We start from the raw sequence: 115343 nt of genomic DNA on the forward strand, positions 1-115343 counted from the left end.
ATTTGCAGCAATCAACTGCGCGGCCATTCCAGAGAATCTGCTGGAAAGCGAGCTGTTCGGCTTTGAAAAAGGCTCATTCACCGGCGCCAACCAAACCAAGAAAGGTAAAATTGAGAGCGCCAACGGCGGGACCCTGTTCCTCGATGAGATTGGAGACATGCCGATGGCTTTACAGGCAAAGCTTCTTCGGTTCCTTCAAGAGCGTGTGGTAGACCGAGTGGGGTCAGTTACCCCGATCCCCGTCGATGTGCGGGTTGTTTGCGCGACTCATCGCGATGTAAGACAGTTGATTGAAAGCGGAGACTTCCGGGAAGACCTTTATTACCGGATAAGTGAGATTACGCTGGATGTTCCGGCTGTGCGAGAGCGCGATGGCGACGCCCTGGTTATTGCACAATCGCTCCTTAAATCTCTGGGCAAACAAATGGATCGGTCCAATCTGGCATTTACGGAAGATGCCATAAACGCCATTAACAGTTATCCGTGGCCCGGTAACGTGCGAGAGATGATCAACAAGGTCAAACGGGCAACTATTATGGCTGATGGCAAACGGGTCACGGCAGAGGATCTTGAACTCCATCCAGGCGACTCATCCACAACGAGCCATATCAATCTGCGGCAGGTACGGGAACAGGCAGAACGACAGGCGATTTGCCAGGCCCTGCAAACCACCGGCTTCAATATGGCTCAGGCTGCAAGGTTGCTGGGAGTTACCCGGCCTACCCTCTACAACCTGACCGACAAATACAAAATAGACACATCGGCCGAAATCTCTGAAGTATGATTTATCAGGCCCTGATTTCTGATGCAGGCCTGATTCAAGGAGTAGAAAAATGAAAACAAGGAACCAGACATTGCGAGTTCTACCACGCCTGTTGTTGTTCAGCGCCCTGCTTGGCCCTCTGCCGCTTCTCGTCGGCTGCAATAATCAGCCAGACAGCTCGGAAGCCATGTCACACATTTCCCGGGCGGACACATACGCCGAACAGGGCCAATACCGCTCCGCGCTGGTAGAAGTCAAAAACGCCATCCAGGCGGATCCAAACAATGTGTCTCATATTGTTCGGCTTGCCGAGATTTATCAGTCCATAGGGGCCTATGAACAGGCATCTGACTTACTGGAACCCTGGTTGAGCGACCATTCTGGCAATGTCGCCCTGCCACTAGCCAAAGCCTATGTGGAACAAGGCAAGCAACTCTCGGCTCTAGAGACACTTGAAAAGTTTTCAGCGGATTCATCGGAAGGCCGATTGCAGGCAGCGCTGATTCGGGCTGAAGCTTTAAGGTTGGCTGGAGAAAAAGCTGAGGCCTTGGCCCTATTTCGGAACCTGACGGATAGCAACGGCACAAATCTCAGGGCAATCGTTGGGCTAGCCAGAAGCCATCTTGACCTGAACCAAACTTTCCAGGCCATTCAGGCCCTCGACGAGTGGACAACTCGAAACGGACAAGAGCCAGAAGTGCTCTATTGGAAGGGCGTCGCGCAATACCGTGAAAACCAGCTCGAGGCAGCTTCTGCCACGCTGACTGATGCTGTTGGGGTCCTGCCGACTTCCGATGTGTTCCTTCCGATTCGTCGGGATACACTCTCCTCCCTTTCCCGAGTACTCACCGAACAAGGCAGAATCACCGAGGCCCAGGTTTACAACCGGATACTCGCAGAAAACCTCAACACCGGAACCAAGGAACAGGGCGAGGCAGCCATCGCAGCCATCAAAGATGGCAACATTGACGAAGCCAAAACCATCCTGCGGGATATGCTCAAGCTGGATCCGGATAACGAGCAAGTTGCGTTGATGCTTGGAGCACTATCTGCAGGCACCGGCGAACTGGACGAAGGCACCCGCCTATTAATGGAAAACCTCGACCCGGAAACCACACCCACCCAGTTCATCCGCGCCGCTACTATGGCGCAAATCGACGCAGGTGATCGAGAGGAGGCTCTCAAGACTCTAGATCGGGCAATAAAGGCTCGCCCCAACGACAACGAACTGCTGGCGATGCACGGAATCCTCGCCCTCAGCCTGCCTGAGTACCAGGACGCCGGCGTCGCAAGCCTGAGCAAGGCAATCAGCAACGAACCGAACCGCGTTCGCCTCAGGCTTGCCCTGGCTCAGTATCATATTCGCAATGATCAGCCCGAGCAGGCTCTGGGCCAGTTGAGAATGGCCTTCACCTCCGATCCATCTGAGTGGAACACCACGGGCACCTACCTGAACCTGCTTATCCAGCAAGGCGAAGCCGAAGAGGCAATGGAAATCCGGGACTCCTTGTTAAACGGATATGGCGAGGAGCCTTCCGCCGTTCTGCTGGCAAGTATGGCAGACGCCCAGCTTGGCAATACTGAAGCTGCCAAGAAGCGCCTGCAAACCCTGGTTCAGGAAAGCCCCGAACTACAAGCTCCAAAAGTTGCGCTTGCCATGCTCTATCAGCAAACGGGCGAGCCCGAACAGGCCGTTGAGATGTTTATCGATGCGGCCAGGATAACCCCCGATGCGATTCAACCACTTCAGCAAGCTGGGCGGATTTTTGCTCAGAACCACACTGTGAACGAGGTTGAGCAATGGTTGAATAAAGTCGGTCAGGACCATCCCGAGCTCAGAATGAACACATCAACCCTGGCAGCTCTCATCAAGATTCGCCAAGGTGAACTCGCGGAGGCGCGAGGCGTGCTAGATGAGTGGCAAGCTACGGGATCTGAAGCAGTAAGACGCGCCACCGGGCAATTATTGGGTGCCGAGGCGCAGAAAGCTGCAAATTCAGGTGACTACGCAGCAGCTCGCGCCAAAGCCGGGGAGGCCATTGCACTTCAACCCGAAAACCTGAGTTATGCGCTCCTCCCAGTGGGCATATATCAGAAGGAAGGTAAACTGGATGAAGCACTTAAAGCACTCGATGCAGTCGAAGACACATTCGGTAGTGATACGGCGGTTGTACTCTCTCGGGCGGCGTTACTGAGGCAGAAAGAGGGTGATGGAGCGGCCTATCAGTACCTCCTGGCACAATGGAGAAGTACACAGGATATTGGACTGATGCCCTCCCTACTCGGGCTGGCCAAAACTGCAGAGCCGGAGGCGCAGGGTGAACTCACGGACAGCTGGCTCAGCGTTGCGCCGAACAGCAGTGCCGCGCACATGGCAAGAGCCGATTGGCTGATGGCCAATCAACAGGAGATTGTTGCGGCCAATCATTATGAACAGGTTATTACCCGCCAACCCAACAACATTGCGGCCCTGAACAACCTGGCTTGGCTATTGCGCGAAGATAACCCTGAGCGAGCAATGGAGCTGGCCGGTCGCGCTCGGGATCTAGCTCCCGACAATGCCGCTGTACTGGATACGTATGGCTGGATCCTGCATCTCTCCGGTAAGCATGCGGAAGCGAAAGAAGTCATTGAAAGAGCGCTTGCGCTCGCTCCGGATAACAGTGAAATTCGCGCTCACCTGGAGACTGTAAACCAGGCGATGTAAAGAAGATCGACAAAACCCTCAGATCGCGGCAAACAAAAGGCCGGAGAATACCGTTTCTCCGGCCTTTCTTGTATAGATGTCGGCCTTTTTTACACCCTTCAATTTGCGGATCCAATTTTTCCCCTGTTTTCAACACCATAGATTAATGGCACGTTTCTCGCTTAAGAAAACAGTGAGGATCGGGGTAGTACCCGGTCGGAAGCCAAACCATTCGTGAGGATGGGACGGAAAGCCAAGGATCTCTAGAACAATAAGAGACAGCCTGGTTGCAAAGCACACTACAGGGACTTAGAGCTAAACAACCGGAGAATACCCATGAAACTCAAAATAATTGCTGCTGCAGTTGCTTTGTCCGCCTGGACGGTTTCCGCGCAAGCTACCTATGTCGAAACAAATGAGGCAAATGGAGAGGATTCTCTCCAGACGATTCTGGACAATCTGACCGTTGGCGGCAACTCCTCCATCGACGTAAACACAGATCAGGCAGTACCCGACGAAGTCTGGAATTCAACGGACTCTGGTCTCACACCTACTCGTTTCATTGCGGAGATCGCAGGAAACGCCGGCGTGAATACGTTCGGCATCTACGATGTTAACAACACCAGTAACTTCGTTACGCTCTTTACTGGCGGAAACACCGCAGGCGATTTGACTGCGTTTGAAATTCAGGCCGACGGTAGCGTTTTCGTAAACCTCTTCACAGATACTGGCGTCGATTTCTCCTCAAATAACTTCGGTTTCTTCCTGGGCACCCCAGGCGGTGCTTTTTATTCTGAAGCCGCCAAAAATGGTGGTGAAGACCAGATGGTGGCGTATCAAGGCGGGAATGGTGATTTCCTTAACATTCCGGTGGCTGGTACGAAAGAATGGACCAGCGGTGGCTGGATCGTAGCCTTTGAAGATACCCTTTACAGCCAGAGCGACAAAGATTTCAACGACCTCGTTGTGTTGGTTGAATCTGCCACGCCTGTACCGGAGCCGGGCACCCTCGCCCTTCTCGGCCTTGGCCTTGCCGGCCTTGGTGCAGCCCGTCGTCGTCAGAAAGCCTGATTTTCGGCGGAGTCGTAGAGAAAGCCAGCCTCGGCTGGCTTTTTTTATGTGTTCAGGTTTGTATTTTCCAAAAACCAAAGACACTATAGGCTTCCTGGATCAAAGAAGTCAGGCGGATCAGAATGTTAAGGAAGACATTAGACAATCTCCCCCTCGCCTTGCCGTACCTGCTGGTGACAGGCGTCGCAATCGCAATCTTCTTTCCTACGTGGTTCCGGCTTGCGGCAATCTGGCTGGAATTTGAACAGGTCATTGCTCACGGCCTGGCAACCGCCATTATCTTAGTCGGCCTATTGTTACTCCATCCGCCAAAATCATCGAACTCGTCCCGTACAATCAACCGCCCCTACACTCTACTCGGTGGCTTGTTCCTGATAAGCGTGACTCTCGTCTGGGGGCTGCTGGAACTGGTACGCATCGACACCCTAACATTTCTTATGCTGCCCGCTGGTGTTGTTGCCGTTTCCTGGGCATTGCTGGGTTTGCACAGGACTACTAGCTTTATCCCTTACGTGATGGTTCTGGCGCTGTCGCTTCCCTTATGGGCAGACATTGTCCCCGCCCTTGTCGCTCTGGCCAGCATCGTTGTTGGTGAATGGGTTCGCTGGTTTGGTATGACCGCTCTTATCGAAGGCAACAGCATCACCCTTCCCTATGGGCGACTGCTGATCGCAGACGGCTGTTCCGGTATCCGGTATTTTGCCATTTCGATCCTTCTTGCGATGATGACGTCCATTCTGAACGATTATCGCTGGAAGGGATGGGTGATTACTGTTTCCATCGCCATTCTTGTCGCCCTGATGGCCAACTGGATTCGCATCACGATACTGGTGATTGTTGCGTATGAGACCAATATGGAAAGCGAACTGCTTACGGACCACGAAACAATGGGCTGGATCGTTTTCGCTGCCTTTGTTTTCCCGGCACTTTACTTTTCCCCTGTCCGCAAACGTAGCACCAACGGGAATACCTCGATAAACAAACCCCGCATCCAAAAAAAGGGGCTGATGGCCTCCGCTTTCGCTTTCATACTTGGCCCAGTCGCGCTTACCTTTGCAAACTATACGACCAACCAAAAGCCGGAATGGACCCTTCTTCTTCCTGAATTCAGTCAGGTCCAAACCGAGGCGTTGCCCCTTTCAATGACGCTGCCCGACACACTGGAACAAATGAAATGGCGGGCCGGCAATACCTGGATTTCTTTGTCACAGAGCCAGAAAACGAGCTCCAGTGAAAAGCTGGTTCCCTATCTACCACCAATGTTCGACAAATCAGTTTGGCACGTTGAGGAACAAGTGGCACCTGGCATCGCGCTCTACCGAAACATCCTCACCAGAGACCTGGTAATGATGGCTCAGTGGTATCAGGTAGGCACCCAAAGAAGCTGGACCTACCGGAACGCAAAGCTCCTGCAAATTCCGGCCACGCTCAAAGGTGAAACACGGTTCGCGCTGATAGCCATACAAATCCCATGTAAGCAAAGTACGTGCGAAGACACCCTTGCCAAGATCCAATCAGCCGTTTCGGACGTTGCTCAACAACTATCACCAGCCAGTTAACTAGCCGGTGTTTTCCCAGCCTTTCCGGGAGAATATGTCGAAAACTTTTACACCCGGCAGAACCCAAAGAAAAAAAGTTCATGATTTCATAAGGTTAAAATCTGGCACCATAAATGCTTATAGTAAATCAGGCTGCATTAACGCATTCGTTTACGATGGGAAGCACCATTATGATGTTCAAACGGTTAGCCATTCTTGCCGCGACACTCCTCGCTACGCTCTTCGCTACATGCATTCACGCAGGGGTTATCTTTCAGGATAATTTCGATGCAGAGGGTACATCAGGGTTGTCTGCGCTGAATTACAATACATTTGATAACTGGACAGTTGAAGACGGCACTGTCGACCTGATCGCCGATCCTAACCAATGGGGTATTGATTGCGTCGGGGGCACTGGAAAATGCGTAGACCTTGACGGCTCAACCGGAAACGCCGGAACACTCAAAAGCATTGCCTTTACCCTCGATCCAGGCACCTACACCCTCAGCTTCGATATCTCCGGGAACCAGCGTGGCAGTTCAGACGATACCATGCTGGTTACCCTCGGTGGCTTCTTGAACGAATCGTTCACACTGGCAGCCACCGCACCGTGGCAGACGATCGTCCGCGATATTACTGTCTCCACCCAAACCACCGATTCCATAATTTTCAACCATAACGGCGGTGATAATATCGGCATCATCCTGGATAACGTTTCGCTGGTGCCGGAACCCGGAACTCTGGCACTGCTGGGCTTGGGTCTGTTGGGGCTTGGAGGCGCGCGGCGCCGTATGAAAAGCTGATAGCCAATGTCTTGAAAAAGCCAGCAACTGCTGGCTTTTTTTATGGTTCATTTTGGCTTGCCATCCCTTGATATCTGATTATTCTGAGAGTAATGAAGTAGATAACAGCTGCCCCGGACAATATGGAATTCTCGGACTAATCCGCGGAATTTAAAATAAGAAAGGACTCAGACAATGAACAATGATTGTGGGTTCCAAGCTCTGGAGGAACGCGAGTGGGCTCTTTTTTCAGAAAGAGGTGATTTTTTTACCCGCTATTTTGGCTTGCCTGTTTCCCTGCGCATTACCAATCTGTACTTGAGGCTTGGGCTAACCGAAAACCATGCGTCCTTCTCGATGCTGACAACCGGACTGATTGGCGCAGCACTCATGATCCTCGGCCCCTGGGGAATTCTGCTGGGCTCTTGCTTCCTGGTACTCCACCACCTTCTTGATTATGTAGATGGTCAACTTGCAAGACATTATGGCCGAGCTAGCGTAAAAGGGGCAGTACTGGACCGCTGGAACCACTTTATTGTTGAAACGGCTACCTTCCCTTGCCTGGCACTCGGCCTCTATCTGGACAATGGCCAGATGTGGTCCTGGATTGCTGTCTGGATTCTCTATATCTGGAACCGTTTACGGGTACTGTTGGCCCAGCTTCCGGCCAATATCCTTTCGGAAGAGCTATCACGATACCCTGCTCTTGAGCGGGAGATGATGCGCTCAAACCTTTTTAGCATTAAGACGCAGCCGCTAAACTCCCTCCCCGACACCCCAAGAAAGCCCGAAACAACCCGACCTGCGTCATTCAAAACGAGAGTCAGATCGTTTCTTTGCAGTATTAGAGTAGCCAGTACCTCCTACAATGGTTTCACTATACTGCTCGGGCTCGGTGCTCTCATTGACATCGTTGCATCGCAGCTGTTCTTTCACGAAGGAATGATACATTTTGCCGTTCTTTTCCTGGCGGCGTATTCGGTTTTCAATATCGTCGATTACTCCTGGTCTTATATCCGATCAGACAGAGTGGCTTCAGAGCTTACTTCCCGTCTGGGGAATCCTGCAGAGTGAGAGCAAATCCCAAGCCTGAAACCTATGTCTCTTAGCCTTCAAGTTATCAAGAGCTCCGGCTTACTGCTCGGATTGCAGCTCATTCATCGTGGACTTGGTATCGTCAGCACCCTGATACTTGCCAGGCTGCTCACGCCAGATCATTTTGGCGTTGTCGCGTTGGTAACCATTGCCCTCCAGTTTTTCGAACTGCTCGTAGAGACCGGCAATCAGCAATACATCGTCCAAAAATCCGTGCTAGAAGACGAAGACCTCAACACTGCCTGGACCCTCGATATCCTCTCGAAAACCATCATCGCGCTGATTGTCATTGTCGCCTCCCCGTTAGTGGCAGAGTGGTTTCAGGAGCCGGACCTAACGATCGCGCTCGCTGTTGCTTCACTGGCCCTACCGATCCGCGCTCTTAAGACCCCTGGCATGTTCCGGCTGGCACGGCAGATAAACTACAAGCCATTGTTTCAACTTAGTCTCTGGCAAAAAGGAGTTTCATTCGTAACGGTGGTCACTATTGCCGTAATCGAGCCCAGTTACTGGGCAATCATCATTGGCAACCTAGTGGCAGCGGTTGTTTTTACCGTTGGCTCCTATCGGGTTGAGCCATATAGACCGCGCTGGTCCCTATTGAGGCTCCGCGAGCAATGGCAGTTTTCTCAATGGTTGCTTCTGAGAGGCATTGTTGGTTTTACCCGGTCACAGGTCGATAATCTGCTTGTCTCCAAGGCATTCGGAACCTCCCAGTTAGGAGGCTACAACCTGGTTAGAGAGATCAGCTTGCTACCCGCCTTATCCGCCATCATCCCGATGAGCGAACCCCTGCTGGCGGCTATAGCCAACGCTAAAAACGAGCCAATGCAGCTTGCCTTTAGAGTCCGACTCAGCCTTGCATTAATGATCTCTGCACTCGCACCGCTGACCGTGTTCATTATGAGTTATCCCGACCTTATCGTTCGTGTTTTGCTAGGCCCTGACTGGGGCAGATTCGCCCCGCTACTGGAGCCGTTTGGACTTTTCTTCTTTACATTCTGTCTATTTGCACTGATCAGCGATGCCATCATTGCTCAGGGGCGCGTAAAGTTGCTTTTCTGGTTTGATGTTGTATCCACTCTGGCGATCGTGGTGATTCTCTGGAGATGGGCAACCCACAGTCTGGACGCCATGGCATGGTGGCGAGGCTGGCTTGCGATCGCAACCACGGGAGTCCTTCTTCTCATTCTGCAAAAGCAGGTTCGTTTTGGCTTGGGTCGACTTACAGTGCTATCCATACCCGCGCTCATTGGCTCTGGAGCTGGCATGATCTCCGCAATGGCAATGCCCGTTTCGGAAGCACATTTCCTTATCCGCTTTTTTGTACTGGGATCCACTCACGTACTCATTTCGGCGGCGGTTACTGTTGCATTAGCCTCTCTGTTGCTCAAGAAAACCGAGGAATGGGGCCTGATCACCTCGGTTTATTACCGCATGTCAAAGCGAATAAAATCAGAAAATTAAGGTCGGGTTCTGATTAAAATTCTCGCCTCAAAATGTTACTTTATGTTACCAAAAGAACGCGCTATTCTTTGATGGTGATTGAAGTTTTCCCAAACGGACGTGGGTAGTAGACGTCAAATGGAACCTATCAGAATTAAATTAATGGATCGTGCAGGCCTCGCTCGGAGTAATGAGCCAGTCGGCCTCGGCATTCCGCTCCCTCCGGGAGCATTGGCAGACACCTCAGAACTCGCTCTATCCCGGCATGGAGAGTCTTCTTCTATTCCTTTTCAGGCGAAACCGCTTGCGTCCTGGCCAGACGGCTCCATTCGTTGGGTTCACATAAGTTTTCTCGCCACTCTTCAAGCCGGCACTGAAACATCGCTATTCCTGGAGAAAGCGATACCCGACGCCTCGGGCGTGAGTATGGCCATTGAACACATGAATGGCTCACTGATAGTCAATACTCCGGAGGCAAGTTACGAACTGCACGCAAAGAGCCTGGCGTGGGATAGCATCAACACAAACAATGCCGCATCCCACACAAAGGTCACTCTCCAGGATGAGGATAATTGCCGCTGCGAATTCATCTCCTCAGAAAACTGGCAAGTTATCGAGCACGGCCCTGTACGCACCACCGTGAAGCAAACCGGCTTATGGAAGAAAAGCGACGGCTCTGAACTTATAAGAGTAACCTGTGAACTTTCTATATACAGCGCCAATGGCCTGATGGAAGTTTCGGTTACACCGCATAACCCAAGAAGAGCCAGCCATCCAGGCGGTTTGTGGGATCTGGGGGACAAAGGCTCCGTTTTCTTTCGCGGGCTTAACGTAGAAACAACTTTCCCTGAAAGCGGCCTCATTACCATGGCCTCCGGAGAGACTGAAAACTCGAAGACCGTGACTTCAGATCAGTCCGCCGGTATTTACCAGGATTCCAGTGGTGGTGCCAACTGGGATAGCCCCAATCACATTGACCGATTCGGGAAAGTGACAACCCGTTTTCGCGGATACCGCCTCTCAAAAGAGGGACAAAACATATCCGAGGGCCTAAGAGCCAGCCCCCACCTGACCTGGGAAGCCAATGGAATATGCTTTCAAACAGCAATACCCAGATTCTGGCAGAACTTTCCGACAAGCCTGTGGGGAGAACAACAGAAGGTTATAGCCGGTCTATTCCCCGAAGATTCGGGCCAGCTTTATGAGCTACAGGGCGGAGAAAGAAAGCGACTGACATTATTCGTTAGTCACTCAAACCAAAGTCACGATCTGAGCTGGGTTTATGCGCCGCTCACTCCAGTGATCGATGCGTCTGTTTATGAGATGGCAAACGCGTTTCCCTGGTTCCGGGCCAATCAGCCAGCAGGCCCACTTGATGAGCTTATAAGTCTCGGTTTGGACGGGCCAAACAACTTCTTCGAAAAGCGCGAACATATTGATGAGTACGGTTGGCGAAATTTTGGCGATATTTTTGCCGACCATGAAACCCTCTATCAGCCCGAGGGAGAGCCCCCACTGATCTCCCACTACAACAATCAGTATGACGCGATTTATGGGTTCGCCCGTCAGTTCGCCCTGACAGGAGATCCGCGCTGGTTTGAATTGATGGACGACCTTGCCCGCCACGTGGTGGATATCGACATTTACCACACCGATGTGGATCGGGCGGAGTATAATAACGGACTGTTCTGGCATACCGATCATTATCTGCCAGCGTACACGGCCACTCACCGGACCTTCACCCGGCATAACGATACCAGCTCAACTCCAGGGCAAACGGGAGGTGGGCCTGCAGCAGAGCATTGTTATACGACGGGCCTTCTTTACCATTACCTGTTAACCGGCGCACCAGCCTCCAAAACAGCGGTACTCGATCTGGCAAAGTGGATGGTCAACCTCCACGAAGCTCCAGATGGGATGCTTGCACAACTACTCGCCTTGAAAAAGCAGGAACTGCCCAAACTCAAGGCGCTGATCAAAGGTGAGCAGCCCAGCCCTCACCGCTACCCTTTTACCAGAGGCACTGGCAACTATCTGACTGCCCTGCTGGATGCCGCAGTTCTCGAACCAGAGGGCAAGTGGCTGAATAAGGCCGAGCAGGTCATCCGAGATACGATACATCCGGAGGATGACATCGAGCAGAGGAACCTGTTAGACGTTGAATTGAACTGGTCTTATCTCGTGCTTTTGTCCTCGATTGCTCGATATCTCTGGATAAAACGCCAATTGTCAAAAAACGATGATGCCTATCACCACGCATTGGTGTCGTTTCTGCACTACTCCAATTGGATGCGAACGAATGAGCGCCCTTTTTTGCAAGATTCGCAAAAACTGGAGTTTGCCAATGACACTTGGATCGCACAGGATGTTCGCAAAGCCGCACTCATGTTCCATGCTGCTGAACTAACCCAAGGCCCAGAAGCAGAGAATTATCTAGCTAGAGGGGGAGACTGGCTAGAGCATTCTTGCGACTTACTTGCTCAAAGTTCAGAAAAGCACTTTTCACGCATACTCATAATACTTAATCAAAACTACGGTCCACAAAATATCCAAGCTGCAATGCACTGTGGCACTCGGCAAAACCAGGAAACCAAACAAACCAAGAAGCAACCGATACTCACTTGGCCACAATTAGCGCTCCGAATTCTTCAACGCTTTGGTTTGGGTCTTGCCCAGTTCAGACCAGCCCGTGAAAGAGCCTGGCTGGCTGCAAGGATGAACCGCCAATGAATACTAGAGCCCTGACAAAACGCACAATCAAAAATATCGTGCTCTTACTGATACTCCCCGTCTTCTTCCTGTATTGGATCACCAGTCGCGGCGGACAAAGCGATGGGGTTTTCCAGTCCTACTCTCAAGTCCTGAGCTTGCTGCCAGGAAAGACAGGCGTTTATATCCGAGCTGCTTTCTACCGTTTAGCTACCACAGGCACCTCTGACGAGATTTCAATCGGTTTCCTAACTATCTTATCCCACAGGGACACAACAATTTCCCGGGGAGTCTACGTTGGTCCACAAAGTAACATAGGCAAATGTTCAATTGGTGAGAATACACTCTTAGGCAGTGGCGTACACATACTCAGCGGAAACCAACAACACGATTTCAGTCGGGTAGATTGCACGATCCAGGAACAACCAGGAATTTTTAAGAAGATAAAAATAGGTCAAGATTGTTGGTTAGGTAATAGCTCAGTGATACTTGTGGACGTTGCGGATCGTTCAGTAATTGCCGCCGGCAGCATATGCGTCAAAACAATTGATGCGCCAGGAAGTATCTTCGCAGGTAATCCAGCAAAATTGATACGTAACCGATTATTAGCGGAGCAAGATCATGAAAAGCCACTTACCTGAAAAGATTTACTTGGCCAGCCCAGTTTGGGTTCAGAATTTTCTGGTAAGCATCTATGGGTACCTAGAACACGGGCGGCGATATGGCGGTGCTCATAAAAAGCTTCTTGATGAGCTTTACGAAAATGAATTTAAAACACAGGAAGAAATTAAGAAGATAGCAGACGCGAAGCTGGAATACATCATTAATGTATCTGTCAATCATGTACCCTACTATCAGAAATTAGGATTAAAAAAACCCAACTTACAGAGCTTTCCAGTCTTGGATAGGCAAACAGTTGCCGACAACACTGAAAGTTTTGTGAACCAAAGATATCCTAAAAGTTCTTTACTTCCTTTGTTTACGGGTGGAAGCTCAGGAAATCCATTAAAAGTCTATATAACAAAGGGGATCCGCCAAAAGAGTTACGCATTTTGGTCCAAATTCTATAAGAGGATGGACTTTGAAATTGGGGACCGAAAAGCCTCTTTTGTTGGCAGAAAACTACAAGACCCCGATAACGACACGCCTCCTTTTTGGCGCTATAACTTCAAAGATCGCCAACTCATATTCTCCTCCTATCATATGAGCGATAAAAACTTACCACTCTACCTTGAAAAGTTGAATGAATTTAAACCCAAAGTTATTGAAGGTTATCCGCTATCTATATATCGACTCGCCGAATTTATTATTCAAAACTCAATAAATATAGATTTCAAACCGACCGGAATCAGCACTAGCTCCGAGAACTTCACCAACTCTCAGCGTAAAGTTATTGAGCAAGCTTTTGATAGTAAAGTATACGATCAGTATGGTTCAGCAGAGTCTGTAGTATTTGCTGCAGAATGCGAATTTGGAACCATGCATATAGAGCCCGAGTATGGAGTTGTAGAGGTTCTCACTAAGGAAGGAACCGTTAAGCCAGAAGGTAGCGGAGAGCTCCTTGTGACAACCCTTTTAAATGATGCCATGCCTTTAATTCGATACCGAATCGGAGATCTCGGAGAGGTAGGCTACGCTCCATGTCAATGCGGTCGAGAAACTCCAGTTTTAAAACAGCTTGATGGCAAGGTCGGTGCCGTCATCGTTAGCGAGAATAAGTCCGTTCCGACTGCAGCAATTGCCATAGCATTTGAATATCTCGAAGGGGTAAAACACGCTCAAATCATTCAGAACGAGCCAGATCAAGTGATAGTGAAACTGGTAAAGAAGTCAGATTTCGTAAAAGAATCTGAGGATTTCATGATCTGGGAGCTTAGGAAAATGCTAGGAAATAAACTCAAAATATCTGTTGAATACGTTGATGAGATCCCGCCTTCGCCCAATGGCAAGTATAAAATGGTGGTTCAGAATTATTCCAAGCATTAATGTTGGGCCATATCTTCCTCACATCATAAGCACCTTTTCTATGCTGCCAAAATTGACAATGATAATTCCTTGCTTCAACGAAGAAGAGCACCTTTCAAAGTGCCTTAACTCGATAGCAGACCAGGACTATCCCCAGGATTTAATCGAACTGCTAATCGTAGACAACGGATCAACTGACAACTCACTTAACATAGCGCAAAATTCCTCCGCAAAAATTCATGTAAAACCGAATATTAACGTCGGTGCAGTTAGGAACTATGGAGCTAGAAACGCCGAAGGTGAAATATTAGTGTTTCTTGATGCAGACTGCTCTCTTGATACTACATGGATTTCGCGAGCGGTAGAACTTGTTAGCGAACAACCAAATACTGTCTTTGGAGGTGGGTGCCTGCTCCCACCAAATGCTCAGTGGGTTGAAACCTGTTGGCTCTTAGAAAATGAAGAAGGAAACGTTCTTCCTAGAGAGCTCCTAGGCTGTTCAATAGTATTGCCGAAGGCTATTTTTGAATTTTCAGGCGGCTTTGATGAATCTTTACCCTCTGGCGAGGACAGTGAATTTTCATCCAAATTAAAAGAACTTTCTTTCCAAGTTACATTAACACGGGATTTAAACGTTGTTCATTGGGGAAATGCAAAGTCACTATCAGATTTTTTTAAAAGGCAGACTTGGCACGGAATGGGCTATAAAAAACGAATGGCAGAATCCACCAAGGATCCGGTATTTTTAATAATTTTACTCTTCCTATTATTAGCAACTGTCACTTTGTTGTCGTTGCCTTTCAACAGAGTATTTTCATACGGCGCCATTTCGGGCTGTTTTTTTCTACCTGCAATATTGACAGCAAAAAGATACTTAAGAGCCAAGCGTAAACCAGACTCACTGCCCGAGATTTTCAAGTGCTATATATTAGATACGCTTTACGTAATAGGTCGGGCGAAGGGGCTTATTTTCTCCGAAGCGAAAAGACAGTAACCTTCGCCCACCTTCAAATCAAATCTCCAGTGAAACCTAAACTCTCAACTAAGACAAATAAAACTTTTCTTTATTCAACCTTTATGGCGCCAGGAGCTTTTGGAGGAGAACCAACATCAACCGCCAGATCATCAGGCACAGAGGTCATTATTTTGAGATCATCAATAGAGAACCAATCTTCGTACCGCTGTTCATTCGGATATGCTTGAAAATAATCGTTTCCTCCAATCGCAAAATAATTCCAGCCGACCATTTTATTTTCTGAATTACTCATTATCCAAGGAATATCATCTCTGTGGTGTATTTGGGTACCGTTTATCCATTGCGTAAGCACACCATCTGTGGCATCCGGCTTAGAGTTCATCTTTATGAAGAACGCTACCTTAGTCCATGAGTCCCCAGGACCAAATACTTGATCGTGGTCTACTATTCCAGGATAATCTTTTAAATAGCCTCCATTGACACGATCGAGGAGAAGCGGATCAGTACCTTCAGCCCCCATCCCCAGAGTCATAGAGCTAAAATTCAATGACCCGCCAAATTTATATTCATTATTAAATTTGTAATTTTCTCCATGAGGACCTCCGTAAAATGCTAAGATGTTTCTAACGCCATAATTATCACGTTTCCAGTCCCACAAAAAAAGAGGTCCTATTGATCCGGCGGCGCCGTTGAAAGGATTCCCTTCTCCATCATAACTGCCGATTCGGAAAATTTTTGAGGTCCAGGAACCAGCTTCACCATCCTTTCGTCCGTACCAACTATTTGAAAATCGAACCCAGAACTCCACGTATAATTGCTCGTACTCCCTATCCAGATATTTTATAAGTTGAGCATCCGATGCCCAATTATTCCACCCCCTGTCGTAGGATTCACGCCAAAAAACAGCTGACTTCCCAATTTCGCCTCGTGCTTTTTCGGAATTGGCCGCCAAAATCTCGAGTGAAGCGTGATTATCGGGAAAACCAGTTTCTGGAGACCACATAGTTCCTTGGTAAATGGCGTCCCAGGTTCCGGGAAGAATTGCTCCTTCAGATACTTTTTGGGTCTGGGAAGTAGTATGCATTGTGCTTGTCCAGTCGGACATACCATCAAAGCTTTCCTCAAAAACCACCTCTGCAGCCGCAACCGACGAAAGCACAGAAAGCGCGGCAGCTCCTAGGAATAACTTTGTTTCATTGAAAGCATTCATGACCATAGCTCCACTAACGTTGAACCGGTGTACCTTATTAACTTGCAGTGATTCGTTTAGTGCGTTAGTTACCAAAACATTGTAATAATTCGTAAAAAAAAAATTAGTTATGTAGCGCCTATCTAATACTAGGCCATGTGCACGCTACTAAAACATTTGAAATTTTGGCTCTCTCCATTGGACCTCAGGCACATCTTAACCCTGAATCGTACTTGATTGCATTACAGGTGAACTTTCATTTGTTAATCCACCCTCCAATACATATGACCCAGCCCCCGTATCAGGTCCCCCAAGAGTTAGAAAATTCGGCTCCAATGACCCTGACCCCGTATTAGGTCCACCCAGAGTTGGAAAAATCCGGCTCCTTGACCCTGACCCCGTATTAGGTCCACCCAGAGTTGGAAAAATCCGGCTCCAATTGTTCCTGTTTTCTTCGTGAAACCGCATGTTTTCTGGCGTAGTCAGAGGGCGTGCACCACTCCAATGCGGAATGGGGTCGGACTTGGTTATAGAACGCTCGCCACGCTTCGATTTTCTCCCTGGCGTCGGCCAGTGACAAGAACCAGTTTTCGTTCAGACATTCCTGCCGGAGTCGTCCATTGAACGATTCTACCGTTGCGTTGTCGGTAGGTTTTCCAGGCCGCGAGAAGTCGATTTCGATGTTCCGCTCATAGGCCCAGCGATCCATGACCTTGCCGGCGAACTCCGAACCGTTGTCGGTCTTAAGCACCTCCGGGTTGCCTCGGAAGCGGGCAATCGCCGTCAAGGCTTCCTGAACATCATGGCCCTTCAGGCTCTGTCCAACCACGATGCCGAGGCACTCCCTGGTGAACAGATCAATGATGGTCAGCAAGCGCAGTCGCCGACCATCAAACAGCGCATCTGAGACAAAGTCCATGCCCCAGATGTGATTGGGATGGGTGGCTCGTTGAAGTGGCTGACGGTTCTTGGCCGCCTTGTTGCGTTTAGGACGCTTTAGACGAAGTGACAATCCCTGGTCCCGATACAGCCGGTAAACCCGTTTGTGATTGTCACGCCAGCCCTCTCGTTGCAGTTGGACATGCACGCGTCGGTAACCGTAGTGAAGCCGTGTGAGAGTGATCTCACGGATCCTCATCGATAATGCCGACGAATCTCTTGCCACCGATTGGTATCGACAAGACGCCCGGGAAAACTGCAAGACCGCACACGCCTGGCGCTCGCTGACCCTGTATCGCTTTTGCAGGTCAGCCACCAGTTGGCGTTTACGAGGCGGTCTCAGAGCTTTTTTGCCACCACATCCTGAAGCATGGTCTTGTCCAGACTCAGGTCGGCCACCAGCTTCTTGAGGCGCTGATTCTCCTCTTCCAGCTGTTTCAGACGTTTCAGCTCGGATGGCCCCAGACCACCGTACTTCTTGCGCCAGGTGTAGAAAGTGGCATCGGAGATGCCCATCTTGCGACAGACCTCCGGGACCGGTGTCCCCAATTCGGCTTGCTTCAGGGCGAAGGCAATCTGCTCTTCGGTGTAACGGGACCGCTTCATGGCATGATCTCCTGCTCAGGGCTCTATCATGCCGGATTTTCCAGTTTTAAATGGACCTAAATTCTGGGGTAGGGTCAAATTTGATCTTCGATGTAGCGGGAATGACATGATCTCCTTTTTTGGGTTCTCCAGGGCCGGATTTTCGAGGCGTATATGAATGTAGTTTCTACGGGGGCCCAACCGAGTTCGAGATGCGGTACTTCTCAAAAATTCTATGCATCGATCATCGAGGCTTACCGAATAATGTGATGTTGTGTGGCACCGAATCATATACTATAACCAATGGCGTTATTTTCGGCGATTTCAGACTGTCTCACTTGCAACTAGTTAGACAACGACAAAACATTAAATAAATTTACGGCCCTATTACAAGTAGAGAACATGCCAACTATCAAGCACGCTATTTTTTATTCCGCGATTAACAAATACTTAATGAGCATAATTGGACTCGCAACTACAATCATGATTGCGAGACTGCTGACACCAAGTGAAATTGGTGTTTACGCTATAGCCAGCGCTGTTGTGATGCTGCTATCCGAAATAAGAATTCTGGGCGCTGGAGTTTATATAATAAGGGAACCTAATTTAAAAAAATCCCAAATTCGTTCTGCACTTGGCCTAACAATTTTAATATCATGGACACTGGGCGCAATACTTTTCGCTACATCTCCTTACATTTCTGAGTTTTACGAAATTGACGCAATCAAGCTTATTTTTTGGATACTTTCGTTCGGATTTATACTCGCGCCTTTTGTAAGTATACCTGCGGCACTTCTCTCAAAAAACTATAATTTTGATAAACTTTTTTACATAAGATTGATAAGCTCATTGTCGATATTCACTTCAACTTTTATTTTTATCAAGCTCGAACTTAGCTTTTACGGTCTTGCTCTCGCCAATACTATATCCATGATAGCTCAGGTAATTGCGACATATTATTTTGTTCGAAAAGAAATGGTATGGAAGCCAAGATTTAAAGACCTAAAGCCCATAGTAAGCGTTGGAATTTATAGCTCTGCAGCAAACATTCTAGAAAGAACCCAAAAGACTTTGCCCGACATAGTTATAGGAAAAACTAACAGCACAACAAACGTTGCAATTTTCTCAAGAGGCTTAGGTTTCATTGATTTTTTATCTGAACTGATAATTAGCGGAGTTAAGCCTGTCGCACTGCCCTTTTTATCAAATGTTTTGCGAGATGGCGGTGACGTTACGCAAGCGTACATCAAGGCAACGAAGCTACTGGGTGCATTTACGTGGCCCGTTCTCGCCGTCGCAAGTGTCGCGAGTTTGCCTACCATTAGACTCTTCTTTGGTGACCAATGGGATAGCGCGGCTCCAATTGCATCTGTGCTGGCATTCTGGTCAATAATTCGATCTATTCACGGTTTTGCACAACCTTTACTGCTTACCTTAAAGCTAGAAGTCAGTTTGATCATAAAGGAAATTATTGCATTTTTTACTTATGCGGCTCTGATTATTTATTCGTCCCAATTTGGATTAATGGCTATTGCCTGGGCACTGCTGATTGCCGCATTCATAGATTTTTGTGTCACCACTCTAATCATAAAAACAAAAACAAACTTAGGAATACTCACGATGCTCAAGGAATTCCTTCCTAACTTTCTTCTGGTTGCGATTTGCTGGAGCGTTGCTTATTCCTTAGAAGCCGCCTTCAATATCAATGAAATGCATTATGTATCAGGGCTATTAATTTACGCAGCCGTTTTGCCAATCCTATGGATATTCTGCTTACGATTACTCAAACACCCGCTTTTCGATGAATTGTTGAAATTAATAAAGCTAAATAAGCTCACTCAATAGTCTTATGTTGCGTACTAAAAAGGTTGGAAACTGAATTGTCAGAATATAAATCTAATCAAGGCAATTGATATCGATGGAAGACTCAAGGCACCGAAAATAATTTGATTTTCAAATCATTGCTGTGTATCATTTTGTTAATTTTTCTTCTTTATAGACATAATTTAAAAATTCCTACAATAAAATGTCGGCGAGGTGAAACGGTGAATCTTTACTACTGCAAGATGCCAGAAGGCAATATCGGGGATGACATAAACGAATATATTTGGCCGCACTACATTAAAGATCTCGACGATGATACTGATGACTTGCTTGTTGGCATTGGGAGCCTCCTCAATCATCATCTACCTAAGGCAAAGAAATATACTGTAATTTCTTCTGGAGTCGGGTATGGAAAGTTACCAAAGATCACTGATTCTTGGAAATTTCTTGCAGTAAGAGGCGAATACTCGAAGGAAGCATTTGAATTATCCGATGAAGTGGTTTTACTTGACGGTGCTTACCTACTCAAAGATTGTTATGAAAGACCGAATGTTAAAATTACCCATAAATTTGGATACATACCACATGTTGCGAGTCTTAATTACGGCGACTGGGAGAAAGTCTGTAAACTCGCGGGTATTCACTTTGTTGATCCGAGATTATCTTTAGGCGAATTTCTGGAATCGCTCTGTAGTTGTAAGAAGGTTTTGACTGAAGCTATGCATGGAGCAATTATCGCGGACTGTTATGGAGTTCCATGGAAACCTGTGAAAGCTTATCACCATATTAATACTAAGAAGTGGGACGATTGGTTGAGCGCATTTGGAAAAACGGCAAGGTTTAGTAATGTAACTCCAGTTTGGTATGATTTGGAAATCCCCCGAAACCGAAGAATAAAAAATACCATAAAGAAAGTTATTTTTTCGATTTATCCAAAGTTTAACCTAACGCCGCCAATTTATCCGCCAAGCGAAGATTTCGTTTATCAAGATGTTGCTGGGGAGTTAAGGCGCCTCACAGAGGGCGAATTTTTTCTGAATGATGAATCTCAAATAGACGAAAAGATACTTCTATTGAAGAAGAAAATTAACGATCACTTTGGGTAGAATCAAAATGAAACGGTGATCAATCCAAAGCGAAGGGAAAACGTACTAGCTTAGAATTTTTATTAATTTGGATAACGAAAGTAACTATTGATGTTAAGGAGCTGCCTAGGGATAAAGTACGCGCTCAGTACTTCTCGACAATGCCCTGGTACGATCCTGTGTAACTTCCAGACTGAATCAGAGCCAGACGAATTGTACTTTGTCAATTTTCTAATTTTGTTCCATTCTAGTGCTATCAATAACCTTCGTAGCACCGTAAACTACTCTTATCTTGAGAGAATCTATGACAATTGATAGCGCAAGGACTGAAAAAAATGCGGTGCAACCCTACGAAACCATGAATGATCACCTTCGCCAACTTGCAGCTGTTCTGGAAGTTTCCGTCGTCCAGATAGACCAGAATAATCCGGACAATGTATTCAGCGATGCAAAACAGCTGCTCAACCGAAACTCGCAGTGTTGTGTTGTCTTACCTACGACGAATCAATCAAACAAACTAAAGAGCTTCAATAATCTGTATAGGTGCACATCGCTACTTAGACGTATTAGGAGACGACTCTGTATCGAGGATCCGTCTCTAAAAGTCGTTCTTATTGGGATTTACCCATCTCTGGACTACCCCGCCTGTGTTTATGAAATGAATACGTCTGCAGAACGCTACGTTTCATCTAATATACTTCCTAACACCGGTTCTGCTTTAACCCGTGTAATCAAAGAGTTTATCACCAAGATCCTCGGGGCCAACCCGGCTGCTGGGGGGCTGGGGCTTCTTCTCTATAAGGAGTAACAATGCTATTAATCAGGCAGCTCCTTAAAACAGTTAGCTTTCTCGAAAAGCCTATCTGGCATTACTCAATTGCCTGCATAAGTACGTCCCGTCCAGTATATTTAGTTTTCGATGGCTCTGAACACCCGACATACGTCCTCCGCAAACTCAGTACCGACCGGGAACTCCATTCCCACCAAATCCATGAATATTTGTATAGGTTAGTCGGCGATCTCGTCCCGAGACCCATGGGTACACTCGAATACGCAGGTGAGAAGTATGATGTTCAGGAGGGCGTGAAAGGTTTACCTTGGTTCCAGATTAAGTCGAAATTTTTTACAGAAGACGCGCGCGCTGGACTGGAGCGGAAATTGTGGCAAACACTCAAAGATTTTCAATCTGCTCTACGCTCTGATAGCAATAAAATTACGTCTTTTCTCCCCCATGAAGAACTCCGCCAAGTGTATGAACAATACAAAAAGCTGGAGCAAAGCCTCGAACCTGGGCTTGAGAAGCTTGTTGGACTTGCAATGAATGAGCTCGCAAAGATGCCTGATTGTCCCGCGATCCCACAGCACGGCGACTTTTGTTTGAATAATGTGATTATCGACACGCAGAACATTACAGTCATCGACTTCGAGGACTTCGAAATAACCAAGATGCCGATGTATGATCATTTCACTCTTGCGCTCTCACTACCCTCTTCCTCACCATCACCAGACCGAGCTGTTAAAATTGCAACCTTAGAGGAAATAGTGAACGAAGCGAAACATCTAGGCATTCCTAAGGAAGCAATTCAATGGCATTTTCTACATCACATTTTATTACGATTGGGTCCCTGGAGTATGGGAGAAAAAAGATCGACCTATCGAGCGTGGTTAAAGCAGGTACTTTTTAGATTTCTGGAGTCTCAAACCAGCTAAAATAATTGTCTATTTTCACGGGAACAGCGACATGATTGAGGAGAACGAGCACATAATTTGTGTTGGTCATCAAGGATTCTTTTTCTTGCCATCCTTAATTGCTCTTAACATTCGGTTAACGTAGGGTCCAGCAAGACTTCTTAGCAACCGTTCCCGTGCATCCAGGTAGGTAAAGGAATGCTGCAGAGTCTTAATAAACGCTTTACTGGCATTGAGATAACGCTCGTTAGCAAAATGGTCCAGCCCTACGCGATAAAAGTAGTCGGCGTACGCAAGCTTCGAAAAGCGTGAAATCAATGGATCACGGCTTTTCAAGTCGCAGTGTTTTTCAATAATTTTCATCTTCGCATCCAGCATAAGTTGGCCGTCGGATGACATATTATTGCTATGGACACGGTATTCGATGAGCGGGTCAGCCACCACGTCTGCCGAATATTCCTTACAAATACGTAACCAGAGATCCCAGTTCTCAGCGGCTTTAAAGTCTTCTGAGAACACCCCTACCTTTTCCAATGCCTCCGCTGTTACCACTACCGTCCCACCCGTCATTCGATTTTTGACCAACAGCTGGCCATAAATATCTCCAACAAGGGCCTTGTCGGCGGGTTCGAGCCGCACGGTTTCGCCTTTCTCGTTGATTATCTCTGTTCCCGAATAAACCAGGCCTACACCTTGTTTAAAAAGCGGAATTTGCCGCTCCAACTTGTCTTTTTTCCAAAGATCATCACTGTCCAGAAACGCAATATATTGGCCACGGGCTACCTTGATACCGTTGTTTCTTGCGATGATCTGCCCTTGGTTTTGTTGATCAATTACGCGAATCTTCTCGGGAAAACGCTGCTCATAATCCCTGAGTATCGATAAGGAATCATCACTCGATCCGTCGTTTATCAAGATAACTTCATATTTTTCATAGGATTGCATCAGGATACTATCAATAGTTTCTGAAACAAGGTTCCCGCGATTATAGACTGGTACGATAACAGAAACTAATCCCTTCATTATTCGACAGTCCCTATGTTTTACTTATCTTATAATTTCTGTGCTGATAATCAATTCAAGCCAAAGGAAGCCTTTACGTCTCTGCTTACAGATTTGTAACGAAGAATTGACTTCACTGTTTTTTTGATTTTTTTATAAGGCGTATTACAGTAGGCGTCGTTGCTTATATTTTCACCGTTATCGCGAACATACATAACTATTCTTTCATCGGGCACGCTCATTGACCATCCGTCAGCCTCTAGCCGTTGCTTCATATGTACATGTGAGATGTTTCCAAAAGGCGTACTTCTATAGCTTTTTTCGTCGACAGTGTCGGGCAGACTGAAAACCGTATCGGAAATTACCGCAGATGATCCACAATATGCGCTGAATTCGTTTTCCTCATTAATAATTCCTGAGCTCTTAAAATAAAAATAACCATTGTCCAGTATAATTACTTTAGATTTTTCGTACTTCTCAAGGGCCCTAACAAAATCATTTCGTATCAGGTCATCTGCATCCAATGCGAACCAATGAGTGATCGAAGGGTTCTGATCTCGAAGGTGCATAATGCCACGCAGAATTTTCGTGCACCGATCAAATTCATATTTTAACTGGTTTTCAGCTTCTATTTCTCCGGCCACGGGTGGCTCGAAATCGGAATATTTTAAAAACTCGCATTTTGAATTTTGGTAAGAATCATCATTCAGAAATTCAGGACAATCATGCCCAACCACCACCGCATTAAAATTCTCAGAACTCTGAGCAAGAACACTATCAACGGTCGCCTGTAAGTTTTTGGTTGTCGTGTCCCAGTTTTTTGCAACCCTTTTCGATTTTAACGGGATAACAATACCAATTCTCATAACCCTTCTCCCTAAGACAATCTCACCTAACGCACTGCATTCAACAAACAGACTTGTACAGTTCCATGTAGCTTTTAACCATTATGGTGTTCGAGAACCTGTTCTGAAAAATTTCCCTCACCAAAGTTGATTGAGCAGACCTGAGGTTTTCGTCTGACCACAGCTCGGTGATTGCTTCACTGAAAGCCTCTGCGTCATCACTGGGTACCATATTTCTGGAAAGCTTTTCCGTCAGGATTTCCGGATTACCACCAACGTTTGTTACTACCGGAGGGGTCCCCATACTCATAGCCTCCAGCAGTGTCATGGATGTCCCCTCGGTATGAGAAGAGAGCAGAAAAATATCCATGGCAGCAAGATGCTGGGCGGGTTTATTCACGAATCCGGTAAACACGGTCCGGTCACCGATTTTGAGTTGGATGGCTAATTGCTCCAGCTTCTGGCGATCTGGGCCGTCTCCTACCATTAAAAGCCATGCATCGGGATTACGCTCGGAGAAACGCTGGAAAGCACTCAACATCATGGTTTGATTTTTGACCGGATCCAGACGAGAGACGGTTCCCACTACAAACGCTTCTTTGGGTATCCCAAGGGATTCCCGAATTTGTTCCACCACCCTGTCGTCCCTGTGAAGCGGCGAGATACCGTTATAAATTACTCGTATTTTTTTTCGGGGCATGAACTCATAACGAACGAGCGCTTCACGAGTGGCTTCAGATATGGACACCAGAGCCGGGGTCATCAATGCCATGATTGGATTGATTAGCAGCGCCTTATAACGATGGCGATCCGGGTAAAAGCGTCCATGTTCCGTAAACACAACGCTCGCGGACGTACCCCAGGCGGCCAGCCACCCATAAAAATAGGGAGTGTATTGGTGGCAGTGGATTACATCGAAGCGGCCTTGCCTCAGGTACTTGCGAATGCCTGAAACAAGAGCACGATCGAATCCCGGCTGACGGGCAATCGTGTGGACCTTTATACCCGCTTCCCTTAGATTTTCACCCATTGCCCCAACATGACCGTCAATGCAAAGAATTTCCGATTGCACTTGATCGGGATCCATACCTTCAATCAACTGGCGTATCACCTGTTCAGTGCCACCAATTCCCATGTTGAAGGTAACGTGAAGTACTCGGATACCGGGCTTCGCAGGCCTTTCTGATAACGTTGTTTGGGGCATTAATACGCTCCCTCATACTGCTGCCACCAAAGCTCAAAGGCTAACAAAGACCACAATTCCTGGGTGTACTGGCTGTCGCCATTCTGATGCTTAAGCCAAAGCTTCTGGATACCTTGTCTATCGAAATATTGGGATAGGCCACTTTCTGGATTCAATAGAAGCGTTTCGGCAATTGGACGGATTTCATTTCGCAGCCAGTCCGCAAGGGGTACTGAGAAACCCATTTTCTTTCGATACAGAATGTCATCTGGCAGCTTCTTCGAGAAGGCTCTTTTCAGAACGTATTTCTTCTCTTTGCCATGAAGCTTTAAAGCCGAGGGAATCTGCGCTGCGTACTCCACTACCCGGTAGTCCAGCAGCGGCGCCCTCGTTTCGAGGGAGTTTGCCATACTCATTCGATCCACCTTCACGAGGATGTCGCCGGGTAGGTAAGTTTTGATATCCGTGTAAAGGATTCTGCCTAGATGATCGTCACTGTCTGCTTGGTGGTAGTGTTGGCGCGTTATCTCCGCAGGATCATACCCTTCTGTATCTTGCTTGAACTTTCCCCTGACCAGGTCGTCCCACACGCTCTGACGGAAGAAACAGTTTGTCCGGAAGAATGCCTGATCCGGTTCCAACGCCAGAGTTCCAAGTAATGATTGGGCTTTCCGCAAGATAGGGTTATTCACGCTCCCCGCGATCTGGGCCATCCCCGGAAAAATGCTCCGGCGAAACGGGCCAGGAAACAGGCAGCGTAATCGGTTTTCAACCTGATCGGTGCGGTATTTGCTGTAGCCAGCGAAGTTCTCATCACCTCCGTCGCCTGCCAGAGCCACGGTCACTTTTTGGCGCGCTAACTGGGAGACAAAATAGGTGGGCACAAAAGAGGGATCGGCAAAAGGTTCGTCAAAAAACCGGGCAATACCTGCAAGGTTATCCGCCACGTTCTCCCGCACCGTAAACTCATGATGATCGGTTTTGAATTGCCTGGCGACTTGCTGGGCATACTTAACCTCATCAAACCTTTCAGAATCGAACCCAATGGAGCATGTGGTGACTGGGCGTTCCGACTGGCCCGCCATCAGGCCAACAATGGCGCTTGAGTCCACACCTCCGCTCAGGAAAGCTCCGAGGGGAACATCGCTGATCATCCGCAAACGCACGGCATCGTCTATCAGCTCATATAATCCCTCCTCAATGTCCTGAATATTTCGGGGCACCGTGGGTGCAAAGGACACGTCCCAGTACTGATGAAGTTGTGTATTTTTGCCGTTGGTCTTCAACCAATGCCCAGGGGGCAGTTTATGGACATTGGTATAGATGGTTTTCGGGTCTGGTATGTATTGGTAAGCAAAAAAATCCTTGATCGCATCGGGCCGCAATTGCCGCTTTAGAAAAGGCAGCTTCAACAAAGCTTTGATCTCGGATGCGAATGCGAAGTGGCCGCCGGCCTCATAATAGTAGAGGGGCTTTTTACCCAGGCGGTCACGGGCCAGGAAGACCTCCTGGGTTCGGGTATCCCAGATGGCCAGCGCGAACATCCCGTTTAGGTCATCAAGACACCGGAATCCTTTTTGCTCAAACAACTGAAGAAGAACCTCAGTGTCCGTTCCGGTGGTGAAAATCCTCCCTTCCGCTTCAAGCTCTTTCCGAATCTCCCGGAAATTATAGATCTCACCATTAAATGCAATGATGTAGCGGCCACTGGCCGATTTCATGGGCTGGGTACCGGCATCGCTGAGATCAATGATGCTCAGGCGCCGGTGAACCAGACCTATGTGGTCATCCAGGAACACACCACCGGCATCCGGGCCCCGATGGATGATAGCCTGGCCCATGTTCTCCAGCCATTCACGATGCGCATCACGATTGGGTACTGCTGTGGAGCGAAGAAACCCTGCAAAGCCACACACGGTCAGCTAACCCCCGCGTTTTCCGGGGAGAACGGCATATCAAGCCCCAGCAGATCTGCGAATAGATGTTCGTATTCCTGTGCCATGCGCGCAGCCGAGTACTTTTCATCAATCAACTGGCGTGCGTTGGCGGATAACCGGGCCGCGAGCGCAGAATCGTCAAGGAGCCGACGACAACTGTTGGCAAGGGCTGCCTTATCGCCGTGTGGCGCCAACAATCCCGTTTCGCCATGTGTGACAAGCTTGTCAACACCGGGGATATCATAAGCAACCACTGGAATACCCACCGCCATGGCCTCCATCATGCACCGTGGAATCCCCTCCAAAGAAGAGGTCATAACAAACAGGTTAAAACGGGACAACAGCTCAAGTCTGTCGCTGCGGAAACCCAAAAATTCGATGGCTTTGGCGCTGGCCTGCCGAGCCGCCTTTTCTTCAAGCTCCTCACGCTGGCGCCCGTCGCCCAGAAGCTGCAGTTTGAGGGTTTTGTCTTCCCGGTAAAGCTGGTCGAAAACGTCAAGTAGATCCGGAATTCCTTTTCGCGGGATCATCTGACCGATGAAACCTATAACACGATCCACGCTGTTTGATTGATTTCCTGGTTTAAATTCTTTGAGAGAAGCATCAATTTCGGTGAGGTCCACACCATTTCGTACGAAGGCTATCTTTCTGTCTGGGACCCCAAACCGTTTCATGTCGGCCACAAGCTCTTCCGAGAGCGGAGCCACACGATCGAAGTATTTCAACATCCAGGTGCCTATTCGAATAAAGGCCCCGAGCTTCAAACCAACGTTTCCGGAAAAGCCGTGGGGCGTGCTAACACAGCGAATTCCCGCACGCCTCGCTGCAAGCAGGCCGAGAATATCCGACTTGTAGCCATGGGTATGAATAACATCAATGCGTCGCTTTTTAATCACATCACAAAGCTGCTTCACGACTCTGAAGTCGAACCGGCCGGCCATATCCAGATAATGCACCTCACCTACTGAACCCGGATAAAGTTCCGCTACTGTCAGGTCTTGTGCAGAGCTTTCACGAGTGACCGCAAGATCACAGACAAGATGATCCCGGTTCAGGTTATTAGCCAGGGCAAGCACCCATCGTTCTGCGCCATAGAACCCCGCAGGCGTAATGAACTGCAACACTCTCAGGGGTTTCATAAAGACTCAGCTCCTGTGGGATTTTTGAATTTTCGGGACGTCGCCCGACTGGTTTTCGTGTCGTTTATATAGCGCAGGTAGTAAATGTTGGCGGCAGCGGCGATAAACAGGAAAAACCAGAAGAAGATCTCTGCTCGTATGCGGTCGATGAAAGTCGCGGCCACCATAAACGAGATCATGGCGCACTGAAGCGAAATCATCTGAAAATACGCATCGTTTCGCCCCTGTTCGATCAGGTGCTTTTTCGTGTCGCCCAGCAGGCGCCAGGTTGAAAACAAAAGGCAGAGAAAAATGGCGGCTCCAATCCAGCCGACTTCTCCCAGAAGTTGGAACCAGGTTGAATGGACGGCACGATTCTCAACCCGGTAAGTTGTCACACTCTCATCGAGATACGAGCCGCTCAGTGTCTGAAAGCCACCAATACCCACACCCATCGGATAATCCTCAAGGACATCGAAGGTAGCCCACCAGAAATGCATTCGGCCAGCTCCGCCTCTCTGACCATCCTCGTCTGCCTGAAGTGTCTGCATGCGCTCCCAGAACGTGTCATCGGCAACGTACAATCCGCCGGAAAGCCCGGCCAGGATGATCACGATGGCAGTAGCCCGTTGGCCCGCCTTCTGAAACCGGGAGAAGAGCATGTAACAAATGAATAATCCGCCTCCTGCAACGACTCCCAAAAAAGCACCGCGACTGTTGATAAGTACCAGAGCATTGACAATGAACGCACCACACAAAAAGCATAAAAGCCGGATCTTTTTGTTGCCCATCCAGGCGTAATAGATCAATAACACAGCAGCGGGTACCAGAGCAGCTGCTGTGTGGTTGGAGTCCCCGCCCGTATCCACCATGCCTATACCTTCTACCCGACCTGTAGAGCCCCGACCGACAGTCCACGCCACGTATCCCACATAGGTTGCACCGACAATGTAGGTCCAGAGGACAGCGTTAAGCGCTCTCTCGGAATGGATCAGCTTGTATGCGATGGCAATAATGATAATCAGCTTCGTGAAATCGAAGGTGAATTGATGATGTGCGGCCGGGTTTACCGCAAATAGATACGCCACGTAATACATGCCCAGGAACAGAACCAGCCACTTTGCCAGGGGCTGCCGGGACCATGGGCTGAGAGGAGAGAGGGTTTTATAGTGTATTGTCAGTGCCATCATCATCAGCACAACAGTAACCAAAGAGTATCTGAGCCCTGGAATATGGGCAGACCACCAGCGCACATCCGGGTTCAGCATGTAGACAATCTGATAAAGCATGAACGAGGCGGTGGCGCTGTAAAAAAACGTCGCAACAACGCCTGCGAAAAAGACCGTCAAGAATAAAAGCGCAAACTTGGACATCAGTTTTGCTCCCGCCCCGGCCTTGCGCTATTCCATACAACCTGGGTTTCACCCCGAAGTGCTCTGAAAATGCCTTTCAGGGAATAGAGATTCACCATTACGAAGTAATAGGGAAATGAGAACCACACGGGGAGACGGTTCTTATCCTCGGCTCGATAACCCACCCAAGCCAACAGCAGCAAGGCGATGGCACCCAGAGTAATCAACTGGAACAAGCCGTAGCCGCGCAACGCTAGAATTACGCTACCAATGGTCCCAATGGCCAGAAACAACGGAATCAGCCACCGCAAAAACTTGTGAGAAATAACCTGCCAGGCAAACACCCTTGACTTGAACGGGTTCATGGTCGCTTTAACCCGCATCAACCCCCTGATGCTTCGATTCACGATCCGCTCTTTTCGTGCCACCTCCCGGTCGAAATCACCCGCTGTTTCTTCAAAGCACGTTGCCTCACCATCGAATACGCCCCTGTAACCCTTAGCAATAATCTGCAGTGGATTGACGAAATCGTTGATGTCCTGCTGCTGAAGCGGTTCCCAGAGCTCCGTCCGAATGGCATAAATGGCGCCATCGCCACCCACCACGGAATGCAGCCTGGACTCCATGGATTTTATGGCAAGCTCATAGTTCCAATAGAGGTTTTCGTTTTGTGCACTGGCACCCTGATCACCATCTGTATACAGCGCAGCCCCCACAACATAGCCCACCTTGGGATCGGCAAGATTGCGCACCAGTTTTGAGATGGCGTCCGAAGCATACATAGCATTTGCGTCACTGAAGACTGTAACCTCTTCAGAAACCTGCTCCATTGCTAGGTTGATCCCCATCGTTTTCCCGAGGCGTCCCTCCTGGCGGATTAGTAGAACCCCGTCATCCGAAAACTCTCTTACCAGATCATCAGTGCCATCATCGGAACCGTCCGACACCACAATAATCCGAAGTGAGCCTTTCGGGTAATCCAGTTCCAGTGCATTGCGGAGTTTTTCGCGGATAACCTCTGCTTCGTTGTAACAGGAGATGATCAGCGCCACCGAAGGAAATGAATCCTCGCGCTGGTGTGTGACCATTGGTTTGCCACGGGTGAAAAGCCACAGTAGCGCTGGGTAACCGATATAGACGTACACAGGAATCAACAGGCAGATCACGGTAACCACAAGTACGAAAATCATAAGGTGATGTAGCGCCTCAGTTTAGGGCCTATCCAATTTGCCAGTGCAAGCGGCAGTCTTCGCCAGACCCTCTCGACGAACGGCCGTAAACGGGAGCCAGGGGTTTGCTCACTCGGCATATTGGCAGACTGGTAGGAACCATCGCCCGCCACCCACTCTTTCCAGACCAACTCGTAGGGCTTGGCACCCCACTGTTTTTTGAACCGGTACGTTCCTTCGCCCATCGTTGACCGCCCGAAATCGAACATCTGGCAGCCCCGGTCGCAAACGTGGCCAAGCAGCGTCCAGTATAGGAGCATATTTGGCGCCAGATGGTTATACCGGTCCAGCGTAGACGCCCAGGGAATACAGGCCTGGTCGCGAGCCAGAAGCACTATTCCCGCTCCAACCGGAAGATCCTCGAGGAATACCAGGCCAACCAGCATCTGATCGCCGAACGCCAGCTTCAATTCCCGGAACCACGTCTGGCTGTGCACCGGGGATCCAAGCCGGCGCATATTCCGGGCAAATACTTCATAAAACAGGTCCACCGCTTCGATGTCATTTCGTATCTCGGCTGTCAGACCGTTTTTCTCGGCTTTGCGGATCTGGCTGCGGAGTTTTGGTTTGTAGCTTTTAAAAAGCGCCTCTGAGTTTTCCGGCAGTGGGCATAACATGCGCACTTTCCCCTCGGCCGCATCCGTTTGTGCTTCACCCAGTGCTTCGCCACCTTCTCGAATCCCCAGCAGCCTTGCCTTATTCGTCTTCGTAAGGCCTTTAGCCTCTGTCTCTAGCAGGTAACGCACATCATCATCATCGGCCAGTGGACCACCCAGGTCACAGAAAGGCAGAGAGACAAGGCTTTTTGATCCGACTGGTGGCTTCACCTCGACTAATGGCAGCACGCCACACAAGTCTCCTTCCCTGTGCACCGTTACGAGCCAACCGGTATGGTGATAAGCCCGCTCTATAGCTTTTAACCAGCCGCTATTGTGATAAGGCGTCGCCTCCGGGTGGCCGGACACGTAAGCATCGTATTCCTCAATGGGATAAACGCTCATCCGGGACACGCGAACCTGCAGATCAGCGTTCATTGCCACCCCCCGCCTCCCTGATCCAGCGGTTTCTGGCACGACGTGCCACATCTTCAAGCTTCAGTTTGAAACGGGCCCTTTGCAGCGAAATCTGCACCAGGTGCCGATGCAGATGCCCCAGGTTTGACTTGTAGCGCTCATCGCCCCCCATAAAATCGTAATAATGAAAACCATGGTGACGATAGTCTTCAATACAAAGGCTGTGGCCCAGCAATCCAGGCTTCAAACGGTTGTCGGTCTCAACTTCCATACCGCCCAGATAGAAATAAACCACCTGGTTGTAAACAAGATTGTAGAAAGAGGCGATTTCCTCATCACCGACCATGAGCGACACCAGATCTACCCCGCCATCCGGCCATTGGAAACGAATCAGCTCGCGGTGAAAACGCACAAAATCGGGATTCGCAAAGCCACTTTGATCAGGGCCCGCCCCCCAACGCTCGAGATGCCTTGGACCGATCCGGTCAAACACCGCAAGGGCTTCCTCTACCGAATCGGGGCGAACCAGGCGTACATCGCCCCGCTGCTGGTATAGCCGATAGCAGCGGTTGATCTGGTGGCGGGTATTTCTCGACAGGGTGTCCAGGTACCGTCCTCCAGTTCGTCTGAGGTGATCAAGATCTACTCCGAAACAGGGAGCTTCCCAGCGAAGGTGTTTGTGCAGGCCGGTTATACGTGCGTAACGTTCCGCCTCTTCCGCATCAATCGCGCCGATGACAAATTCATCCCAATCCGGCATCGAATTGCACAGATACCGCAGGCACGCATCCGCTACCGCGTCTTCCTTGCCGTGTTCTGCCAGAAACCCGTTGTACTCTATCCAGATCTGGTCCAGAAGCTTGTGCCCCGTTTGATGAAGCCTCAAGCAACGGGATTTCAGTACGCCATGGCGGCGTTCATCGGTTTCGACCACCAACCCCAAACCCACGAGGCGTTCACCCTCGATTACCCGCAGTACCCAGGCATGAGGCTGATAGACATGAAGCCAATGCCCCAGCCATTGCCACGAAAGAAAGACCGTGGGCGACGCACGGCCCTCAAGATCGAGCCAGTCATCACGAAGCTGTGTGCTGCCGGCCGCTGGCTCTCTTGTTACTGTCAGCAATCCTGCTGTCATGGCGTTAGTTCCGTTAGCCTGAAATCAGTGCTGGGGGTTGGGATGTTTCACCAGGAACGGCCCGATCGCCAGGTAATCCAGAGCACCTTGCAGGAAAGCACGAACTCCATCTTCCGGGGAATCCACAATGGGCTCCTCGTGCATATTAAAGCTGGTGTTTATCAGGCTGGGTATGCCACTGAGTTTTTCGTACTCCTTGAGAATATCGTAATAGCCCGGATTCACTTCCCGCTGTATCAGCTGGGGTCGAGCCGTACCATCAACGTGCACGGCGGCCGGGCAGTTCTCTCGCATGAACTCGGTGCAGTCAAAAGTGATGGTCATGAATTCGGCAGCGTGCTCGGCGCCACTAATATTGTGGTAACACTTTTCTCTCGCCTCGTAGAGAGTCACCGGTGCAAAGGGCATAAATTCCGTGCGTCCGAGACGCTTATTGAGCCATTGGTTCACTTCCGGTTCCCTGGCGTGATACATGATCGATCGGTTCCCAAGGGCCCTTGGACCGTATTCCATCCTGCCATCGAAGCGGGCAACCACTTGACCGCTATGTATCAGCCCTGCGACCTCGGCAGCGAGATTCTCGGGGCGCCGATAGTCAAGCCCCTCAGCCTGAAGGGCCTTTTCAATTTCCGCCTCGGAATAATCAGGCCCCATGTAAGCGCTGGAGATTGAGGGTTTTACGCCTCCCGGCCAGCTATGGTAAAGCGCTGCGCCAGTGCCACACCCCCCGTCTCCCATGTTCGGATACACGAAGATGTGGTTGACGCCTTCAATCTCGAAGATCCGCTGATTCAGCTTAACGTTCGCCGTCACACCGCCAGAGAGAACGATGGTATCTATGCCGGTTTTCTGAACCCAGTAGCGGATATAGTTCGTCGCTACTTTTTCCAGAACGTATTGGTACGCGGCGGCGACATCTATTTTTGGAAACTTGGAAGCGAGATAGCGGGAAAAGTAAACGTTATTCGCCTCGTAAATGCGAAAATCGCCCGGTGCTTCGTCAATTCGGGAAAGAAGAATATCGCCAAGAATTGAGGGATCTCCGTAGGATGCAAGGCCTACAATTTTTCCCTCATGGCGGCTGGGTTTGAAGCCGAGGCTTGATGTTACATGTTCATAGAGTGTGCCCAGAGAGTTGGGAAATGGCAGTCCATGCAAACGACGGATCTTGCCATCCCGCCCTTCGCTCACGGAACCGGCGAGGCCCGAGCCATAGCCGTCCAGAGTGACACAGAGTGCCCGCTCGAAACCGCTGCACAGGAAGCTGTTGGCGGCATGAGACAGATGATGGTCCATGCGCTTGACCGGTTTTGTCCAACCCATCTCGGCCAGGCCAGCTGTTAAATCCTTTTCCCAATGCTGGAACGATTGAGTTGCGGCTTCCCCCCACTGGCGCGAAGATTTCAAAGCGGCGGTATTAGAAGCAAGTTTCTGCGCTCCAGCCATACTGTAATAGGAGCTGTGAAGAAACCCCTTCTCCATAATGGCATTCGGGTGTTCCAGCCCATGGATAGGCTCGTTTCTGTCAGGCACGCGCCCCAGAGCCTCTTTTATCTGCGGCCCCAAATCTTTCGGATGGAACTCTTTGATAAACGCACGTTCGTCCTCAAGATTTTTCGAAAACAGTTTTTGCTCGTTGTCCCAAGTCAGGAATGGGTAACAAACCTGGTCGAAGTCATTTATGGAGAGGCCGGTGTAGGCAAGAGCCTTTTCAAGAGCCAGCCTTGGGAAACCGGATTGTTGCTTTGTTCTGGAGAAGCGCTCCTCTCCAGCGGCGAACAGAATGTTCCCGTCCTCAACGATCGAAACGGTTGAATCCTTGTCTAGCGGGGAAATCCCGAGCACCTTCATGCCATACTCTCCATAAGCTTGCGAATGCGAACAGGCGTCGAAGCCTGGCCACCTAACTCATTGAAAAAGAAATCGAAATAACGTCGGAAACTGTCCAGGAACTGGCGAAGTTGGGCGTCGTCCTGCACATAGGTGGTATTCCCGGGTACGACACTGGGGCTGTGGAAGCTCCAGGTGAAGGTCCGGACGCCTTGCTTGTACAACGCACGGGTTAGCTTGATATGTTCTGCCGGACTGAAGCCCTCTGGTGATAGCATCAACCTGTCCACGGCCCCAAGCCGCGAAAGGATTCCCGGTGCCTTCAACTTTTTGAGGGCCTGGGCAGTCTCGAATAAAGGAACCGCTGCCGCGTTCGCCCATCCAATGAACCCACCAGTGCAAGGTAATTCAAGGATTGGCTTCTCGGTTCCACCAAACCAGAACGGATGAGCATCGAACCGGCGATAATCCGGCCCGCCATCGGCTCTGGAATCCAGCGGTGGGCAGACAGAAAGATCAACATTGAACCCCAATTCCTGCAGAATTCCCGTCGTATTGGGTCCGAACCCGTAACGACCTGCTTTATACGCAACGGGCGCGGAACCGAAGTTTTCGCTAATCGTGTCACGCAGCGTCTGGAGCTTTTTGCGTTCCAGAGCTTCAGGAAGATTGCCCGGATAGGTGTTTGGCTTGGAGAGCACTTCTTCAATGGGTGGGTTCACCCAGGGATGCAGGTGGGCACCAATTTCGCACTGCCCTTTTTCTGCAAACTCTTTAAGCAGTCCGTATCCCTCGGGCTTACTGGCAACCGGATAATCAATGACGTAGCAGGGCTTAATGCCATAATCATTAAAAATCGCCTGAGCTCGATCAATGTGGGCCATGGCGGATACGCCATTTGCTTCTGAGTCAGGTTCGGCATTCCAGTCGAACTCTTCTTCTGTATCAATCACAACTACAAGTTGTGGCGGGGTTTCGGCAGGGAGCCTTATGTCTTTCCGTTGATCGAACATAATTCCTTTCCTGGAAGTCTCTCAAGCGCCTACTTCGGCTGGCCAGTGAGCGAAAAACCTTTGGTAAGAACAAGACGCAATACAAACTGCTCCTGGTCGCTTCTCGCTATCCGGCTTCTCAGATACGACTGATTGAATTGCACGCTGAATGAGGTGTCTTCCGCCAGTTGCCGTGTCCAGCTCGCATTAAAACGGTGGATCTGATCAATGATTGTTCCGGCTTCCTCGCCTGCGTCACCCTGCCAGATGTAGGCAAAATTCAAACGCTGCAGGGTCGTGAGTTCAAATCCCAGATTCACACTTGCCGTATATTCATGGGTAGTAGCGCCGGTTATCTCAGACTCAAACAGGGCAGCTTCTGCTGCAACCCCTAGCGTGCAAGCACTGCATAACCTTGATGTGTTGTGGGTAACGAGAACGGAATCGCTTACCACAAGGTCTCGTATTCGAATCGTGTCCGGTAAGAAATCAAAGATCTCCGGGAAGTCTAACGAGAGGTCAGTTGCGCTGTCTGACAGCCTGCGGTTGTATTGAACCGACGTTCGCCAATCGCTTGCAATCCAGGTGCGATCAAGAAAACCCGTGCCAGCATCACTTTCAGTAACTGTGCCATCAGGAAATTCTGTATCGGCTTTGCTCGCGCCTGCACCAATGCTGAAGGTTCCGCTTTCTAATGAACGTTCAAACACAAGCTGTGCAGAGTCGATGGTTATATCTACTCCGTCATCGTTAGACCAACTACGACTACCAATGACACTTCCCGTTGACCGTTCGCTTAGTCTGCGGGAGAACTCACTCGAAGCTGTGAAAGATTCTTTGTCATTGAGATCTCCGCTGCCAAAGCTTTTGCCAGCCTGGCCAGAGAACCGAAGGATTGATAGGTCACCTGGAAAGAACCTGAACCCTGCACCTGCGCTCAGAGTATTCTGAGTGTCGTAACTGGAAGGATTGACAACGAAGCCTGTGTTATTTCGAACAGAACTGACCGTGTGGCCCAGATTAAAGTCGAAGCGGCTGGCCGGATCGAAATGAGAATACCTAGAGGCGCCCGTTACTGAGCTTGAGTCGGTTTGATCGCCTCCGGAGAGATCACGCTTGGTTTCCAAAGTCCCGCCGTACTGAAGCGCGAGTGCATTCGCCCCACTCTCGACCTGCCCCCCAAGACTACCCGATACACCTACACTGGGCTCGGTGTTTGTATCTGTTCCGGTGGCATTGTCGGTGCGAGTGTGGGTGATAGCTGTAAAGACGGAACCTGAGCCTGAAATCTGCGTCACGTTTTCACTCAGGCTTTGGCCGACGACCGTGTTTGGCAAGATGCAGGCAGAAAACGACATGAAAATCAGAAAGCGAGCTTTTTTCCGGTTTCTCAGATCCATATGCTTACTCCTGAAAAACCAGGCCTGAGAATTTATCGGATCCCAGAATATCGACTGAATCTTCTATCGTTTCCGCAGTAACATCTCCGAACGGAACACCGAATACTATCTGATCGGCGAATCGTTCTAGAATCCTCGCTTCTGTGCTCTCCCTGAATGGTGGCGCATTGAGAATAATGCATCTATCAGGATAGCGTGCCTTCAACTCAGCAATAAGGTCACGCATTCGAACCGCGGCGAACAGCTCGACAGCAGAGGACGCCTGGGTGCCGGCCGGTATAACACTCAAACGCGCGACACCACTTGGATACAGGATGTCCTTGATTGAAAGTGCCTTGTCCGCCACGAAATCGGTTACACCAGAGTTCATTTTGGTAGAAACAAGATCATTCAGGCCACTGTTGTATGGGTCACAATCGACCAGAAGCGCTGAGGTATGAGAGTCCATGGCAAACGAAGCGGCAAGATTGAATGCCGTAAGAACGGAATTCACCCGATTGCCAAGACTGCTGAACATAACCACGAAATTACCTTCACCGGCCCGATTCCTGAGCTGGATCCGCAATTCCCGATAGGCATCCATCACTTCCTTGTCCGGCATTCCGGGAAATATGATCTTCCGTTCCCGGAGTTGTTCGCGTGTCCAGGGCTTCGGATTTCCGATAAGTTCAAGCGAAACGGAAGAGTCATAAACTGTCGGTGGGTGTTCACGTTCGTCAACGTCAACCCTCACCCAGTTGGGATTCACGCGATCGGAGCCGGCATACGGGCGCTCTTTCCTGAAATTTTCCTCCGGTTTCGCCTCCCCTCTTTTAAGTTCCAACTGACGGCGTTGTTCATCCTGACTCTTGAGCAGCGCCTTGTAGAGTTTATTGTCGTCCATTACCTGCTCCCGAGGCCTGCCAACTCTGCAATTTTGTTAACCAACTGATCAGGAGTAACTCCCATTACACTGAACAGGAGGACTGACAAATACCCAATCATAAAGATAGTGAGCAAAAACAGAATGATAAGAACGTCTTTCCTCAGAAGTCTGTCTTTCCATGTGCTGCGATAGTGAGGAATAGTTGTGATAACAGGAATGCTCTCCGGGAGCGCGAGTTGTAGAGTTCTGGGAGAACGCACTCTCTGATCAAACATTACAAGCAACGTCAGCAACCCAATCACCATGGCGCTGCCGAGGAAAGGACCTGCAAGACCAACCTGGTATAACTGCAATCCATCCCAGTGCGTGGGATAGGACGCCGGCTCCTGGATCTTGTAGCTGACTCCCTCACCCTGAACATCCAATGTCATCGACAGCCGAGCCTTTTCCCTCCGCTGCAACATGTCTTCGTAAACATCACGGGTAACGTCGTAATCTCTGGTGAGCTCTGACAATTGAGCCTGGTTCTCTGCGACACGTTGAGAACGGTCAAACGCTTCATTGAGCAATCTTTCCAAAGATGCAAGCCGGTTTTTCTGAACAGCAAGCCTCGTCGTGCTGTCTGCCAACTGAATCTTCAGATTCTCATAAACAGGATTTTCCAATACTTCTGTAACGCTGCCTTCCCTGCTGTCATCACTCTGCGTGGACACCTGTTGTTCCAGGTCGGCGATCTGATCCTTGATGCTAACTACATCTGGATGCCGCTCGTGAAAACGCAACAAAAGCGAATCCATTTCTTGCCTGAGTGCCGCCAGACGACGTTCTGCCGATGATTTTCCTGGGTCAACAGTAATTCTCCGGACCGGTTCTTCCTTCTCGAGTTGGGCTCTGGTCAGTTGAACCTCGGATTCGGTTTGTTGTATTTCCAGCTTCAGGTTTTCGATATCCCGGCGAAGATTCTCAATCCTGGCCTGCACATTGCCTTCGGTGCCATCCTGATTATTGGCTTTGAATTCCTTTAGGCGCTGTTCAGCCTCCTCCAACTGGCGCTGATAGGATTTAACCTGTGAATCGATAAACTCGAATGCCCCCTGACTCTCGGAGCGTTTTTTACGGACTGTTCGTTCGACAAACCGGTCTAGAGCTGAGCTTAATACCTGGAATGATTGATCTGGGCTACCGCTGGTGTAGGTCAGCTCCAGAAAGTTGCGATTAGAAACCCGGAGCGCAATATCCTTTCTAAGCTCCGAAATAGTGTTGTTCCGTTCGATATCAGTTTCCCCACCCCGAAGCATGCCAGTATCCATAGCCACCTGCTCCAGGAAAGAACGACTATGAATCATTTCCCGGGCTTCATTGATCCTGTCGAGCTGAGTAACCTCAGCCTGACCTCTCAACAGAGGCTGGAGAATATTCGACTGGTCAGCGTAGAGAACAGCTTCGGAGGTATAACTTTTGGGTGTTACATAGCCCACCATCAACACCCCGGCGGTTACGACCATAAATATTACCGCCGCCGCCACTCGGTGCCGAAAAAGCTCAAGCTTTATTGCACGCAGGGTATCGAGAATGAACTGGATGTCCATCAGAGCTCGCCTCTAAATAATTGCTTGCGCGGAACACTGATTACGTCGCCCGGCTGCAATGCGTGGTTGGTGCGCATATCACCGTCTGTAAGAATGGCGTCGAGATCCAGGACGAAACTCTGGTATTCACCGTTGATCTGGCGATGCAGAACGGCCCGACCATCTGCTGCAAAATCAGTCACACCTCCGGCGATCAATACAATATCGAGAACCGTCATGCCAGGCTGGAAAGCCACCGATTGAGGCTGTGCAACCTGGCCGGTAATACGGATACGGTTCCGGAACTCCTTGCTTGCCGGGCTGGTTACCATAATGGTCACTTCGGGTGTACGGATATATTCACCCAGAGCGACACTGATTTCAGAGGCCAGAGCTTCGGGTTCTTTGCCCTCCGCTTTTACATCACCCATCAAAGGCATAGAAATAAATCCATCCGGCCGCACAACGATGGATTGCCCGAGCTCCGGGTTCCGCCAAACATGGATCGAAATCGTGTCGCCGACACCAATCTGATACGGCTCGGGGTCCAGCTCCGAGACCGGTGGCATTTCCGTTGAAGACGGGAGACCAGAACACCCCCCAAGGATCAGAACCATAAAAGCAACCAATCCGGCCCTAAAAGACGTGAACGTACCCATAAATGCTCTCCAAATCCCTGTTGTTCTGTTAATCATCTCTAACGTACACCTTTGCCCAGGAGAACCACCTCTACCGTCTGAATCATAATCAACAAATCCATGACGAAGCTGTGATTCTTTGAATAATAAAGGTCGTACTCAAGCTTACCTTTGGCATCCTCGACCGATGCACCGTAAGGATATTTAAGCTGTGCCCAGCCCATTAAGCCAGGCTTGACATAATGTCGTGTGTCGTAAAAAGGGATCTTTTCCTTAAGTTCGGATACAAACTCCGGGCGTTCCGGGCGGGGCCCAACGATACTCATTTCACCCTTGATCACATTGTAGATCTGCGGGAGTTCGTCTAAACGGGTATTGCGAATAAAGGCCCCGACCCGGGTAATCCTGTCGTCGTTTGCCGAAGCCCATCGGGCCTTGCCATCTTTCTCTGCGTCCTGACGCATGCTGCGGAATTTATAAATACGGAATTCCTTGCCAAGCATGCCCACCCTGCTTTGACTGTAAAGAATGGGTCGCCCCGTTTCTATAAACACCGCCAAAGCTGTAAGCACAATAAACGGAAACATGATTGCGAGTAGGCTCAGGCTGATAGCGAGATCAAGCAGACGCTTCGCGAAAGCGCGGCTCTTTGATGCTTTGAACCCCTCTGAGAATACAATCCATGATGGATGGACCATATCCAACTTTGCCTTTTTCAGCTCCCGCTCATAGAAATCAAGGCCGTTGGTAACTGCAATACCACGAAGTTTGCACTCCATTAATTCCGGCACAGGTAACCAACCACCTTCTGTGCGTCTACGTTCCTGCTGAGCAACCACAATTTCGGACACATTATTCTGGCGGCAGAATTGATAGAAATCGTAAGGGGTTGGTACAAGCTTATCTTCAGCAACAGCTTTAGACGGATTATCCGCAACACAGCCGATAATCCGGATTCCCAAAGCCCGCATATTCCGCTCGTATTCATCCAGCAGGGAAGCCGCAAAGTCGCCGGCGCCAAAGATTACCACGCGCCGGACCACCTGCTCGGAATCAACGATCCGAAGAAAGGCAAGGCGAAGCAGAATAACTACCATTGACGCGAATATGACAGCCCAGAATAGGTTGGCGCTGCCCGGATCAGCGGAGGGCAGAAGAACGTAGACGACCGTCAGTCCGATACCGCCAACGAAGCAATAGGCGACCAGAGTCCGGAAGAGTAGCGAGGACAAGCTCTCATGGACCATGGCAAGGTAGCCACCCATAGCCAAAGTGCCACAGCTTAGGACAAGAGCAAACAGGAAGGCTGAGATAATATCGGTATTCATCGGAGCGTGGTCGACGCCCGCAAGCGAAAGGAAAAGCGTTAAAAGCGAAAAAATGGCAAAGAGAACCGAAAACTCCAGTACGCCTAGTACCAGATACGGGATGTGCAGGTAGTGTTTTCGGAAACGTATGTACGACACGCTGAACTTCCTTGTCGTCTGTTCGACAATCAGCGACAGACCAACATCTAATTCTCCCGGCAGTTACTCACCCTTTACCACCGGATCCCTTTTTTCATCTGAATCATTCTGCGCCGAGCACCCGGCAATCTCAACCGTATTGTATCTTTATGTAACACAGTTTTACATTCTTTTATATTTCAGTTGGTTTTTGACAACATCTAAAATTGTATTTGGCAGAGAGCTGGGTGAAAATCGTCCTACTTGGTGTTGAATTGGGAAGGAGTACCCATGTCGAGCCCGGAAGGAAAATCACCGCTGCACGCAATGAGTATCGATGTGGAAGACTACTTCCACGTTGCAGCATTGTCTGGGGTCATCCGCCCTGATCAATGGGATACTCTGCCTAGCCGTGTCGAACGAAACACCGAACGTCTTCTGGAGCTTTTTGACCGCCATAACGTCAAGGCAACCTTTTTCGTTCTTGGCTGGGTCGCCGATCGATTTCCAAAGCTGATCAGAAAGTTGGCGGATCACGGCCACGAAATTGCCTCTCATGGGTACAGCCACCAGCTCATTTACAATCAATCCCAGGAGACGTTTCGCGAGGAAACCCTTCGCTCCAAAGCCCTTTTGGAAGATATCATCGGTCGCGAGGTAAACGGGTACCGGGCCGCCAGCTATTCGATCACAAGAGATTCTCTCTGGGCCCTCGACATTCTCAGCGAGGCTGGTTTCCATTGGGATTCGAGTATATTTCCAATCCGCCATGACCGATATGGCATCCCGGATTCGCCATCAGCCCCTTACTCGATTGAAACGACAAACGGCAGTATTATCCGCGAATTCCCGCTGACTACCGCTCACGTAATGGGGATGGCAATACCCGCAGCCGGTGGCGGCTATTTTCGTCAATTTCCCTATCCTGTTTTTCGATATCTGTTCCGCAATGCCTCAGGCTTTGGGGATCGCCCTCAGATGTTTTACCTGCATCCCTGGGAGATTGATCCGGACCAACCTCGTTACAACAATGCAAGCTGGTTCTCTCGCTTCCGCCACTACACCAATCTTGACCGCTGCTATGGTCGCTTGGAAAGGCTGCTCCAGGATTTCCGTTTTGGCACAGTAAGCGAAAGCTATAATGCCTACGAGCCGGATAAAACCCTTTTGCGAAGCAATCAAATGATTCGCTTGGCCTAGGTCAAGGACAGGAACTTACGATGTATCTGGAATTTTTCGGTCTGCACAGACACCCATTTCGCATCACCCCGGAAGACGACTTCATCTACATGAGCCAGCAGCATTCCCGTGCTTATGTTTACATGTCCTCCGCCATATGGAGTTCTGAGGGGTTTGTTGTGATCAGTGGGGAAATCGGCTCAGGCAAAACCACTTTGTTGAAGAAAACCATTCGCAATCTCGACGGTGATCTGAAGCTTCTCAACATTTCATATACCAACCTCGAATCCAAGGACCTTTTTGGGCTGATCCTTCGTAAAGCGGGAATGAAAGTCGAAGATGACAGCAAAGTCGCCATGCTGTTCCAGATCACTGAATATCTGGAGAAAATGGCAGCGGCAGGCACACCTGTGGTACTGACCATTGATGAGGCCCAAAACCTGACCCGGGAAAACCTGGAAGATATTCGCATGCTGACGGGAATGGAGAGTATGGGGGGGCCCTCCATGAGGGTGATCTTGCTGGGACAGCCGGAGCTGAAACAAGCCGTTTCCGCGATTCCACAGCTTTCACAAAGGGTTAAACTATTTTTCCATCTGGAAGGTCTTACAGCGGCAGAAACTGCAGAATATATTGATTACCGCCTGCTTGTCTCCGGGCATGGTGGTAACAAACTGTTTGACCAGGACACCGTGGCTGAAATCCACAAACTGAGCAAAGGGATTCCACGGCTGATCAACAAGTTATGCGACGGTATGATGATGTGCGCATACTCCGAAGACCGGCCTTTTATCGATCCGTTTGATCTCAAGGGAATCCGAAAGGACCTCCTTGGGGAGGATTCCCCAGAAACGAGCCAAAAACGACAAACCAGAAAGAAAAAAGAAGAGTCCTTTGTTAACCATCAGATGCCCCAGAGCCACGGAGCATCAGTAAGCTCGGAATCTGCTTTGATAAGAATCGCAGAAGCACTCGAACGAATTGATAGTCGGCTGGCAAAAATGGTTCCTGAAGAGAAGACTCATGCAGATCGGCACAGCCAGGCTGACAATGTAAAACCCCTTTCCCCAGGCAGGAAGTAGAAGGTTAACTTCGGTCTAATGACTGCAACCCCCGGACCTCTATCAGGTCGCCAAAGCCTATTGCCCGGGCGTAGGCTTCGGCGCCAGCCAAAGTTGTTGCCATCGGGATTTTCATCCTTAATGCCAGTCTTCGAAGTTCGGCTGAAGCTGCGATGGTTGCTCGTCCATCGGTCGTGTTGACGATTAGTTGGATCTCACGGTTTTTAATAATGTCCAGAACATGAGGGCGTCCCTCCTCGATTTTACTCACCCGTTCCACGGCAACACCGTGCTCAGACAAATAAGTCGCCGTCCCACTCGTTGCGACTAAGCCGAAGCCAAAGTGTAAAAACTGATTAGCCAACCTTACAATGTTGGCCTTGTCTTCATCCCGAACAGAAACGAATACCTTGCCCGCCCGCGGCAAAACCTCACCGGCCGCCAATTCAGCCTTGGCAAAGGCCTCATCAAAGCTGTCACCCAGGCCCATGACCTCACCGGTCGACTTCATTTCCGGCCCCAGGATCGGGTCCACCGCCGGGAATTTGTTGAACGGGAATACCGATTCTTTCACCGCGTAGTAACGCGGAATAATTTCCTGGGTGAAGCCCAGTTCGGCCAGGGTCTTGCCAGCCATCACACGGGCGGCGACCTTGGCCAGGGACACACCGATGGCCTTGGAGACGAACGGCACGGTCCGGGAGGCTCGCGGGTTTACCTCGATCACGTAGATCTCACCGTCCTGCCAGGCCAGCTGCACGTTCATCAGGCCGATCACGTCCAGCTCGATGGCCATCTTCTTGACCGCATCGCGCATCTCGTCCTGAACCTGCTGGGACAGGGTGTACGGCGGCAGTGAACAGGCGGAATCGCCGGAGTGCACGCCAGCCTGCTCGATGTGCTGCATGATGCCACCAATCACCACATCTTTACCGTCGGAGATGGCGTCGATGTCTACCTCGATGGCGGCGTTCAGGAAGTGGTCCAGCAGTACGGGGCTGTCGTTGGAGACCAGCACCGCGTTGCGCATGTAGCGCACCAGCTCTTCCTCGTCATAGACGATTTCCATGGCCCGGCCGCCCAGCACGTAGGACGGGCGAACCACCAGTGGGTAACCGATTTCCCGGGCCGCCAAGATGCCTTCCTCGTGGCTGCGCACGGTGGCGTTCTCCGGCTGCTTCAGCCCCAGGCGCTGGATCATCTGCTGGAACCGTTCCCGGTCCTCGGCGCGGTCGATGGCGTCCGGGCTGGTGCCGATGATGGGTACGCCGGCCGCTTCCAGGCCACGGGCCAGTTTCAGCGGGGTCTGGCCGCCGTACTGGACGATCACGCCCTTGGGCTTCTCGACGTGGATGATTTCCAGCACGTCTTCCAGGGTGATCGGCTCGAAGTACAACCGGTCGGAGGTGTCGTAGTCAGTGGACACGGTCTCCGGGTTGCAGTTGATCATGATGGTTTCGTAGCCGTCCTCACGCATGGCCAGGGCCGCGTGCACACAGCAGTAGTCAAATTCGATGCCCTGCCCGATCCGGTTGGGGCCACCACCGATGACCACGATCTTCTCTCGATCGCTGGCGTCGGCCTCGCACTCTTCCTCATAGGTGGAGTACATGTAGGCGGTGTCGGAGGCGAACTCGGCGGCGCAGGTATCCACGCGCTTGTACACCGGGCGGATGCCCAGGTCATGGCGCAGCTTGCGCAGGCTTACCTCGGAGATGCCCAGCAGTTTGGCCAGGCGGGCGTCGGAGAAGCCCTTGCGCTTGAGGCGGAACAGGGTGGCCTGATCGATGTCGGCCTTGCCGGCGCTCTTCAGGGCCTGCTCTTCTTTGATCAAGTCTTCAATCTGCACCAGATACCAGGGGTCCACCTTGGTGTGGGCGAACACGTCCTCGACACTCATGCCTGCGCGGAAGGCGTCACCGATGTACCAGACACGATCGGCTCCCGGCACGTTCAGTTCCCGGGTCAGGGTTTCCCGGGCGTTTTCAGACGTCAGCTCTTCCAGCTTTTCATCAAAGCCTTCGGAGCCTACTTCCAGGCCGCGCAGGGCTTTCTGCAGGGACTCCTGGAAGGTGCGGCCGATGGCCATGACCTCACCCACGGATTTCATCTGGGTGGTCAGGCGGGCGTCGGCCTGGGGGAACTTCTCGAAGGTGAACCGCGGGATCTTGGTGACCACGTAGTCGATGGACGGTTCGAACGAGGCCGGGGTGACGCCGCCGGTGATTTCGTTGCGCAGTTCGTCCAGGGTGTAGCCCACGGCCAGTTTGGCGGCGACCTTGGCGATCGGGAAGCCGGTGGCCTTGGAGGCCAGCGCCGAGGAACGGGACACCCGCGGGTTCATCTCGATCACGACCATACGACCGGTGTCCGGGTTGATGCCGAACTGGACGTTGGAACCGCCGGTTTCCACACCGATCTCACGCAGGACCGCCAGGGAGGCGTTCCGCATGATCTGGTATTCCTTGTCGGTGAGAGTCTGGGCCGGGGCCACGGTAATGGAATCCCCGGTGTGCACGCCCATGGCGTCGAAGTTCTCGATGGCGCAGACGATGATGCAGTTGTCGTTCTTGTCGCGAACAACTTCCATCTCGTACTCTTTCCAGCCGATCAGGGATTCGTCGATCAGCAGTTCGTTGGTGGGCGACAGGTCCAGGCCACGGGTACAGATTTCTTCGAATTCGTCGCGATTGTAGGCGATACCGCCACCAGAGCCACCCATGGTGAAGGAGGGGCGGATGATGCACGGGAAGCCGATGTCGTCGGCCACTTTCCAGGCTTCTTCCATGGAGTGGGCGATGGTGGCGCGGGGGCATTCCAGGCCGATCTTCTTCATGGCCTTGTCGAAGCGGTCCCGGTCTTCGGCTTTGTCGATGGTGTCCGCGTTGGCGCCGATCATTTCCACGCCGTGTTTTTCCAGGATGCCGTGGCGCTCCAGATCCAGGGCGCAGTTCAGTGCGGTCTGGCCGCCCATGGTCGGCAGCAGCGCATCCGGCTGCTCTTTCTCGATGATCTTCTCGACAGTCTTCCAGGTGATCGGCTCGATGTAAGTGGCATCGGCCATGACCGGGTCGGTCATGATGGTGGCCGGGTTGGAGTTCACCAGGATGACCCGGTAGCCCTCTTCGCGCAGCGCCTTGCAGGCCTGGGCTCCGGAGTAATCAAACTCGCACGCCTGCCCGATCACGATGGGGCCGGCGCCCAGGATCAGGATGCTTTGGATGTCGGTACGTTTTGGCACGCTTCTCTACTTAGATAACGAATGACACCACAAACTCGTGGACCGGTGTATTCTCCTGTGTTTTTGGGTCCTTGCATAGCTTGAAGATAGCTTCTGTAAACTGAGTTGTGTAGCCCGTTCAAGGGCTCAGTTGCGGTTACAGCCGTTTAGGCGCCTGTGATCTAAAGGCCTATTGGAAATACCAAAACGTTCCTGCATGAAAGTGGCACTACCTCGACCTCGAAACGATACTTTCCCTGTCTGGATGCTATTTCTGACAAGGGAGAGTCACCATGCCGCGCTTTATCCCGTATATTTTGCTTTGCTCGGCTCTGTTTCTATCAGGTTGTCAAACCTGGCGAATACTGGACATCGAAAAACTCCCACCGCCGGCCGCGCTTCCGGATTCGAGTAATCCCGGCGAAGTTCAGGTGTTTTATTGGGATAACATCTCGGGCAACTCAGTCGAAGCTCTGATTTCCAATGATGCATTTCCTGAGAACCCTGACTCGATCGAGCTGTTGAATGAGCTTCGCCGCGCACCAGAGCGAGGAAGCAATTATGGTTCACTTGTCAGGGGCTACATTCTTCCTCCGGCGACAGGCGCCTACACGTTTTTTGTCAGCGGAGATAATGAAACCGAATTCTGGCTGGGCTCTTCCGCTGATACCAGTTCAAAGCAACTTGTGGCCGAGGTACCCGGATACACCGCTGCGTTGGCCTACACCAAATACGCTTCCCAAGCGTCCGCCGAAATCGAGCTGGCTGCCGGCAAACGATATTATTTTGAAATCCTTCATAAAGAAGGCTATGGCGGCGACCACTTTGGCGTGGCTTGGCAAGGACCGGGGTTGAGCCGCGAAATCATCTCTGGAGAACACATCGCCAGTTTTGCCGGTGAGCCCGGTTCAGGGTTGTCGGAGCAAGGGGCGGAAGAAAGCTACAGACTAGGATATTCAGTAGGCTTTCTCGATGGCACAGAAGGCCTTGCTTTCAATCCCAGATTTCCGCCTCTGGATGAGGATCGGGACGGGATCTATGACAATTGGGAAATCGCTCACGGCCTGGATTCCACAGACCCCACTGACGCCAACTCCGATCCCGATAACGATTTACTGGTTGCTGCCGACGAATTTTTACTGGGCAGTTCAGAGAACAATCCCGACACAGATGGTGACGGAATCCCGGACGGTGACGAATTTGCTCTTGGAATTGATCCTCTCGATCCTTCCGATGCTCAGGGAGACCTTGACGGCGATGGTTTCACCAATCTTGAAGAATACCTTGCAGGTACAAACCCAACTGACAGCGAATCGATACCAGAGGCCGAACCCATCTCTGACCTCACCTATGCCAGGGGGTTTGCCGGACAATACTTCGACGGCATTAATTTCGACCGATTCCTGTCCGCCCGCAACGACGAGAACATTCAGTTCCAGTCAAGTTCCGGGTCTTTCGCGGAAGGTCAACCGAGCGATTACTTCAGTGCACGGTGGTTTGGTGAATTTACAGCACCCCATTCTAGCGGAAGCAGAAGTTACACTTACAGAGTCCGGACTGACGACGGCACTCGACTCTATGTTGCAGGAGAACCAAGCATCTCTGCGTGGCGGGATCAGGGTGCAACAGTCTACACGACAACGGTGTCACTCGAACCCGGCCAGAACGTCGATGTCTTGATGGAGTATTACGAGCGGGGAGGTGCAGCCGTGGCCCAGCTGTCTATCCTGGACGATTCAACAGGAACCGAATTAGTGGTTGGTGATGTTATACGCTCACCTGACCTCAGCGTGCCATCGGAAACAGATACCGATGCAGATGGGATCCCTGACACCTGGGAGCTCCGCAATGGACTGTCGCCATGGAGAGACGATGCTTCGGAGATCAATAACAACTCCGGCGTCACCAATATAGATGCCTTTAATTCATCACTGAGCCCGTGGACCCTCGAACCGCTAGCCTCTCCAGAAAGCCCCACGGTTGATGACGGTTCAACCAGCACACCGGTCACCTCCCAGCCTGAAACTGGCACCGCAACCTTGAGCTGGACGGCGCCATTGACTCGCGTTGATGGTAGTTCGATCTCATTAAGCGAGATTCAGAGTTATGAAATTCTCTATGGCAGCTCTCCCGAGAGCCTATCCAATACGATCACGGTCGATGGCAGTCAGACCAGCGCCGAGATAACCGGCTTGAGCCCCGGCACATGGTATTTTGCCATCAGGGTCATCGACACAGACGGACTTACAAGCGAGAACTCACAAATACTGACGCATAGTATTCAATGACTTAGATCGAAAACAGCTGAACGAACTCATGAACCGGGGTGCTTTCCAGAGTGTTCTTCTCATTGCAAAGCTCGGAAATCACCCTGCACTGCTGCACAGGGAAACGGGTTGCAAGGTTTGCCCTGAACTTTTGTTCGAGCAACGGCATCCCCTCCTTGCGGCGTTTCCGGTGACCTATGGGGTATTCGACGGCCACCTGTTCCGTGCTTGATCCATCTTTGAAGAATACCTGCAACGCATTGGCGATCGAGCGTTTATCAGGCTCAAGGTATTCCAGCGTGTAGCGCTCATCTTCCACGACTTCCATTTTTTCCCGAAGCGTCTCTATTATTGGGTTGCTTTCATGGAAATCATCCTCGTAGTGCTCGGCGGTAAGATTGCCAAAAATCAACGGTACGGCCGTCATGTATTGCAAGCAGTGATCCCGATCTGCGGCGTTTGCGAGTTTTCCGACCTTGGAAATGATGCGAATGGCGGACTCATGGGTGGTGATGACAATCCTTTCTATCTCCTCAAGCCGATCTTTCACCTCTGGGTGAAGCGTTACTGCAGCCTCAGCAGCCGTCTGGGCATGGAATTCAGCGGGAAAGGATATCTTGAAGAGGATGTTCTCCATGACGTAGGAGCCAAAGTCCTGTGGAATCGAGAATTCCCTTTTTCCCTCGGGCTTAAGCTTCTGGTCTTTATTGGTTTTGCTAAACAGCACGTCGTAGAAGCCCCATTGGGGTGCTGTCAGCACTCCAGGAATACCCATTTCGCCACGCATTGCTATATCTGCAAGACGGACAGCGCGTGACGTAGCGTCACCGGCTGCCCAGGATTTTCTGGAACCTGCATTCGGAGCGTGGCGGTAGGTTCTGAGAGACTGGCCGTCTACCCAGGCATGGGATAATGCAGACAGCATTTGTTCGCGATTGGCGCCCATCACCTTGGCAGCCACGGCTGTGGAGGCGACTTTGACCAACACTACGTGGTCCAACCCTACTCGATTGAAGGAGTTCTCAAGTGCCAGAACACCCTGGATCTCATGGGCCATGATCATGGCTTCGAGAACGGTTCGCATGGTTAACGGTTCTTTGCCCTCAGCAACCCGTTTCTGCGAAAGGTGATCTGCAACAGCCAGGATAGCGCCCAGGTTGTCCGATGGATGCCCCCATTCAGCCGCCAGCCATGTGTCGTTGTAGTCAAGCCAGCGAACGATGCAACCGATGTCCCAGGCAGCCTTCACCGGATCAAGCCGGAATGGCGTGCCGGGCACGCGAGCACCATGAGGGACACTGGTGCCCTCCACTATTGGGCCGAGGTGTTTGGTGCATTCAGGAAAACGGAGCGCGAGCAGGCCGCAGCCCAGCGTATCCATCAGGCAGTAGCGAGCTGTCTTCCAGGCTTCTTCACTGGTTATTTCATAGGTGAGAACGTAGTCCGCAATTTGTTGCAGAACTTCGTCGTAATCGGGACGTTCGTTGAGATCAAATGTTGCAGACATAGGGGGCCTCCTTGCCCCCACTATAGATTCGGTCAGAAGCTATCGCCAGGCACCCGCACCCAACCTTCCATCAAAACCCGCGCGCTGCGGCTCATAATGGCTTTGGTTGCGGTCCATTGGCCATCCACTTCCTTCGCTTCCGCGCCAACGCGCAAGGTGCCGGAGGGATGCCCGAAGGTCACATGGGTTCGGTCGCCACCGCCCGCAGCCAGGTTCACCAGGGTTCCGGGAACCGCCGAAGCGGTTGCAATAGCCACTGCAGCCGTGCCCATCATAGCGTGATGGAGCTTGCCCATGGAGAGCGCGCGAACAAGAACGTCTACGTCCCCTGCCCCGATGTTCTTGCCGCTTGAGGATACGTAATCCGAAGGCTTCGCCACGAAGGCGACTTTCGGGGTGTGCTGGCGGTTGGCCGCTTCCTCGATATTCTGGATCAGCCCCATTTTCACCGCACCGTGGGCCCGGATGGTTTCGAACCGTGCCAGGGCTTTGGGATCGGAGTTGATGTCGTCCTGCAGCTCGGTGCCCTTGTACCCGATGTCTTCAGCGTTCACGAAAATGGTCGGGATTCCGGCGTTGATCATGGTAGCTTTCAGGGTGCCTACACCGGGCACTTCCAGGTCGTCCACCAGGTTGCCGGTGGGGAACATGGAGCCTTCGCCATCGGCGGGGTCCATGAATTCCACCTGCACTTCGGCGGCCGGGAAGGTCACGCCGTCCAGCTCGAAATCGCCGGTTTCCTGCACTTCACCGTTGGTGATGGGCACGTGGGCAACGATGGTTTTCTGGATATTGGCCTGCCAAATGCGGACGGTGCAGGTGCCGTTTTCCGGGATCCGCTCTTTGGCAATAAAACCGCTGTTGATGGCAAAAGCGCCGACAGCCGCAGTAAGGTTGCCGCAGTTACCGCTCCAGTCCACAAACGGCTTGTCGATGGAGACCTGGCCGAACAGGTAGTCCACGTCGTGATCCGGCTGCGTGGGATCGGCCAGGATCACCGTTTTGCTGGTGCTGGAGGTAGCGCCGCCCATGCCGTCAATTTGCTTCTGGTAGGGGTCCGGGCTGCCGATGACTCGCAGCAGGAGTTTATCCCGGGCTTCGCCCGGGGTTTGGCACGCCTCCGGCAGATCTTTGAGCCGGAAAAAGACGCCCTTGCTGGTGCCGCCACGCATATACGTGGCGGGGATTTTGATTTGTGGCTGGTGTGTCATGCCGCACCTTCCGATTGCAGGAAATCCTCCGCAAACCGCTGCAAAACACCGCCTGCGCTGTAGATGGACACTTCTTCAGCGGTATCAAGGCGGCAGATAACCGGAATGCGCTCAGTGCTACCGTTCTTCCGATGGATAACCAGCGTAAGCTCCGCGCGGGGCGCCGGGGTGCCTTCCACGTCGTAGGTTTCGGTGCCGTCGATGCCGAGTGTCTTACGGGTAGTGCCCTCCTCGAACTGCAGGGGCATCACGCCCATACCGATCAGGTTGGTACGGTGAATCCGCTCGAAGCCTTCGGCGACAATCGCTTCTACACCCGCCAGGGCAACGCCTTTGGCGGCCCAATCGCGGGAGGAGCCCTGCCCGTAGTCGGCGCCGGCGATGATGATCAGCGGCTGTTTGCGCTCCATGTAGGTCTCGATGGCCTCCCACATGCGGGTAACCTTGCCTTCCGGCTCGATCCGCGCCAGGGAACCCTGCTTCACGTTGCCGTTTTCGTCCCGGACCATTTCATTGAACAGTTTCGGGTTGGCGAAGGTGGCACGCTGGGCGGTCAGGTGATCGCCACGGTGTGTCGCATAGGAGTTAAAGTCTTCCTCAGGCACGCCCATCTTGTGCAGGTATTCACCGGCTGCGCTGTTCATCAGGATCGCGTTGGAGGGCGACAGATGGTCGGTGGTGATGTTGTCCGGCAGCACCGCCAGCGGGCGCATGCCCTTAAGGGTCTTCTCACCTACCATACCGCCTTCCCAATACGGCGGGCGACGGATGTAAGTGCTCTGCGGACGCCACTCATACAGCGGGTTGGTGTTGGCCTGGGCATCCCGGGTGATGTCGAACATCGGGATGTAGGTGCTGCGGAACTGCTCCGGCTTGACGCTGGATTTCACGATGGCATCGATTTCCGCATCGTCCGGCCAGATGTCCTTCAGGGTGACAGGATTGCCATCCTGGTCGTAGCCCAGCGCATCTTTCTCGATATCAAAACGGATCGTGCCCGCGATCGCGTAGGCAACCACCAGCGGGGGTGAGGCCAGGAACGCCTGCTTGGCATAGGGGTGAATCCGGCCGTCGAAGTTCCGGTTACCGGAGAGCACCGCCACGGAATACAGATCTCGGTCGATGATTTCCTGCTGGATTTTCGGGTCCAGGGCACCACTCATGCCGTTGCAGGTGGTACAGGCGAAGGCCACCACACCGAAGCCCAGTTGCTCAAGTTCCGGCAGCAGTTTGGCTTCTTCCAGGTACATCTTGACCGTTTTGGAGCCCGGCGCCAGGGAGGTCTTCACCCATGGCTTGCGGGTCAGCCCCAGCTTGTTGGCGTTACGGGCGATCAGGCCTGCAGCCACCATGTTGCGGGGGTTACTGGTGTTGGTACAGCTGGTGATAGCAGCGATGATACACGCGCCATCCGGCATCTTGCCCTCTTCCTGCTCCCATTCACCGGCGATGCCGCGTTCTGCCAGCTCGGATGTTGGCAGATGCGCATGGGGGTTGGAGGGGCCAGCCAGGGTACGGGTCACTTTGGACAGGTCGAACTTCAGCACGCGCTCGTATTCAGCGTTCTTCATGCTGTCGGCCCAGAGACCGGTTTCCTTGGCGTACTTCTCAACCAGAGCGACCTGCTCGTCTTCACGACCGGTCAGCTTCAGGTAATCGATGGTCTGGCCGTCGATGTAGAACATCGCGGCGGTGGCGCCGTATTCCGGAGTCATATTCGATATGGTGGCACGGTCGCCAACGGTAAGGCTGTCAGCGCCTTCACCGTAGAACTCCAGGTAGGCGCCAACCACACGTTCTTTACGCAGGAACTCCGTGATGGCCAGCACCATATCGGTACCGGTAATGCCAGGCTGCAGCTTGCCCGTCAGTTCAACGCCCACGATATCCGGCAGGCGCATCATGGAAGCACGGCCAAGCATAACGCTCTCGGCTTCCAGGCCGCCTACACCAACGGAAATAACGCCCAGGGCGTCAACCATCGGCGTATGGCTGTCAGTGCCGACACAGGTATCCGGGAAAGCAACACCATCGCGGTTCTGAACCACCGGGGACATTTTCTCCAGGTTGATCTGGTGCATGATGCCATTGCCGGGAGGAATCACGTCTACGTTCTTGAACGCGGTCTTGGTCCAGTTGATGAAGTGGAAACGGTCGTCGTTGCGGCGGTCTTCGATCTGGCGGTTCTTCTCGAACGCGTCTTTTTCGAAACCGGCGTGTTCGACGGCCAGGGAGTGATCCACGATCAACTGGGTCGGCACTACCGGGTTGACCTTCGCAGGATCACCACCCTTCTCTGCGATGGCATCACGCAGGCCGGCCAGGTCCACCAGGGCGGTCTGGCCGAGGATGTCGTGGCACACAACGCGAGCGGGGTACCAGGGGAAGTCCAGGTCGCGCTTGCGCTCGATCAGCTGCTTGAGAGAGTCCGTGAGCATCTCCGGATCGCAACGGCGAACCAGTTGCTCCGCCAGGATCTTGGAGGTGTACGGAAGCTTTTCGTACGCGCCGGCCTGGATGTCTTCCACGGCCTGGCGGGTGTCGAAATAATCCAGGTCGGTGCCTGGTAACGGTTTACGATATTCGGTGTTCATGGGCGCTCCTCAATCGGTACCCACTTGGCATCCGCCGGGCCTGTGTAATCGGCACTTGGGCGGATGATGCGGTTGTTGGCGCGCTGCTCTTTCACGTGGGCGGTCCAGCCGGAAACCCGGGACATCACAAAGATCGGGGTGAACAGTTCGGTCGGAATGCCCATGAAGTGATAGGCGGATGCGTGGAAGAAGTCGGCGTTACAGAACAGCTTCTTCTCGCGCCACATGACTTCTTCACAACGCTCGGAGACCGGATACAGCACGGTATCGCCCACTTCTTCCGCCAGTTTCTTGGACCACTGCTTGATAATGGCGTTGCGCGGGTCGGACTCTTTGTAGATCGCGTGGCCGAAGCCCATGATCTTTTCCTTGCGCTCGAGCATACCCATCAGGCCTTCTTCGGCCTCTTCCGGGGTCTTGAACTTCTGGATCAGGGCCATGGCCGCCTCGTTGGCGCCGCCGTGCAGAGGACCACGGAGCGAACCGATGGCGCCGGTCACACAGCTGTGAATATCAGACAGTGTTGAGGCACACACGCGGGCGGTGAAGGTGGAGGCGTTGAATTCGTGCTCGGCGTACAGGATCAGCGACACGTTCATGACGCGCTCGTGCAGTTCGCTGGGCTTCTTGCCGTGCAGCAGCTCCAGGAAGTGACCACCGATGGAGTCCACGTCGCTCTCGGTTTCGATACGAACGCCTTCGTGGGCGAAGCGGTACCAGTAGGTAATGATGGACGGGAACACCGCCAGCATGCGGTCGATCTTGTCGTCCTGCTCGCTGAAATCTTCTTCGGTTTCCAGGTTACCGAGCATGGAGCAGCCGGTACGCATCACATCCATCGGGTGCGCGTCTTTGGGGATCTGCTCAAGCACGGTTTTCAGGGCAGCCGGCAGGCCACGCAGGCTCTGGAGTTTTTTGGTATAGGCATCCAGCTCCTGCCGATTTGGCAGTTTGCCGCGCAGCAGCAGGTAGGCGATTTCTTCAAACTGGGCTTTTTCAGCCAGATCGGCAATGTCGTAGCCGCGGTATGTCAGGCCGGCACCGCTCTTGCCAACGGTACACAGGGCGGTTTCGCCAGCAACCTGGCCTCGGAGGCCTGCGCCGCTCAGTTGTTTTGCTTCAGCCATTGTTGTCTCCCATCGTTATCTTGTTTGGGGTGTCTGTCGGATTAACCTTTACTCTGCTGAAACAGCTGGTCCAGCTTCTGCTCGAAATCGTGGTAATTCAGGAAATCGTACAGCTCCATCCGGGTCTGCATCAGGTCTACCACGTCTTTCTGGTCGCCCTTCTCCAGGATGTTCTGGTAAACAGTCAGGGCCGCCTTGTTCATGGCGCGGAAGGCGCTCAGCGGGTATAGAACCATGTCGGCGCCGGCTTCGGCCAGTTCCTGCCGGTTGTATAAAGGCGTGGCACCGAATTCGGTGATGTTGGCCAGGATGGGCACGTCCAGGGCTTCAGAGAAGGCTTTATAGTGCTCAAGCTCGGTGACCGCTTCGGCAAAGATGCCGTCAGCGCCAGCTTCGATGCAGGCCTTGGCGCGCTCAATGGCAGCTTCGAGGCCCTCTTTCTGGAAGGCGTCGGTACGGGCCATGATGAAGAAGTCTTTGTCTTCACGGGCATCCACAGCGGCCTTGATGCGGTCGACCATTTCTTCCTGGGATACGATTTCCTTGTTCGGACGATGGCCACAGCGCTTCTGGGCAACCTGGTCCTCAATATGGACAGCTGCTGCCCCGGCACGTTCCATCTCTCGAATGGTACGGGCGATGTTGAAGGCGCCACCCCAGCCGGTATCAATGTCGACCAGCAGCGGTACGTCGGTAGCTGCGGTAATACGGCGAACATCCTCGACCACATCGTTCATGGTGGTCATGCCCAGATCCGGCAGGCCGTAGGAGGCGTTGGCGACACCACCGCCAGACAGGTAAATGGCCTGGTGGCCCACTTTGTCGGCCATCATGGCGGCATAGGCGTTGATGGTGCCGACAATCTGCAGGGGCTGGTTGTCTTTGAGCGCCTTGCGGAAGCGGGCGCCGGGGCTGAGTTTGTTTGTCATGGTGTTGGCCTCTTCTCTTTTGGATTCTTGTTGTCGGATTATGCCTTTGGCTAATCCGACCTACGTTAGATGGTGATTTCGCCTTCCTGGATTTTCTTTTCGATGTTCTGTCTTGCTGCGTTGATATGACGTTTCATCAGAAATTCGGCGAGTTCACCGTCGCGCTGGGCGATGGCCTCGACGATACGGCGGTGTTCACCGAGAGCCCGCTTGGGGCGCCCGGTGGAGGTGCTTAGCCGGTAACGGTACATGCGCACCATGTAGTAAAGATCACCCAACAACATCTGGGCCAGTTTGGTGTTGCGGCTACCGGTGGCGATTCGGTGGTGGAAGTCATAGTCGCCTTCGGCCTGGTAATAGGCCTGGCCCTGGGCTTCGTCGATCATGCGTTCGTGGGTGTCGAGTGTCGCCTGGAGGTCGGCGATTTCCTGATCGGTCATGCGCTCGGCTGCCTGGCGGGCGGCCAGTCCTTCCATGACTTCACGTATGCGGTAGAGCTCCATCAGCTCGGAGGCGCTGACGGAAACCACCTTGACGCCGGCATGGGGGCGGCGCACCAGAAGGCCGCGGGACTCAAGGCGGCCCAGGGCTTCCCGGAGCGGGCCGCGGGTGAGATCGAACCGGGAACAAAGCTCCAGTTCACCGATCTTTTCGCCCGGGGCCAGCTCGCCTTTCACGATTGCCGTTTGCAGACAATCGAAGGCCTCATCGGCGCGGGTATAGGTAGGAGACAGTAACTCAGACATAGTTTGTCAACAAAACCTGATTGATTTTGAGAAAAGCTACGCCTGAGTGGCCATATTGTCAACAATATTGGCTAAATTGAGCCTCTGATTGTTTACAATAGATCCAATCAATCAATAGAGCTTTCGCTCAGCAACAGGTGGCGGGGTGTACTGATAAAGCCAGGTTTCGGTAAGCGCCTCGTTGCCCAGCCTGAGGTACAGTCGAATATTGATGGGTTCAACCGAGTCATCCGGCACCAGGTCAAACATGGCCCGGTAACCGTCGATTGCAGACAATGGTCTGGCGGACGTGATTTCAACCTCTCCGCGGCTCACACTGATAACCGGCTCCACATCCGCGTCCTTGCTGAGCATCTCCAGGGCACCGCCAGCAAAATCAACCGCAAAACGCCTTGAAAAGTAGGTGCGCTTTTGGCCCACGACACCGCCCAGCCCGGTCCGCGTTGCCTGCACCGTGGCCAACTCATAGGGCCGCACCGGCGCCTGCGCCCCCCAGTGCAAGCGGTAACTGTAGAGGTACTCCCTGCCTGGCAACAGAGGCTCTTCGGGGTGCCAGAAAGCAACGATGTTATCGAAGGTTTCATCCACGGTGGGAATTTCCACCAGGTCAACACTGCCACGTCCCCAATCTCCTCGGGGCTCCACCCAGAGGCTGGGACGCCGATCATAGAACACACCGTCATCCTGGTAGTGGTCAAAATTCCTGTCCCGTTGCATCAAGCCAAAGCCTGCGGGATTGTTATCCTGGAAACTGTTGAACCGGAGGCTGACGGGGTTCACCAGTGGTCGCCACAACCATTCACCGTTGCCGTTGCGCATGGCCAGGCCGTCGGAATCGTGTATCTCCGGGCGCCAGTCGTAGCCCATGCGATCGTCATTTTCCCCCACCTGGTACATGCTGGTCAGCGGGGCGATGCCGGCCCGGGTGATTTCGGTTCTCGGGTAGAGCGCCAAATCGACATCCATAACCATGTTACGCCCGGGGTCGAGAACAAACGCGTAGGCGCCGGTGGTGCTGGGGGAATCCAACAAGGCCCAGACACGCAGCAATTGACTGCCCGGAGCCGGCCTCTCCAGCCAGAACTCCGAGAAACGAGGGAATTCCTCCTTCCTATTCATGCCGGTATCAATCGCCAATCCCCGAGCAGAAAGACCATACTGCATCTCCGAGCCTACTGCCCGGAAATAGCTGGCGCCCAGGAAGGCAGCCAGATCCAGGGCAAAGTTGTTGTGGTAGTGAACCCGAAAGCCCGCGTAGCCGAGATCCTCGGGCAGATCGCCCAGAGGCTGTTCTCCCCTGTATCGAAAAAGGTCCTGTCGATACGCCAGTTCACTGGCCTCGCCATCAATGACCTCGTGGATTTTTACGGGCTGCTGGAAATACAGCCCAAGATGAAACAGCTGGATCTGGAAAGCAGTATTATCGCCACGCCAAAGGGCCTGGTCAGCTCGGAAAGCGATGGCCTGGTAATCGTCCCAGGAAATGTTTTTAAGGGTTCGAGGCAACTGGCCTTCGATGGAAACATGAGCCTCGCCTGCCAGCGCCCGAGCTCGGCCCTTTAGCCAGGCATAGCTGAACCCCTGCATAGAGCCGCCTGCCGCACGGGAGATTCCGGAACCGAAAGCTGATAGGGGCAGAGCACCCACACCGAACGCAGAGAGCAGCACCTTTAGCAGTGTTCTTCGCTCTATCATCGCTTCTCTTACCTACGCCTGACCACTTTCGCACCACTCTGGTGCATTATCTGAACCACGCTACAGCTAAACATTAGACGAGATCTCCAGTTTCAAGACTACGAAGCCTTGATATAAGTTACGGCAAAAGCACGCCTTGGCTCATAGTAGGCAACAAATCCATGTAGCCCCCTGCATTTGTGGTATTAACTTGGGTAAACTCGGCACACTTTGTGAAAGTACAACCGTTCATAGGCTTGCGCAGAGGCGTTGAGCAGACTCGAGGGCGTGAAAACGACCATTAAAGGACGAATGATATGATCAGAAAATGCCTGTTTCCCGTTGCCGGCTACGGCACCCGCTTTCTCCCGGCCACCAAGGCGATGCCGAAGGAAATCCTGCCGGTGGTGAACAAACCCCTGGTTCAGTACGGCGTTGAAGAAGCCGCGGAAGCCGGTATCCATGAATTTGGTTTTGTTACCGGCCGGGGCAAGCGGGCTATCGAGGACCATTTCGACATCAGCTACGAGCTTGAGCACCAGATTGCGGGCTCCGGCAAGGAAGACCTGCTGACCTCCATCCGTGATCTGATCGACCACAACAGCTTCGCTTTTACCCGGCAAAATGAAATGAAAGGTCTCGGCCACGCTATTCTCACCGGTCGTAACCTCGTAGGCGATAGTCCCTTTGCGGTCGTACTGGCCGATGACTTCTGCATTGGCCCGGAAGGTGAAGACGGCGTACTGGCGCAAATGGTGAAACTGTATAACCAGTTCCGTTGCTCCATTGTTGCCATCGAAGAGGTTCCGGCCGACGAAACCCACAAGTATGGCGTGATTGCCGGTGAGTCCATGAAAGATGGCCTTTACCGGATTACCGATATGGTGGAAAAGCCGGCCCCGGAAGATGCGCCCAGCAACCTCGCCATCATCGGTCGCTACATTCTCACGCCGGATATTTTCGACATTATCGAGAAGACCCCTGCGGGCAAGAACGGCGAAGTCCAGATTACCGATGCGCTGCTCGAACAAGCGAAGAACGGCTGCGTACTGGCTTATCAGTTCAAGGGGCGCCGGTTTGATTGCGGCAGTATTGATGGCTTTGTGGAAGCCACCAACTACGTTTACGAGAACATCTACAAGAAAGGCAAGTAAGGAATCCGGGGCGGTATCAGTTGCCCAGGATCTGAAGAATCATTCGCCGGTTTTCCGAGCTTGTCCTGCGGAACCGGCGAAGCAGCTCCACCTCTTCTCCGGTCAGTTGTACCTTCTCAAGTACTTCTTCCAGCTCGGCCACCGATGCCAACAGCTCATCACTCTTATCCAGGGCAATACCGGGAAGTTCAAGTTGCCCGTGGTCCTCGGGCTTCTCTGGCTCCCAATCCTGCATGGGTTGCGCATGTTGCATGGCCACTTACCTCGTCATCCAAACCGGGAAACCTGTCCCGATAATGCCCTGCGAAGTGAATCAATCCGGAAATGTAACGTACATATAGCTTTGCACACAATCTGCCTATACTAAAGGAGTCTTCGCAGCTCCTGGGCAACAACCAACAGGCTATTTATGGCGGCAAGAACACTGGATATCGACTCGGCATGGGAGTTGGTGCTTAGCGCAGTAAACCGCAGCAATGTGACACTGCCGTTGCCGGGAACCGACAAAGAAGCAGTAAAACTCAATGGACACGGCGCTTGGCACCTGATGCAACCGGCCACGGGTGAAGCGAAGGATCTGCTCTCGGTGTTTCTTCCCCTGTGTCGGCCGGTGCCAGCGGATGGTCGCCCCAAAGTTATCGGCCAGCTCGGCCAAAGCCTCGATGGGCGAATTGCGACGGTGACGGGACGCTCGCGCTTCATCAACGGCGACGATGGGATTACGCACCTGCACCGGATCCGTGCGGTATCCGATGCCGTGATCGTTGGTGCCGGCACCGCCGCCACCGACAACCCCCGTTTGACCGTACGGCGCACCAACGGTCGCAACCCGGTACGCGTGGTTATTGATCGTCATCACCGCGTGCCGGACAGCCATCACCTGTTTACCGATGGTGCGGCCCCTACCCTACGATTGGTGGCCGGGAGCTATGACAAAGACAGGAATCCGTCTATTGAATCCGCTGTTAGCGAAATCCCCTGTCTTGGAGATGCGGACGCCAAAGCCCCCGTCGATCCGAAGCTGATTCTTCAGGTACTGTCGGATTTCGGGCTAAAAAAGGTGTTCGTGGAAGGTGGCGGCGTCACCGTCTCATCATTCCTCAACGCCGGCTTGCTGGATCGGCTTCACGTAATGGTCGCCCCCATGATCATCGGCAGCGGCAGACCCGCCTTTTCGCTCCCGGAAATCGATTTCCTGGACGATGCGCTGCGGCCAAGAGCGCAGCTGGTCAACCTTGGCAGCGATATGCTCTTCGACCTGGATTTCTCCCGAGAGGCATAGGCCGGTTTAGCGACTGGTGAACAAATACACCACCCCAGGCAAGCTCGAAACCAGCACCAGCGCCCCGTACCCCACACTCAGCGCCACCCCCTGCTCCGCTGGCAATCCGGCCATGGGCCAGATCAGCGCTGCGGCGCCCTCCCTGATTCCCCAGCCGGCAACCGTCAGAGGTATGACCATGCTCAGAAGCAGAATACTGCCCAGGCCGACAATCAACCCTGCCTCCGCCCAGGTATCAACGTAACCCGCACCCCAGGCCAGGCAGAGAAACACCCCCAGATAGCTCGACAACACCACCAGCGAAGAACCGATCTGAACCGGCAATACTGAGCAATCCAACAACGACAGATACAGATCACGCCGAAGGCGCTGCAGGTAATCGGCAAGGCCCGCTTTCCGTGCTAGCCATGGGGCTATGGCAACAAAGAGAATGCCAACTCCAAGCCACGCCCAGCCATTCCAAAAGCCGGCAGTAAGCTGCCCCGAACCATACAGCCACGCGATGGAAACTGCGACAACCAACGCCAGCACCAACTGGCCCGAGAGCCGCTCGATGGCGACCCCGTGGACAGCCGCGAGACGTTTACCGGCACCCTCACCGTGGCGCCATGCCCGGTTAACATCACCAAGCACGCCACCGGGCAGAACCTGGTTCAGGAATGTCGCCAGATAGTACTCTCGCACGGCAACGCCATAGTCCAGGGACAATCCAAGCCTCTTTGAGGTGAAGCGCCAACGCCAGGCAGAGAGCAGCACCTGCACTACGGTGAGTACCAGTGCGGGTATCAGAACAAAAGGAGAAAAGCGGACAAGCTCCTGCCAGAGCGCGCTGGTATCGACAGAGCGAATCACGAATCCAATGACCAAAACCGTGAACAACCACCGGGCCACCAAGCGAACCCGCTTTTGACGCACCTCCCTCAAGCCAGCTGTCCGGTTGGCAGAGCCAAAAGGTCGAGATGCCGTACGACGACGTTCAGGCTGCCCTCAGACAACTGATGGTTCCGCGTTTCCAGCCAGAGGTTCAGGCGGTCCCTGTCTCCCGGAGATTGCTCGATCGCCGCCTCGGTCCATCCCTCCATCAGCATCCGGGCCAACGCCTGATCTTCACTGCCCAGAGTCCAGGGCGATTCCGCCAATTTTACCTGGTAACCGTCTGCATCAAGCAGCCGCTTCAGAATAATGGGAGCCTCGGGCCCAAGCGCCGCACCGGTGCCTTTGTCCCCGTGCTGATGCTGGTTCACCAGCGTTCGAATCAGTTCATCATCGGGATGACCGGGGGACAGTTCAAATTGCCCTGCGTAGCTCAGCGCGATAAGTATTGCTGAATTCCTGCGCGACGCCGCCTGACTGAGGGCTTTCAACCAAGTCTCGGAAACAAGATCAATCAGTGCTGACGCCGTGATCAGGGACACCTCGGGGGGCAGGTGCTGCTCCATATTCTCCGGTGACAATTGCACCGCGCGCGTTTCAAAGGGTACATCCAGCACATTTACCCTTTGCCGGGCCTCGCGCAGCAACGCCGCGTCCTGATCCAGAGCAAGCCAGGCTTGCGGTACCTGTAGTGCACGTACCAGAAACAGGGCGTTGGAACCACGGCCGGTGCCAATGTCGACAATCTGCATGGGGCAATGAATTTCAGGCGGCAGGCTATCGTAACGGTCGAGCAGCCACCGGTTCAGTTCCGCGGTCAGTTCTATCGAGCGAGCCCGATGATCTGCCGGTTCCCGGGCCGCCAGCCATTCGCTCTCGAATTCTGAATGCTGGTGCGGGTTTGCAGGAAATCCCCTGAAGTATGCTAATGCCTCGCAAAAATCCCGGGCGGTATCGGCCCATGATCGAACCCGCCTGGATTCCCTCGCAGCCAGTTTGCGCGCATGTTCGAGCTGGTCCGGATCCTCCAGCCAGTTCCTGAGTCGGGCCTCGAGAGCCCTGATATCCCCGGCACAATACTGCACCACGCCCGGTCTGGCGGAGGTTTGCGCCAGGGCGCCGCCATCGGAGGAAATAATCGGCAGTGCTTCCGCCAACGCCTCGTCGATCACCATGCCGTAGCCCTCGTAGAGCGAAGGCATGACAAAAAAGTCGGCCTGGGTGTAGAGATCGGCAAGCCCTGAGTCGTCCACTTCACCGACCAGGACAATCCTGTCTTCAAGGCCGGCCGCAGCAACCGCCCGACGGACCTGATGGCTGTAACCCGGATCACGGCTGTCACACCCGGCCAGTGTGCAGCGCCACGGTAGAGCCTTCAGTTCTCCCAGCGCTTCCACCAACTGATGCTGGGCCTTTCTCGGGGACAGATGGGCGACGCATAGAATGTGAGGGCCACTGCTTTCAGCGGGCTTACTCCGGACTCGCGTTGTTTCAGCCCTGGCCACACCCGGCTCAGCAACCCGAATGGCCTCCGGAAGAACATCGTAATCCGCAAGGCGGGCGGCCGTGTGTTGACTGGTGGTAATAACGCCTTCCACGAAGCCGAGGGCCCGCTTCTCGGATTCCAGAAACCATTGCCTGTCTCCCTCGCTGAGGCCGGTCTCGTCAGCAAGCGGATGATGGACCAGCCCAAACAGAGTTAAACGTCGGGAATGCTTTTCCACGATCTCCGGCAGCCCGCCCATGGCAAGGCCATCAAGGACCACAGACGTGCCAGCAGGCAAACCTGCGAGTTTCCGATCCATCGCTTCGCGGGCGACACTGTCCGGACGCGGAAACTTCCCGGCCAAACCGCTCACCCGGGCTGTGCAACCGTCTTTGCAAAGTGCTTCTACCAGCTTACGAACATACCGGTAACCGCCGGTGTTCTGTTCCGGGTCGCCCGGAACGAGAAACTCGACCACTCCCGGTACGTCAGATTCCGGCATGGTAGCTGGCCCAGGCAATGTGAGATTCGGAGAGGGTGACTTTCAGGCTGACAATACCCTTCCCCGTCTCCCCCAGTCGGCCCCCATGAATGGCCGCCGCCATCCGGTCGAACACCAGCTTCGCCATAAACTCCGTAGTGGTGTTCCGGCCTCGCAGTTCCGGTAGCTCGTCGAGGTTCTGCATATTGAACTCTGAGAGAACGTTCTTGAGAAGCTCTGAGGCCAGGCCGATATCCACGATCAGGTCGTCCTTGTCCAACTGGTGACGCTCGAAGGTCACATCCACCACATAAGTGGCACCATGCACTTTCTGCGCTGGGCCAAAGATCTCTCCATCGAAACTGTGGGCAATCATCATATGGTCCCGGACCGTCAAGCCGAACATAATCTCTCCTTAGCAGGTCATTTTGAATTATCAGTAAACAACGCGATGGCAGAGTGTTTCCCGGCCATCGATCAGAATCCGTGCCATGGACTTTGGCAGGTCCTCGAACCGGCACTCACCGGTAATCAGCGCATCCAGGGCATCATCACTGAGTAGTTCCAACGCCAGCGCCAGGCGCTTGCGATAGTCCCACCTGGGAACCCGGGAGGGCGCAATCTGCCCGACCTGACTGGATTTCAGGGCCAGACGACGCGGATGAAATGCAGCACCCAATGGTGCGGAGACCAACTGATCCCCGTACCAGCTCATTTCAATCAGTGTCGCCTCCTGCCCCGCCAGCCCCAGAGCCGTTTCCAGGCCCGATGGGTGGCCGCTGGCATGTATCACAAGGTCGTGATCGTCGGCGGTAGGTTCGGCACTAAAGGTCAGCCCCAGTTGTTCGGCAACGGTCTGTCTCTCCGGGTTTGTGTCGATAGCGGTAACCCGGGTGCCCGGAATGCGATTGGCCAGCCAGGCGACAAGCAGACCAACCACTCCAAGACCAACCACCGCGATTCGATCGCCGACCGCTGGCGATCCATCCCAGAGACCGTTGACGGCGGTTTCCATATTGGCAGCAAGAATCGCTCGCTCGGCAGGCAGGTCTTTTGGTAAGGGCGTGACGGCCGACGCCGGCACCCGATAATAATCCTGGTGCGGGTACAGGCAAAACACCGTTTGACCGACCAGTTCCACGGGCCCTTCAATCACCTTTCCTACGTTGGCATAACCGTACTTCACCGGCCAGGGGAATTCCCCGGTCTGGAAGGGTGCCCGCATTGCGGCGTATTCGCTTCTGGGAACACGACCGTGAAAGACCAGTGATTCGGTGCCCCGACTTATCCCCGAATAGAGGGCCTGGACCGTAACAATCTCTCCTGCCTCCCCATCACCCGCCGGCTCCAGAGGCGTTTCCAGAATTTCGCCCTTTCCAGCGCCGGTTACCCACCAGGCCCGGGCGACGGTCTCTGTATTGGAATTCTCTGGATCACGTTGCAAAGGGAGCTCCTTTCCTGGCGTTGTTTTGCGCGGCATTAGAAGACGGCCTTTCCTGCCTGAACCATCAGGTCTGAACGCGGTCAATGCTCGTAAGCACACTCATACATATCAACTATAGTCAGTGTACAGTGCGCCCGGGGTGTTTGATGCCTGCAAACCTATACGCTGGAGTTCAGTGATGGATTCTAACGGCCGTTCAGCTTCACATTGGGTCGCCCTCCCGCTGGACCTCGCCTGGGGTTTTGTCCTTGTAACCCTGTTATGTCTGGCTACAGGCTGGCTGGCCGGGCCTCCCGTTCTTTTCTATCTGCTGACAGTCGCACTCTACCTTTGCGTCTGCGGCCTGGTTTCCCGGGCCTGGCCCGAAAGCCGCGACTTCGGCTGGGCGAACCGGGCAACCCTGTTGAGGGGTTGCCTCGTGATTGTCCTCTTCGCCTTGGCTCCCGTTGCAGAACATCTGACTGACAACCTCTGGTTGTATGGCTGGATGGCACTGTTGGCACTCATTCTGGATGGCGTGGACGGAAAAGTTGCCAGGGCAACCGGCTCCGAGAGCGACTTTGGCGCCAGATTCGATATGGAGCTGGATGCCCTGTTCATCCTCGGGCTCAGTATTGCCGTGCTGGCGTTGGGAAAGGCAGGCATCTGGGTGCTTGCCCTCGGCCTGATTCGCTACGCTTTCGTTGCCGCTGGCCACTTTGCGGATTGGCTGAATGCGCCACTGCCAGACAGTTTCCGACGGAAGACGGTTTGCGTTTGGCAGATCGTTACCCTGCTCGTGGCGGTACTTCCGCCAATCAATTCGCTGTTTGCCAGCACCACCCTGGCAACCGCCCTTGCTCTGCTGGTGTGGTCGTTTTTCGTGGATATTCACTGGCTTTATCAAAGGAGACATCACCATGATGTTCAATAACCGGAAAACCATTACCCGTTCTGCCCTTGCCTTGCCTGCGGTCCTCGCATTGAGCCCTGCAGCCTCGGCCGAGCCGCAAGATTTTATCGTCGACGACGAACACTTCTCTATGTTCTTCGAGATCATGCACATTGGTTACGCCCCGGTCATGGGCATGTTCCGAGAAGTGGAGGGCCAGTTCGTTTACGACGAGGAAACCATGGAGCTGAAGTCGGGCCAACTGGTATTCCAGAGCGACAGTGTGTTCACCAATCACAAGAAGCGTGATGAACACGTTCGCAACGAGGACTTTCTCGACTCTGACGAATACCCCGAGATCACTTTCACTGTTACCGACTTTGAAACAACCGGCGAAAACACTGGCAAAGTAACGGGAGATCTGGAGCTACTTGGCCAGACACGGCCCGTGGTATTGGATGTAACCCTGAACAAATCCGACGTTTACCCCTTTGGCCACGAGGAATACACGCTGGGGATCAGCGCTTCCACCACACTGAAACGCAGTGAATGGGGTATGACCTATGGTCTGGATGGTGAAATGGTCGGCGATGAGGTCAAATTGCATTTCGGTTTCGAGGCGATACGTGAGTCCGGCATGTTCTGATTTGTCAGTGGCGATAATGTGACCCGCTGCACAACGCGGACACATTCTGTTACAGGATCGGGCCGGATTTTTGGGCTGCGGCGCAAAGCCCGTTATGTTTAGAACTACAACAATAATCAAGGGACCTGCCGCATGCCCGGTAAGGCTATTATTCTTTTCACAATCATAACTGCCGTTGTGGTTGGCGCGGGGTATCTGCTTTCCGCCGACAACCACACCCGATTCAGTTGGTTCACGAAGCCGGCCAGCGACATCGGGTCCGCTTCTTCTCAGAGCCCAATTGAGACAGTCCAGCCGTCGCCCGATCCCGTGCAGCAACCCGAGCCACCATCGGACAACGCCCTTGGCTTTATGCTGGCCAGTGTTGCCGATCAGTACGCTGAAGCCACACGATATCCAGCCTGGTCGGTGCCTCTAAGCCCGGAACAGGCCCGCGCCTACCGTGGCAATCACTACGAGCCTGTTAGCCTGCCTCTGGAGGGTAACGGGCAATTCACAGTCACGCTTGAAAAATACCGGTTTACAGAAGGCGAACAGATTCTTGTTGCTGCGGCCATTCAAAGCCCTCAAGTAGTTGACCGCTCTCTTTCCGCAACCCTGGAGAGACCCGAAAGCCGTGATGCCGTCGCCAGCACCACACTGGAGCAAGCCGGTTCGCCGGGTTACTTCGAGGGCGTTCTGGCCGCCAATGAGTCACCGGGGGAATACCGCCTGATCGTCGAAGCCCGGCTCGACGGCAAACCAGTTCGCCACGCCTCAACGCTGACCGTCGAGCCCTACCTGGGGGACTTTGAGGGGTTGGGCAATTCCCGGGTCAGCGGCAACAACCTGATTATCCCCGTTCGGTTCTCTCCGGAAGATCCCGGCTTTTATGCGCTCTCGGCCCAGCTTTACGTCGGCCAGCGTCCGGTTGCCCAGCTGCAGGTGGAGAAACGGCTGGACAGCACTTCGGACACCATCAACCTCAGGGCCCACGGCACAGTGTTGGCGAACCAGACCGTGGACGGTCAACTTCAGCTGAAGAACCTGCAGATTCGCCAGCTCCCAGCCAGGCCAGGTGACAGAACCAACTACGCTTTCGGCCCCGACGAGGGCTACTCATTCACACCGCCGGACCTCGAGAGCCTGACCGATACCCCGGCGGTGGACCCCGAATCGGAACAACGGGCGGCGCTGCTCAGGCAGCTTGCCGACAAGTTCTGATGGCAGAGCGTGAGCTTTGCGCCGGCTGACGCCGGGCTGTACCGCCACAGAGTGGCGGAGAAACGTCTTGTGACAACAATAACTCAGCAAAGACGGAGCAACTATGAAAACAACAAAGATCGGAAGTGCCTGTAAGGCCGCCCTGGCGGTCGCCATCACCGGCAGCCTCTTTGCCGGAACCGCCCAGGCCCAACTGGCCGGGCACAATGTTATCCTGGTGCACGGCTTCCAGCAGGAAGACCTGGCCAACCCTCCCGCCAACCTTCAGGAAGTGAAAAGCGCCGGTGAGGACTACTGGCGCACCTTCTGGCTCTCCCGTGCCGAAGCGCGCATCGACTGGGGTAGTGACGGACGCGTAGAAGGAGGCATTGCCCAGCAGGCCTATGAACAGATGCGTCAGATCAGTCAGCAAGGACTCTGCAATGACTACTGCATTGTCGTCTCCCACTCCACCGGTGATCTGGTTACCCGATATCTGCTCGAGAACCAGGCCCGGTGGCTTCAATCCGAGGGCCTGCAACCGCTGAAAATCCTGGCAACCCTGGATTACTCGGGCGCTGGCGGTGGCACTGAACTGGCCAACCTGGCACTCAGCCTTGCCTACAATGACAGCTGGTACAACTGGCCCCTAAGGGCGGCAGTAGAAGCCTTCACCGGCATCGAACCAGAACCAGGCAAGCTTGGAGTGGTAAACGACCTGCAGACCAACGCAGCACGCAACCTCGCGGTGAGCCCAAATGGAATCCCACGGCTGCGCTTCGTGGCCGGCGGCTCGTCCTATGGGGGTATCACCAAGCCGTTCATCGCCGGCACCGACGATGGCGTGGTACCCACCCATTCGGCTTGCGGTGCAACCTCCGCGGCGGGGATTGATTCCTGCTCCTCCAGCATCAGCCTCGCGGGCAAGATAACGAGCCAGAATGGCCCGGGCGCTCTGTACTACAACCACTACCCGGTGCTAATGAACGAGGACGTCACCCACAGCGGCGTTCTCGGGTCCGAGACGGGCAACATCTCCGTACCGGTGGTCAACAATACCACCCTTAACGGTTTGCAAGTGGATTTCGCCAGCCGCACCTACAACAAACGCGCGTGGTGGCAGTGGTGGGGTTCCGGCGACCGGTACATTGAAGTGCCGGGTTCGGACCAGACGGGTATGTCCAATCTGGTTTACACCGCCCTGAACAACTGACTGCTCCTGGACAGATCAAACCAAAGGCTCAGGGAAGAGCCTTATCCCGCCTCGGTAATTCTACCCATCTTTCCTTTTTAGTTCGCAAACTATACATTGGTTCGCTTTCCCCGTTTGATTCACTCATTGCCGGCAAGCCATAACCGATGTCTGACACCCACAAATCCGATCTTCTTCTGGTTGTTGTCACCCTGTTTGCAGCCATCAGCTGGATGTTCTCCAAAGAAGCCGTACTGCTGATGCCCCCGCTGATGTTCATGGCCGCCAGGTTTCTGATTGCTGGCACGGTCCTGGCTTTTTTCGCCCGGCGCGCGCTGATGAAGCTGAGCCTGGATCAGCTCCGGAGAAGCGTGGGGGTCGGCCTTGTGTTTGGCACGGCCATGACCTGCTGGGTGATGGGACTGGTTCATATTACCAGTCTGGGCGAAGGAGCTTTTCTGACCAGTCTGGGGGTTGTCATTGTTCCCATCATCGCCCGTTTGGTGTTCAAGGAGGCCCAGCCTCCGAGTACCTGGCTGGCCATTCCTATTGCCGTTGCCGGGCTTGCATTTCTATCCCTCGAAAACGGATTTCGCCCCGAAGCGGGCCAGATCTTCTTTGTTATAGCCGCGACGATCTTCGCCCTGTATTTCAATCTCAATACCCGGGCGGCCAATCAGAGAACGGTGATCAACCGGCAGGGCAAGACTGTAGAGAAACATCGAGTGCCAGCCCTGCCCCTGACAGCCATTGCCCTGCTCACCGTAGGTATGCTGACGCTGATTGAATCCATGATTATGGAACCCTGGCGGCCTACCCTGAATAACCACTCACCAATGCTGGTATGGTGGGTGGTGGCCAGTGCCGTGATTGGAACGGCCGGCCGCTTCCTGCTTCAGACACTGGCCCAGAGCCTGTCGGCAAACAGCCATGGCGTCGTCATTCTGGTGCTGGAACCAGTGTGGGTTGCCCTTTTCGCGGCAGGTTGGTTTGGCGAGACCATGACCAGCATTCAACTGGCCGGCTGTGGCCTGATCTTCGCCGCATTGATCGTCAACCGCTGGGCAGTTTTGAGCAAACTGATCAAAGAGAAACTACGGAATCGGAAAACCGCATAAAAGAGGTTGACCGGCATCGGCTGAATCAGTATATTTCGTCCCCGTTGCAGGACACAGGACCATAGCTCAGTTGGTTAGAGCGCTACCTTGACATGGTAGAGGTCCCCAGTTCGAATCTGGGTGGTCCTACCAATTCTGCAAGAAAGTCAGTTGCTTACGTGCCTCGTAAGAACTGGCTTTTTTTGTGCCCGAAATAACCTCTCAGACACTCTCACCGCTGCGAACGGTGCTTTTCCTGTTCGACGACTATCAGTTCCTCCAAATCAAACCCTTCTGCCCTGGCCCGATCCTTGAATGCCTCTATCGCCTTTTCACTAACTTCCGGCGTGCGCGAAAGGAACCAGAGATAGTCCCTGTTGTACCCGGTCACGTAGGCATGAGAATACGCTTCTTTATCGAGTTCAAACACAACATAAGAGGCGTAAAATGGGCCGAAGAAGGACACCTTCAGGTGGCCCGTTTTCTCATCCTCGACAAACACCGCACGGCCATCGGCTTCCTCCCACTTCCCTTCTTTCGCGTTATAGCCACGGTTGATGACTTTTATGCTGCCATCTTCGTTGCGACTGTATTCAGCGCGAACATTGGTGAGCCCGCGTTCAAAGGAATGGTCGAGGCGGGCAATTTCGTACCAGGTGCCCAAGTAGCGGTCACTCTCGAAACCGGTGACCGGCTCAATGTCCTCGGGAAGACCGGTACAGCCAGCGACAGCAATAAGCCCGACTAGCAAGGACCATCTTTTGACAACGGCTATCATCTCGAACGCTCCGTTTTCGAATATCAGAAACGACAAGGGCCAGCAGTTGCTGGCCCTTGTTTCATACTTTGTAGAAGTCCCGATACCAGTCTACAAACCTGGCAATGCCCTCCTCTACGGGCGTGGCCGGTTTATAGCCGACGTCTTCGATCAGATCATCGACATTGGCGTAGGTGGCGGGTACGTCCCCGGGCTGCAGTGGCAGCAGGTTTTTCTCGGCTTTCTTGCCAACCCGCTCCTCGATAATCTCGATAAACCGGGAGAGCTCAACCGGGTTGTTACTCCCGATGTTATACAACCGGTATGGCGCCTTGCTGGTGCCTGGATCCGGGTTCTCGCCGCTCCACTCGCCGTTGGGTTCAGCAACATGGTCGAGGGTGCGGATCACGCCCTCCACGATGTCGTCGATGTAGGTGAAATCCCGGCGATGGCGGCCATGGTTGAAGACGTCGATGGGTTCTCCTGCGAGGATCTTCTTGGTGAAGATAAACAACGCCATATCCGGCCGGCCCCAGGGACCATAGACCGTGAAGAATCTGAGGCCTGTGGTGGGCAGGTTATACAGGTGGCTGTATGTGTGGGCCATGAGCTCATTCGCCTTCTTGGAGGCGGCATAGAGGCTCAGAGGGTGATCCACGTTGTCGTGAATCGAGAACGGCATGGTCTCGTTGGCACCGTACACCGAGCTGCTGGAGGCATATACGAGGTGTTTCACCTTGTTGTGCCGGCAGCCTTCAAGGATATTCATGAAGCCAACAAGGTTGGCATCCACGTAAGCGTGAGGATTCTCAATGGAATACCGCACGCCTGCCTGCGCCGCCAGGTGCACCACCCGCTCCGGTTTATGCTCGGCGAATAGTGCTTCCATGGCGGCCCGATCTGCTACATCCTGGCGGACTTCGGTAAAACCGGCTTTGTCGGTCAGGCGTTTCAGCCGCGCTTCCTTCAGGTTCACATCGTAGTAGTCGTTGACGTTATCAACCCCAATAACTTCATCGCCCCGGTCAAGCAGGCGATGAGCCAGGTGTGAACCGATAAAGCCGGCCGTGCCGGTAACAAGAATCTTCACGTGTCTCTCCCTGAAATTAATGCCGGCCTCAGAAGGATACGCCGGCGCTCACGAACGGCCCGCCAATCTCAACATCCAGGCGGTCGCTATCGTCCTCGTAATCAATGGACATCTGACGATAACCCGCTCGGAACTGGATCAGCGATATCTCGTACTGACCGTAGGCGTTGAAATCGTGCAGAGAGTCGCCGTCGAAGCTGATGAAATTACCCTCTGCCCCCACAGACAGACCGGTTAACGGCAGATCGAAACGCGCTGCCAGATAGCCCATCGGGATAACTGCGTCGACGCTGGTCTGATCGGCCTGCAGTCCACCGCCGACTTCCTGAACAAGAAGTTCGCCTGAGAGATCCCTTGCGGTAAGACCCAAATCCAGATTCACCCAGTTGTCCAACACCTCGTAATACAGGGTCAGGTCCAATTGCTCGATATCCAGATCGGACTGGACATCAACGCCAGAACCAACAACGATTCCACCGAAATCTGCTCCGAGTTCACCTCGACCACTCTGTTCAACCAACGTGTAATTCAGTCGAACGTTAGGCAATAGCGGCACCGGATGCTCCAGATACAACGAAGCATTGGCGTTCGAGTCGCTGTCGAGATTCAGATCGTTCTCAACATCCACAACGTCATTGTTGGTGGCAGCCTTACCGGAAAGATCCGAATCCCAGTAACTTACGCTGGCACCCAGGCCAACCACATCTGCCTGTGACAGAGGCGCCACCAGGATCAGTGAACCACCTACAGCAAGCATCAGTTTACGCATGACACACCTTCTATTTGTTGTCTGTTTCTATCAGTCGAACTGGATTCCCAGACGGCGCCCGACTTCTTCGTAAGTTTCGATCACTTCGCCAAGTCCCTGGCGGAAACGATCCTTATCCATTTTCTTGCGGGTTTCCTTGTCCCAGATCCGGCAACCGTCCGGGCTGAATTCATCGCCCAGCACGATCTTGCCTTCGCTGCGACCAAACTCCAGCTTGTAGTCCACCAGCAGCATGCCGGCGTCATCGAACAGGGCCTTGAGCACGTCATTTACCCGGTAGGTCAGGGCTTTCATCTGCTCCAGTTCGTCGGCTGAGGCCCAACCAAAGCTGACGGCCAGGGATTCGTTGACCATGGGGTCGTGGAGCGCGTCGTTCTTCAAAAACAGTTCGTACGTGGGCGGATTCAGTTCCTGCCCTTCCTCTACGCCAAGCCGACGGCAGAGACTGCCAGCGGAGACGTTGCGGACCACGCATTCAACCGGGATCATGTCCAGTTTTTTCACTAGCGATTCGGTCGACGACAAGAGTCCCTCGAAATGGGTCGGTACGCCCGCCGCCTCGAGTTTTTCCATAATGAACGCATTGAACTTGTTGTTCACCATGCCCTTGCGATTGAGCTGTTCCTTTTTCTCGCCGTCGAAGGCGGATGTGTCGTCACGGAACACCAGCACGAACCGCTCGGGGTCGTCGGTACGGTAGACGGATTTAGCCTTGCCGGCGTAGAGTTCTTCGCGTTTTTCCATTGGGGGTCTCCGAAAAGCGGCCGCCCTGAGCGGCCTCTTCCTGAATCAGTATAGGTAATCGAATAGTTGCGCGAGCAGATCCGCCGTCGTGCGGCTGCCAGTGTAGTCCGGAACCTCGTCGGCAGAGATGACAATGGCGTCGCTCTGCTGGCTGAGGTTTACAGTGTGGGTATGCTGCGGCGCCTCTTTATCACTGAACCAGCTGAACCAACCCGGATCCCGCTCGTCTTCGGTCCGGAAATCGACATGGAACCAACCCTCACTGCGGTTCAGATCAACAACAGGAATGCCCGAGTCTGTCAGCGCCCGGCTTACTTCAGCCCAGGAACGACCATAATCAAGCTCCATGCGGATCGAGACCGCCTCATCGTTTTCCGAGATCAGGCGAACAAGCGGATCGCTAACCATGCCGGATGCTGCTCGGGAAAAGGACTTGGTTTCCTCCCGGGCCCTGAGAAAATCTCCCAGGTCTGACAACAGGCGTCGCTGAAGCTCCAACGCCTGCTCCGAGGGGTCGGACACACCGCTCCATGGGATCAGTTCGTCTGGCTGATCCGCCACTTCCAGTTTGCGCACCTGCACTTCGGTGGTCTTACGACGAACGCCGGGAGCCATACGCAGCTGGAGGACGACTTTCTGTTCGCCAGCAGACGGATTATCGGAAAGCTCCACCAGTTCCCTGGCGCGCTTGCTGAAGTTGGCAAGCTCAGTCTGCAGGAGGCCGAGCTGGGGGCTGTCAAAACCAACGCCCAGGCCACGGTCCGACAGGTAGCTGTTCACCGCGGGCCAGATTCGTCCGGGCACATCGTTCACCAATAGCCAAAGCCGGCCATCGAGCTCTTCAATCACATAGTTTTCATCCAGGATGTCCGAGGTCATGTCCGGCGGACGCGGTATATCGGACGGGTACATCTTGCTGGCATCGGCCGGCTGGACATCACGGATTGGCATGGTCTGGCTGAAACGGGAATCGTCGGCGGTTGGAGGCAGTTCCAGCGGCTTCCCTTCCGTCGCATTTACGTAGCGCTCGGAACGATCTTCAACGAAGCTGCATCCTGAAGCTGCTGCGAGAAGCAGCAGCCCGGATACCATAACAGCGGGTTTCAACATCAGGTTACTACCGGTTCCTTTTAGAACCTGCATCAGGTTACTCCGGGGCTGGGATGATTTAAGCAAACTCAGAGTACACCTGAGGCCTTGAGGGCATCTTCCACTTCGCTATGGAACTTTTCGCTGAGCGGTGTCAGCGGCAGGCGGATGCCCTCCCCGATCATTCCCATTCGGTGAAGCGCCCATTTAACCGGAATCGGGTTCGCCTCAAGGAACAGCTTCCGGTTGAGCGGCATGAGCAGTTCGTTCAGACGCTCGGTCTCTTCGCGGTTTCCTGCTACGGCCGCTTCGCAGAGCTGGGCCATGGCTTTCGGAGCTACGTTGGCAGTCACAGAGACGTTGCCTTTGGCACCCGCGAGCATCAACTCAGCCGCGGTGGCGTCATCACCGGAGTAAACCGCAAGACGGCCATTCAAGGCTTCGATCAGTTCAGCACCGCGGGGAATATTGCCCGTGGCGTCCTTGATACCCACGATGTTCGGGATATCAGCAAGCCGCAGCACGGTCTCGTTCAGCATGTCGCAGGCAGTCCGGCCGGGCACGTTGTACAGCATCTGGTTCATGCCGGGGACGGCTTCGGCGATGGCTTTGAAATGCTGGTACAGGCCTTCCTGGGTCGGCTTGTTGTAGTAGGGAACAACGAGCAGACAGGCATCGGCGCCAAGCTTATGGGCTTCGGCCGTCAGTTCAATGGCCTCACGGGTACTGTTACCGCCCGTGCCCGCAATAACCGGGATGCGACCATTAACGCGTTTGATGATGTGGCCAATGGTCTGGCAATGCTCTTCCGGGTCGAGCGTTGCGGATTCGCCAGTGGTGCCCACAGCCACAATGCCGTGCGTGCCGTTTTCAATATGAAAGTCTACCAGCTTGTCCAGATCCTCCCAGTGAATATTACCGTTTGGATGCATGGGCGTGACCAGTGCGACAAGGCTACCCGTAATCATAAAAGCTCCGTCCGAATAAAACCGATATGGTAATGTTGGGCACGAACTGACACAAGGGAATTAAAGGAGATGTCATGCCATCCGTTGAGTTAAACAAACCCGTTCCGGATTTTGAAGCGCCGGCTACCGGAGATCAGACCATAAGGCTGGACAATCTGAAGGGTCAGAATGTGGTGATTTACTTCTATCCGAAGGACAACACCCCTGGCTGCACCACCGAGGGCCAGGACTTCCGGGATCGGATGAAACAGTTCGAAGAGCTGGACACGGTTATTCTTGGAGTATCCAGGGACGGCCTGAAAGCCCACGAGAACTTCCGAGCCAAGCATGAGTTTCCCTTCCACCTGATTTCAGACAAGGACGAAGCCCTCTGCAACCTCTTTAACGTGATCAAGCTGAAAAAGCTCTACGGCAAGGAGTACATGGGCGTCGACCGCAGCACCTTCCTGATTGATAAGGACGGCGTGTTGAGAGCAGAATGGCGTGGCGTGAAGGTCAAAGGCCACGCGGACGAGGTTCTGGAGGCCGTACAGGCGCTTTAAGCGCCTGTCAGGTGTCGCTGGTTTCGGCCAGGGGCGCAGACTCCTTCACCGGCCAGGCGGCAAATACAGCCTTGAGCATGGTTGCCAGCGGAATAGCAAAGAAAACACCCCACAAGCCCCAGATGCCTCCGAAGAACAATACTGCAACAATAATGGCGACCGGGTGCAGATTGTTAACTTCCGAAAAGAGAATCGGAACCAGGACGTTACCATCCAGCGCCTGAATAACACCGTACACCACCATCACCCAGATAAACTGGCTGCCCCAGCCGAAGGCGAACAGTGCAATCACCGCAACAGGGATGGTGACAACAGCGGCGCCAATGTAAGGAATGACCACGCTCAGCCCCACCAGCAGGGAAAGCAACGCAGCGTAGGGCATGCCCAGTAACTTGAAGGCAATGTAGGTGGCGCCCCCCACGATCAGGATCTCAACCGCCTTGCCGCGCACGTAATTGGCACACTGGAGGTTCACCTCGTGCCAAATCTGCAGCATCATCGGACGCTGGGGTGGCAAAAGCCGGGCAATGGAATTCAGCAGCACTGCCCTGTCCTTCAAGAAGAAGAATACCAGAATCGGTACCAGCACCATGTAAATCAGTAACGCCACAAGGTCCGGAATGCTGGACAGCGAGAACGACACCAGCCATTGGGTCATGTGCCCCACTTCGGTGCTCACCTGACTGTATACGGTGCTGACAGCCTCTCCAGAGATCAGGTGGGGATATTGTTCCGGCAGCAGCTCAAGATAGGATTGGAGCTCCCGGATGATACGCGGTGCTTCACCTGCCAGGTTACTCAGCTGCGTCCAGATCAGCGGAAGCAGGCCAAACAGGAAGCCGACCAGTACGCCGAGGAAAACCAGGAACACGCCAATGATCGAAACCGTCTCCGGCACGCCGAGCTTGTTGAGCTTGGTAACCAGGCCCTGCAGAATAAAGGCGACAATGAGCGAGGCAATGGCCGGCGCAAGCATGGCACCGAACCAGATAACAAAGACGGTTCCTGTCACCAGTATCAGGAACAGGATGACCGCTTCTTCATCCGAGAAGTATTTGTGCGCGAGACCGCGTAATGTCCTGATCATTTACAGCTCCGAATTCTTAACCGCCGCACTTTATCACAAACCGGTACTGCCCGGCGGTTTCGGAACTGCTCATTAGCTTGTGATCGGACAGTTGCAGAAAGGCCGGAATATCCCGTGCGGAACCCGCGTCTGTTGCGATCACCTCGAGTTCTTCACCGGGCGCCATGCTGTTAAGCTCCAGTTTTGTTTTCAGCAAAGGCATCGGGCAGCGCAACCCGGAGGCGTCAAGCGTTCGATCAACCATACTAGCGATACACTCTCGCGAAAATTATAAGCGGATTTAACAAGCGGGCATTATGCCGACAGTGATAATGTATTGCATCACAATCCTCTTCAAGCAGGGGATCAGAACTTTTTATCGTAAACCGCTGTCAAACCGGCGACTCAGACCACAGGCACCCGGCACTACATGATTGTTAATCGACCCCGAACGCTAGCGGGACTGGCGGTAACCGCCCTTCTGGCACTGTTGTTTGCTGCATTACCGGGCCATGCCCAGGAAAGCAGACTACCTAGCATAGGTGGCAGTGGCGGAGGCCTGATTGCAGGCCAGCAGGAATCGGATATCGGCCAGCAGGTCATGGTGTCTATCCGCCGATCAGCACCCCGGATAAGCGATCCCCTGGTTTATGACTACCTAAGCGCTATCACCTATCGCCTGGTTCCCTCGGCGCCACTGCAGAACCGTGACCTGACCCTGGCGCTGATTGACAGCCCGGCAATCAACGCCTTCGCCGTGCCCGGCGGCATTGTCGGAGTCAACGGGGGTTTGTTCCTGAATGCCGCTACCGAGCAACAGTTTGCCTCGGTACTGGCACACGAGCTTGCCCATCTTAGCCAGCGGCACTTTGCCCGGCGCATGGAACAGCAGGAAACCAGTGCGCCGCTCACACTGGCAGGCATGATTGCCGGCATTGTGTTGTCGGCGGTCACCCAGTCGGATATCGGTTTTGCGGCCATTGCAGGAACCCAGGCTCTGGCGGCCCAAAACATGCTGGCTTATAGCCGGGCCCATGAGCAGGAAGCCGACCGGGTCGGCCTCGACATTCTGGCCAGTGCCGGCATGGATCCCCGCGGCATGCCGGAAATGTTCGAAATCATGATGCGGCAGAACCGGATGCAAGGAAATCGCCTGCCTGAATATCTGTCGACGCACCCGTTGACCCAGAGCCGTGTGGCCGACACCCGCAGCCGAGCCGAACAGTATCCGGACGAAAAGATCCGTGATGGCCAGGAATATCACCTGATGCGCAGTCGGCTACAGGTGCACTACGCACCCTCAGCCGATGTCGCGGTTGAAACCTTCGAAGCCTACCTGGATAGAACGGATGTTCAGAGGAATGACGCTATCCGGTACGGCTTGTCCGTGGCCTATCTTGAGAACAGGCAGTACGACAAGGCGGTGGATATACTGGAAGACCTTCTGGCCAGGAATCCCGGCCGGATCACCTTCCAGGTGACTCTGGCAGAAGTAAGGCTGGCGCAGAATCGTATGGACGATGCGCGGGCTCTACTGAAAGACGCGCTGGCAAGAAATCCGGGTAACTACCCGATCACCCATACCCTGGCACGCACCGAAATAGCTGACAGCAATGGTGCCGCAGCGGCTGAGTACCTCAAACAGCTGACTCGCCAATTCCCGGCGCAGGAACATCTGTGGCTTAAACTGGCCGAGGCCGAGGGTATGGCAAGAAACATCGTCGGAGTGCATCGCGCACGGGCGGAGTACGATGTCTTGATGGGTGATCTGGAGTCTGCCCAGCGTCAGCTCCGGCAGGCACAGGAGAAGTTGCCAGCAGGGGCACCTCAGCGACAGGTTGTGACTGAGCGGCTGGCCGAAATCACCAGCCGCCTTCACGCCCGGGCCAACAGCTGATCAGGCGTTACCAGCCGCCTTGAGATTCATGTTGGCGGTAAAATCCAGCATACGCTGAAGCGGCTGCAGCGCTTTTTCCCGCAAGCCAGGGTCAACAAGCACTTCCTGATCACCCTGCTCCAGAACGTGCAGCAGATTCTGCAGGCCATTCATGGCCATCCAGGGGCAATGGGCGCAGCTTCGACAGGTAGCGCCATTGCCTGCGGTAGGCGCTTCAATCAGCGTTTTGTTCGGAGCAAGCTGCTGCATCTTGTAGAAGATGCCGTTGTCTGTGGCAACAATGAACTTTTCATTGGGTAACGTCTGCACTGCGTGAATCAGCTGCGAGGTTGATCCTACGACATCCGCCATCTCAACGACGGCATCCGGGGATTCCGGGTGGACCAGCACCGCTGCATCGGGATACAGGGCCTTAAGATCCTCAAGCCCGCGATACTTGAACTCTTCATGGACGATGCAGGAACCATCCCAGAGCAGCATATCAGCGCCCGTGGTTTTCTGAACGTAGTGCCCCAGGTGCTTGTCCGGCGCCCAGAGAATTTTCTCGCCGCGGGTATCGAGGTCTTCAACAATTGCCTGGGCACAGCTTGAAGTAACCACCCAGTCTGCCCTCGCCTTCACCGCCGCCGATGTGTTGGCGTAGACCACAACCGTACGGTCCGGGTGCTGATCGCAAAAGTCGGCGAATTCATCGGCAGGACAACCCACGTCCAGCGAGCAGGTAGCCTCAAGGGTTGGCATCAGAACACGCTTCTCGGGGTTCAGTATTTTCGCTGTCTCACCCATGAAACGTACGCCGGCAACCACGATGGTCGAAGCTGGGTGCTGATTACCAAACCGGGCCATTTCGAGGGAATCCGCAACACAGCCACCGGTTTCCTCGGCAAGACGCTGGATATCGGGATCGGTGTAATAATGGGCTACGAGCACCGCATCCTGCTCCCGCAGGGCCGACTTGATACGAGCTTCCAGTTCGGACTTTTCGTCCTCGCTGAGCGGCTTCGGCTCGGCGGCGTGGGCCAAGTGTTCTTGAACGAGGATACGGTCTTCGGCGTATGTCATCACTGCGTCTCTGTGTTGCGTTTACCTGGGCATTATAGCATTCGAGCCCGGCCTTCATATTTCTGAAACAGCGCTATCACAAAGTTATGATCGCGATTTCTGATATCTGTTTATCTAGGTAGGAACGTATACGCAAAAAAAAAGAGCCCGGAGGCTCTTTTTTCACAAAAACCCGCAGGTTTCTGTTATTTGGTGGGTCGTGAAGGATTCGAACCTTCGACCAATTGGTTAAAAGCCAACTGCTCTACCAACTGAGCTAACGACCCTGAACTGCGACTGAAGCCTGAGCTCCAATCCATACCGAATGACTCAGCCCACCCGGTATTTCGTATTTGGTGGGTCGTGAAGGATTCGAACCTTCGACCAATTGGTTAAAAGCCAACTGCTCTACCAACTGAGCTAACGACCCAAACGAGGCGCATATAGTAATGATTTTTGGCCGTTGATCAACCCCTTTTTCTCAGGTTTCTCAACATTTTTGCCACACTCGGCAATCAGCTGTTCCGGGACTCCAGAAACTTTCGGGCCAGGTCCGCAGCGCTGCTAGACGGGTAATCCTCGATCACCGATTGCATGCTGCGCCGTGCCTGCTCTTTTTCCCCCAGACGATCGTGAGTCACGCCCAGTTTGTAGACGGCATCCGGTGCCTTGCGGTGATCAGCGAAACGGGTGGCAACAATGGTGAATGCCTGTTTTGCCTGCTCGAGTTGAGGCTTGACCAGATATACCTCACCCAACCAGTAATAGGCGTTTACCGTGAGATCGCCCTCCGGATACTCATCGATAAACTCGTATATCCGGCTGATGGCCTCATCGTATTTCTTCTGGTTACGGATCAGGTCCTGAATCTGTTCGTAGGCCTTTCGCTCTTCAGCGCTCGGCTGACGATAATCCCTGGCCTCCGGAGCAGACGCTGTCGAACCAGGACTGGTGCTGGCTTCCGGCGCCGGCTGCGATGCAATCTTTTCCGACAGGTCCAGAATACGCTGATCCAGATCAATGTAACGATCGCGCCCCTGCTGCTGCAGGCGTTCGATCTGGTGTCTCTGCTCCTCCACTTCACCCTGTAGCCGCCTGACTTCGCCCTGAAGCTGCTGGATCATGTAGAAGAGCTCAGACGTCGCCTGACTGTTATTGCCGTTTCGCTGAGTGTCCTGAGCTGATTGCGCCAGGGTAACCCCCGCCTGCCCAAGGGCAAGCGGGAGAACCACTGTCGCCATGAGGAATTGTCTCATGGTCCTTCCTGTGTGATTACTCAAACACGAGTTCCACACGACGGTTCTGGGCCCACGCGCTCTCGCTGGAACCCATCACTGCCGGCTTCTCTTCACCATAGCTTACGGTTTCGAGCTGGCCACGTGAAGCGCCATTGACGATCAGGAAGCGCTGTACCGCGTTGGCACGACGCTCGCCCAGAGCCAGGTTGTATTCCTTGGTGCCGCGCTCATCGGCGTGACCCTCGATACGCACATTTTGACCCGGGTTATTGGCGAGGAAGCGGGCATGGGCTACCAGCACGTCACGGGCTTCCTGTTTGATTTCAGCAGTGTCGAAATCAAAGTAAAACACGGTAATTTCGCGAAGCGCCTGCTGCTCCGCCTGTTCACGGGCGGCCATGCGCTCTTCCTCGGTCATGGCTGAAGAGGAAACACCACCCTGGTCATCACCACCATAAACCGTGGAACCACCTTCCTGATCAACAGCAGCGACATCGGAACCATACTCACCGCCTTCCTCAGAGGTGCCACCGGTGGAGCTACAGCCAGCTACCAGGCCAACGGACAACAACAGTGCGAATGCTTTTGATTGAGCCGAGAAATTCATAGTTTCTTCCTTTCAGTTAGGTCATGTGATCAGTTTGAAAATTGCCAACGCCGATAAAGCCCGGCGATCAGCGAACTAAAGGTCCCCAGGCCGGCTCACGGACATCGCCTTCGGATGCCGGCAAGCTGTAGGCTGCCCCACCATCCGCAGATATAACCGTGAGCACGTTACTTCCATTCTGCCGCGTGGCATAGATCAGCATCCTGCCGTTGGGTGCAACGCTGGGCGACTCATCAGATTCCGTACGGGTGAGTATCGTTTCCTCCCCGGTTTTCAGTTCGGTACGGGCGATGTGGAACGCCCGATCCCGCTGGTGCACGTAATAGACATATTTGCCTTCATTGTCTGGCCTGGGCCGGGCATTGTAGCGGCTGCCAAAGGTGATACGACGAGGCTCAGCACCCGGTGTTTCCATATGGTAAATCTGGGGCCCGCCTGAGCGATCCGAAGTGAAGAAAATACCCTTGCCACTGGCGTCGTAGCTCGGTTCGGTATCAATGGCCCAGTGGTTGGTCAACTTGGTCAGTTGCCGGCTATCGAGATTCATCCGGTAGATTTCGGCGTTACCGTCCTTCGAAAGGGTCATCAGCAGAGACCTGCCGTCGTCGGACCAGGCTGGGGCCGAATTCAGGCCCGGAAAATCAGCCACCTTGGTGCGCTGGCCGGTTGCAAGTTCATGCACGAAGATTACCGGCTTTCCGGTTTCAAAAGAGACATAAGCCAATTTTTTACCGTCCGGGGACCAGGCGGGGGACAGAATGGGCTCCTGGCTTTCAAGGCGTATCCGGGCACGTTTGCCATCAACATCGCTCACCTGCAGCCGGTACCGGGGCTTGCCATTAGCGGTATCCAGCGTCACGTAAGCCAGCTTTGTGGAAAAGGCACCGGGTACACCGGTGATCGCCTCATACACTTTGTCGGCGATGTAATGGGCCAGAGAACGTGCGTTGGAAGCAGGCGCCGCCGCCGTCTCCCCGAGAATCCGCTCCTCGCGGTTCACATCGAACAGTTCATACCGCGCCTCCACGCGGTCGCCGCTTCGGGTGAGCGAGCCAACCAGCACATAGCGCTGACCGAGCAGACGCCAATCCCGGAAATACACTTCTTCCCGCCGGGACGGCAGGCTCAGCATCTTTTCTGGAGGAAGGGTACGGAACTCGCCCGTCATGGTCAGATCGGCCTGGACGATGCTGCCAACCTTGTCCCCAGCGGGCATCTGCCCGGACTCGGCGAAGGGCACCACTGCCACGGGAATGGCGGAATCCGCACCCTCGGTAATCCGGATCAACAGCTCGGCACGGGCTCCTGAAACTGCGGCAAAGATCAGGGCGAAGGCGACAAGTAGCATTCTGGACGGTTTGTGCCAAATCCGATGTGTCATGGTGTTATCCGCATCCTTATCTCAACCGACGTGGGTTGAATTCAATCGTAAACTGTCGGAAATACCGTTCAAAGGTATCCCGATCATTGGGTATCGGGTAACGGCTCAGCGAGCGCACGGCTCCCAAAGCGGAATTATCGAAAGCCGTGTTGCCACTGCTGGTAACCAAACGTACTCCTGCAAGCTCACCAGTTGGCAACAGGGTAATCTGGAGCCGCGCGGTCATATCTTCCGTGGCCGAGGATGGCGGATACCACGCCTGACTCAATCGCTCCCGGATCAATGCCTGGTACTTCTCGCTCTCCGACAACATCTGGGCTTCCCGGGCTTTTGCGGCAGCCGCCTCCTGCTGGCGACGCGCCTCTTCTTCCCGAGCTCTTTGGGCCGCCTGCGCCTGGGCCTCCAACTGCTGTTCGCGAAGCTTGCGCTCCGCCTCAAGACGTTTGCGCTCGGCTTCCTGGCGTGCCAGTTCTTCCTGGCGCTTGCGCTCAGCCTCTTCGCGTTTCCGTTGCTCTTCCAGCCGCCGCTTCTCTTCTTCCGCTTTTCGCTGGGCCTCTTCCTGACGACGCTTCTCTTCCTCGGCTTTCTGTCGCGCCCGTTCCTTGGCTTCCGCCTCTGCCTTTTTCCGCGCCGCTTCCTCTTCACGCGCTTTCCGGGCTTCCCGTTCCCTCGCCTCGGCTTCCTGGCGTTCCTGCTCCTTCTGCTGCTGCAGTCGCTTCTGCTCTTCCTGGCGCTTCTGCTCGGCGATACGACGGGCTTCTTCCTCTTGCCTCTGCCGCTCAGCCTCTTCCCGACGTCGCTGTTCCTCGGCCCGACGCTCCTCGTCGCGCTTCTGTTGATCGTCTGGTTCAACAACCGGGCTGGGCTCCGGCTCCTGTTGGGTAATCAAACGTGCCGATATGCTTCGGGGTGGCGGCTCGTGGTCGGTACTGGTCCACGACCAACCCGCCAGCGCAATACCCAGAATCAACGCATGCAGCGTGACCGAGAGCGCCACCGGTGATTTCCACGGTGCCATGCCGGTTGTGGTTACGTCCCGCTCGTGATCTCTCACAACACTCCTGCCCGCACCACTGTCAGTTGTCGTCCCGAGGTGATTCGGTGATCAGGCCGATACTGCTCGCCCCGGCACCCTGTAATTCCGCCATCAATCTGACAACGGTGCCATAGGGAACGTTTTCATCACCGCGAACCAGAATCTCACTTGAAGCACGCTGCGAAAGAATCTTGGAGATCTGTTCCCGTAAATCCCCCAGTGTCATGGGGTCGCTGCCCTCATCACCGATTTCGACGTAATAGGCACCGTTTGCATCCACGGAAACAATGATGGACTCAACATCCTTATCTGCCTGGATCGGGTCCGAGGTTGTCTGAGGCAGATCCACCTTGACCCCCTGGGTCAGCATCGGCGCGGTGACCATGAAAATGATCAGGAGCACCAGCATTACGTCAATGTACGGAACCACGTTGATCTCCGACATTGGTTTGCGCTTGTTTTCCGGCATCATTCCCATGCCTTTCATAAAGCAGCGCTCCTAAGCTGATCTACTCCCATGAATTTCCGTGCCATCATGCGGCACCCTTTTCGCTCTGGTGCACCCGACGATGAAGAATGCTGGAAAATTCATCGGCGAAGGTTTCATAGTTTTTCAACAGAGCATCGGACATGGCCGAGAAACGGTTGTAGGCGATAACCGCCGGTATTGCGGCGAACAGGCCCATGGCAGTCGCAATCAGGGCCTCGGAAATACCGGGCGCTACCGTGGCCAGCGTTGCCTGCTGAACCTGAGCAAGGCCGCGGAAAGAATTCATGATGCCCCATACAGTACCAAACAGACCGATGTACGGGCTGGTGGAGCCCACCGTAGCCAGAAACGGCAGGCTTGTCTCAAGCCGCTCGTGCTCCCGCGAGAACGCTACACGCATCGCCCGCTGGGCGCCCTCCATAACCGCATCGGCGTCCCGGCTCTGCTGACGCAACCGGGAAAACTCCTTGAAACCGGCCCTGAACAGGGATTCCATGCCGGAAAACGGCGTAGGGTCGGCATTCACCTCCCGATAAAGCTGCCCCAGATCCATACCGGACCAGAAACGCTCTTCAAACGCCAGTTGCGCCCGTTTGGCCTTGCGGAATACCTGCAAGCGCTGGAATATGAGTGCCCAGGACATGATCGACGCCAGGGCCAGCAAAAGCATGACCAGCTGTACCAAGACACCGGCATTCGCAATGAGGTACCAGACTGAAAGTTCTGAATCCACTTCTTACTCCTGGCTCGTTCTGTTTATCGTTTCATTAGGCTGGACATTCCTGGCCAGCAATTCCTGCATGTTTTCGGGCAAACGCCGCGGGCGTCCGGTATCCAGCGCAACGCAGGCGACCCGGACATTACTGTCACTCAAAAGCTTGCGGTCGGTGGCCCGCATGACCCGCTGCCGAAAGTCCATCCATACCCGGCCGAAAGCCACCGGTTCGGCGGTGACAAGCAACTCGTCATCAAGCTTGGCAGCAACAGCATAGTGAATATCCAGCCGCTGGACGACGTAACTTATATTGTCTGCCAGACCCGCCCTGAGACCTACCCCACAGCTTCGTACCCACTCGGTGCGGGCCCGTTCCATGTAATGGAGATATTTGGCGTGAAATACGATGCCGCCCGCGTCGGTGTCCTCGATGTAGACCCGGATCGGCAGCTCGAATCCTGCCTCTGGCGCCTGCTCAACCAAAAAGATCGTCCTCCCTGCCCGACTTCGGCGGAATGACACCAAAATGCTGATAGGCGTTGGAGGTTACCATCCTGCCCCTCGGCGTCCGGACCATGTAGCCCTGCTGGATCAGGAAAGGTTCAAGCACATCCTCGATGGTGCCACGCTCTTCGCTGATAGCTGCAGCAAGGCTCTCGACACCCACCGGGCCACCATCGAACTTTTCAATCATGGCCAACAGCAGCCGGCGGTCCATGTGGTCGAAGCCCTGATTATCCACTTTAAGCATGTTCAGGGCCTGATCGGCAATGTCAGAAGTAATGCGACCGTCGGAGCGAACCTCCGCAAAATCGCGGACTCGACGCAACAGACGGTTGGCGATACGCGGAGTACCCCGGGACCTTCGCGCAATTTCAAACGCGCCTGCTTCATCAACGGCTACCGAAGACAGACGCGCGGAGCGCAGAATGATGCTGGTGAGATCTTCTGTGTTGTAAAACTCCAGCCGCTGGACGATACCGAAGCGGTCGCGCAGCGGCGACGTCAGCAAGCCAGCCCGGGTAGTAGCCCCAACAAGGGTGAACGGAGGCAGATCCAGCTTGATGGATCGGGCAGCCGGGCCTTCACCAATCATGATGTCGAGCTGGTAATCTTCCATCGCCGGATAAAGGACTTCTTCGACGGCGGCGCTCAGACGGTGGATCTCATCGATGAAGAGAACGTCACCTTCTTCAAGGTTGGTCAGCATGGCGGCCAGGTCACCGGCTTTTTCGAGCACCGGACCAGAGGTTGTCTTGATGGACACGCCCATTTCGTTGGCGATGATATTGGCCAGCGTGGTCTTACCCAGACCAGGAGGCCCAAAAATCAGTACGTGGTCCAGGGCTTCCTCGCGGCCACGGGCGGCGGATATGAAAATATCCATCTGTTCACGGACAGTGGGCTGGCCAACGTATTCAGCCAGCAGGGTCGGGCGAATGGCCCTGTCCTGTACTTCCTCGTATTCACCGGCCCGGGCCGAGATCAACCGGTCGGATTCGATCATGGCATCACCCATAGTGTGGGAATCAACATCGTGCCTCACGTTTGCCCGCTATTCCAGCGCAGCCCCAATTGTACAAAGGGGTTTGCAGGTGTCACGTTACGCTCTCTACAGGTTCACCACAGGTTTTCGCGATCAGGCCGGTATCATGTTTCGTAGGGCCAGTCTGATGAGGGTTTCGCTGCTCATGCCCTCTTCGGCGACCTTGCTGATGGCCTTTGCGGCCTCCTGTGGCTTGTAACCCAGAGCAATCAATGCGGCTTCCGCTTCCTCGGTGGCCGCCGGGCCGCCAACCGGACCCTGTCCGCCCACTTGCCCCAATCCTGTCGTCTCCGGCGACGTTGGCACAAATTGCCCTTCAAGTTGCCCTATCCGGTCTGCCATTTCAATAAGAAGCCGTTCTGCGGTTTTTTTGCCAACACCAGGCAGCTTGACCAGTGAGGCGGAATCGCGATTTTCGACGCATCGTATAAACTGCTGGGCGTCCAGACCGGAAAGAATGCCAACCGCCAGTTTCGGGCCAACCCCGTTAACCTTGATCAGGAGGCGGAACAGGTCCCGGTCCAGGCTTGAGGCAAAGCCATAAAGACTCTGGGCGTCTTCCCGGACGGCAAAATGGGTGTGCAGGGTCACTTCATCGCCGGTTTCCGGCAGATGAAAGAAGGTGGTGTAGGGAATGTCGACTTCGTAGCCCAGACCCGCGCATTCAACCAGCGCCTGGCCCGGAGACTTTTCAACCAGAATACCTCGGATACGACCAATCAAGCTGAATCTCCTGTCGCTCCTGGGAGCGGTTTATTGTTGTCGCACGCGACCGCTTCGGACCTTTCCGGCGCCACTGGCGACCCGCAGAATACTCTGGCTCATGTGGGCATGGCACAGGGCAATGGCCAGTGCATCGGCCGCGTCGGCCTGGGGTTTGCGTGAGAGCGAGAGTAACACCTGAACCATGTGCTGAACCTGGGATTTGTCAGCGCCACCCTTGCCGACCACCGCCTGTTTGACCTGTCTCGCCGAGTATTCGTGAACCGCCAACCCGCTGTTGGCGGCACTGACGATGGCTGCGCCGCGGGCCTGGCCGAGTTTCAGTGCAGAGTCCGGGTTCCGGGCCATGAACACCTGCTCGATGGCGAATTCTTCCGGCCGATACTCACCGATCAGAGTGGCAAGGCTCTGGAAGATGGTCTGGAGGCGCTCCGCCATCGGCTTCTCCCCCACCCGGATACACCCGCTATCGATGTACTCGATATGGCGACCATCCGCCCGAATGACGCCGTAACCGGTAATTCGTGACCCCGGATCAACGCCCAGAATTATCGCCACATCAATGCCCCTGACTGGTCAAAGCGATTCCATGATCTCGCCGGAAATATCCGCGTTGTGGTAGACATTCTGGACATCATCCAGATCTTCGAGCATATCAATGAGCTTCAGGATGGTTTCTGCGCCGTCCCGATCCAGCTCAACCCGCGTGGCCGGAACCATGGTTACTTCGGCATTGTCCGGTACCAGCCCGGCATTGACCAGCGATTCCTTGACGTCCAGAAACTGCTCGGGTGTGGTGACAATTTCCCAGGATCCGTCGTACTGGCCTGCGAGGTCTTCGGCGCCAGCATTGAGAACGGCTTCCACCAGCCTGTCCTCTTCCCACTCCGGACCGTAGCTGATGATGCCCTGTTTGGTGAACAGGTAGGCTACCGATCCGTCGGTCCCGAGGTTGCCACCCATCTTGTTGAACGCGTGGCGTATCTCGGCAACAGACCGGTTTTTATTATCCGTCATGACTTCCACGAATATCGCCACACCACCCGGGCCATAGCCTTCGTAGGTCAGCTCTTCGTAGTTGTCATCATCGCCACCACCGGCGCCACGTTCTACCGCGCGCTCGATGGTGTCTTTTTTCATATTGGCGGTGAGCGCCTTGTCGATGACCGCGCGCAGGCGGGGGTTATCATCAGGATTACCCCCGCCCTGGCGCGCAGCTACGGTCAGCTCACGAATGATTTTGGTGAAGATCTTGCCCCGCTTGGCATCCTGTGCCGCCTTGCGGTGCTTGATGTTGGCCCACTTACTGTGACCCGCCATACAGCTCCTCTCTTAAATCATTGACTTACTGATTGCCCTCGCCGGCTTCCGCCTTGTTGCCTTCAACCGGCTTTGACGGCTTGCGCAGACGGATATGCAACTCACGCAGCTGCTTCTCGTCCACTTCGCCCGGCGCCTGAGTCATCAGGCAGGTGGCGCTCTGGGTTTTCGGGAATGCGATGACGTCACGGATGGACGTAGCGCCGGTCATCAACATGACCAGACGGTCCAGGCCGAACGCCAGACCACCATGGGGCGGGCAGCCGAACTTAAGGGCATCCAACAGGAAACCGAACTTGGCGCGGGCTTCTTCTTCACCGATTCCCAAGATCCGGAACACCGCTTCCTGCATTTTCTCATCGTGAATACGGATGGAACCGCCACCCAATTCGGTGCCGTTCAACACCATATCATAGGCACGAGAGAGCGCGTTGGCCGGATCTGCAGCCAGCTCTTCCGGGCTGCAGGAAGGCGCGGTGAACGGGTGATGAATCGCGGTGAGGCCGCCGTCCGGAGTCTCCTCGAACATCGGGAAATCCACAACCCAGAGCGGTGCCCACTCGGACGTCAGCATGTCCAGATCGTGACCGATCTTGATGCGCAGTGCGCCCAGGGCCTCGTTGACCACATTGGTCTTGTCCGCGCCGAAGAACACGATGTCACCGTCTTCGGCACCCACGCGCTCCATGATAGCGAGCGCAACGTCATCACCCAGGAACTTGATGATCGGGGATTGCAGGCCTTCTACGCCCTTGGAGAGGTCATTGACCTTGATGTAAGCCAGCCCTTTGGCACCGTAGATGCCTACAAACTTGGTGTAGTCGTCAATCTGCTTGCGAGTCAGCTCGCCACCTTTCGGTACACGCAAAGCGGCTACACGGCCTTTCGGATCTTTGGCTGGGCCGGCGAATACCTTGAAGTCCACGCCTTCAACCAGATCGTTCACATCCAGCAACTCAAGCGGGATCCGCAGATCCGGCTTGTCGCTGCCATAACGCTGCATGGCCTCGGCATAAGGCATCTGCGGGAAGGACGGCAGCTCTACATCCAGAACATCCTTGAACAGCGAACGGATCATGTCCTCGTTCAACTTCATCAGGGTCTCTTCGTCAATAAAAGAGGCCTCAATGTCTACCTGGGTAAACTCCGGCTGACGATCCGCACGCAGGTCTTCATCCCGGAAACACTTGGCAATCTGGTAGTAACGGTCGACACCAGACACCATCAGCAGCTGCTTGAACAGCTGCGGCGACTGCGGCAGTGCGAAAAAAGAACCCTCATGGGTACGGCTCGGCACCAGGTAATCCCGCGCACCTTCCGGCGTAGCACGGGTCAGGATGGGCGTTTCCACATCCATGAAGCCGTTGCTGTCCAGATAGTTACGGATGTAGCTGGTTACCCGGGAACGGAAACGCAGGCGGTTGATCATTTCCGGGCGACGCAGGTCTACAAACCGGTAGCGCAGACGCACGTCCTCGCCAACGTCGACATGCTCATCCAGCGGGAACGGCGGGGTCGCTGCGGCGTTCAGAATGCTCAGCTCCTTGCCCAGAAGCTCAACCTGCCCGGTCGGCATGTTGTTGTTTTCTGTGCCGGCAGGACGGCGACGCACCCGACCGGTTACCTTGATCACGAACTCGCTACGGACTTTTTCCGCAAGCGCAAAGCTCTCAGGGGTATCAGGATCAACAACCACCTGAGACATACCATCCCGATCCCGCAGATCCAGGAAGATAACCCCACCGTGGTCACGGCGGCGGTGGACCCATCCGCAAAGTGTGACTTCCTGATCGATGTGGGATTCGTTAATCCCACCGCAATAATGACTGCGCATACCGGTTCCCGTTACGTTTAATGTGTTCGTTTATCACAGATGTCTGGGCAAGCTGGTGGCGATGGCTTTCCGAAACCGTGCGGAGCCATGGATGGCCGAGCCGAGCGTACATGGATGTATTCACAGCGTGTTTCGGAAAGCCATCGCCACCAGCTTGCTTGCAGCATGTCTGGATCGCAAAAATTAACTCGCGACCTTACTCGAAAAGCCGCCCATTATAAACACAATGACGCTGAAAATCAGGCGCCCCTGGAGCGTAAATTGGAAGGCAGGATGACTGCCGGATTTTAGAGGGCTAGAATGCTGATTTTAAACGGCATAGGGATGGAGTCTCACCTTGGCAACGAGAGCGGAGCAGAAACTGAAAACGCGGCGGGCACTGATGGATGCGGCGCTTTCGCAACTGAGTGCCGATCGAGGCTTTGGGAGCCTGAGCTTGCGGGAAGTTGCCCGGGAGGCGGGCATCGCTCCGACGTCCTTCTACCGGCACTTTGCGGAGCTTGATGAACTTGGGCTGGCGTTGGTGGATGAGGGCGGTGTAGCGCTCAGGCAACTGATGCGTCAGGCCCGCAAGCGGATTGCCCGGGACGGTGGCAGCGCCATTTCGACCTCCGTGGAAACCTTCATGGAGTATCTGGGCAACAACGCGAACCTGTTCCGGCTGATGCTCCGGGAGAGAACCGGGGTATCCAAGCCGTTCCGGACGGCGGTGAAGGCCGAGATCGATCATTTTGTCACGGAACTGGCGGATGACCTCCGGCGGATCGCCGATGAGCAGAACAGACCGCTTTCCGAGGCAAGGCTGGTGGCCGAGGCCATGGTGACACTGGTGTTCAACCAGGGTGCCGAGGCACTGGACGCGACGTCGAAAGAACGCGAAGAGCTTAAGGCCAAGCTGAAAACCGAGCTCAGGATGATTCTGGTCGGCTCCCAGACTCTGGCAAAGCGCCCGTAATCTGAGCGGGCTTTAAACGCCCGATTTCAGTTCCGCCAGCACCGGCGCCAGCCGTTGCCGAACCTGCTCCAGCTCCTCATCGGTATAAGGTACCGGCGCCTGCTTGCCCCAGATCGGACCCGGCCAGGCCGGATCCCCCTCGAATCGCACGATATGATGAAGATGAAGCTGGGGCACCATGTTGCCGAGGGCCGCAACGTTCATCTTGTCACCGCCAAAGACCTCCATCATCGCTTCACTGAGAGTCGAGGACTCGCGGACCAGCTGGTGCTGCTGATCCGCCGATAACTGGTAAATCTCCCGGATCCCGGCAACCGCCGGAACCAACAGAACCCACGGCCAGGTACTGTCGTTCATCAACCGGATTTCACACAGCGAGGTGCTTCCAAGGCCCATCGTGTCGGCCTCCAGTCGCTCATGTAACCGGAAAACCGCCGGTTCACTCATGATTCCCTCCCCATTATCTGGATTTACTCCGAGTGGAACTGCGTGCGGCCACGGCCGATGGCGTAGTAGATAAGGCCGTAACGTTCCAGCATCTCTGGCTCGTAGAGATTGCGGCCGTCAAAGACCACAGGCTCGCGAATGGTCGCAGCAATGGATTCAAAGTCCGGCGAACGGAATTCCTTCCACTCGGTGCAAATCGCCAGCACGTCTGCGCCCTTGAGCGCCTGCTCTTTGGTGCCGCAAAGAGTCAGGCCATCCTGGTCACCATAGATTCGCTGGGTTTCTTCCATCGCCTCGGGATCAAAGGCCTGCACCCTGGCACCCGCCTTCCAGAGATCTTCCATCAAGGTGCGGGAGGAAGCTTCACGCATATCATCGGTATTGGGCTTGAACGCCAACCCCCAGAGCGCAACGACCTTGCCCTCCAGCTTGCCACCAAAATAGTGACTGATCTTGTCAAACAGGACGTGTTTCTGGGCGTAATTCACCCCTTCCACAGCATTCAGCAGGCGCGCTTCATAACCACAGTCACTGGCGGTTCGGGCCAGGGCCTGAACATCCTTCGGGAAACAGGACCCGCCGTAGCCACACCCCGGATAGATGAAGTGGTAACCGATCCGCGGGTCGGAACCAATACCCCGGCGTACGGCTTCGATATCGGCACCCAACCGCTCTGCCAGATTGGCTATTTCGTTCATAAAGCTGATCTTGGTGGCCAGCATCGAGTTGGCCGCGTATTTGGTGAGTTCCGCAGACCGCAGATCCATAAAAATCATGCGATCATGATTGCGGTTAAACGGGTAGTAGACTTCCCGCAGAAGCTCCGCCGCCCTCTCGCTGTCGGTACCAACAACAATACGATCAGGCTTCATGAAATCGTTTATCGCAGCGCCTTCCTTGAGAAACTCGGGGTTGGACACCACATCGAAATCCAGCTCCAGACCACGCCGATCCAGCTGGGCGCGAACCGCAGCCCGAACCTTGTCGCCGGTGCCAACGGGTACGGTCGACTTGTCGACCACCACCTTGTAGTCCTCCATATGCTCGCCAATGGAGCGCGCAACCGCGGTCACGTACTGGAGGTCCGCAGAGCCATCTTCGTCCGGAGGCGTACCCACGGCAATAAACTGCAAGGTACCGTGGCGAACCGCTTCTTCTGTATCGGTTGTGAAGGACAGGCGACCCGCTTCCACCGTATGTTTGACGATGTTGTCCAGGCCTGGCTCATAGATGGGAATCTGGCCATTCTTGAGCTTTTCGATCTTGCCCTGGTCCACGTCCATACAAAGAACGTTATGACCAACATCCGCCAGGCATGCACCAGTCACCAGGCCCACATACCCTGTTCCAAAAATCGTTATTTTCATCCTTTAAATCCCGATACAAGTACTGAAAGGTTATTCGGTGTCGTCGGCTTTTTTCTTATGCCAGATCGCTTCCCACGCCAAAGCGGTGCCGACAATGGTATCCAGATTGTCGTAGTCTGGCTGCCAGCCCAGGGTCTGGCGAATCAAGGTGTTGTCCGCCATGAGCCCTGCCGGATCGCCGGCGCGCCGGCCGGTTTCGGTAACCGGGAAGTCAACGCCGGATTGCGCCTTGACCACATCAATCACTTCCCGAACCGTAAAGCCGCGACCATAACCGCAGTTCATGACCTTCGAGTGACCACCATTGGCCATATAGTCCAGCGCCATCACGTGGGCCTTGGCCAGATCTTCCACATGGATGTAGTCGCGAATGCAGGTGCCATCCCGGGTATCGTAGTCGGTACCGAAAATACTCATTCCGTCACGCTGGCCGGTCACGCACTCACAGGCCACCTTGATCAGATGCGTGGCTTCAGGTGTCGCCTGCCCCAGCAGCCCTTCTGGATTGGCGCCCGCCACATTGAAGTAACGGAGAATCACGTAGTTGAGACTGGAGGCTGCAGCCAGATCCATAATCATCCGCTCGCTCATCATCTTGGACGCGCCGTAGGGATTAATCGGAGCCAGCGGCAGATCCTCGGTGAGCACCGTTTGCTCAGGCATGCCATAGACGGCCGCAGTAGAGGAAAACACCATGTAGGGTACGTCGTGTTTTTCGACCGCTTTCAGGAGGTTCAGGGTATTTCGGGTGTTGTTGCTGTAGTACTTCAATGGGTTGGCAACAGACTCGGGCACCACAATATTGGCCGCAAAATGCAGAACCGCTTCAAACCGGTGACGGGAAAACAGATCCTCCACTGCCGCTTCATCGGCCAGATCTCCAACCACCAGTTCGCCAGCAGTCACCGCCCAGCGGTAGCCTGTGGAGAGGTTATCGAACACCACGATGTCGTGACCGGCCTGGCCCAGCTGGCGAACCACATGACTGCCAATATACCCGGCTCCGCCGGTAACGAGGACTTTCATAGGCGAGAACTACTCCTTCCCTGAATTCTGTTTGCGCAGACGCCGGATCTCTGCCCGCCGCCGGCTGAAAAACTCACTGATCACCCGGCTGCACTGATCGGATAGCACACCGCCAACGGCAGTCACGTCCCAGTTCAGATGGGGCTCTTCAAGCGTTCGGCGTGCGGACTCTATCGCTCCGGCCTTGGGCTCGGCTGCGCCATATACTAGCCGACTGATGCGGCCATGAACGATGGCGCCCACGCACATAGTACAGGGCTCCAGAGTAACGTAAAGCGTGGCATCGGGCAGCCGGTAATTGCCGACTCGAGCAGCAGCATCGCGCAGGGCCCGGATTTCCGCGTGGGCAGTGGGATCGCATCCGGAAATCGGCGCATTAAATCCGGCACCGATTTCCTTGCCATCCATAACCACCACTGCGCCAACAGGCACTTCGCCTTTTGCTGAGGCCTCACCTGCGAGCTGCAGAGCGCGATTCATCCAGTATTCGTCTTCCGCTGCCACCTTAGACATCGGACCCAGTCATCTGACGCTTATTCCCACTCAATCGTCGCCGGCGGCTTGGATGAAACATCGTACGTCACTCGTGAAACGCCGGTGATCTCATTGATAATCCGGTTGGAAACGGTTTCCAGAAGATCATAAGGCAGGTGCGCCCAGCGGGCGGTCATGAAATCGATGGTTTCAACGGCACGCAGTGCCACCACGTATTCATAGCGGCGTGCATCCCCGACCACGCCCACCGACTTGACCGGCAGAAATACTGCAAAAGCCTGGCTGGTCTTGTGGTAAAAATCCGCCCGGTGCAGCTCTTCCAGGAAAATGGCATCCGCCCGGCGCAGGATATCGGCGTATTCCTTTTTCACTTCACCCAGGATGCGAACACCCAGGCCCGGCCCCGGGAACGGGTGACGGTATACCATGTCGTACGGCAAGCCGAGCTCCAGACCGATCCGGCGCACCTCGTCCTTGAACAATTCCCGCAGGGGCTCAACCAGCTTCATTTTCATGGTTTCCGGCAGGCCGCCAACGTTGTGGTGGGATTTGATCACGTGCGCCTTGCCGGTCTTGGAGGCGGCAGATTCGATCACGTCCGGATAGATCGTACCCTGGGCCAGCCAGTTCACGTCCTTGATATTGGCGGCTTCATCGTCGAACACGTCGATAAAGGTGTTGCCGATAATCTTACGCTTCTGCTCAGGATCACTGACGCCCTTGAGCTTCGACAGGAACAGGTCTTCGGCATCAACCCGAATCACTTTCACACCCATGTTGCTGGCGAACATGTCCATCACCTGGTCGCCCTCGTGAAGACGCAGGAGGCCATTGTCCACGAACACGCAGGTCAGCTGATCACCGATTGCCCTATGCAGCAGCGCAGCTGTTACCGACGAGTCGACGCCACCTGACAAGCCAAGCAGCACCTTGTCACTGCCGACCTGCTCACGAATCTGCTGAACCGCATCATCCACGATCTTGGCCGGTGTCCAAAGAGCCTCACAGTTACAGATATTGAGGACGAAGTGCTCGAGGATCCGCTTGCCCTGAAGAGTGTGGGTTACCTCGGGATGGAACTGAACACCGTACAGATTCCGACTGAGATCCTGCATCGCAGAAATTGGCGCGCTCTCGGTGGAGGCCAGAAGCTCAAAGCCTTCCGGCATCGCCACAACCTTGTCGCCATGGCTCATCCACACGTCCAGCAGGGACTCGCCAGCAGGCGTCAGATGATCGGTGATATCCGCCAACAGCGGGCCCTTGGCGCGCACCTTCACCTGGGCATAACCAAACTCACGCTTCTCGGAGCTGGCCACGCGACCTCCGAGCTGCTCTGCCATGGTCTGCATGCCGTAGCAGATGCCGAGAATCGGAATGCCGCGATCAAACAGCCCTTTCGGGGCACGGGGACCGCCCAGTTGAGTAACCGACTCCGGACCACCCGCAAGAATAATCCCTTTGGGATTGAACTCATTGAGCTCTTCATCGGTGATATCGAACGCCTTGATCTCACAGTAAACGCCGATCTCCCGCACACGGCGAGCAATCAGCTGGGTGTACTGGGAACCGAAATCGAGAATCAGGATGCGGTGGTCGTGAATGTTCTGGGCCATGGAGTCCTCGGAGCTGAATAAACAACGCGGCCCTCTGGGGGCCGCGTCTGGTAAGGCAATGATTAACCGATACGGTAGTTTGGCGCTTCTTTGGTAATGGTTACGTCATGGACGTGGCTCTCGCGCATGCCGGCATTGGTGATCCGCACAAATTCCGGCTTGGTGCGCATTTCTTCCATGGTGGCACTACCGGTGTAGCCCATGGAGGCCCGAAGACCACCAATCAGTTGGTGCACGATGTTGCGCATCGGCCCCTTGCAGGCAACGCGACCTTCGATGCCTTCCGGTACCAGCTTCTCGATGCCTTTGCTGGCATCCTGGAAGTAACGGTCGCTGGAACCCTGCCCCATGGCTCCGATCGAGCCCATGCCCCGATAGGCCTTGTAGCTCCGGCCCTGGAACAGCTCAACTTCGCCCGGCGCTTCATCCGTACCAGCCAACAGGCTGCCAATCATAACGCTGTGGGCGCCAGCGGCAATCGCCTTGGCGATATCACCAGAGAACCGGATGCCACCATCGGCGATCAGTGGCACGCCACGGTCTTTAAGAGCTGCGGCGACGTTGGAAACCGCAGAAATCTGGGGAACACCAATACCGGCAACAATCCGTGTGGTGCAGATGGAACCAGGACCGATTCCCACCTTTACAGCATCTGCGCCGGCATCTGCCAGGGCGATGGCTGCGTGAGACGTGGCAATGTTACCGCCGATTACCTGCACATCCGGGAAATTCTTCTTGATCCAGCGAACGCGCTCGATAACGCCACGGGAATGCCCGTGAGCCGTATCCACCACGATGACATCAACGCCGGCCTCGGCCAGTGCCGTAATTCGCGCTTCGGTGTCGCCACCGGTACTGACGGCAGCACCTACCCGCAGACGACCCTGGTCGTCCTTGCAAGCCAGCGGATAGTCTTTCGCCTTCTGGATATCCTTGACGGTGATCAGCCCGCGCAGCTCAAAGTTGTCGTTAACAACCAGAACCTTTTCGATACGGTGACGATGCAGCAGCTCTTTAACGTCATCCAGACTGGCCCCTTCCTTGACAGTTACCAGTTTGTCCTTGGGTGTCATGATGTCCCGAACCAGCGTATCCATGCGGCTTTCGAACCGTATATCGCGACCAGTGACAATACCGATCAGGTCGTGGCCGTCCACCACCGGAAGTCCGGAAATACTGTTCGCCATGGTGATATCGACCAACTCGCGAACGGTGGTCTCTGGCGATACGGTGATCGGATCCTTGACAACACCGCTTTCAAACTTCTTGACCTTGCGGACTGCCGCCGCCTGTTGCTCAACGGTCATGTTCTTGTGCATGATGCCGATACCGCCTTCCTGGGCCATGGCGATAGCCAACTCCGCCTCAGTAACGGTATCCATTGCGGATGACAGAAGAGGAATGTTGAGGGTGATACCCTTGGTCAGCTGGGTCTGCAGGCTGACCTCGTGGGGCAGAACTTCTGAATATCCGGGAACCAGCAGAACGTCATCAAATGTGAGGGCTTCTTCGGCAATTCGCAGCATTGGGATCCGCCTTTTGATCGTGCTAAGTTGGGAATTTCCGTGCTGTACCCGCGGCGGTACAGCAAAGCAAAATCCTTAATCGATCTATTATAATGGCGCTCTCGGGGACAGTAAACCGGCCCGTTTTTAAGGTTCGATTGCATCTTTTTGAAATTTCGCTATTTTTACCCTCCCCTTTTTCGGCTATTGCGTATGTATAACGACGGATCAGCACCGGCAACGCCGCACTTTCAGGACACCCGCCCCCGGGCACTGAGCGTCAGTGAACTGAACCACCAGGCCAGACACTTGCTGGAATCCAGCTTCATGCAGGTTTGGGTGGAAGGCGAACTGTCAGGATTTTCACGCCCTTCATCCGGCCACTGGTATTTTTCCCTGAAAGACCGGAAATGCCAGGTTCGCTGCGCCATGTTCCGGGGAATGAACCAGCGTATCCGGACATTGCCAAAGGAGGGAGATCAGGTACGAATCCGCGGCAAGGTTACACTCTATGAGAACCGCGGTGATTTCCAGATTATCGTTGAGCACATCGAGCCGGCAGGCCTCGGTGCCCTGCAACAAGCCTTCGAGGAGTTGAAACGCAAGCTGTTGGCCGAGGGCCTGTTTGACCAGGCCCGCAAAAAACCGCTGCCCTCATTGCCGAGACACATCGGGGTGGTCACCTCACCCACTGGCGCCGCAATACACGACATACTGACTGTTCTTGCCCGTCGCTGCCCCGCCATTCCGATCACGCTTTACCCGACGGCCGTACAAGGCAAAGCGGCCACGGCCGACATTGTCCGCGCCATTGAGGCCGCCCAGAGCCACGGCGTTGCCGACGTGCTGATCATCGGTCGCGGCGGCGGTTCTCTGGAAGATCTCTGGTGCTTCAACGAAGAATCGGTAGCCCGCGCCATTGCCGCCTGCCAGATTCCCACCGTCAGCGCTGTCGGCCACGAAGTGGATGTCACCATTGCGGATTTCGTGGCGGATCTGCGAGCGCCAACGCCCTCGGCGGCAGCTGAAAAGATCTCACCGGATCAGTCTGACTGGCTCAGACAGCTTGGGGAGCGTGAATCCCGGCTATCCAACGCCATCGGTCTCGCTCTCAAGCGCCTGAGCACCCAGCTCGGGCATCTGGGAGCGCGGTTGCGGGACCCCAGAAGGGAGCTTCTGGAAAAGGCTCAGCGCATGGACGAACTGGAGTTGCGGCTGAAGAAGGTCATTCAGCAACGCCTGTCGAGCGTTAGCGTTCGCAATGACCACCTGCGCCAGAGACTGGCCATGCAATCACCCCGCCGCCAGCTCACGGAAGGCCAGGAAGCCCTGCAGCGCGTGAACGAGCGACTGACTACCGTTATTCAACAAAATCTGAAACAGAGCCGCGCCAACCTGGAACATGCGGCCCAGACCCTGAATGTTGTCAGCCCCCTCGCGACGCTGGGCCGGGGCTATGCCATCGTGCGCGACAACAACGGAAACATTCTTCGGGATGCCTCAAACGTTAATCCGGGCGACACCATCTCAGCCCGAGTTGCGCGGGGCGAAATGACTGCGAAGGTGACTTCGGTCAAATCTACAGAAGAAACTGGCCCCTAGCGCCCCCAGACTAAGCCAATGGTCTACTAGTCCATGATTTCAAACGGCCTAAAGTTGTCAGGAAACATACTAAAACAACAACAGGCACGATGAGGTGGAATGTATGGACTACCACTCGGAGTTCCGGCGGTCGATCGACAAACCGGACGACTTCTGGCGTGAGCAGGCGGACAGAATTGACTGGATTGAGCCGCCGAAAACCATCTGGCAGCCAACCGACAATGGCCATGGGCAATGGTTTCCCGACGGCACCCTGAACACCTGCGATGTCGCGCTGGATGCCAACATCCGCGCGGGGCGCGGCGAGCAGAAAGCACTGATCTACGATTCTCCGGTTACCGATACCCAGCGCTCCTACACGTACAACGAACTGACCGATGAAGTGGCCCGGTTTGCTGGCGCCCTGAAAGATCGCGGCATCACCAAGGGCGACCGGGTCATCATTTACATGCCGATGATTCCAGAAGCTGTCATTGCCATGCTGGGCTGCGCGCGGATTGGCGCCATTCATTCGGTGGTCTTTGGCGGATTTGCAGCCCACGAACTTGCGGTTCGCATTGACGACGCCAAACCCAAGGCGGTCATTACCGCCTCCTGCGGCATCGAAGTTGCCCGGGTGATCGAGTACAAGCCTCTGGTCAACAAGGCCATCGACCAGGCCAGCCACAAACCCGAAACCTGCATTGTTTACCAGCGCCCTCAGGTGCAGGCGGATCTTCAGGATGGCCGTGACCACGACTGGAACGAGCTGATGAAAACGGCCAAGGCGGCCGATCCTGTGCCCGTCAAGTCAACCGACCCCCTCTATATCCTTTACACATCCGGCACCACCGGTAAGCCCAAGGGTGTGGTGCGCGACAATGGTGGTCACGCGGTCGCGCTGAACTACAGCATGAAGCTGGTCTACGACGCGAAACCCGGTGACGTTTACTGGGCCGCCTCTGACGTTGGCTGGGTGGTCGGCCATAGCTACATTGTGTATGCCCCGCTGTTTGCCGGCTGCACCACCATCCTTTATGAGGGTAAGCCGGTGAAAACGCCGGATGCCGGTGCCTTCTGGCGGGTAGTTCAGGACCACAAAGTGAATATGCTGTTTACCGCGCCCACCGCATTCCGAGCCGTCCGGAAGGAAGACCCGGAAGCGGATCAGTTGTCACGCTATGACATCAGCTCGCTAAAACGCCTGTTCCTGGCTGGCGAACGCCTGGATCCGGCCACCTACGAATGGCTGAAGGAACATACCGGCCTGCCAGTGCTTGACCACTGGTGGCAGACCGAAACCGGCTGGGCCATCTGCTGCAACCCGGTGGGTATCGAATTAATGGCCACTAAACCCGGATCGGCGACTGTGCCCTCCCCGGGCTACAACGTCCAGGTCGTGGATATGAACGGCGGCCAGATGCCTGCAGGAGAGCAGGGGCAGATTGCGGTGAAACTGCCGCTGCCGCCAGGCTGCATGATGACGGTCTGGGGTGATGACGAGCGGTTCCGAAAAACCTATCTGGAGCCGATTCCGGGATTCTACAGTTCCGGCGACGGTGGTTTTATTGACGATGACGGCTATGTGTTCGTGATGGGCCGTACCGATGATGTGATCAATGTGGCCGGCCACCGTCTTTCCACCGGTGAGATGGAAGAAGTGGTTGCTTCCCACCCGGCCATCGCCGAGTGCTGCGTGGTCGGTGCGCACGACGATATGAAAGGACAGATCCCCATCGGACTGGTTCTGATCAAGGACGGAGCAACCATCGACCACGACGAACTCGAAGACGAACTGGTGGAGATGGTTCGCGACAAGATTGGCGCCATAGCCTGTTTCCGCCGCGCTCTGGTAGTGGATCGCCTGCCAAAGACTCGTTCCGGCAAGATTCTGAGACGGGTTATCCGTCAAATCGCCGATGGTGAGGAGTACACAGTGCCAAGCACCATTGATGATCCCGCCATTCTGGAAGAAATCAGCCAGCAGTTCCGCCACTGACAAAGGCGTTCATCACCTGCCCGCCCCCGCTTTAAGGGGAGCGGGCATTTTTTGTTCAATCAAATCCCAAGCCATTGTTTTTGCCGACAATAAAACCTGCATGAAAGCTGCAAAATTTCGTTGACGCACCATAAAGTCGGTCTATACTGAAATTGCTGTGAAAATACAGCGGTATTTGGTGAATGCGTTTCAACGTCCTGCCGAAGTGCTCTTCGTTGCCCCTTCCTCAGTACTCTCTGGATTTCTCAGCACCGATTCCATGTGGAATTTTGAAGGTCCCGTGAGGGCAAATTACAGGAAGACAGGAAAGATCAATGTCCGATACTAAAACCGGCCACGTTAAGTGGTTTAACGAGTCCAAAGGCTTTGGCTTCATCGCTCAGGACGGTGGCAGCGACGTGTTTGTTCACTACAGCGCAATCAACGCAAGCGGTTTCCGCACCCTGACCGAAGGCCAGCAGGTGCAGTTCACCGTGACACAGGGCCCCAAAGGCCCGCAGGCGGAAAACGTAACCCCGGTCTGAGGGACTACGCTCCGTCCTTTGCCCCTCACGGGCATCGGAAAACCAACAAGCCGGCATTCGTGCCGGCTTGTGTCGTCAGGGCACCAGGTTATCAGGCGCCCGCCGTTTCAACTTCAACGTCTTTCTTGGGCATATCAACACCCACGGCCTGGGCCACCGCCGAAAACAAAGCCTGCAGGGTGGCGGATGTCGTGTCTTCCGCAAGAGCCGCCGCGCTGCAATGCCTGCCGCTTGCGGTCAAGCGAATACAGGCCAGCGCATTGGCATTGGTGCCCTCACCCAACGCAAACTCGTCGTAAGCCTCGACAGCAATGGAGATACCAAAGCGCTTCTCCAGCGCCTCGGATACGGCTTCCACCGCGCCCAGCCCATGGCCATCCAGACGAACCGGCGACGCATCGCGACCCACCGACACCTCGGCATGCACACCCTCTTCATCCCGATGCAGGTCGTAGGACCGCAGCGCCCAGTCGGCGTGGACCTTCAGATAACGATCCTCGAACAGACGATGAATGGTCAGGGAGTCGATCTCTCCGCCGTTGGTTTCCGCTTCTCTCTGGACCACCTTGCTGAACTCGATCTGCAGCCAGCGCGGCAGGCTGATGTTGTAATCCCGCTCCAGCACATAAGCCACACCGCCCTTGCCAGACTGACTGTTGATGCGCACCACTTCCTCGTAGCGGCGACCAACATCGAACGGGTCGATGGGCAGATAGGCGACATTCCAGATCTCGCCATCCTTGCGGCGGGCCAGACACTTGCGAATAGCGTCCTGATGACTGCCGGAGAAGGCGGTGAACACCAGTTCGCCGGCATAAGGGTGCCGCGGATGGGTGGAAATCTCGGTGCAGGCCTCAACCACCTCGGTGATCTCCGCCATGCCAGACAGATCCAGTGTGGGATCAATGCCCTGGGAGTAAAGGTTCATGGCCATGGTCACCAGGTCCATGTTGCCGGTACGCTCGCCGTTACCCATCAGGGTACCTTCGACCCGGTCGGCTCCCGCCATCACCGCCAGCTCGGCCGCGGCCACGGCACAACCGCGATCATTGTGGGTATGCACACTGATGCTGATGTGTTCACGGCGCTTGATGTTGTCGCAGATCCACTCGATCTGGTCGGCGAACACATTCGGTGTCGCCATTTCAACGGTGGCAGGCAGGTTGATGATCATCGGCTGCCCCTCTTCCGGACGCCACACCTCGCTCACGGCATCAATCACTTCCGCAGCGAAATCCAGCTCGGTACCGGTAAAGCTTTCCGGCGAATACTGGAAGGTCCACTCGGTCTCCGGGTGACGCGCGGCGATGTCGCGAACCAGTTTGGCACCATTGACGGCAATGTCTCTGATACCGTCACGATCCAGACCAAACACCTGCTCCCGCTGAACTGTGGAGGTAGAGTTATAGACATGCACGATTGCTTTCCGGGCACCAGCCAAAGCTTCATAGGTGCGTTCGATCAACTCAGGGCGGGCCTGGGTCAGCACCTGTATCTTCACATCCTCGGGGATGCGATTTTCTTCAATCAACTTGCGGCAGAAATCGAAATCCGGCTGGCTGGCAGCTGGAAAACCGATCTCGATTTCCTTGAAGCCCAGCTTGACCAGCAACTCGAACATCCGCGTTTTCTGGGCGACAGACATGGGCTTCACGAGCGCCTGGTTGCCATCCCGGAGATCCACGGCACACCAGGTGGGCGCCTTCTCGATGACTTTGTCCGGCCAGCGACGGTCAGTTTTGGCAACAGGTTTGAACGCAACGTATTTGCGATGATCGAAAGCCATGCGTGTAATTCCTTGCGGTTTCCGGAGTGAAATTTTCAATGTGTACAGGTTAACGCGATAAAGCTGGAATTTGATTGCGAACTTCGATGCGAATGGGTACTTTATAATTTATATATTGCTCGCCAAACATCATTTGTAGAATTTTATGGCTGAAAATCAGAAAACCCTCGTCAAAATTGACAAGATGGACCGTCGAATCCTCGAACACATCCAGCAGGATGGTTCCCTGACCAACCAGGAACTGGCAGAAAAAGTCGGGTTGTCTCCGTCACCCTGCCTGCGTCGTGTGAGAGCCCTTGAGGATGCCGGCATTATTGTCAGAACCGTCACAATACTCGACCACAAGAAACTCGGCCTCTCGCTGACGGCAATCATCCTGATCGGGATGGATCGACACACCCCCGAACGTTTTGCCGCGTTTGAAGAGCAGGTGGCCGAATACCCGGAAGTGCAGGAGTGCTACCTGATCACCGGCCAGGACGCCGATTACATGCTCAAGGTGGTGGTACCGGACATGGACCACTACCACCATTTCCTGCTGAACCGCATCACCCGCATTCAGGGGGTCAGCGGCGTGCATTCGAGCTTTGTGCTCCGAAGGGTGATCGACAGTACCGCCCTGCCCCTGGGTTATCTCTCCTGATTCAGGCTAAAAGCTCGCGAACATACGCCCGGGCCATGCACTTGAGCTCTTCCACCAATTGCCGGCCCTGCGCCTCCGGCAGGGTCACGGCCAGCCGAAGCACAGTGCCCGCAGACCTTGGCAGTAGCAGGCTCGCAGTCCAGCGCCGGTCTTCCGGAATCTGGGGGCATTCCGCTCGGAGCTTCTCATCCAGGTCGCGGGCGTTGGTGTAAAGCTCTCTGAGGTCCAGCTCCCTGAGTTCCGGCATCGCCTCAACACCACTCCAGATAGCTGAATAGGCGGGCTCATGACGGTAGAACTCGTAGAACTGATCAATGAGAACGTCTACCGCTTCAACCAGACTCAGTTCCTGCAGACGCTCTCTCAGGGCACGCTCCATCTTCTCCACATGCTGTTCGGCAATGGCATGAACGATGGCCGCCTTGTTGGGAAAATACCGGTACAGTGAGGCCAGGGACATTCCGGACTGCCGGGCAATGGCGGACATACTGACTGCGTCAACGCCGGTCTCGTGAAAAATCATGGCGGCATGGCGAAGGATGGCGTTGACGCGCTCCCGGCTGCGCGCCTGTACCGGCCGGCGCCGCGGGGCCACATCAATAGATTCGTCGGTCATCATCTGTACCTTGTGCAACAGGCTCCGTACAATAATGGCCACTTTACGACAAATAAAGGCTCCGGCGGGCCAACCGCCGCCTGTCCATTAGTCTAACACTTCAGATTTTTTACAAACGGAAGACACGATGCGAGCAAGCCGTTACCTGATTGCCACCCAGAAAGAGACCCCCGCTGACGCCGAGATCATCAGTCACCAGTTGATGTTGCGCGCCGGCATGATCCGAAAACTGGCCGCCGGGCTGTACACCTGGTTGCCCATGGGCCTGCGTACTCTGCGTAAGGTTGAGCGGATTGTTCGTGAAGAAATGGACAAGAGTGGTGCCCAGGAAGTGTTGATGCCGGCGGTCCAACCGGCAGAGCTCTGGGAGGAATCCGGGCGCTGGACCCAGTACGGCGGCGAACTGCTGCGGATGAAAGATCGTCATGGCCGGGATTTCTGCTTCGGGCCGACCCACGAAGAGGTAATTACTGACCTGATCCGGAATGAGATCAGCAGCTACAAAGAGTTGCCGGCCAACTTCTACCAGGTCCAGACCAAGTTCCGGGACGAGCGGCGCCCCCGGTTCGGCGTGATGCGGGCCAGGGAATTCCTGATGAAGGATGCTTACTCGTTCCACCTTAACCCAGAATCGCTGAACGAAACCTATCAGCTGATGCATCACACCTACTGCGCCATCTTCGACCGTTTCGGTCTGGATTACCGTGCGGTTCAGGCGGACTCTGGCGCCATTGGCGGCAGTGCGTCGCACGAGTTCCATGTGCTCGCGTCTTCCGGCGAAGATGACATCGTGTTCAGCACAGACAGTGATTACGCGGCCAACATCGAGAAAGCCGAGGCGGTAGCTCCGAGCGGTACCCGCCCTGCGCCGGCCGAAGAGATGAAGGAAGTTGCCACGCCGGACCAGAAAACCATCGAGGCGGTGTCAGCGTTGCTGGGCATTGATCCCACTCGCACGGTCAAGACTCTGCTGGTGAAGGCCGAGGCGGACGAAGACGGCAATTCCGGCCTGGTTGCACTGGTTCTCCGCGGGGATCACACCCTCAACGAAATCAAGGCCGAAAACCTGGCCGGCGTCGCCGAGCCTCTAACCATGGCCACCGATGAGGAAATCGAACAGGCCGTGGGCTGCAAGGCCGGGTCTATCGGCCCGGTAAAGCTCAACTTACCGGTCATTGTTGACCGCAGTGCGGCCCACCTGGCCGACTTTGCCTGCGGCGCCAACCGTGAAGGTTTCCATCTGACTGGCGTGAACTGGGAGCGAGACGTGGCACTTGATCGCGTGGAGGACCTGCGCAATGTGGTTGAGGGCGACCCCAGCCCGGATGGCAAGGGCACTCTGGAGATCCGGCGCGGGATTGAGGTCGGGCATATCTTCAAACTCGGCAACAAATACAGTACCGCCATGAACGCCACGGTTCTGGATGAGAACGGCAAGACCGTGACCATGGAGATGGGTTGCTACGGCCTCGGCGTTTCCCGGGTTGTTGCCGCAGCCATTGAACAGAACCACGACGAAAACGGCATCATCTGGCCGGACGCCATTGCGCCTTTCCAGGTGGCCATCGTCACACTGAACGCCCACAAATCACCCACGGTTGCCGAAGCCGGCGAAAAGCTTTACGAGCAGCTGCGCCAGGCCGGCTACGACGTGCTTCTGGATGACCGAAAAGAGCGTCCGGGTGTGAAGTTTGCCGATATGGAACTCATCGGTATCCCGCACCGGTTCGTGGTGTCCGAACGCGGTCTGGCTGCCGGTACGCTTGAGTACAAAGGCCGGAGGGATGCGGAGAAACAGGATGTGCCGGTGGCTGAAGCGCTGCCCTTCCTGGTAAACGCCTCGCCTCGCAAAGGGCTTTAACCACATGCCCGCCGCCGGCGGGCGAACCTCTGACGGCACCCGGCTGCAAGGGTGCTGTCAGGGGTTTTCTTTTCCCGTACCACCCACGATTCCCGGTTCAATTTCCAAAGTGACTCCGAACCGCCCCGCCACGGATTGACGAATTTTCTCAGCAAGCTTGAGTATGTCGGCCCCAGTGCCGCCCGAATGGTTAATCAAAACCAGAGCCTGCCGGTTATGAACGCCCACCCGGGCATTCCGGAAACCCTTCCAGCCACTTTGATCAATGAGCCAGGCCGCCGCCAGTTTGACGCCCTGCTCCTGAGGATAAGCCACAATATCGGGGTTACGTTCCCTGAGAGATTCAAACGTTGCGCTATCCACCACCGGGTTTTTGAAGAAACTTCCGGCGTTAGGAATGATGTCCGGATCCGGCAGCTTGCGGCGACGGATTGCCATCACAGCCTCCGCCACGTGCAACGGACCAAGAGCGGTTTGCGGCGTATCAGCAAGGTATTCCTCCAGATCCCGATACCCGAGCAAAAGGGGCCGCGTGCGCGACAGAGCCAGACGGATTTCAGTGATGACGTAACGGCCCGGAGTCTGTTTGAACAGGCTGTCGCGATAAGCGAACCGGCACTCCGCGTTCTCGAGAACGACCAGCTCACCAGTCTTACGGTCGAGGGCTGTAACCGATTCAAGACAATCGCAGAGTTCGACCCCGTAAGCACCAATATTCTGGACCGGAGCGGCACCCGCGGTTCCGGGAATCAGCGCAAGATTTTCAATGCCGCGATAACCGGCACGGGTGGCATATAGGACCGCCTCATGCCAGTTCTCACCTGCGCCGAGAACCAGGGTAGCCTTGTGATCTTCAATGTGCTCCCAGCGGCGGCCACGAATGGCCAGGCGAACCACCAGCCCCGAAAAATCACCCGCGAATACCAGGTTGCTTCCACCGCCGAGAATCAGCACTTCCAGGTCTTCGGAGGCAGCCCAGTTTAGAGACTGGACCAGCTCATCGGAGGTGTGAACCTTCACATAAAAACGAGCCCTGGCGGGCACATGTAGGGTGTTCAGTGCCTCCAGCTCGACGTTTTCCTGGATTTCCGGCCGCTGCTTCAAGCCAGGCGCCCCCGGATATCTGCCAGCAGGCCTTCGCCAGCCTCGTTTATCAGATCCAACACGGTTTCGAACCCTTCCTCACCGCCATAATAGGGATCTGGCACTTCGTGATGGGCCGAGCGGCCATACTCCAGAAATAGCGCTGGCCGGGTGCCGCCGTTCTGGTGCCAGACATCCTTGATGTCTGCAAGATTCTGGCGATCCATGACCAGTACGTAGTCAAAGGTATCGAGATCTTCCGGACTGAACTGACGTGCTCGCAATCCGCTGATATCGATACCCCGGCGCAGGGCAGCCTCCTGGGCGCGGGTATCCGGGCTCTTGCCAATATGCCAGTGTCCGGTGCCACACGAGTCGATGTATATCTGATCCGCGAGGCCGGCTTGCGCGACCAGGGAACGAAACACACCCTCGGCAGTGGGCGAGCGACAGATGTTCCCCAGACAAACAAAAAGCACCTTTACCGGTTCAGCCATGGTCGGTCTCTCTCCTTTCCAGCCAGTGGCGCACCCTTTGCAGATCAGCCTCTGTATCAATGCCACCCTGCGGGTTCACGGCGGCCACATCCACATGGATCCTGGCGCCATTGTATAGCGCCCGCAACTGTTCCAGTGATTCGGTAACCTCTGTAGGGGCTGGCGCCCAGCTCACAAACTCACCAAGAACCGACGCGCGATAGCCGTAAATGCCAATGTGCCGGAAATACCCGATGTTGTCTGGCAAAGACCTGTCGACGCCCGTCAACGGTGTTCCTTCCTGCCACTGGTCCCGGGCCCACGGAATCGGCGCGCGGCTGAAATAGTGCGCCATCCCCTGGTGATCAAACACCACCTTTACAATGTTGGGATTGAAGACCTGCTCCGGGTCATGGATTCGTTCACACAGGGTTGCAATAGCGGCTTCCGGATGAAACTCAAGGTTGTCTGCCACCTGATTGATCAGTTCAGGTGGAATCAGTGGCTCGTCGCCCTGAACGTTGACTACCCGGTGATCGGCCGCAAACCCGAGTTCCCGAGCGACTTCTTCGAGGCGGTCAGTGCCACTGGCGTGATGGGGGGATGTCATGACCACCTCGGCACCAAAGCCTTCGCAAGCGGAGCGGATTCGTTCATCGTCGGTGGCCACAACCACCCGGTCTGCCCGGCTTTCCGCAGCACGCTCACATACGTGCTGGATCATGGGCTTTCCGGCAATGTCCGCCAGCGGCTTTCCTGGCAGACGACTGGAGGCATAGCGAGCCGGAATCACAACGGTAAAAGACATGACGTAACTACCCCGGTGGACTTGGGTTTAGCGCTTGTGCAGACGCTCATCGGTGGACAGGGTCCGGGCCTCTGTGGCCAGCATTACAGGAATTCCCTCACGGATCGGGAATGCCATGGCGTCCTGGTAACAGACCAGCTCGGTTCTGTCCTCGTTGAGCTTCAGATCGCCCTTGCACACTGGACAGGCCAGCATTGCCAACAGTTTCTTATCCATCTTGCTTACTCACTTGAAATCACGAAGTTATAGGCTCGGAACACTGACGAACCCGGGCCAGAAAAGCATCCCGGAACGGCCCCGGCAACCTGGCCTCGACCACCAGGCTCCACGCATTCTCGGGCGCGAACTCCCGGCATTTCACCGCATCCTTTGCCGTCATGACAATCCATTCATCGGTCTCGGTTGTCAGATCCTCCGGGCGGAACCGGTGATGATCCGGAAAAGCCGACTCGGTCACCGAAGCACCCAGCGCCCTGAGCGTATCGAAAAACCGGGCCGGATTGCCGATGCCCGCAACCGCCTTAACCGTTTTTCCCTTCAGGTCGCCCACAGCTCTGGACGCCCCCGATTTGAGGTGGACCAAGGTCGTCGGCTCCAGAACCATGGAATAGATGGCCGGATGGTCAACGCCGGCAAAGCTCTCCAGAGCCTGCTCCGGGAGCTGCTTGTCATTTACGATAACAAAATCCACGGAAGCGAGCCGGGAAACCGGCTCTCGCAGGGGACCAACCGGGATCAGGGCGCCGTTGCCGATGCCACGCTGCCCATCAAATACCGATAGCTCAAGATCCCTGGGCAGTTTGTAATGCTGGAGCCCATCGTCGCAGATCAGCACATCACCGAGGTTGTTCTCGAGAGCGTAATCGGCTGCGCGTCGCCGTCGAGGATCAACCACGACCGGGCAACCTGTGCTGAGCGACAGCATGACCGGCTCGTCACCGGCTTTGATGGGGCTGGTATCTGCCGTGACTTCCAGCGGGTATTGGCCCGCATCACCGCCATACCCCCTACTGAGGATCACCGGCCGCCAGCCAGCAGATGCCAGTTCAGAGACCAGCCAGGCGGTGAGCGGCGACTTCCCGGTTCCGCCTGCAGTGATATTGCCAACTACAATCACTGGAACGGGCAACGACGCATCCCGTGCTTCCCAGGCCGCGCGGCGGCGAGCCTCGGCGATGCTTCGGTACAACCAGGACAAGGGCGCCAGAAAAAACAGGGGCCGTTTGCTGCCATACCAGAGACGGTCAACCAACGAACTCAGGGCGGATTTCACCCCACTCATGCCTGCTCGCTGAACTGCATCTGGTGAAGTTGCGCGTAAGCGCCGCCAGCCGCAAGGAGTTCGTCATGGCGCCCGGACTCTGCAATGCGTCCGTTATCCATCACCAGAATCCTGTCGGCTTTCTCGATAGTGGAAAGGCGATGGGCGATGACCAGTGTGGTACGGCCCTGCATCACCGTTTCCAGCGCCTCCTGGATATGGCGTTCAGATTCGGTATCCAGCGCCGAAGTGGCCTCGTCAAGGATCAGAATCGGCGCATTCTTCAGCAGTGCCCGGGCGATGGCCAGCCTCTGCCGCTGCCCACCCGAGAGCATTACACCGTTATCGCCGATCATGGTGTCCAGGCCTTCGGGCATGCGGTCGATGAACTCGAGAGCATGGGCCTTGGCGGCGGCTTCCCGAATTTCCTCGGGGCTGCAATCTCTCAAGGCACCATAGGCGATGTTGGCAGCGATGGTGTCGTTGAACAGAACAACGTTCTGGGTGACCAGCGCGATCTGTTTCCGCAGGGCTTTCAGGGAAAAATCACGGAGCGAATGGCCGTCGATCCGGATGTCGCCGCCGGTATACTCATAGAACCTCGGCAACAGGCTCACCAGCGTGGACTTTCCGCTCCCGGAGCGACCGACCAGAGCCACGCTCTGTCCTGCCGGAATGCTCAATGAGATGCCTTCCAGAACATTGTCCAACTGATCACGGTAACTGAACGCGACGTTGTCAAACTCGATATCGCCATCAACGCGATCCGGTGCGTAAGTGCCCGGATCCTGCTCAGGGGATTCATCGATGGTTTCGAAGACATCGTAGGCCGCAGCAACACCCTTCTGAATCTTTGCGTGGACCGAGGTCACCTGCCGGATGGGCTTTGCCATGGTGGTCGCAGCCGTAATAAAAGCAACCAGTTGCCCCGTGGTCATTTCGCCACGGATTTCCGGCGCCAGCATCATCCAGACCAGACCGGCAATGGCAATGGCCACCAGCACCTGAATCACCGGAACACTGATCGCCTGAGTCGACGCCATCTTCAGACTTTGCTTGAGGTTCTTTTCATTAACCTCCTGAAAACGCTGACGTTCGTAATCCTCGCCACCAAAAGTCCGAACAACCCGGTAGCCAGTAATCGATTCGGAGGCCACGTGGGTGATGTCGCCCATGGACCCCTGGATGCGCTTGCTGATCTTGCGAAAACGCTTGCTGGCATAGCTGACAACGGCGGCAATAAGTGGCCCTACTGCCAGGAAAATCAGCGTGAGTTTCCAGTTGGTGTAGAACATGTAGCCCAGCAGACCAACGATGGTCAGGCCTTCGCGAAGCGTGATGGTCACAGCGTTGGTCGTGGCCTCCGCCACCTGCTCCACGTTGAAGGTAAGCTTGGAGACCAGGCGCCCGGCTGCATTGTCGTCAAAGTAGCGGGAGGGCAAGGTCATCAGGCGATCAAATACATCGTTGCGTAGTGCATTGATGACCTGGCGACCGACATAGCTGATGAAATACTGGCTCAGGAAGGTGCCCAGGCCCCGGAATGCAAACACCCCGACTATGACCAGGGTAAGCATCAGGCGGTTCTGGTCGGTGGGGTTCTCGATGGCGGCAATGACGTATTCCATTGCAGCCGCCATGCCGGTTGAGGCGGCGGCATAGATGATGTTGCCGAGTACCGCCAGGGAGAACGCCAGGAGGAACGGCTTAACATAGGCAAGCAGGCGCTTGTAGGTTTCCCAACTACCTGCCGGTAACCCGGCCGAGGGGGCGGGCAGAGGCTCGGTTCCCTTCACTGGCTCTCAGCCTCCCGCTCAGTGGTAATGCTGAGCTTGGCGAATCCCAGCCGCCCGGCGACATCCATGGCCCGAACCACAAACTCGTGGGGAGTGCGGGCATCGGCGGTGATAATGAACGGGAGCGAATTGTTGCCCTCAGCCAGCTCACGCACACCCCGCTCAAGGGTCTCGCGCCGATTGTTGACCAGCGTCCGGTCATTCAGGATGTATTGCCCCTCGGCATTGATCACCACGTCAATCTGTTGCACTTCCGACGCCGGCGCGGGCTCGCCACTGGCCTCGGGGAGCTCCACCTGCAAATGGCTTTCCCGGGTAAAGGTTGTGGAAACCATGAAGAAAATCAGCAGCAGGAACACCACGTCAATCAATGGTGTCAGGTCTACCCCGACTTCCTGGCTTCTCTGGCGCTTGAACTTCACGGCGTTCAGGCTCCTTCCACGTCGATTTCGCGGTCTCCGTGCACTACCTCAACCAGCTTGATGGCTTCCTGCTCCATACCGACAACCAGCTCATCCACCCGGCGGATAAAATAGCGATGGCAGATTAGCGCCGGAATGGCCACGCTCAGACCGGCAGCCGTGGTGATCAGCGCCTCGGAGATACCGCCCGCCAGGTTACCCGCGTTGCCGACCCCGGCCAGCTGAATCTCGGCAAACACCTTGATCATGCCAATTACGGTGCCCAGAAGACCCAGCAGAGGGGTAATGGTTGCCACAGTCCCCAGAGGGTTCAGGAAGCGCTCGAGATCATGAATAACCTGGCTGGCCTCGTGCTCGATGCTCTCTTTCATGATTTCGCGGCCATGCTTTGCGTTGAGCAGGCCACCGGCCAGAATCCGACCCAGGGGCGAGGAACCCTGCAGGGCTTTCAGCTTCCGGCCATTGAGTTCTTTTTTCTTGATCCAGCGCCATAACTCGTTAATGGTCTGGGGAGGCGCTACCCTGGAAGCGCGAAGAGTCCAGATACGCTCCAGAATGATGGCCAGCGCCAGAATGGAACAGGCAACAATTGGCACCATCAGAATGCCACCGGCTTTCAACAGCTCGAACACGCTTGGTCTCCCTCATTGTTTGCAAGCCGCGCTACTTTAGCATAGCTACCGGTGGAGGCCACACCTGCAATGTCACGGTATTTTACATTGGTCCCGGGTGAGTCCCGGGCCACCAATCCAGAATGGCGTCCCATGGCGCATTTCCTTTAACGCCAACCGGTTATCCTCGATGGTCATCACTATGCTGCCAGAACAGGCTGTATTGAACGAAACGGCTCCTATCCCTGCATAGCGGGCAGTTACCGTCGGGTGAGGATGGCCGTACCGGTGGCGATACCCGGCAGTGTAGATAACCCGATCCGGCTTCAACGCCCGAACCCAGGCTTCTGAGGATGACGTTTTGCTGCCATGGTGTGGCGCCACAAGCACCCGGGTAACCGGCGCCTGAAGATCCTCTCGATCAGCAAGATAAGCCAGATACCGGGCTTCCATGTGGTCGGTAATATCCCCCGGCAGGAGCCATTCGGTGCC

Annotated in this window: 102 protein-coding genes, 3 tRNA genes and 1 riboswitch (2 of these 106 only partly in view); of the genes, 34 read left to right on the forward strand and 71 right to left on the reverse strand. The window is 54.5% G+C overall.

Annotation, left to right across the window (positions count from 1 at the left end):
- From prsR to WA411_RS07030, 11 genes are all read left to right on the forward strand, one after another.
- A protein-coding gene (gene prsR / locus WA411_RS06980; RefSeq protein ID WP_291910279.1) for a PEP-CTERM-box response regulator transcription factor crosses the window boundary here: on the forward strand, positions 1 to 784 show its 3' portion. It extends 590 nt beyond the left edge of the window; 784 of the gene's 1374 nt are visible here — the last part of the coding sequence; its start codon lies beyond the left edge, outside the window; it ends in the stop codon at positions 782 to 784.
- Positions 785 to 833: 49 nt separating this feature from the next.
- Positions 834 to 3470: a tetratricopeptide repeat protein gene (locus WA411_RS06985; protein WP_291910281.1), complete on the forward strand. Its 2637-nt coding sequence runs from the start codon at positions 834 to 836 to the stop codon at positions 3468 to 3470.
- 191 nt (positions 3471 to 3661) lie between these two features.
- A riboswitch (cyclic di-GMP riboswitch) is annotated at positions 3662 to 3744 on the forward strand.
- Positions 3745 to 3785: 41 nt separating this feature from the next.
- The gene (locus WA411_RS06990) at positions 3786 to 4520 is read left to right on the forward strand and encodes a PEP-CTERM sorting domain-containing protein (protein WP_291910282.1); all 735 of its coding nucleotides are present in this window, start codon (positions 3786 to 3788) and stop codon (positions 4518 to 4520) included.
- Positions 4521 to 4642: 122 nt separating this feature from the next.
- Entirely contained in the window at positions 4643 to 6079 is a 1437-nt protein-coding gene (locus tag WA411_RS06995) for an exosortase/archaeosortase family protein (RefSeq protein WP_291910284.1), read from the forward strand.
- 170 nt (positions 6080 to 6249) lie between these two features.
- A complete protein-coding gene (locus tag WA411_RS07000; protein ID WP_291910286.1) occupies positions 6250 to 6861 on the forward strand; it encodes a PEP-CTERM sorting domain-containing protein in 612 nt (203 codons plus the stop codon).
- A gap of 174 nt (positions 6862 to 7035) precedes the next feature.
- Positions 7036 to 7914: a CDP-alcohol phosphatidyltransferase family protein gene (locus WA411_RS07005; RefSeq protein ID WP_291910288.1), complete on the forward strand. Its 879-nt coding sequence runs from the start codon at positions 7036 to 7038 to the stop codon at positions 7912 to 7914.
- Between the two features lie 24 nt (positions 7915 to 7938).
- Positions 7939 to 9402 (forward strand): oligosaccharide flippase family protein, encoded by a 1464-nt coding sequence (locus WA411_RS07010; RefSeq protein ID WP_291910290.1) that lies wholly within the window; start codon positions 7939 to 7941, stop codon positions 9400 to 9402.
- A gap of 117 nt (positions 9403 to 9519) precedes the next feature.
- A complete protein-coding gene (locus WA411_RS07015; RefSeq protein ID WP_291910292.1) occupies positions 9520 to 12111 on the forward strand; it encodes a hypothetical protein in 2592 nt (863 codons plus the stop codon).
- Positions 12108 to 12731 carry an acyltransferase gene (locus WA411_RS07020; RefSeq protein WP_291910294.1) on the forward strand — a complete coding sequence of 208 codons (624 nt, stop codon included), beginning with the start codon at positions 12108 to 12110 and terminating at the stop codon, positions 12729 to 12731. Before WA411_RS07015 ends, WA411_RS07020 begins: the two co-directional genes overlap by 4 nt.
- A complete protein-coding gene (locus WA411_RS07025) occupies positions 12712 to 14076 on the forward strand; it encodes a phenylacetate--CoA ligase family protein (RefSeq protein ID WP_336064778.1) in 1365 nt (454 codons plus the stop codon). The genes WA411_RS07020 and WA411_RS07025 overlap by 20 nt, the downstream gene beginning before the upstream one ends.
- A 40-nt stretch (positions 14077 to 14116) precedes the next feature.
- Entirely contained in the window at positions 14117 to 15049 is a 933-nt protein-coding gene (locus WA411_RS07030) for a glycosyltransferase (RefSeq protein ID WP_336119293.1), read from the forward strand.
- 70 nt (positions 15050 to 15119) lie between these two features.
- Here WA411_RS07030 and WA411_RS07035 read toward each other — a convergent pair whose 3' ends face one another.
- Entirely contained in the window at positions 15120 to 16241 is a 1122-nt protein-coding gene (locus WA411_RS07035) for a hypothetical protein (RefSeq protein WP_336064788.1), read from the reverse strand.
- A gap of 382 nt (positions 16242 to 16623) precedes the next feature.
- Positions 16624 to 17765 (reverse strand): IS3 family transposase gene (locus tag WA411_RS07040; protein ID WP_336064789.1). Its coding sequence is split into 2 segments (ribosomal slippage): positions 16624 to 17513 and positions 17513 to 17765, totalling 1143 coding nucleotides; the frame shifts between segments, so codons are not numbered across the junction.
- A gap of 381 nt (positions 17766 to 18146) precedes the next feature.
- Between WA411_RS07040 and WA411_RS07045 the strand changes: the two genes are divergently transcribed.
- The 4 genes from WA411_RS07045 (at position 18147) to WA411_RS07060 (ending at position 22363) form a co-directional block, all read left to right on the forward strand.
- A complete protein-coding gene (locus WA411_RS07045) occupies positions 18147 to 19589 on the forward strand; it encodes an oligosaccharide flippase family protein (protein ID WP_336064790.1) in 1443 nt (480 codons plus the stop codon).
- A 131-nt stretch (positions 19590 to 19720) separates the two neighbouring features.
- Positions 19721 to 20674 carry a polysaccharide pyruvyl transferase family protein gene (locus WA411_RS07050; RefSeq protein WP_336064791.1) on the forward strand — a complete coding sequence of 318 codons (954 nt, stop codon included), beginning with the start codon at positions 19721 to 19723 and terminating at the stop codon, positions 20672 to 20674.
- A 283-nt stretch (positions 20675 to 20957) separates the two neighbouring features.
- Complete coding sequence (locus WA411_RS07055; protein ID WP_336064792.1) at positions 20958 to 21461, forward strand: hypothetical protein; 504 nt, start codon at positions 20958 to 20960, stop codon at positions 21459 to 21461.
- Between the two features lie 2 nt (positions 21462 to 21463).
- Positions 21464 to 22363, forward strand: coding sequence for an aminoglycoside phosphotransferase family protein (locus tag WA411_RS07060; RefSeq protein ID WP_336064793.1), 900 nt, complete (start codon positions 21464 to 21466; stop codon positions 22361 to 22363).
- Between the two features lie 69 nt (positions 22364 to 22432).
- On the opposite strand, the gene WA411_RS07065 is transcribed toward WA411_RS07060, so the two are convergent.
- The 16 genes from WA411_RS07065 to WA411_RS07140 are packed head-to-tail and all read right to left on the reverse strand — an operon-like array spanning position 22433 to position 41918.
- Positions 22433 to 23365 carry a glycosyltransferase family 2 protein gene (locus WA411_RS07065; RefSeq protein WP_336064794.1) on the reverse strand — a complete coding sequence of 311 codons (933 nt, stop codon included), beginning with the start codon at positions 23363 to 23365 and terminating at the stop codon, positions 22433 to 22435.
- A gap of 50 nt (positions 23366 to 23415) precedes the next feature.
- Positions 23416 to 24210, reverse strand: a complete 795-nt coding sequence (locus tag WA411_RS07070; RefSeq protein WP_336064795.1) for a glycosyltransferase family A protein — start codon at positions 24208 to 24210, stop codon at positions 23416 to 23418.
- A gap of 40 nt (positions 24211 to 24250) precedes the next feature.
- Positions 24251 to 25393: a glycosyltransferase gene (locus WA411_RS07075; RefSeq protein WP_336064796.1), complete on the reverse strand. Its 1143-nt coding sequence runs from the start codon at positions 25391 to 25393 to the stop codon at positions 24251 to 24253.
- Entirely contained in the window at positions 25393 to 27288 is a 1896-nt protein-coding gene (gene asnB, locus WA411_RS07080; RefSeq protein WP_336064797.1) for an asparagine synthase (glutamine-hydrolyzing), read from the reverse strand. The genes WA411_RS07075 and asnB overlap by 1 nt, the downstream gene beginning before the upstream one ends.
- A 2-nt stretch (positions 27289 to 27290) precedes the next feature.
- A complete protein-coding gene (locus tag WA411_RS07085; RefSeq protein ID WP_336064798.1) occupies positions 27291 to 28448 on the reverse strand; it encodes a glycosyltransferase family 4 protein in 1158 nt (385 codons plus the stop codon).
- Positions 28445 to 29800: an O-antigen ligase family protein gene (locus tag WA411_RS07090; protein ID WP_336064799.1), complete on the reverse strand. Its 1356-nt coding sequence runs from the start codon at positions 29798 to 29800 to the stop codon at positions 28445 to 28447. Before WA411_RS07090 ends, WA411_RS07085 begins: the two co-directional genes overlap by 4 nt.
- The gene (locus WA411_RS07095) at positions 29800 to 30954 is read right to left on the reverse strand and encodes a glycosyltransferase family 2 protein (protein ID WP_336119306.1); all 1155 of its coding nucleotides are present in this window, start codon (positions 30952 to 30954) and stop codon (positions 29800 to 29802) included. The genes WA411_RS07090 and WA411_RS07095 overlap by 1 nt, the downstream gene beginning before the upstream one ends.
- An 11-nt stretch (positions 30955 to 30965) precedes the next feature.
- Positions 30966 to 32042, reverse strand: coding sequence for a FemAB family XrtA/PEP-CTERM system-associated protein (locus WA411_RS07100; RefSeq protein WP_336064801.1), 1077 nt, complete (start codon positions 32040 to 32042; stop codon positions 30966 to 30968).
- Complete coding sequence (locus WA411_RS07105; protein ID WP_336064802.1) at positions 32032 to 33159, reverse strand: GNAT family N-acetyltransferase; 1128 nt, start codon at positions 33157 to 33159, stop codon at positions 32032 to 32034. The genes WA411_RS07100 and WA411_RS07105 overlap by 11 nt, the downstream gene beginning before the upstream one ends.
- 24 nt (positions 33160 to 33183) lie before the next feature.
- Positions 33184 to 35010 carry a carbamoyltransferase family protein gene (locus tag WA411_RS07110; protein WP_336064803.1) on the reverse strand — a complete coding sequence of 609 codons (1827 nt, stop codon included), beginning with the start codon at positions 35008 to 35010 and terminating at the stop codon, positions 33184 to 33186.
- Positions 35007 to 36002, reverse strand: a complete 996-nt coding sequence (locus tag WA411_RS07115) for a polysaccharide deacetylase family protein (RefSeq protein ID WP_336064804.1) — start codon at positions 36000 to 36002, stop codon at positions 35007 to 35009. Before WA411_RS07115 ends, WA411_RS07110 begins: the two co-directional genes overlap by 4 nt.
- Positions 36003 to 36031: 29 nt before the next feature.
- Positions 36032 to 37381 carry a hypothetical protein gene (locus WA411_RS07120; protein WP_336064805.1) on the reverse strand — a complete coding sequence of 450 codons (1350 nt, stop codon included), beginning with the start codon at positions 37379 to 37381 and terminating at the stop codon, positions 36032 to 36034.
- A gap of 4 nt (positions 37382 to 37385) precedes the next feature.
- Positions 37386 to 38264: a polysaccharide biosynthesis protein gene (locus WA411_RS07125; protein WP_336064806.1), complete on the reverse strand. Its 879-nt coding sequence runs from the start codon at positions 38262 to 38264 to the stop codon at positions 37386 to 37388.
- Positions 38264 to 39835 (reverse strand): XrtA system polysaccharide chain length determinant, encoded by a 1572-nt coding sequence (locus tag WA411_RS07130; RefSeq protein ID WP_336064807.1) that lies wholly within the window; start codon positions 39833 to 39835, stop codon positions 38264 to 38266. The genes WA411_RS07125 and WA411_RS07130 overlap by 1 nt, the downstream gene beginning before the upstream one ends.
- Positions 39835 to 40509, reverse strand: a complete 675-nt coding sequence (locus WA411_RS07135) for an XrtA/PEP-CTERM system exopolysaccharide export protein (RefSeq protein WP_336064808.1) — start codon at positions 40507 to 40509, stop codon at positions 39835 to 39837. The genes WA411_RS07130 and WA411_RS07135 overlap by 1 nt, the downstream gene beginning before the upstream one ends.
- Positions 40510 to 40511: 2 nt before the next feature.
- Positions 40512 to 41918 carry a TIGR03013 family XrtA/PEP-CTERM system glycosyltransferase gene (locus WA411_RS07140; RefSeq protein WP_336064809.1) on the reverse strand — a complete coding sequence of 469 codons (1407 nt, stop codon included), beginning with the start codon at positions 41916 to 41918 and terminating at the stop codon, positions 40512 to 40514.
- A 270-nt stretch (positions 41919 to 42188) separates the two neighbouring features.
- Here WA411_RS07140 and WA411_RS07145 point away from each other — a divergent pair, with 270 nt between their 5' ends.
- Both WA411_RS07145 and WA411_RS07150 read left to right on the forward strand, forming a co-directional pair.
- A complete protein-coding gene (locus tag WA411_RS07145; RefSeq protein WP_336064810.1) occupies positions 42189 to 43097 on the forward strand; it encodes an XrtA system polysaccharide deacetylase in 909 nt (302 codons plus the stop codon).
- A 20-nt stretch (positions 43098 to 43117) separates the two neighbouring features.
- Positions 43118 to 44158: an ExeA family protein gene (locus WA411_RS07150; RefSeq protein WP_336064811.1), complete on the forward strand. Its 1041-nt coding sequence runs from the start codon at positions 43118 to 43120 to the stop codon at positions 44156 to 44158.
- 4 nt (positions 44159 to 44162) lie between these two features.
- Here the strand turns inward: WA411_RS07150 and carB are convergent, their stop codons facing one another.
- Positions 44163 to 47378 carry a carbamoyl-phosphate synthase large subunit gene (carB, locus tag WA411_RS07155; RefSeq protein WP_336119307.1) on the reverse strand — a complete coding sequence of 1072 codons (3216 nt, stop codon included), beginning with the start codon at positions 47376 to 47378 and terminating at the stop codon, positions 44163 to 44165.
- Between the two features lie 272 nt (positions 47379 to 47650).
- Here carB and WA411_RS07160 point away from each other — a divergent pair, with 272 nt between their 5' ends.
- On the forward strand, positions 47651 to 49645 hold the full coding sequence (locus WA411_RS07160) for a PA14 domain-containing protein (RefSeq protein ID WP_291910485.1): 1995 nt from the start codon (positions 47651 to 47653) through the stop codon (positions 49643 to 49645).
- 1 nt (position 49646) lies between these two features.
- Here the strand turns inward: WA411_RS07160 and prpD are convergent, their stop codons facing one another.
- The 7 genes from prpD to WA411_RS07195 all read right to left on the reverse strand — a co-directional run bounded on the left by prpD (position 49647) and on the right by WA411_RS07195 (position 59430).
- Entirely contained in the window at positions 49647 to 51131 is a 1485-nt protein-coding gene (prpD, locus tag WA411_RS07165) for a 2-methylcitrate dehydratase (protein WP_291910483.1), read from the reverse strand.
- A gap of 32 nt (positions 51132 to 51163) precedes the next feature.
- Complete coding sequence (gene prpF, locus WA411_RS07170) at positions 51164 to 52342, reverse strand: 2-methylaconitate cis-trans isomerase PrpF (RefSeq protein WP_291910481.1); 1179 nt, start codon at positions 52340 to 52342, stop codon at positions 51164 to 51166.
- Positions 52339 to 54936 (reverse strand): Fe/S-dependent 2-methylisocitrate dehydratase AcnD, encoded by a 2598-nt coding sequence (acnD, locus tag WA411_RS07175; protein WP_291910479.1) that lies wholly within the window; start codon positions 54934 to 54936, stop codon positions 52339 to 52341. The genes prpF and acnD overlap by 4 nt, the downstream gene beginning before the upstream one ends.
- Complete coding sequence (gene prpC, locus WA411_RS07180) at positions 54933 to 56063, reverse strand: bifunctional 2-methylcitrate synthase/citrate synthase (RefSeq protein WP_153637437.1); 1131 nt, start codon at positions 56061 to 56063, stop codon at positions 54933 to 54935. The genes acnD and prpC overlap by 4 nt, the downstream gene beginning before the upstream one ends.
- 41 nt (positions 56064 to 56104) lie before the next feature.
- Entirely contained in the window at positions 56105 to 56992 is an 888-nt protein-coding gene (prpB, locus tag WA411_RS07185) for a methylisocitrate lyase (RefSeq protein ID WP_222464645.1), read from the reverse strand.
- A gap of 65 nt (positions 56993 to 57057) precedes the next feature.
- Positions 57058 to 57738, reverse strand: a complete 681-nt coding sequence (locus tag WA411_RS07190; protein WP_069183448.1) for a GntR family transcriptional regulator — start codon at positions 57736 to 57738, stop codon at positions 57058 to 57060.
- Positions 57739 to 57849: 111 nt separating this feature from the next.
- A complete protein-coding gene (locus WA411_RS07195) occupies positions 57850 to 59430 on the reverse strand; it encodes a glucan biosynthesis protein (RefSeq protein WP_291910487.1) in 1581 nt (526 codons plus the stop codon).
- A 299-nt stretch (positions 59431 to 59729) separates the two neighbouring features.
- On the opposite strand from WA411_RS07195, the gene galU reads away from it, so the two are divergent.
- Positions 59730 to 60566 carry a UTP--glucose-1-phosphate uridylyltransferase GalU gene (galU, locus tag WA411_RS07200; protein ID WP_288367362.1) on the forward strand — a complete coding sequence of 279 codons (837 nt, stop codon included), beginning with the start codon at positions 59730 to 59732 and terminating at the stop codon, positions 60564 to 60566.
- Between the two features lie 16 nt (positions 60567 to 60582).
- Here the strand turns inward: galU and WA411_RS07205 are convergent, their stop codons facing one another.
- A complete protein-coding gene (locus WA411_RS07205; protein WP_291910473.1) occupies positions 60583 to 60819 on the reverse strand; it encodes a hypothetical protein in 237 nt (78 codons plus the stop codon).
- A 156-nt stretch (positions 60820 to 60975) separates the two neighbouring features.
- Between WA411_RS07205 and WA411_RS07210 the strand changes: the two genes are divergently transcribed.
- On the forward strand, positions 60976 to 61848 hold the full coding sequence (locus WA411_RS07210) for a RibD family protein (RefSeq protein WP_291910471.1): 873 nt from the start codon (positions 60976 to 60978) through the stop codon (positions 61846 to 61848).
- 6 nt (positions 61849 to 61854) lie between these two features.
- Here the strand turns inward: WA411_RS07210 and WA411_RS07215 are convergent, their stop codons facing one another.
- Genes WA411_RS07215 through WA411_RS07230 form a run of 4 tightly spaced genes read right to left on the reverse strand, consistent with a single transcriptional unit; the run spans position 61855 to position 66132 of the window.
- Positions 61855 to 62739, reverse strand: a complete 885-nt coding sequence (locus WA411_RS07215; RefSeq protein ID WP_291910469.1) for a lysylphosphatidylglycerol synthase transmembrane domain-containing protein — start codon at positions 62737 to 62739, stop codon at positions 61855 to 61857.
- Positions 62740 to 62768: 29 nt separating this feature from the next.
- Positions 62769 to 64709 (reverse strand): glycosyltransferase, encoded by a 1941-nt coding sequence (locus WA411_RS07220; RefSeq protein ID WP_291910468.1) that lies wholly within the window; start codon positions 64707 to 64709, stop codon positions 62769 to 62771.
- Positions 64696 to 65094, reverse strand: coding sequence for a 6-pyruvoyl trahydropterin synthase family protein (locus tag WA411_RS07225; protein ID WP_291910466.1), 399 nt, complete (start codon positions 65092 to 65094; stop codon positions 64696 to 64698). Before WA411_RS07225 ends, WA411_RS07220 begins: the two co-directional genes overlap by 14 nt.
- 30 nt (positions 65095 to 65124) lie before the next feature.
- A complete protein-coding gene (locus WA411_RS07230) occupies positions 65125 to 66132 on the reverse strand; it encodes a zinc-dependent alcohol dehydrogenase (RefSeq protein WP_291910464.1) in 1008 nt (335 codons plus the stop codon).
- A gap of 178 nt (positions 66133 to 66310) precedes the next feature.
- Between WA411_RS07230 and WA411_RS07235 the strand changes: the two genes are divergently transcribed.
- The 6 genes from WA411_RS07235 (at position 66311) to WA411_RS07260 (ending at position 71273) form a co-directional block, all read left to right on the forward strand.
- Entirely contained in the window at positions 66311 to 67045 is a 735-nt protein-coding gene (locus WA411_RS07235) for a CDP-alcohol phosphatidyltransferase family protein (RefSeq protein ID WP_291910462.1), read from the forward strand.
- The gene (locus tag WA411_RS07240; RefSeq protein WP_153633517.1) at positions 67032 to 67649 is read left to right on the forward strand and encodes a YceI family protein; all 618 of its coding nucleotides are present in this window, start codon (positions 67032 to 67034) and stop codon (positions 67647 to 67649) included. Before WA411_RS07235 ends, WA411_RS07240 begins: the two co-directional genes overlap by 14 nt.
- Before the next feature lie 132 nt (positions 67650 to 67781).
- On the forward strand, positions 67782 to 68852 hold the full coding sequence (locus tag WA411_RS07245; protein ID WP_291910460.1) for a hypothetical protein: 1071 nt from the start codon (positions 67782 to 67784) through the stop codon (positions 68850 to 68852).
- Between the two features lie 103 nt (positions 68853 to 68955).
- On the forward strand, positions 68956 to 70044 hold the full coding sequence (locus WA411_RS07250; RefSeq protein ID WP_291910458.1) for a hypothetical protein: 1089 nt from the start codon (positions 68956 to 68958) through the stop codon (positions 70042 to 70044).
- A 146-nt stretch (positions 70045 to 70190) separates the two neighbouring features.
- On the forward strand, positions 70191 to 71141 hold the full coding sequence (locus tag WA411_RS07255; RefSeq protein WP_291910457.1) for a DMT family transporter: 951 nt from the start codon (positions 70191 to 70193) through the stop codon (positions 71139 to 71141).
- Positions 71142 to 71196: 55 nt separating this feature from the next.
- A tRNA-Val gene (locus WA411_RS07260) sits at positions 71197 to 71273 on the forward strand.
- Positions 71274 to 71352: 79 nt separating this feature from the next.
- On the opposite strand, the gene WA411_RS07265 is transcribed toward WA411_RS07260, so the two are convergent.
- The 6 genes from WA411_RS07265 to dapA all read right to left on the reverse strand — a co-directional run bounded on the left by WA411_RS07265 (position 71353) and on the right by dapA (position 76537).
- Positions 71353 to 71898, reverse strand: a complete 546-nt coding sequence (locus WA411_RS07265; RefSeq protein ID WP_291910455.1) for a lipocalin family protein — start codon at positions 71896 to 71898, stop codon at positions 71353 to 71355.
- A 61-nt stretch (positions 71899 to 71959) separates the two neighbouring features.
- Positions 71960 to 72967: an NAD-dependent epimerase gene (locus WA411_RS07270; protein ID WP_069183435.1), complete on the reverse strand. Its 1008-nt coding sequence runs from the start codon at positions 72965 to 72967 to the stop codon at positions 71960 to 71962.
- Positions 72968 to 72995: 28 nt separating this feature from the next.
- The gene (locus WA411_RS07275; protein WP_291911326.1) at positions 72996 to 73736 is read right to left on the reverse strand and encodes a TIGR04219 family outer membrane beta-barrel protein; all 741 of its coding nucleotides are present in this window, start codon (positions 73734 to 73736) and stop codon (positions 72996 to 72998) included.
- A 30-nt stretch (positions 73737 to 73766) separates the two neighbouring features.
- Positions 73767 to 74480 carry a phosphoribosylaminoimidazolesuccinocarboxamide synthase gene (gene purC / locus WA411_RS07280; RefSeq protein WP_069183433.1) on the reverse strand — a complete coding sequence of 238 codons (714 nt, stop codon included), beginning with the start codon at positions 74478 to 74480 and terminating at the stop codon, positions 73767 to 73769.
- A 45-nt stretch (positions 74481 to 74525) separates the two neighbouring features.
- Positions 74526 to 75623 carry an outer membrane protein assembly factor BamC gene (gene bamC / locus WA411_RS07285; protein ID WP_069183432.1) on the reverse strand — a complete coding sequence of 366 codons (1098 nt, stop codon included), beginning with the start codon at positions 75621 to 75623 and terminating at the stop codon, positions 74526 to 74528.
- A 35-nt stretch (positions 75624 to 75658) separates the two neighbouring features.
- Complete coding sequence (dapA, locus tag WA411_RS07290; protein ID WP_291907381.1) at positions 75659 to 76537, reverse strand: 4-hydroxy-tetrahydrodipicolinate synthase; 879 nt, start codon at positions 76535 to 76537, stop codon at positions 75659 to 75661.
- Between the two features lie 74 nt (positions 76538 to 76611).
- Here dapA and WA411_RS07295 point away from each other — a divergent pair, with 74 nt between their 5' ends.
- Positions 76612 to 77079 carry a peroxiredoxin gene (locus tag WA411_RS07295; RefSeq protein WP_069183430.1) on the forward strand — a complete coding sequence of 156 codons (468 nt, stop codon included), beginning with the start codon at positions 76612 to 76614 and terminating at the stop codon, positions 77077 to 77079.
- Positions 77080 to 77086: 7 nt separating this feature from the next.
- Here WA411_RS07295 and WA411_RS07300 read toward each other — a convergent pair whose 3' ends face one another.
- Both WA411_RS07300 and WA411_RS07305 read right to left on the reverse strand, forming a co-directional pair.
- Complete coding sequence (locus WA411_RS07300; protein WP_069183429.1) at positions 77087 to 78166, reverse strand: AI-2E family transporter; 1080 nt, start codon at positions 78164 to 78166, stop codon at positions 77087 to 77089.
- A 16-nt stretch (positions 78167 to 78182) separates the two neighbouring features.
- Positions 78183 to 78410 (reverse strand): sulfurtransferase TusA family protein, encoded by a 228-nt coding sequence (locus WA411_RS07305; protein ID WP_069183428.1) that lies wholly within the window; start codon positions 78408 to 78410, stop codon positions 78183 to 78185.
- Between the two features lie 165 nt (positions 78411 to 78575).
- On the opposite strand from WA411_RS07305, the gene WA411_RS07310 reads away from it, so the two are divergent.
- Complete coding sequence (locus WA411_RS07310; RefSeq protein ID WP_291907372.1) at positions 78576 to 80042, forward strand: M48 family metalloprotease; 1467 nt, start codon at positions 78576 to 78578, stop codon at positions 80040 to 80042.
- Here the strand turns inward: WA411_RS07310 and nadA are convergent, their stop codons facing one another.
- The 15 genes from nadA to aspS form a co-directional block, all read right to left on the reverse strand.
- Positions 80043 to 81104 carry a quinolinate synthase NadA gene (gene nadA / locus WA411_RS07315; RefSeq protein ID WP_291907369.1) on the reverse strand — a complete coding sequence of 354 codons (1062 nt, stop codon included), beginning with the start codon at positions 81102 to 81104 and terminating at the stop codon, positions 80043 to 80045.
- A gap of 190 nt (positions 81105 to 81294) precedes the next feature.
- Positions 81295 to 81370: transfer RNA gene (locus WA411_RS07320), tRNA-Lys, on the reverse strand.
- Between the two features lie 67 nt (positions 81371 to 81437).
- Positions 81438 to 81513: transfer RNA gene (locus tag WA411_RS07325), tRNA-Lys, on the reverse strand.
- An 85-nt stretch (positions 81514 to 81598) separates the two neighbouring features.
- Positions 81599 to 82339 carry a tol-pal system protein YbgF gene (gene ybgF / locus WA411_RS07330; protein ID WP_291907366.1) on the reverse strand — a complete coding sequence of 247 codons (741 nt, stop codon included), beginning with the start codon at positions 82337 to 82339 and terminating at the stop codon, positions 81599 to 81601.
- A gap of 16 nt (positions 82340 to 82355) precedes the next feature.
- The gene (pal, locus tag WA411_RS07335) at positions 82356 to 82928 is read right to left on the reverse strand and encodes a peptidoglycan-associated lipoprotein Pal (RefSeq protein WP_069183424.1); all 573 of its coding nucleotides are present in this window, start codon (positions 82926 to 82928) and stop codon (positions 82356 to 82358) included.
- Between the two features lie 67 nt (positions 82929 to 82995).
- Positions 82996 to 84276, reverse strand: coding sequence for a Tol-Pal system beta propeller repeat protein TolB (tolB, locus tag WA411_RS07340; RefSeq protein ID WP_291907405.1), 1281 nt, complete (start codon positions 84274 to 84276; stop codon positions 82996 to 82998).
- A 49-nt stretch (positions 84277 to 84325) separates the two neighbouring features.
- Positions 84326 to 85306, reverse strand: a complete 981-nt coding sequence (tolA, locus tag WA411_RS07345) for a cell envelope integrity protein TolA (RefSeq protein ID WP_291907402.1) — start codon at positions 85304 to 85306, stop codon at positions 84326 to 84328.
- A gap of 79 nt (positions 85307 to 85385) precedes the next feature.
- The gene (gene tolR, locus WA411_RS07350; protein ID WP_069183423.1) at positions 85386 to 85832 is read right to left on the reverse strand and encodes a protein TolR; all 447 of its coding nucleotides are present in this window, start codon (positions 85830 to 85832) and stop codon (positions 85386 to 85388) included.
- Positions 85833 to 85878: 46 nt separating this feature from the next.
- Complete coding sequence (tolQ, locus tag WA411_RS07355; protein WP_291907362.1) at positions 85879 to 86568, reverse strand: protein TolQ; 690 nt, start codon at positions 86566 to 86568, stop codon at positions 85879 to 85881.
- A gap of 3 nt (positions 86569 to 86571) precedes the next feature.
- Positions 86572 to 87033, reverse strand: coding sequence for a YbgC/FadM family acyl-CoA thioesterase (locus WA411_RS07360; protein ID WP_209397038.1), 462 nt, complete (start codon positions 87031 to 87033; stop codon positions 86572 to 86574).
- Complete coding sequence (ruvB, locus tag WA411_RS07365; RefSeq protein ID WP_136632189.1) at positions 87026 to 88057, reverse strand: Holliday junction branch migration DNA helicase RuvB; 1032 nt, start codon at positions 88055 to 88057, stop codon at positions 87026 to 87028. The genes WA411_RS07360 and ruvB overlap by 8 nt, the downstream gene beginning before the upstream one ends.
- A 132-nt stretch (positions 88058 to 88189) precedes the next feature.
- Positions 88190 to 88819 (reverse strand): Holliday junction branch migration protein RuvA, encoded by a 630-nt coding sequence (ruvA, locus tag WA411_RS07370; protein ID WP_069183420.1) that lies wholly within the window; start codon positions 88817 to 88819, stop codon positions 88190 to 88192.
- A gap of 30 nt (positions 88820 to 88849) precedes the next feature.
- Entirely contained in the window at positions 88850 to 89377 is a 528-nt protein-coding gene (ruvC, locus tag WA411_RS07375) for a crossover junction endodeoxyribonuclease RuvC (RefSeq protein ID WP_069183419.1), read from the reverse strand.
- A gap of 18 nt (positions 89378 to 89395) precedes the next feature.
- A complete protein-coding gene (locus WA411_RS07380) occupies positions 89396 to 90139 on the reverse strand; it encodes a YebC/PmpR family DNA-binding transcriptional regulator (protein WP_291907354.1) in 744 nt (247 codons plus the stop codon).
- Positions 90140 to 90164: 25 nt separating this feature from the next.
- Entirely contained in the window at positions 90165 to 91973 is a 1809-nt protein-coding gene (gene aspS / locus WA411_RS07385; protein WP_209397034.1) for an aspartate--tRNA ligase, read from the reverse strand.
- Between the two features lie 337 nt (positions 91974 to 92310).
- Here aspS and fabR point away from each other — a divergent pair, with 337 nt between their 5' ends.
- Positions 92311 to 92928, forward strand: a complete 618-nt coding sequence (gene fabR / locus WA411_RS07390) for an HTH-type transcriptional repressor FabR (RefSeq protein ID WP_069183416.1) — start codon at positions 92311 to 92313, stop codon at positions 92926 to 92928.
- A gap of 12 nt (positions 92929 to 92940) precedes the next feature.
- On the opposite strand, the gene WA411_RS07395 is transcribed toward fabR, so the two are convergent.
- The 6 genes from WA411_RS07395 to guaB form a co-directional block, all read right to left on the reverse strand.
- Positions 92941 to 93375 carry an HIT domain-containing protein gene (locus tag WA411_RS07395; protein WP_069183415.1) on the reverse strand — a complete coding sequence of 145 codons (435 nt, stop codon included), beginning with the start codon at positions 93373 to 93375 and terminating at the stop codon, positions 92941 to 92943.
- Between the two features lie 23 nt (positions 93376 to 93398).
- Positions 93399 to 94742, reverse strand: a complete 1344-nt coding sequence (locus WA411_RS07400; protein ID WP_291907348.1) for a UDP-glucose dehydrogenase family protein — start codon at positions 94740 to 94742, stop codon at positions 93399 to 93401.
- 30 nt (positions 94743 to 94772) lie between these two features.
- Positions 94773 to 95768, reverse strand: coding sequence for a UDP-glucose 4-epimerase GalE (galE, locus tag WA411_RS07405; protein ID WP_291907345.1), 996 nt, complete (start codon positions 95766 to 95768; stop codon positions 94773 to 94775).
- Between the two features lie 9 nt (positions 95769 to 95777).
- On the reverse strand, positions 95778 to 96281 hold the full coding sequence (gene tadA, locus WA411_RS07410; RefSeq protein ID WP_291907344.1) for a tRNA adenosine(34) deaminase TadA: 504 nt from the start codon (positions 96279 to 96281) through the stop codon (positions 95778 to 95780).
- A 20-nt stretch (positions 96282 to 96301) separates the two neighbouring features.
- Entirely contained in the window at positions 96302 to 97879 is a 1578-nt protein-coding gene (gene guaA, locus WA411_RS07415) for a glutamine-hydrolyzing GMP synthase (protein ID WP_291907342.1), read from the reverse strand.
- 62 nt (positions 97880 to 97941) lie between these two features.
- Entirely contained in the window at positions 97942 to 99405 is a 1464-nt protein-coding gene (gene guaB, locus WA411_RS07420) for an IMP dehydrogenase (protein ID WP_069183410.1), read from the reverse strand.
- 192 nt (positions 99406 to 99597) lie between these two features.
- Here guaB and xseA point away from each other — a divergent pair, with 192 nt between their 5' ends.
- From xseA to WA411_RS07435, 3 genes are all read left to right on the forward strand, one after another.
- Entirely contained in the window at positions 99598 to 100986 is a 1389-nt protein-coding gene (xseA, locus tag WA411_RS07425) for an exodeoxyribonuclease VII large subunit (RefSeq protein WP_291907338.1), read from the forward strand.
- A gap of 103 nt (positions 100987 to 101089) precedes the next feature.
- On the forward strand, positions 101090 to 102964 hold the full coding sequence (locus tag WA411_RS07430) for a propionyl-CoA synthetase (protein ID WP_291907335.1): 1875 nt from the start codon (positions 101090 to 101092) through the stop codon (positions 102962 to 102964).
- Positions 102965 to 103278: 314 nt separating this feature from the next.
- Positions 103279 to 103488 carry a cold-shock protein gene (locus tag WA411_RS07435; RefSeq protein WP_008169155.1) on the forward strand — a complete coding sequence of 70 codons (210 nt, stop codon included), beginning with the start codon at positions 103279 to 103281 and terminating at the stop codon, positions 103486 to 103488.
- Positions 103489 to 103579: 91 nt separating this feature from the next.
- Here WA411_RS07435 and leuA read toward each other — a convergent pair whose 3' ends face one another.
- Positions 103580 to 105274 (reverse strand): 2-isopropylmalate synthase, encoded by a 1695-nt coding sequence (leuA, locus tag WA411_RS07440; RefSeq protein WP_291907316.1) that lies wholly within the window; start codon positions 105272 to 105274, stop codon positions 103580 to 103582.
- A gap of 145 nt (positions 105275 to 105419) precedes the next feature.
- On the opposite strand from leuA, the gene WA411_RS07445 reads away from it, so the two are divergent.
- Positions 105420 to 105917, forward strand: a complete 498-nt coding sequence (locus WA411_RS07445) for an Lrp/AsnC family transcriptional regulator (RefSeq protein WP_069183406.1) — start codon at positions 105420 to 105422, stop codon at positions 105915 to 105917.
- Position 105918: 1 nt separating this feature from the next.
- Here WA411_RS07445 and WA411_RS07450 read toward each other — a convergent pair whose 3' ends face one another.
- Positions 105919 to 106533 (reverse strand): TetR/AcrR family transcriptional regulator, encoded by a 615-nt coding sequence (locus tag WA411_RS07450; RefSeq protein ID WP_349343010.1) that lies wholly within the window; start codon positions 106531 to 106533, stop codon positions 105919 to 105921.
- Between the two features lie 127 nt (positions 106534 to 106660).
- Between WA411_RS07450 and WA411_RS07455 the strand changes: the two genes are divergently transcribed.
- Positions 106661 to 108394, forward strand: a complete 1734-nt coding sequence (locus tag WA411_RS07455; RefSeq protein ID WP_291907310.1) for a proline--tRNA ligase — start codon at positions 106661 to 106663, stop codon at positions 108392 to 108394.
- A 57-nt stretch (positions 108395 to 108451) separates the two neighbouring features.
- Here WA411_RS07455 and murB read toward each other — a convergent pair whose 3' ends face one another.
- From murB to WA411_RS07500, 9 genes are all read right to left on the reverse strand, one after another.
- Entirely contained in the window at positions 108452 to 109498 is a 1047-nt protein-coding gene (murB, locus tag WA411_RS07460) for a UDP-N-acetylmuramate dehydrogenase (protein ID WP_291907306.1), read from the reverse strand.
- Entirely contained in the window at positions 109495 to 109974 is a 480-nt protein-coding gene (locus tag WA411_RS07465) for a low molecular weight protein-tyrosine-phosphatase (protein ID WP_069183403.1), read from the reverse strand. Before WA411_RS07465 ends, murB begins: the two co-directional genes overlap by 4 nt.
- Entirely contained in the window at positions 109967 to 110761 is a 795-nt protein-coding gene (gene kdsB, locus WA411_RS07470) for a 3-deoxy-manno-octulosonate cytidylyltransferase (protein WP_291907303.1), read from the reverse strand. Before kdsB ends, WA411_RS07465 begins: the two co-directional genes overlap by 8 nt.
- Positions 110762 to 110788: 27 nt before the next feature.
- Positions 110789 to 110977, reverse strand: coding sequence for a Trm112 family protein (locus tag WA411_RS07475; protein WP_064230163.1), 189 nt, complete (start codon positions 110975 to 110977; stop codon positions 110789 to 110791).
- Positions 110978 to 110996: 19 nt separating this feature from the next.
- Positions 110997 to 112043, reverse strand: coding sequence for a tetraacyldisaccharide 4'-kinase (gene lpxK, locus WA411_RS07480; protein WP_291907295.1), 1047 nt, complete (start codon positions 112041 to 112043; stop codon positions 110997 to 110999).
- On the reverse strand, positions 112040 to 113818 hold the full coding sequence (gene msbA, locus WA411_RS07485) for a lipid A export permease/ATP-binding protein MsbA (RefSeq protein ID WP_291907292.1): 1779 nt from the start codon (positions 113816 to 113818) through the stop codon (positions 112040 to 112042). Before msbA ends, lpxK begins: the two co-directional genes overlap by 4 nt.
- Positions 113815 to 114240: an ExbD/TolR family protein gene (locus WA411_RS07490; RefSeq protein WP_014577411.1), complete on the reverse strand. Its 426-nt coding sequence runs from the start codon at positions 114238 to 114240 to the stop codon at positions 113815 to 113817. The genes msbA and WA411_RS07490 overlap by 4 nt, the downstream gene beginning before the upstream one ends.
- Positions 114241 to 114245: 5 nt before the next feature.
- Positions 114246 to 114872 (reverse strand): MotA/TolQ/ExbB proton channel family protein, encoded by a 627-nt coding sequence (locus WA411_RS07495; protein ID WP_069183399.1) that lies wholly within the window; start codon positions 114870 to 114872, stop codon positions 114246 to 114248.
- 72 nt (positions 114873 to 114944) lie between these two features.
- A protein-coding gene (locus WA411_RS07500; protein ID WP_291907284.1) for a DNA internalization-related competence protein ComEC/Rec2 crosses the window boundary here: on the reverse strand, positions 114945 to 115343 show its 3' portion. 2034 nt of this gene lie beyond the right edge of the window; 399 of the gene's 2433 nt are visible here — the last part of the coding sequence; the start codon falls outside the window, past its right edge — the gene reads right to left on this strand; it ends in the stop codon at positions 114945 to 114947.

This window comes from Marinobacter sp. CH_CUG1437-1 (genome assembly GCF_037029655.1).
GTDB lineage: Bacteria > Pseudomonadota > Gammaproteobacteria > Pseudomonadales > Oleiphilaceae > Marinobacter > Marinobacter salsuginis.

Bases quoted from the DNA above. Each gene is read 5' to 3' on its own strand.
- WA411_RS06985 (WP_291910281.1), top strand. From the start codon at position 834: ATGAAAACAAGGAACCAGACATTGCGAGTTCTACCACGCCTGTTGTTG.
- WA411_RS06990 (WP_291910282.1), top strand. From the start codon at position 3,786: ATGAAACTCAAAATAATTGCTGCTGCAGTTGCTTTGTCCGCCTGGACG.
- WA411_RS06995 (WP_291910284.1), top strand. From the start codon at position 4,643: ATGTTAAGGAAGACATTAGACAATCTCCCCCTCGCCTTGCCGTACCTG.
- WA411_RS07000 (WP_291910286.1), top strand. From the start codon at position 6,250: ATGATGTTCAAACGGTTAGCCATTCTTGCCGCGACACTCCTCGCTACG.
- WA411_RS07005 (WP_291910288.1), top strand. From the start codon at position 7,036: ATGAACAATGATTGTGGGTTCCAAGCTCTGGAGGAACGCGAGTGGGCT.
- WA411_RS07010 (WP_291910290.1), top strand. From the start codon at position 7,939: ATGTCTCTTAGCCTTCAAGTTATCAAGAGCTCCGGCTTACTGCTCGGA.
- WA411_RS07015 (WP_291910292.1), top strand. From the start codon at position 9,520: ATGGAACCTATCAGAATTAAATTAATGGATCGTGCAGGCCTCGCTCGG.
- WA411_RS07020 (WP_291910294.1), top strand. From the start codon at position 12,108: ATGAATACTAGAGCCCTGACAAAACGCACAATCAAAAATATCGTGCTC.
- WA411_RS07025 (WP_336064778.1), top strand. From the start codon at position 12,712: ATGAAAAGCCACTTACCTGAAAAGATTTACTTGGCCAGCCCAGTTTGG.
- WA411_RS07030 (WP_336119293.1), top strand. From the start codon at position 14,117: ATGCTGCCAAAATTGACAATGATAATTCCTTGCTTCAACGAAGAAGAG.
- WA411_RS07035 (WP_336064788.1), bottom strand. From the start codon at position 16,241: ATGAATGCTTTCAATGAAACAAAGTTATTCCTAGGAGCTGCCGCGCTT.
- WA411_RS07045 (WP_336064790.1), top strand. From the start codon at position 18,147: ATGCCAACTATCAAGCACGCTATTTTTTATTCCGCGATTAACAAATAC.
- WA411_RS07055 (WP_336064792.1), top strand. From the start codon at position 20,958: ATGACAATTGATAGCGCAAGGACTGAAAAAAATGCGGTGCAACCCTAC.
- WA411_RS07060 (WP_336064793.1), top strand. From the start codon at position 21,464: ATGCTATTAATCAGGCAGCTCCTTAAAACAGTTAGCTTTCTCGAAAAG.
- WA411_RS07065 (WP_336064794.1), bottom strand. From the start codon at position 23,365: ATGAAGGGATTAGTTTCTGTTATCGTACCAGTCTATAATCGCGGGAAC.
- WA411_RS07070 (WP_336064795.1), bottom strand. From the start codon at position 24,210: ATGAGAATTGGTATTGTTATCCCGTTAAAATCGAAAAGGGTTGCAAAA.
- WA411_RS07075 (WP_336064796.1), bottom strand. From the start codon at position 25,393: ATGCCCCAAACAACGTTATCAGAAAGGCCTGCGAAGCCCGGTATCCGA.
- WA411_RS07085 (WP_336064798.1), bottom strand. From the start codon at position 28,448: ATGAAACCCCTGAGAGTGTTGCAGTTCATTACGCCTGCGGGGTTCTAT.
- WA411_RS07090 (WP_336064799.1), bottom strand. From the start codon at position 29,800: ATGTCCAAGTTTGCGCTTTTATTCTTGACGGTCTTTTTCGCAGGCGTT.
- WA411_RS07100 (WP_336064801.1), bottom strand. From the start codon at position 32,042: ATGAACGCTGATCTGCAGGTTCGCGTGTCCCGGATGAGCGTTTATCCC.
- WA411_RS07105 (WP_336064802.1), bottom strand. From the start codon at position 33,159: ATGACAGCAGGATTGCTGACAGTAACAAGAGAGCCAGCGGCCGGCAGC.
- WA411_RS07110 (WP_336064803.1), bottom strand. From the start codon at position 35,010: ATGAAGGTGCTCGGGATTTCCCCGCTAGACAAGGATTCAACCGTTTCG.
- WA411_RS07115 (WP_336064804.1), bottom strand. From the start codon at position 36,002: ATGTTCGATCAACGGAAAGACATAAGGCTCCCTGCCGAAACCCCGCCA.
- WA411_RS07120 (WP_336064805.1), bottom strand. From the start codon at position 37,381: ATGGATCTGAGAAACCGGAAAAAAGCTCGCTTTCTGATTTTCATGTCG.
- WA411_RS07125 (WP_336064806.1), bottom strand. From the start codon at position 38,264: ATGGACGACAATAAACTCTACAAGGCGCTGCTCAAGAGTCAGGATGAA.
- WA411_RS07130 (WP_336064807.1), bottom strand. From the start codon at position 39,835: ATGGACATCCAGTTCATTCTCGATACCCTGCGTGCAATAAAGCTTGAG.
- WA411_RS07135 (WP_336064808.1), bottom strand. From the start codon at position 40,509: ATGATTAACAGAACAACAGGGATTTGGAGAGCATTTATGGGTACGTTC.
- WA411_RS07145 (WP_336064810.1), top strand. From the start codon at position 42,189: ATGTCGAGCCCGGAAGGAAAATCACCGCTGCACGCAATGAGTATCGAT.
- WA411_RS07150 (WP_336064811.1), top strand. From the start codon at position 43,118: ATGTATCTGGAATTTTTCGGTCTGCACAGACACCCATTTCGCATCACC.
- WA411_RS07160 (WP_291910485.1), top strand. From the start codon at position 47,651: ATGCCGCGCTTTATCCCGTATATTTTGCTTTGCTCGGCTCTGTTTCTA.
- prpD (WP_291910483.1), bottom strand. From the start codon at position 51,131: ATGTCTGCAACATTTGATCTCAACGAACGTCCCGATTACGACGAAGTT.
- prpF (WP_291910481.1), bottom strand. From the start codon at position 52,342: ATGACACACCAGCCACAAATCAAAATCCCCGCCACGTATATGCGTGGC.
- acnD (WP_291910479.1), bottom strand. From the start codon at position 54,936: ATGAACACCGAATATCGTAAACCGTTACCAGGCACCGACCTGGATTAT.
- prpC (WP_153637437.1), bottom strand. From the start codon at position 56,063: ATGGCTGAAGCAAAACAACTGAGCGGCGCAGGCCTCCGAGGCCAGGTT.
- prpB (WP_222464645.1), bottom strand. From the start codon at position 56,992: ATGACAAACAAACTCAGCCCCGGCGCCCGCTTCCGCAAGGCGCTCAAA.
- WA411_RS07190 (WP_069183448.1), bottom strand. From the start codon at position 57,738: ATGTCTGAGTTACTGTCTCCTACCTATACCCGCGCCGATGAGGCCTTC.
- galU (WP_288367362.1), top strand. From the start codon at position 59,730: ATGATCAGAAAATGCCTGTTTCCCGTTGCCGGCTACGGCACCCGCTTT.
- WA411_RS07205 (WP_291910473.1), bottom strand. From the start codon at position 60,819: ATGCAACATGCGCAACCCATGCAGGATTGGGAGCCAGAGAAGCCCGAG.
- WA411_RS07210 (WP_291910471.1), top strand. From the start codon at position 60,976: ATGGCGGCAAGAACACTGGATATCGACTCGGCATGGGAGTTGGTGCTT.
- WA411_RS07220 (WP_291910468.1), bottom strand. From the start codon at position 64,709: ATGCCGGAATCTGACGTACCGGGAGTGGTCGAGTTTCTCGTTCCGGGC.
- WA411_RS07225 (WP_291910466.1), bottom strand. From the start codon at position 65,094: ATGTTCGGCTTGACGGTCCGGGACCATATGATGATTGCCCACAGTTTC.
- WA411_RS07235 (WP_291910462.1), top strand. From the start codon at position 66,311: ATGGATTCTAACGGCCGTTCAGCTTCACATTGGGTCGCCCTCCCGCTG.
- WA411_RS07240 (WP_153633517.1), top strand. From the start codon at position 67,032: ATGATGTTCAATAACCGGAAAACCATTACCCGTTCTGCCCTTGCCTTG.
- WA411_RS07245 (WP_291910460.1), top strand. From the start codon at position 67,782: ATGCCCGGTAAGGCTATTATTCTTTTCACAATCATAACTGCCGTTGTG.
- WA411_RS07250 (WP_291910458.1), top strand. From the start codon at position 68,956: ATGAAAACAACAAAGATCGGAAGTGCCTGTAAGGCCGCCCTGGCGGTC.
- WA411_RS07255 (WP_291910457.1), top strand. From the start codon at position 70,191: ATGTCTGACACCCACAAATCCGATCTTCTTCTGGTTGTTGTCACCCTG.
- WA411_RS07265 (WP_291910455.1), bottom strand. From the start codon at position 71,898: ATGATAGCCGTTGTCAAAAGATGGTCCTTGCTAGTCGGGCTTATTGCT.
- WA411_RS07275 (WP_291911326.1), bottom strand. From the start codon at position 73,736: ATGCGTAAACTGATGCTTGCTGTAGGTGGTTCACTGATCCTGGTGGCG.
- purC (WP_069183433.1), bottom strand. From the start codon at position 74,480: ATGGAAAAACGCGAAGAACTCTACGCCGGCAAGGCTAAATCCGTCTAC.
- bamC (WP_069183432.1), bottom strand. From the start codon at position 75,623: ATGCAGGTTCTAAAAGGAACCGGTAGTAACCTGATGTTGAAACCCGCT.
- dapA (WP_291907381.1), bottom strand. From the start codon at position 76,537: ATGATTACGGGTAGCCTTGTCGCACTGGTCACGCCCATGCATCCAAAC.
- WA411_RS07295 (WP_069183430.1), top strand. From the start codon at position 76,612: ATGCCATCCGTTGAGTTAAACAAACCCGTTCCGGATTTTGAAGCGCCG.
- WA411_RS07300 (WP_069183429.1), bottom strand. From the start codon at position 78,166: ATGATCAGGACATTACGCGGTCTCGCGCACAAATACTTCTCGGATGAA.
- WA411_RS07305 (WP_069183428.1), bottom strand. From the start codon at position 78,410: ATGGTTGATCGAACGCTTGACGCCTCCGGGTTGCGCTGCCCGATGCCT.
- WA411_RS07310 (WP_291907372.1), top strand. From the start codon at position 78,576: ATGATTGTTAATCGACCCCGAACGCTAGCGGGACTGGCGGTAACCGCC.
- nadA (WP_291907369.1), bottom strand. From the start codon at position 81,104: ATGACATACGCCGAAGACCGTATCCTCGTTCAAGAACACTTGGCCCAC.
- ybgF (WP_291907366.1), bottom strand. From the start codon at position 82,339: ATGAGACAATTCCTCATGGCGACAGTGGTTCTCCCGCTTGCCCTTGGG.
- pal (WP_069183424.1), bottom strand. From the start codon at position 82,928: ATGAATTTCTCGGCTCAATCAAAAGCATTCGCACTGTTGTTGTCCGTT.
- tolB (WP_291907405.1), bottom strand. From the start codon at position 84,276: ATGCTACTTGTCGCCTTCGCCCTGATCTTTGCCGCAGTTTCAGGAGCC.
- tolR (WP_069183423.1), bottom strand. From the start codon at position 85,832: ATGAAAGGCATGGGAATGATGCCGGAAAACAAGCGCAAACCAATGTCG.
- ruvB (WP_136632189.1), bottom strand. From the start codon at position 88,057: ATGATCGAATCCGACCGGTTGATCTCGGCCCGGGCCGGTGAATACGAG.
- WA411_RS07380 (WP_291907354.1), bottom strand. From the start codon at position 90,139: ATGGCGGGTCACAGTAAGTGGGCCAACATCAAGCACCGCAAGGCGGCA.
- aspS (WP_209397034.1), bottom strand. From the start codon at position 91,973: ATGCGCAGTCATTATTGCGGTGGGATTAACGAATCCCACATCGATCAG.
- WA411_RS07395 (WP_069183415.1), bottom strand. From the start codon at position 93,375: ATGAGTGAACCGGCGGTTTTCCGGTTACATGAGCGACTGGAGGCCGAC.
- WA411_RS07400 (WP_291907348.1), bottom strand. From the start codon at position 94,742: ATGAAAATAACGATTTTTGGAACAGGGTATGTGGGCCTGGTGACTGGT.
- galE (WP_291907345.1), bottom strand. From the start codon at position 95,768: ATGAAAGTCCTCGTTACCGGCGGAGCCGGGTATATTGGCAGTCATGTG.
- tadA (WP_291907344.1), bottom strand. From the start codon at position 96,281: ATGTCTAAGGTGGCAGCGGAAGACGAATACTGGATGAATCGCGCTCTG.
- guaA (WP_291907342.1), bottom strand. From the start codon at position 97,879: ATGGCCCAGAACATTCACGACCACCGCATCCTGATTCTCGATTTCGGT.
- guaB (WP_069183410.1), bottom strand. From the start codon at position 99,405: ATGCTGCGAATTGCCGAAGAAGCCCTCACATTTGATGACGTTCTGCTG.
- xseA (WP_291907338.1), top strand. From the start codon at position 99,598: ATGTATAACGACGGATCAGCACCGGCAACGCCGCACTTTCAGGACACC.
- WA411_RS07430 (WP_291907335.1), top strand. From the start codon at position 101,090: ATGGACTACCACTCGGAGTTCCGGCGGTCGATCGACAAACCGGACGAC.
- WA411_RS07435 (WP_008169155.1), top strand. From the start codon at position 103,279: ATGTCCGATACTAAAACCGGCCACGTTAAGTGGTTTAACGAGTCCAAA.
- leuA (WP_291907316.1), bottom strand. From the start codon at position 105,274: ATGGCTTTCGATCATCGCAAATACGTTGCGTTCAAACCTGTTGCCAAA.
- WA411_RS07445 (WP_069183406.1), top strand. From the start codon at position 105,420: ATGGCTGAAAATCAGAAAACCCTCGTCAAAATTGACAAGATGGACCGT.
- WA411_RS07450 (WP_349343010.1), bottom strand. From the start codon at position 106,533: ATGACCGACGAATCTATTGATGTGGCCCCGCGGCGCCGGCCGGTACAG.
- WA411_RS07455 (WP_291907310.1), top strand. From the start codon at position 106,661: ATGCGAGCAAGCCGTTACCTGATTGCCACCCAGAAAGAGACCCCCGCT.
- WA411_RS07465 (WP_069183403.1), bottom strand. From the start codon at position 109,974: ATGGCTGAACCGGTAAAGGTGCTTTTTGTTTGTCTGGGGAACATCTGT.
- kdsB (WP_291907303.1), bottom strand. From the start codon at position 110,761: ATGTCTTTTACCGTTGTGATTCCGGCTCGCTATGCCTCCAGTCGTCTG.
- WA411_RS07475 (WP_064230163.1), bottom strand. From the start codon at position 110,977: ATGGATAAGAAACTGTTGGCAATGCTGGCCTGTCCAGTGTGCAAGGGC.
- lpxK (WP_291907295.1), bottom strand. From the start codon at position 112,043: ATGAGTGGGGTGAAATCCGCCCTGAGTTCGTTGGTTGACCGTCTCTGG.